The organism is Janibacter sp. Soil728, from assembly GCF_001428305.1.
Taxonomy (GTDB): Bacteria; Actinomycetota; Actinomycetes; order Actinomycetales; family Dermatophilaceae; genus Janibacter.
Window position 1 is genome coordinate 1 of record NZ_LMRZ01000001.1, and the last position, 114,407, is coordinate 114,407.

Consider the following 114,407-nt stretch of genomic DNA (forward strand, 5'->3'; position numbering starts at 1 on the left):
TCCGAGGTCTCGGGGTAGGTGGGCAGCTGCGGCTTCTTGGTGCCGATGATGACGCAGAAGAGAGCATCCTCGTCGGTGGTGTTGGCCAGGCTGCGCGGCACGCCTGCGGGCACGACGATGATGTCGCGGTAGCCCAGGGTGCGGGTGGCGGTCTTGGTGCCGTCGGCCACGTCGTGCACGGTCACGTCGACCTGGCCCTCGAGGACGAAGAAGGCCTCCTCGACGTCGCTGTGCGTGTGCTCGGGGCCGACCGCGCCGGCGGGCAGGCGCATGTTGGAGAAGGTGAAKCCGCGCGAGGGCAGGATCCGGTTGTCGTCGTCGAAGTTGCCCGTCGCGCCGGAGCCGACATAGCGGATCTGCGCGCGACGGAAGCGGTCGCCACCGGCCTCGGCCTGGAAGCCCAGGGCGTCCCAGTCCTCGTAGCGGGTCTCACGGCTGGCGATGCACGAGTCGATGAGCTGGTCCAGGTCCGCGCCGGGCTGCAGGGTCTCTTCGGTCTGCTGGGTCTGCTGGGGGGCTCGATCTTGGCCCGCAGCCGCTTGACGTGGTTGTCGTCGTCGAAGTTGCCCGTCGCGCCGGAGCCGACATAGCGGATCTGTGCGCGACGGAAGCGGTCGCCACCGGCCTCGGCCTGGAAGCCCAGGGCGTCCCAGTCCTCGTAGCGGGTCTCACGGCTGGCGATGCACGAGTCGATGAGCTGGTCCAGGTCCGCGCCGGGCTGCAGGGTCTCTTCGGTCTGCTGGGTCTGCTGGGTCATCTGCTTGCTCCTTGTGTGTCGGGCTGGTCAGGCGGGGGTGTGATCGGTCAGGTCCGCGCAGGCCGCGCGAGCCTCGTCGGCGGCCCACGGGAGGGGCTCGCCGCTCAGGTCGATGTAGACGGACTTCTGTCGCATGTACGAGCGGATCCCCTCTCGCCCCTTCTCCACGCCGAGACCGCTGTCGCGGACGCCGGCGAAGGGGGTGGAGATGCTGAACTGCTTGTAGGTGTTGACGTAGACCGTCCCCACGACGAGGGCCTTCGCGATGCGGTGGATCCGCCGGTAGTCCGCGGTCCAGATGCCGCTGGCCAGGCCGTAGGCGCTGTCGTTGGCCTGGGCGATCAGGTCGTCCTCGTCGTCGAAGGGCAGGACCACGGCCACCGGGCCGAAGACCTCCTCGCGGCAGATCGTCGCGGAGTTGTCGACGCCACCGAGGATGGTCGGCAGGTAGTAGGCGCCCTCGGCGAGAGCGGGGTCCTGCGGGGCGTAGCCTCCGACGAGGACCTGGGCACCCTCGGCGACAGCAGCGTCGACCATCGCGGCCACCTGGTCACGGTGGCTGTGGGTGATCAGCGGGGCGACCTGGGTGCGGGGATCCGTGCCGGGGCCGACCCTCAGGTGCCGCGTCGCCTCGACGAGTCGGGCCACGACGTCGTCGAAGATCGACCGCTGGACGAAGATCCGAGATCCGGCGATGCAGCTCTGGCCGCTGGAGGAGAAGACTCCGTAGAGGATGCCGGCGACGGCCTGGGTGAGGTCGGCGTCGTCGAAGACGATGGTGGGTGACTTGCCGCCCAGCTCGAGGGTGGCCGGCATCAGCTTTTCAGCAGCCACGTGGGCCAGGTGGCGCCCGGTGGAGGTGCCACCGGTGAAGGTGAGCTTGCCGACGCCCGAGTGCGCGACGAGCGCCTCACCCACGGTGCGACCGGGGCCGGGGAGCACGGACAGCAGGCCGGCAGGTAGCCCCTCCTCCTCCGCGATGCGGGCGAGCAGCAAGGTCACCCAGGGCGCCCAGGCCGGCGGCTTGGCCACGACGGCGTTGCCGGCGGCGAGCGCAGGGGCGATCTTCTGTGCATCGCTGGCAATCGGCGAGTTCCACGGGGTGATCGAGGCGACGACCCCCACGGGCTCCCAGGTGGCGATGGTCATCCACGGCCCCCGCGACGGCGTCACCTGGTCCTCGAGGGTCTCCAGGGCCGACGCGACGTAACGGAAGGTGCCAGCGGCACTGCGGGCCAGCGCTGTCGTCTCGCCGCGGGTCTTGCCCGTGTCGAGGGTCTGCAGCGCGGAGATGTCGTCGGCACGCCGCTCGATGGCGTCACCGATGCGGCGCAGGACGGCGGCCCGCTCGTGGGGGGCGGCGTCGCGCCAGCCACTCGTCACGGCGGCCTGCTCACCTGCGCGCACGGCCTCGTCGACGTCGTCGACGGTGGCTGCGTGCAGTCGGGCGAAGACCTGGCCCGTGGCGGGGTCGACGGTCTCGATGACGTCGCCGGTGCCGGTACGCCAGCTGCCGGCGACGAACACCTCGTCGCGCAGGAGGTGGCCCAGGGCCAGCCCTTCTGCAAGTGGAGCGATCTCAGTCGACATTGAACCGAGGCCTACCTTCCGTCGTTGCTATAAGTCTGAGCGCAAAGATATTTTCTGTCAAGACTTTTCTCCATCGGACATCTGGAGGAGTCGGGTCAGGCGATGAGCGGGACGCGCCCCGTGAGCGAGGCGATCGTCTGCAGGACCGACCACGGCGCGACCGCGCTCGTGCGGGGGTTCTGAGTGCTCGGGGTGTTGCGGATGACGAAGCTGTACTCGCCGATGGCACCGCTCGCGGTGATCTCGTGCGTCGTGCGGGTGGCTGCGGGATCGCCGACGAGCTCGACACCGACGCCGTGCGTGGACCCCACCGCCGTCGCCAGGGCAGCGACCACGTTGAGCGAGTCCGGGAAGAGCCGGGCCGCATCGCCGGGCCCTCCGGCAAAGACCGTCACCGGCGCAGTGGCCCGCACGAGGTGCTCCACCTCGTCGGCAGACATCCAGTCGCGCACCAGGGCGCTCGCCTTCTTGGTCGTGCGGACACTGATCGTGTCGAGGCCACCGGACCGGGCTGCCGAGGCGAGCAGGTCCAGCCCCCCGACGGCACCGTGCGTGGCGAAGAGTCGCCCGGGCCCGAGCACACCCAGTCGGGGACCGAGTCGGTCGTCGAGCAGGGCTCCCACCGATGTCACGACGAGGTCGGACCCTCGAGAGAGGACTGCGTCCACGATCTCGTGCACCACCTGCTGGCCGGCGCACTCGACGACCAGGTCAGCGGTCTCGAGAGCCTCCTCGAGGGAGATCAGCGGGCCGGCCGGCGAGCTCGGGGCACGCCGGGCGACGATGCCCACGAGCTCGGCACCGACGACCCCTCCTCGAGCCAGCTCCTCTGCTACCCGCGCTCCGATGACCCCGTGGCCGATGACCGCGACGCGACGGGTCACGGACGGTCCTCGCCTGTCTGCAGCTCCTTGTGGCGCAGCAGACTGGCGACATGGCCGCGGATCTCGACGAACCGCGGGTCGGCCTTGGTCGTCACCTGGTCGCGCGGGTGCGGCAGGTCGACGTCGATCGTCTCGGCGACGATGCTCGGCGGCGTCGACAAGACGATGATGTGGTCCGCCAGGTAGACGCTCTCGTCGATGTCGTGGGTGACGACGAGGACCGTGATGCCGAGCTCACGCTGGATGCGCAGCAGCAGGTCCTCGAGGTCGGCCCGGGTCTGCGCGTCGACCGAGGCATAGGGCTCGTCCATCACGAGCAGCTTGGGCTGCGAGGCAAGGGCCCGCGCGATCGCGACCCGCTGCTGCATGCCACCCGACATCTGCCAGGGGTAGAGGTGGGTGCGGTCCTTGAGCCCGACGGCCTCGAGCGCCTCGGCCACGCGGCGTTCGCGCTCGGCCTTGGGCACCTTGGACAGCGGGAAGGCGACGTTCTTGTCGACCCGCATCCACGGGTAGAGGGAGCGCGAGTAGTCCTGGAAGACCATGGCCAGCCCCTCGGGGACGCCCGTGACGGTCTTGCCCTCGAAGCTCACGCTGCCGTCTGTCGGCTGGTCCAGACCACTGATGATGCGCAGCAGCGTCGACTTGCCGCACCCGGAGGGGCCGACCATGACGGAGATCTTGTGCGCGGGGATGTCCGCGGTGATGGAGCGGACCGCGAGGTTGGTCCCGTAGGTCTTGGACACCCCGTCGAGCTGCAGCTCGGGGATGGTCTGCGTGGTGGGGGCGGTGGTGGTGTCAGTCATTTTGAGCCGTCACTCCTCGGTGCCAGGACAGGACCCGGCGCTCGATCTGAAGGAAGATGAAGTTCATGACCACGCCCAGCACGGCGAGCACGATGAGCACGGCGAAGAAGCCGGGGTAGTCGAAGTCGCGCTGGGTGGAGACGAGCAGGTAGCCGAGTCCGTTGTCGGACTTCTGCAGCTCGGAGATGATCATGATGATGAGGGACATGGACATGGCGGTCCGGATGCCGGCGAAGATCTTGGGCGAGGCCCCCGGCAGGACGATGTGGGTCAGCACCAGTCGGGTCGGGATCCGGTAGACCGCGGCGGCCTGGGAGCGGACCTCCCCGACCGACATGACGCCGTCGATCGTGTTGAAGAGGATCGGCCAGACGACGCTGAAGGCGATGAGGAAGATCTTCGGCGAGTCCCCGATGCCGAAGAGCAGGAAGAAGACGCCGAGCAGCGCCGGGCTGGGCAGTGAGCGGCCCAGGTGGACGAGCGGCTGGAAGAGCGCGTGCATCTTGGGGAAGACGCCGAGCACGACACCGACCCCCACGCCGACGAGGATCGCCAGCCCGAGGCCGGCGAGCGCTCGGGCGACGCTCGGGACGAAGTGGGTGAAGGTCGCCTCGCCGAGGAAGAGCCGCCCGGGGTCGCTGGAGAGGAACATCGCGCCGACCGCCCGCAGGGACTCCAGCGGGCTGGGGACGAAGTAGCCGCTCGTGGCCGAGCGGGACAGCGCCCACCACACCAGGAGGATGACGACCGGGACGAGGAGACGCAGCCCGATCCGGACCGGAAGGGTGAGCCCGTCCCGGCGAGTCCTGGCGGCGGTCGTGGGACGCGAGCGGGGGCGCAGCTGCTGGGTGATGGTCACTGGGCCAACCCCTTCTTCCAGTCGAAGACCTTGGCGTCGATCAGGGACATCACCAGCGAGACGAGCACGCCGAGGACGCCGGCCACGAGGGTGGCCGCATAGACGAGATCGAGGTTGGTCGCATTGGCACTGCCCACGAGGATGTAGCCGCCGATCCCGCTGCCCCCGCCGACGAGCAGCTCGGCGGAGACGGCCACGATGAGGCCGATGGACGCAGCAACCCGCACGCCGGTGAAGGCGAAGGGCAGAGCGCTCGGCAGGACGACGCGGCGCACGACCTCCGCGCGGGAGAGCCCGAAGGACTCAGCCGTCTGGATGGCGGTGGTGTCCGCCCCCTTCACCGCGTACATGGTGTTCAGGAGGATCGGCCACACGCACGCCAGGGCCACGGTGATGGACAGCGGCAGCATGCCGTTGCCCATGAGGAGCACGAGGATCGGTCCGAGGGCGATCGACGGGAGGACGCGGAAGGCCTCGACCGGCAGGTTGAAGGTGATCATCGCCGCCTTGGAGGCGCCCATCGCGGCGCCGACGACGACGCCGACGACGGTCGCCAGCAGCAGCGCGAACATCCACTCGGCCATCGTGAAGCCAACTGCCTGCCAGAAGGTGCCATCGCTGAAGAGGTCACCGAGGCTGCCGAAGACCCTGCTGGGGACCGGCAGCCCCTCCTTGGTGACCACGGTGCGCATGAGCAGCTCGGCGACAGCCACCACACCGATGACGCCGACGACCCCGAGTACTGCCTGACGGCGAGTGCTGAGTGGTTCGTGGATGAGTCTCATCCGGTCCTCCCTTCGAGGATTCCCTCTACTTCTTGGGGGCCCAGAGCGTCTTGTTGACGTCCAGGTCAGCCTTGACGAGCTTCTGCTCCTTGAGGATGTCGACGGCCTTGGTGTACGACTCCGTGTTCATCTCGTCGTAGTACGTCGGCAGCGGCATGTCCTTGGCGACCGACTTGGGGAGCTTGGCGATGGTCGGGAGCCAGCTGCGCGCCTCGTCCTCGTTCTTGTTGAGGTCACCCCCCGCCTTGTACATCGCGCGGGCGAAGGCCGCCGCGGTGTCGGGGTTGGCGTCCAGGAACTTCTGGCTGGCCACGTAGGTCGAACCGGCCAGGCCCTTGTTGGGGCCGGCAGTGTTGTCGACGACCTCGCGCAGACCCGCGCTGCGGGCGCCCGACATGAAGGGCTCGGGCATGTAGCCGGCGTCGATGGACTTGGCCTTCACGCCGCTGATCATCTCGGGGAAGGGGACCTCGACCCACTTCGGCGTGACGTCGACGCCCTCGCTCTTGGCGAGGTTGTTGAAGGTGATGTCACCCATGTTCTTCGTCGTGTTGATGCCGATGGTCTTGCCGTCGAGGTCCTTGATGCCCTTGATCGAGGAGGCCTCGGGCACGAAGATCCCGATGCCGTTGTCGGCGAGCGCGCTCGTGAGCACGACCGAGCGGATCGGCAGGCCGGAGTCGACGGCCATGGCAGTGCCGAAGGGGGTGGAGTTGGTGAGGTCGAGCTCGCCCGAGACGACCTTCTGGACGCCGGCCGGTCCACCCTGCACGGGCTCGATGGTGACCTTGAGACCTTCCTTCTCGAAGAAGCCCTTCTCGTTCGCCCAGTAGAGGGCGGCGTAGTCGGTCAGCGGGAGTGACCCGACCTTGAGCTCCGTCTTCTCCAGCGTGCCGTCGGTCGCGGCCGCCGAACCATCGCTGTCGCCGCCACATCCGGCCAGTGCGAGGGCGATGCTCGCAGCTCCGGCCATGGCCAGCATGCGCGTTGCCTTCATGAGGTTCCTCCGAGTCCGAGCCAGTGCACATCTTTGTGCTCAACTATTTGGCTGTAAGTTATTTTGCGACACATCATCCACTCCGTCAAGTAGTTCTGGCACATTCGTCCCAGACCGTTTACCTGTAAGCAGTTGAGCGATAAGGTAACTATGACGCGAGCAGCGAGGAGCAGCAATGAAGCCCGCCCCCTTCGACTACGTCATGGCCACATCGGTCGCAGACGTCGTCAACCACCTGGCCGAGGACGAGCGCGAGGTGAAGGTCCTTGCCGGCGGCCAGTCCTTGGTGCCGGTGCTCAACATGCGCCTGGCCCGACCCCAGGTCCTGGTCGACATCACCAGGGTTCCCGACCTCCAGACCATCGAGCTGACGCCGGACGGCGAGCTCCGCATCGGTGCAGCCGTGCGGCAGACCGACGCACTGGAGCATCCGCTGGTCCGTCGGGACTGGCCGGCAGTGGTCAGCGCGATCCGACACATCGGTCACCCGCAGATCCGCAACAGCGGGACCGTCTGCGGCAGCCTCGCGCACGCCGACTCCTCCGCCGAGCTGCCCGCAGTTGCGGTCCTGCTCGATGCACGGATCCAGGTCGTCAGCCCTCGGGGCAGCAGGGAGGTCCGCGCCGCAGACTTCTTCCTCGGGACCTTCACGACCGACCTGGCGCCGGACGAGCTGGTGACAGCCGTGCACTTCCCGCCGTCACCGGCGGGCACCCGGCACGATGTCAGCGAGTTCACGCAGCGGCGTGGCGACTTCGCGACCGTCGGGGTGGCCACTCGGGTCGCACGCCGCGCAGACCTGCTGAGCGAGTGCCGTGCCGTCTTCTTCGGCGTGGGGGGCACCCCAGTGCGCGTCCCGACCGTCGAGGACGTCCTCGTGGGGTCTGACCCCACCACGGCGGACTGGGCCGCGGTCGCCACGCTCCTCGCCGAGGCCCTCTCCCCACCCACCGATGTCCACGCCAGTGCCGAGCTGCGGCTCGAGCTGGCGGCCACCCTGCTGCAACGATCCATCCTGAGCGCCTGGGAGCTGTGCTGATGACCATCAAGAAGGCCGCTGCGCCCCGCAGCCCTGTCACCCCCCGGCTCGTGGAGCCCACCGCGTGGCGGCACGTCGACCTCGAGGTCAACGGCTCCACCGTCTCGACCGAGGTCGAGTCCCGCCTGCTGCTCAGCGACTTCCTGCGCGAGCGTCTGGCGCTGACCGGCACGCATGTCGGGTGCGAGCAGGGCGCCTGCGGTGCCTGCACCGTCCTGCTCGACGGCCGTGCCGTCCGTTCCTGCCTGACTCTCGCGGCCGCGTGCACGGGGCGGGAGGTCAGGACGATCGAGGGCTTGGCCGAGGACTCTCTCCACCCCGTCCAGCAGGCCTTCCACGACCACCACGGCCTCCAGTGCGGCTTCTGCACCCCCGGCTTCGTCATGTCCATCACCGAGCTGCACGAGCGCGAGGAACCGGTCTCCGAGGATGAGCTCATGGACCAGCTGTGCGGCAACATCTGCCGCTGCACGGGTTATCGAGGGATCGAGCGCGCCGCCCGGCAGTCCGTCCGCGTCGCGACCGAGGGAGGTGCCGACGATGAGTGAGTCGACGAGCACGCGAGAGGCGACCGAGGCACCGCGCCTCGTCGGTCAGCCCATCCCCCGCGTCGAGGACGACCGCCTGCTACGCGGTCAGGGCCGCTTCGTCGACGACGTCACCCTGCCCGACGCCCTGCACATCGCCTTCCTCCGCAGTCCGCACGCGCACGCCCGTATCCGCTCCCTCGACACATCGGCAGCCGAGTCGGCCCCGGGCGTCGTCGCCGTCTACGACGGACGGTCGCTGCTCGGAGTCGTCGAGCCACTGGTCAACATCGAGGAGGTGCGTGTCCCACCGGGGCTGATCGAGGGGGTCGCGCCGATCGTCAAGATCCAGCCGATGCCGCCGCTGGCGCACGACGAGGTCAACTACGTGGGCCAGCCCATGGTCATGGTCGTCGCAGAGTCCCGGTACCTCGCCGAGGACGCGGTCGAGGAGATCCTCGTCGACTACGAGCCACTGCCGGTCGTGACCGACCCCGAGCGGGCGCTCGACCCCGACTCCCCGCTGGCCCTGCTCGAGGCCGACGACAATGTCGGTCTCCAGGCCCACATCTCGACGGGAGACATGGAGGCCGCCATCGCCGGGGCCCACGTCGTGCTCGAGGAGACCTTCGCCTCGCAGCGCTACGTCCCGTCCCCCATGGAGACGCGCGGCGTCGTGGCGAGCATCGACCCGTTCTCGGCGCGTCTGCAGATGTGGTCCAACACCCAGACACCCCACCGGGTCCGCGACCACGTGGCGCATGCCCTCGGCATCTCGACCGATGACGTCACCGTGACGACGCCGGATGTCGGCGGTGGCTTCGGGCAGAAGGGGATCCTCATCGTCGAGGAGATCCTCGTCCCCTTCGCCGCGCGGGACCTCGGCCGGACCGTGCGCTGGCAGGCGGACCGCACGGAGAACCTCGTGGCCGACACCCACGCACGCGAGCAGATCCACCACCTGACGATCGCCGCGGACGCCGACGGCCGGTTGCTGGGGGTTCGCGACCGGTGCATCACCAACATGGGCTGTCGCAATGTCGTCGGTCTCGTCGTCGCGTACAACGCGCTGGTCCACCTCACCGGCCCCTACCGCGTCCCCGCACTCGACCTCGAGCTCGTCGGGTCCCTCACCAACACGATGTTCACCGCGCCCTACCGTGGGGCCGGCCGTCCCGAGGCTGCATTTGCCATGGAGCGCGCCATGGACCGGCTCGCCGTACGGCTGGGCAAGGACCCGGCCGAGGTCCGCCGGATCAACCTGCTCACCGAGGAGGACATGCCGTACTTCTCGGGTCTGCTCGACCGGCGTGGTCTGCCGCAGGAGATCGATACCGGGGACTACGTCAAGATGCTCGACATGGTCGAGGAGATGATCGACTTCCCTACCTTCCGCGAGGAGCAGGCTCGGCTGCGCGGCTCGGGCGTCCACCGTGGCGTCGGGCTCGGCATGTACATCGAGATGTCCGGCCTGGGCCCCTTCGAGTCAGCCCGTGCCACCGTCCTGCCGTCGGGGACCGTCCGGGTCTCGACGGGGTCACCCTCGCAGGGGCAGGGGCACGCCACCAGCTTCGTCCAGGTGGCCGCCGACGCGCTCGACGTCCCCATGGACGACATCGAGCTGGTGGGAGGCGACACGTACAACCTCCAGTACGGCGTGGGCACCATCGCCAGCCGCGCCATGGTGACCGCGGGCAACGCCATCGACATGGCCTGCCGCGAGCTGCACACCCAGATCGAGCGCGCTGCGGCCGGCCTGCACGGCGTGGCGCCCGAGGACGTCGCCCTGCAGGCAGGCAAGGTCGTGGTGGCCGGCGCCGCCTCGATGACGCTCGCCGAGCTGGTGCGAGCACTCACCAGGTCGCCGAGCGATGACCCCAGCGCCGGGCTCTCGGCCCATGCGTACTTCAGGCCGCCCAACTACGCCACCTCCAGCGGGCTGCACGCCGCGGTCGTCGAGGTCGACACGGCCACGGGAGCCACGAGCATCCTCGACTACGTCGTCGTCCACGAGGCCGGCAACATCGTCAACCCGACCATCGCCGACGGCCAGATCCTCGGTGGGGCCGTCCAGGGGATCGGCGGCGCCCTGCTGGAGCACCTGCAGTACGACGCCAACGGCCAGCCCACCACCGCGACCTACATGGACTACCTCATGCCCACGGTCGAGACCGTGCCCGAGATCCGTCTCGGCGAGGTCTTCTACCCGACCCCGACCAACCGACTGGGGGTCAAGGGGCTGGGCGAGGGCGGGGCGGTCGGACCGCAGGCGGCCATCGCCAATGCCGTCGAGGACGCGCTGCGTCCCCACGGCGTCGTCGTCCGGTCCACGCCCGTCAACCCAGATCACATCCGACGACTGCTGCGTGAGAGCGCAGCGGCCACGACCTCAGGAGGAGAGTGACCGTGCAGATCGATCACACGCTGACCATCCATGCCGACATCGACCAGGTCTGGCCCCTGCTGCAACGACCGGAGACCGTCGTCGAGTGCCTCCCGGGCGTCACGCTCACCTCCTTGGACGGAGAGGCCTTCACCGGGAAGATGTCCGTCGGGCTGGGACCGATGCGGCTGAACTACGGCGGCGAGGGGACGCTGCGCTACGACGAGCCGGCCCGGGCGATCCACATCGGGGCCCGGGGCAACGAGGCGCGAGGGGCAGGCAGCGCCGCAGCCACGGTCGACATCTCCGTCCTGCCCGGCGCCGAGGGCTCGACCCGGATCGACGTGTCGATGGAGCTGGACCTGCAGGGCAAGCCCGCCCAGTTCGGTCGAGGAATCCTCGCCGAGGTGATCACGCGTCTGGCGACCCAGTTCGGCAAGAACCTCGAGCGCCGGGTCGCCGACACCTCGAGCCAGGGGCTGGTCGACGCCGCCGGCTCGTCCGCTGAGCCACTGCAGGCGTCTGGCGCACCCGTCACCGCCCGTGGCCCGGTCGGCTCGGCGCCTGTGTCGCCGTCGACCTCGGGACGTCAGCTCGTGGCGCTGGCGGCCGCCGCTCTGGTCGGTGCCGCCGCCACCGCGCTCATCGGTTCCCGCCGCTCCGTGCACGTGACGATCGTGGCCGGGGACGCCCCCGAGTGGATCGAGCTCGCGCGGGACCTCGTCCGCGGTCACTGACACGGGCCCGCCCGGCGCCGAGCGCGACAGGAGCCCACGCCCCTCGGGGACGTGGGCTCCTGTTGTGCAGGCGGCGACGACTCAGTCGGCCGGCTGCCAGTAGACGTCGTTGACCTGCAGGTCCTTCTTGACCAGGTCCTGCTCCTTGAGGATGTCCAGCGCGCGCCCCAGACCCTCTTCGTCATAGGAGCCGTAGTAGGCGGGAAGCGGCATGCTGTTGGCCGTCTTCTTGTCCAGCTTGGCAAAGCTGGGCAGCCAGGCGCGCACCTCGTCCTCCTTCTTGGCCATGTCGGCACCAGCGGCGTACATGGCGTCGGAGAAGGCCTTGGTCGTGGCCGGGTTGTCCTTGACGAACTTCTCGCTCGACAGGTAGCTCGCCGCCGCCAGGCCGTCGTTGGGTCCCGTCGTGAGGTCGACGACCTTGCGCAGCCCCGCTCCCCGCGCCTGCGAGGCGAAGGGCTCGGGGAAGTAGCCGGCATCGATCGACTTGGCCTTGACCCCGCTGAGCATCTCGGGGAAGGGGACCTCGACCCACTTCGGCGTCACGGACACGCCCTCGCTCTTGGCCTGGGCGCGGAAGGTGATGTCGCCGATGTTCTTGGTGGTGTTGGTCCCGATGGACGTGCCGTCGAGGTCCCCGAGGTCCTTGATCGGCGACCCGTCGAGGACGTAGATGCCCATCCCGTCCTCGGCCAGGGCGCTGGTGATGACCACTGCGCGGATCGGCAGGCCGGAGTCGTGTGCGGTCGCGGCGACGAATGCCGGCGAGTTGGTGAGGTCGAGATCACCCGAGACCACTCTTTGCACGCCGGCAGGGCCACCCTGGACCGTCTCGATCGTGACATCGAGCCCGGCGTCCTCGAAGAACCCCTTCTCGTCGGCCCAGTACAGGGCGGCGTAGTCGGCGAGTGGCAGGGAACCCACCGTCAGCTCGGTCTTCTCGAGCTCACCGTCCGCGGACGCAGCTGACCCGCCCCCACCGCATGCAGATGCTCCGAGCGCCAAGCCGGCCGCCAGCGCGGTGCCCCAGAAGTGCCTCGTTCTCATGCTTCCTCCGATGTCACGGTCAGAACATCTTTGTCCTCAACCATTTTGTACTAAGTAATTTTGTGGTGAGATGGACTCATAGTCAAGACCCGCGCGAAGGACGATGGCGTCCGTCGAAGGAGACAGCACATGAAGATCGCGATCATCGGTGGTGGCATCGGCGGGCTGACCCTCGCCCTGGCACTGCGCAAGGAAGGGCACGAGGCCGTCGTCCACGAGCGCACCGCGCAGTTCGGACGGGTCGGCGCCGACATCAACCTCACCCCCAATGCCGTCCGCGCCCTCGACCCCCTGGGCGTGGGTGAGCACCTGCGCACCGAGGCCGCGCGGCCTCGCTTCCGCATCAGTCGCGACGGCTACACCGGCGAGGAGACCTCCCGACTGCCGATGTCCGACGCCGCCGAAGAGGCCTACGGCGCACCGCAGCTCACGATCCACAGGGCAGACCTCCTCGACGCCCTCGAGGCTGCCGTCGGCAGCGACGCCGTGCACCTCGGCCACGGCCTCGAGTCCTGCGAGGTGACCGATGACGGAGTATCCCTGCGCTTCGCCGACGGTTCGACCGACGATGCCGATGTCGTCGTCGGCGCGGACGGGATCCACTCGGCCGTACGTCGCAGCCTGCTCGGCGAGGAGCACCCCGAGTTCACCGGCACCGTCGCCTACCGGGCCGTGCTGCCCACCGAGCGGGTGGCCCACCTGCCGGGCATCGACTGCTTCACGAAGTTCTGGGGCAAGGACCGCTACACGCAGATCGTCACCTTCCCCCTCACCCGCGGCGAGGAGACCTTCGTCTTCGCCACCGAGCACCGGGAGAGCTGGTCGCAGGAGTCCTGGACCACCCCGGGTCGCATCGAGGACCTGCGCGCCGCCTACGCGGACTTCCACGAGGACGCCCGAGCCCTGCTCGACGCCTGCGACGACGTGCTCATCTCCGCGCTCTACGTGCGCGACCCCCTCACCACGTGGGGTCGAGGTGGCGCCACCCTCATCGGGGACGCCGCGCACCCGATGATGCCCTTCATGGCGCAGGGCGCCGGGCAGGCGATCGAGGACGCGGTCGTCCTGGCGCGCTGCCTGTCAGTCCACGGCGCACCCGAGGGGCTACGGCGCTACGAGGCCCTGCGCCAGGAGCGGACCGCACAGATCCAGGTCGGGTCGCGCGGCAACGAGTGGCTCAAGGCGGGCGGCAACGCCGACTGGGTCTACGGCTACGACGCGTGGGAGGTGACCCTGTGATGCGCGACCCCCACCCCTACAGCCCCGCGTCGAAGGCCGCTGGCCTGGTCTTCGTGTCCGGCGCCCTGTCCATCGACCGCGACGGCACGGCGGTCCCCGGACGCGCAGAGGCGATGGACGCCGCCCTCGACCGGATGACGGAGCGCATGGCCACGGTGGGCGCGACGCTCGCCGATGTCGTCAAGCTGACCTACTTCGTCACCGACGTCACCCTCCGCGAGGAGGCGAACCGGCAGTTCGAGCGCGTCTTCGAGCACCCCCGACCCGCGCGCACCTTCGTCGAGGTCAGCGATCTCCCCTACGGGGCGAGCGTCGAGATCGACTGCATCGCCAGGGGGTAGTCCCCGTCGGTCAGTCCTCGTCCGCCCCGTCGACGGCGTACCAGCGGTCCTCGCCGGGCACCTTGCCGTCGGGGTATGTCAACGCCAGCTCGGCGAGGGTCGGACGCGCAGGCTCGCGCACCTCGTCCGGCAGCATCGCGGTGATCGCGTCGAAGACCCGCTCCATGTCCCGCGGGACCGAGCGGTACTTCAGGTCCACCGGCTCCCCGAAGGTCACGGTCACCTCGGGTCGGTCGAGCAGGTTCAGCACCCGAGGCACCCTCGAGGACCGCGGCCAGACCTTCTCCGTCCCCGTGATGGCGAAGGGGATGACCGGCACTTTGGTCAGCTGGGCCAGGCGGGCGGCCCCGGGGTAGCCGGTCATGCCCGGCTCGAAGAAGTTGATCCCGCGCGGGATCGTGCCCTCGGGCATCATCGCGACCATCTCCCCGCCCGCGATGGAGCGCACAGCTGCCGCGAAGGCGTCGGGGCTGTCCGGGTCCTCCTGGCGACGGTCGACGCTGACCCCACCGATCGCGCGGAAGAAGGCGCCGAGGGCGGGGACGTCGAACAACTCCTTCTTGCCCAGGAAGCGCGCGGTGCGGCCGGCGCGGCCCATCGCGACGAGCATCGCGACCACGTCGAAGTAGGAACGGTGGTTGCCCACGAGGATCGCGGGGCCGACGAGTGGGACGTTCTCCGCGCCGGTGACGGTGAACTTCGCGTAGGGGAAGACCTCGGGCCGCGCCAGCATGCTGACCATCCGTTGCACCTCCATGCCGATGACCGGCAGCTTCATCACGCCCGGCGAGGTGTCGAAGTGCAGGACGGGCCAGCGCGCGGCGATCGCGAGCGTCTGCAGTCGCGGGTCAGGGTTGACTGCGCCGGGGTTGCCGACGGCCTTCAGCAGCGGGGCGTCGTAGATCGAGTCGGAGTAGGCGAAGGACTCGTCGAGGTCGATCCCGTTGTCCTGCGACCATTCGCGCACGGCCGCGATCTTGCCCATCGACCACACGAAGTGCCCGTCGTTGCGCCCGGTGAAGCGGCCGTCCTCGCCGACCTCGTAGCGGGTCGCGATGACCGCGTCGATGCCGAGCCGCTCGGCCAGCGGGCGCACGAGGTGCTCCGGGGTGGTCGTGGCGAGGACGACGGGCCGCCCGGCCTCCTGGTGCTCCTTGATGAGCATCTTGGCGAAGGGACCGACCATCGGCTCGAGCACATCGGCCGCCAGCAGCGCCGCCTCGTCGAAGGCATCGGCTGGCCGGCCCCTGGCCACGAGGACCGCCTGACGGGCCAGGGCGATCGAGCCGAGGGACTCACCGAGGAGGTTGAAGTAGCCGAAGAGCAGCGACTCACCGGGCACCCGTGCGGAGACGACCCCTGTCTGCCGCATGGCCGCGGACAGCGCCGGACCGGAGGCCTTCGGCAGGAGGGTCCGGTCAAGATCGAAGAATGCTGCACCCGTCATGCGGCGAGGTTACCGACGCGATCGCCTGCCGGACAGGGTTTCGACGTCTAACGTGGGTCACATGAGCGATGACGCCGAGGTCCTCACCAGCAACCAGGTCGACGAGCGCGCGCCGCGCGACTGGCGGGAGGTCGACGGGATGCTGCGCACCCGGCTCAAGGTCGCGGACTACACCGCGGCGCTGGACCTGGTCACGCGCATCGCCCAGGCCGCCGACGCAGCCGATCACCACCCCGACATCGACCTGCGCTACAACTGGGTCGGCCTGCGCCTGGTCAGCCATGACGTGGGCGGGCTCAGCCCCCGCGACCTGGAGCTGGCTGGTGAGATCAGTCGGATCGCCGCCGACGTGGGCGCCGAGGCGCTCCCTGAGGTCACCACCTCGATGACGATCGGGATCGACACCGCTGACGCCGCCGCGATCCGTCCCTTCTGGATGGCCCTCACCGGCCACGACGAGGCGAAGGGGGATGCCAGCAGCCTCCCTTCGCCCGACGGGCAGCTGCCGGAGATCTGGTTCCAGGAGAGCGAGGCCCGCGAGTGCCGGGGCCGCGTGCACCTGGACGTGTACGTCCCCCACGACCAGGCCCTGAGCCGGGTGGAGGCGGTCGTCGCCGCGGGCGGGCGCCTCGTCACGGACGAGTTCGCCCCCTCCTGGTGGGTCCTCGCCGACGCCGACGGCAACGAGGCGTGCGTGTGCACCTGGCAGCCACACGGCGGGGACGCGCACCCGGCGGCGTGAGAACCTGTGGGCGCACCGCCCCGCTCCTCGACTGTGAAGACGCCACCATGACGCGCCCCACCCGCCGCACCACCCGACTCCTCGTCCCCGTGGCCGCCGTCGTGGTCGCCGTCGGTCTGGCCGCCTGTGGCGGCACGGACGTCCCACCGCCGACCTCCCCGCCGAGCTCGTCGACGAGCGCGACCGACGAGGTCACGCCGGAGACGCTCGACCGGCCCGAGCAGCAGCAGGTCGATGCCGCGACCGCCAAGGCAGCGCTGCCCACGCTCGAGGACATGCCCGACGACGGCTGGGCCATCGACATCTCGACCTTCGGCGACGACCCGGTCACCTACGACCCCGCCGTGTGCGCGGATGTCGAGCTCGACTCCCAGGAGGCACGCACCTTCGAGGACCAGCACCGCAAGGTCAACGAGGCGGCCCGCTTCAGCACGCCCCAGTCGCACGGCGGCCTCATCACCGCCACGTACGTCGAGAGCTTCGACGCGCCCTATCCCACCTCGCTCCTCGACGCCGCCGGGGAGCACGTCACCGACTGCGCCACCTACACCTGGACCAAGAACGCCAGCTCCAGCACCCGCCACGTCAAGGCCATCTCCGTCCCGGCGCTGGGCGACCGTTCCTTCGGGTTGCGCCTGTCGTCCGGCGAGTCCGAGTCCTACACCGATCGTCTCTACGTGCGCAGCGGGCACAACCTGATCACCGTCATGACCCTCAGCAAGGAAGAGACGTACGACGGCACCCTCATGACGAAGTACGCCCAGGACATCCTCGACAAGCTCAAGAAGACGCCATGAGTCGCTCGAGGCGCAGCATCGCCCCCTTCGCCGTCGTCACCGCCCTGATCCTGATGACGGCTGCCTGCGGCGAGCCGACGGCGCCGTCGGAGTCGACGTCCAGCGTCGCCACCAGCGAGCCGACGGCGTCCGAGGCCCTCGAGCGGCCCGAGCAGCAGCAGGTCGACGTGGCGACGGCCCGTGCCGCGCTGCCCACCCTCGAGGATCTGCCCAAGGGGTGGGTGGTCAACGAGAGCCCGGTCTCACACGCGGAGCGGACCTACGACCCACCGGAGTGCGCGGCCGTCGAGTTCCGCAGCGCCGAGGCGCAGACCTTCAAGAAGGCCCATCTTGAGGTCGAGGAGCGCGTCGCCTACTCGGAGTGGACCCAGGGCGTCGCGGCGCAGCTCGCCGTCACCCTCTACTCCTTCTCCGAGCCGTTCCCCACCACGCTGCTCGACCAGGCCGGCGAGCGTCTCGGCGACTGCTCCGCCTACCAGCGCACCATCGATGGTGCGGCGCGGTCCTGGGCGACCCAGGCGCTCACCACGCCGACGGTCGGCGACCGCGCGCTGGGCATCCGGTACACCGCCGGCGCGGACGGGGCCGGCCGGGTCACCGACGAGCTGACGGTCCGCAGCGGCCACAACCTCGTCGTCGTCAAGTACCTGCCCACGACCACGACCTACGACGACCAGGCGCTCCAGGACTACGCCCAGGACGTCCTCGACCGCCTGGAGAAGGCATCATGACGTCCATGAGCCGCCGGGTGCCCCCCTTCGCCGTCGTCGCCGCCCTGGGTCTGATGACGGCTGCGTGCGGTGGCGAGACCACACCGCCCACCCCGTCGACGGTGACGGTCACGCAGACGCCCACGGAGCAGACGACGGGACCCGAGCGCCGCCAGCTCACGACCCAGCAGGTCACCGCGGCACTGCCGACCAAGGACGACGTCCCGGCCATCTTCCGACCGGACTCGCGCGGCTTCGACACCTCCTCGGTCAGCGAGCGCACCACCGACCCCGCCTCCTGCCTCGCGCTGTACATGGCCACGCCGGCACAACGCACCTTCACCAAGGAGCACCTCGTCGCCGACGGCGGGGTGCGCTTCAGCGAGGACCCGGACGAGCCGGGGTCGGCAAGCATCTCGGTCGGGATCCTCAGCTACGACGAGCCGTACCCCCGCGAGTACCTCGACGAGGCCGGCGCCGTGCTCGGCGAGTGCTCCACGTTCACCTCGCGCACCACACCGGACTCCGCCGAGGGGACGTGGCAGGCGACCACCATCTCGACCCCCACACTCGGCGACCAGAGCTTCGGCGTACGCATCGGCTCCCGCGACATCGACCTGGCCATCGACTACCTCTGGGTCCGCAGCGGCCACAACGTCGTGCACGTCCGCATGCTCACCGGTTACCGGCAGGACAACGGCGACCAGCTCAAGACGTCCGCCCAAGGCGTGCTCGACGACCTGGCCGCGACCCCATGAGGTCCGCCCGCCGTCTGGTGCCGCTCGTCACCGCTCTCGCCGTGGCCCTGCCCCTCGCCGCCTGCGGTGAGGACTCGCCACCCCCGTCCACCCCGACGGCGAGCGCCGCGACGACGTCGGCGCCGACCCCGTCGGAGGCCGACGGTCCCGAGCAGCGACAGCTGACGGCCAAGGAGGTGACGGCCGCCCTGCCCGGCAAGGACGAGGGCCCCTACCCAGCCTCTGACCGTGAATTCGATCCAAACGCGCGGAGCACGGCAGCGACCGACCCCGAGCCGTGCCTGGCGCTGGTGCTCGACACCCCCGAGATGCGCACCTTCAAGCAGGAGCACATGGTCGCCGGCGGCGGTCAGATCTACCTCCAGCCGCAGGACTTCGCCGCGCCGCAGATGGCGGTCATCCTGTGGAGCCACGACGAGGTCTACCCCAAGCGCTTCTTCGACGAGGCGGGCGCCGCGCTCGCCGAGTGCACCACGCACGCCAGCGCGGACTCACCCGACGACGCGATGGGCGACGACTGGCAGGCCACGTCGATCCCGACGCCGGCGATGGGTGACCAGAGCTTCGGCGTGCGGATCGGGCGCGAGCAGTTCGACATGGCCATCGACTACCTGTGGGTGCGCAGCGGCCACAACCTCATCACCGTGCGGATGCGCACCGGCTACACGCAGAGCAACGACAAGCGCCTGGCGAAGTACGCCCAGGGCGTCCTCGACGAGCTGGAGAAGTAGCCCGACCGCTCCTCACAAGGAGCAATCTCACCCATCCTCGGCACACAGCGGCCCGTAGGCTTGTCTGCGGCCGACGAAGGGAATGACATGGGGTACCCCCGCACCGCGGTCCGCGGTCTCGCCACGCTCATCGGGCTGCTGCTCCTCGCCGGCTGCATACGCCCGTCCTTCGGTGGTGGCGACGCCCCGCCCGCCCCGGTCGGCGCCGGCCAGCTCAGCGAGGACCAGGTGCGCATGGCACTTCCCCGGGACGACCAGCTGCCGGAAGGCATCGAGGTCGACGACGACCAGACGGGCAGCGAGGCCGAGGCCAGCGACGAGGCCACCGCCTACCCGGCCAGCTGTCTCGACGTCCGCCTCGCGGGCACCGCGGGCAAGGCGCTCAAGGACCACCGGACGGCCCGGGTCAAGAAGTCCTTCGTGGGCGAGGAGGGCGGCTCGGTCAGCGTGACCGTCTCCTCCTACGACCAGCCCGTCCCTGCGCAGCTCTTCGACGATGCCGGAGCGGCCCAGAGCCAGTGCGGCACCTTCCAGCTCATCGACGAGTCGGGGACGTCCTCGTGGAAGCTGGACCAAGTCACCTTCCCCCAGATCGGTGACCGGACCTACTCCACCCGCGTCCAGAGCACCACCGAGGGCGACATCTTCAAGGGCGGCGTCGTGCAGATCGCCGGCGCATCCAGGGGCCACAACCTCGTCTACGTCGTCTACGCCTCGGGTCCACGCTCCGACTACGACCCCACTGCCGTCGAGACCTTGACCAAGGCGACCATCGACAACCTGGACGCGCTGTGAGGACCATCGTGCGCACCGGTGCCGTGGCGGCCGCGCTCGCGCTGCCTCTCGCCGGGTGCGGGCTGCTCCCCCAGGCCGCGCCCTCCGGCTCATCGACCTCCCCGCCGACCTCCCAGGGCGCCGCCGACCAGTCCGGCGAGGACCTCGGCACGCTCACCGGTGCCGGCCGACCTCTGGACGAAGGGGGCCTGCGCGCCGCGCTGCCAGCGCCAGCCGACCTCGGGGACGGGTGGGAGGACGACCCCATGAAGACCATCTTCGAGACGGCCGGTGCCGATGTCACCCCCGCCACGTGCGCACCCCTGCTGCAGAAGGGGCCGGAGTGGGAAGAGGCCAAGAAGTCCCAGAGGGCCCGCGTCCAGACCAACCTCAAGCGCAGCGACAACCCACCGCCCCCGGGCACCGAGCGCCACTTCCTCGGCGTCTGGGCCTACTCCTTCGACGACCCGTACCCGGTCCACCTCTTCGACGAGGCAGGGGCGCGCATCGCCGACTGCCCGAACTTCGACGTCCGACAGGTCGACACGGGTTCGACGAGCTCCTACGCGGCCTCGCCCCTCAGCTTCCCCACACTCGGCGACCGCACCTTCGCGCTGCGGATGCAGGTGCAGCAGACCTACGAGACCTTCACGATCGACTTCGTCATGATCAAGATCGGGCACAACACCATCTCCGTCGCCAACAGCACCTACAACGGGACTCCGGACGCAGCGGTCACCGAGAAGGCCGCCCGCGCGGCGCTGGCCGGGCTGGAGGAGTAGCTGATGAACCGACCTCACGTCACGGCCACCGCAGCCCTCGTCGTGGCGCTGACCGCTGGGCTCACCGGGTGCACCACCCCCTTCGGCAGCGATGACCCGAGCACGTCGCAGACCACGACGCCGACGCCCGCCTCGCCGTCCACCCCCGCCGACAGCGGTCGGGGCAGGCAGCTGAGCGAGCAGGAGGCCACTGCGGCCCTGCCCACCCGGCCCACGGGCGCCAAGAACGTGGCGGCGCAGAGCGCCCCCGAAGGTCGCGCGACCGACCCGGCGGAGTGCCTCGACATCCTGCGCGCCGGCCCCGAGGGCGATGCCCTGCGCCAGGTGCGGGTCGCCCACGCCGAGCGCACCTGGTCCACCCAGGACCCGGCGACGAGCTACAGCTTCGAGATCGACTCCTACTCCCGTCCGGTCGGCCCCGCCCTGCTCGACCGGTCGGGCGCCGCGATGAGCAGCTGCTCCACCTTCTCGCTCACGGGCGAGGACTCCGCCGGGCACTTCGACCTGCGGGTCATCGCCGAGCCCCGGACGGTCCCGACCATCGGTGAGCAGAACTACGGCGCCCGGCTCATCACCTTCGACCAGGTCGACGGCAAGAGCGTGCGGGTCTACATGGACTACATCGTCGTGCGCGCGGGTCACAACCTCGTCGCCGTCACCAGCGTGCACCGCGACGAGGACCGCGGGCGGGACGAGCTCGAGACCCATGCCGAGGAGATCCTGCAGGACCTGCAGGACAGCGCCTGAGCCCGCGCAGCCCGCTCGCGCGCCAGCCGGGCGCACCCGTCACGCCCCTCGTCACGCCCCTCGGCCGCCCCTCGCACCTACAGTGGGCGGGTGACCATCCGTGTAGCCCTCGAGCACCGCACCTCCTACGAGTTCGCGGAGCCCACCCACGTCTACCCGCACACGATCAGGCTGCGCCCCGCACCCCACTCGCGCACGCCGATCCCCAGCTACTCGCTGCGGATCGAGCCGCCGGAGCACTTCCTCAACTGGCAGCAGGACCCCTTCGGCAACTGGCTGGCGCGGGTCGTCTTCCCCGACAAGGTCTCCCGGCTCGAGATCACCGTCGACCTCACGGCGGACATGACGGTCATCAACCCCTTCGACTTCTTCGTCGAGGACTGGGCGTCGACCTTCCCCTTCGCCTACCCCGAGCAGACGCGCGTCGACCTGGCGCCCTACCTGCAGCCCGTCGACGACGGCGGCGAAGGGAGCGGCCCGGCCCCCGAGGTCAGCGCCTGGCTGGAGCGGACCCTCCCTTCGCTCCTGACGGCACCGCGTGACGCGGCGGTCGGCGAGGGCACGCGCATCGTCGACTTCATCGTCGGGCTCAACCGGGCCATCCGGGAGAGCGTCGACTACACGGTCCGCCTCGAGGCCGGCGTCCAGACGCCGCAGCACACCCTCGAGCGGGGCATCGGCTCCTGCCGCGACAGCGCGTGGCTGCTCGTCTCGGCGATGCGCCAGCTCGGGCTCGCCGCCCGCTTCGTCTCGGGCTACCTCGTCCAGCTGACCTCGGACCTCAGTGCGGTCGGCGATGACAGCCTCAACGGCCCGACGGAGGACTTCACCGACCTGCACGCGTGGGCCGAGGTCTACATCCCCGGCGCCGGGTGGGTCGGGCTCGACGCGACCTCCGGGCTGCTGTGCGGCGAGGGCCACATCCCCCTCTCGTGCACCCCCCACCCTGCCTCCGCCGCCCCGATCAGCGGCGCGACGGCACCGGCCGAGGTCACCTTCGACTTCTCCAACACCGTGACCCGCTTCGCCGAGGACCCGCGCGTCACCAAGCCGGTCACCGACGAGCAGTGGGCCGACATCACGACGCTCGGCGAGGCCGTCGACGACCTGCTGGCGAAGGGGGACGTCCGCCTGACGATGGGCGGCGAGCCGACCTTCGTCGCGGCCGGCGGCACCAAGGACCCGCAGTGGCACACCGCCGCCGACGGCGAGCAGAAGCGCGAGCTGGCGATGGCCCTCGCCCGCCGTCTGTCCGGGCCCGGCACCCTGCGCCACCACGGCCAGGGCAAGTGGTACCCGGGCGAGCCGCTGCCCCGCTGGCAGATCGGGCTCGCGGAGCGCACCGACGGCCAGCCGCTCTGGCGCGACCCCGACCTGCTCGACGACCCGTGGGGTCCCGAGCGCGAGGACTCCACCTCTGCCGAGGCCGCCGACGCGGCCCGCGGCCTGGCGCTGGGCATCGCCCGCCGTACCGGCATCCCCGTCGAGCAGCTCGTCGCTGCCGTCGAGGACCCGCTGCAGCAGCTCGCGCAGGAGGCCCGTCGCCCCGCCGGTGAGGCGCCCACCCCCGGCGATCTGGCCCCCGATGCCGAGGACGCGTCCGACGAGGCCAAGCGCGCCGCCGCACTGGCGCGCATCGACGCCGAGGTCGACCCGGACACCCCGGCCGCCTGGGTGCTCCCGATCTTCCCCGCACCTGACGGTGAGGGCTGGGCGACGACGACCTGGCGCACCCGCCGTGGGTTCCTCGCGCTCGTCCCCGGGGACTCCCCCGCCGGCCTGCGCCTGCCCCTGTCCTCCATCGCCTGGTCGGAGGGACCGATCACGCCGGAGCGATCCCCCTTCGCCCCGCGCGGAGCGCTCCCGGCCGTCGACCCGAGCACCCTCGGTGAGGTCGACACCGCCCCCGCCCGGGTCCTGCCGATCGAGGAGTCCCCGCGCACGGCACTGGCCGTGCAGCACCGCGGGGGGCATCTCTTCGTCTTCCTCCCGCCGGTCGAGGACTTCGAGGACGCCCTGGCGCTCGTGACCGCCGTCGAGGGGGCCGCCGCCGAGATCGGCCATCCCGTGGTCCTCGAGGGCTACCCCCTGCCCGGCGACGACCGGGTCCGCACGATGTCGGTGACGCCCGACCCCGGCGTCATCGAGGTCAATGTCTCGCCGACCGCGTCCTGGGGCGAGCTCGTCGCGCAGTCCGAGAGCCTCTACGAGCACGCGCGCCAGATCCACCTGTCGACCGAGAAGTTCGACCTCGACGGCTCCCACACCGGCACGGGCGGCGGCAACCACCTCACGCTCGGCGGGGTGACGGCTGCCGACAGCCCGATGCTGCGCCGACCCGACCTGCTGCGCTCGCTGATCACCTACTGGCAGCACCACCCGGCGCTCAGCTACCTCTTCTCGGGCCGCTTCATCGGCCCGACCTCGCAGGCGCCGCGCGTCGACGAGGGGCGCGCCGAGTCGCTCTACGAGCTCGAGATCGCCTTCTCCCAGCTCGACCACGTCATCGCGATGGAGCACGACGCGTCCGCGATCACCGAGCCGCTCGACGAGACCTACCGACCCAAGCAGCACACCCGCCCCTGGCTGGCCGACCGGCTGCTGCGCCACCTGCTGACCGACATCACGGGCAACACCCACCGGTCGGAGTTCTGCATCGACAAGCTCTTCGCCCCCGGGACCGAGCGGGGCCGGCTGGGACTGCTCGAGATGCGCGGCTTCGAGATGCCGCCGCACCCGCGGATGGGTCTGCTGCAGGCGCTGCTCGTGCGGGCGCTCGTCGCCCGCTTCTGGGACGAGCCCTACACCGGGCCGCTCGTGCACTGGGGCACCCGGCTGCACGACCGCTACCTCCTGCCCGCCTTCGTCGCCGCCGACCTGCGCGACGTCCTCGACGACCTCAACGGCTACCTGGAGCGTGTCGGGGCCGGACGGATGGACCCGGCGTGGTTCGACGCCTTCCTCGAGTTCCGGTTCCCGCGCCTGGGTGACACGACGATCGCCGGGGTCGAGCTGGAGCTGCGCTCGGCCATCGAGCCGTGGCACGTCCTCGGCGAGGAGGTCAGCCAGTTCGGCACCGCACGCTATGTCGACAGCTCCGTGGAGAAGGTGCAGGTCCGCGCCGTCGGCCTCGTCGAGGGCCGGCACGTCATCACGTGCAACGGCGTCCCCGTGCCGATGGTCCCCGTGGCCGAGCAGGGCTGGGGTGGTCCCGTCGGGGCGAAGGGGAGCACCGGCGCCTTCGTCGGCGGCGTCCGCTACCGCGCCTGGGCTCCCCCGTCGGCCCTGCACCCGACGATCGGCGTGCACGGTCCGCTGACCTTCGACCTCGTCGACCGGTGGTCGGGGCGCTCCCTCGGCGGCTTCACCCACCACGTCACCCACCCGGGGGGCGTGGCCTACGACAGCTTCCCCGTCAACGCCGCGTCCGCGGAGTCGCGTCGGGCAGCTCGGTTCGTCGCCGGCGATCACACCCCCGGACCGATCGACCTGTCGACCCTGCCCGACCCGCGCTCCGGGCTGGGCCCGGCCGTCACCGACTACCCGGTGACGCTCGACCTGCGCCGGTTCCCCGGGACCGACCGGATGCCGGGGACGGAGGACGAGTTCGCCATCCCCCCGACCGAGACGCTCGATGCGGGCATGCCGCCCGCAGACGGGGTGACGGTCGTGGAGACGAGCGCCGAGGGGGCCGTGCCCCCGGCCTGATCCGACTGCCCTGACCAACGTGTCCGGGCAGGACGTCTACCCCTGCGTCACCACGAGGTCCTGGTGCCCGTCCATCAGCTCGCGCGCGATGTCGAGATGCCCTGCGTGGACCGAGGTCTCGACCAGCACGCGGAAGACGACCTCGCGCCCGTCGGACATCATCGGTCCGCCGAACTCCTCCACCGGGGGCCACCATCGAGGTGGGGCGTCCAGATCGGCTGCCGCGAGGACCTCGTCGCTGCGGGCGATGTGGCGCCTGTAGACCGCGACGGCCTCGGCGCCCGTCATGGGCTCGGACACCCACCCGTCGTGCAGGGCGGCGATGGCCGTGGCGTCACCACCGAGGACTGCGGCGATCCAGAACATCTCGTCATCGAAGACGAGGTGGTTGAGCAGTGTGGTCATCGTCCAGCCAGAAGGGGCCACACACCGACTCATGTCGGTCTCGTCGAGCCCGGCGACGGCACGCAGCACGTGGGCGCGCGCACTCGCGAGCTGGGTCAGCAGGTGCGCATCGTGCATGTGGGGGGCTCCTGGTGGGGTGTCTGGGATCGGGTGTCGGGTGAGCTGTCCTTGTCCAACCGAGTGGACGCGGTCATGCCTATCGGACACCGAGACCGGTCCGTCCGTCGAGCAGCTCGCGGGCGATGTCGAGGTGTCCGGCATGCCGCGCCGTCTCCTCGATGAGGTGCAGGACCACCTCGCGGACGTCGGCGACGGGCGTCGGCAGGTCCTGTCGGTGCACGCCGGTCGGCCGGTCGTCGAGCATGAGCTCGTCGAGGACCGCGTCGGTCTGCGCGCACCGGTCCCGGTAGGACGCGAGGACCTCGCCGACCGCGCGTCCGGACACCAACGCCGGCCGATCGTCCTCTTCCGAACCGCCATCGTCGGCTTGCGGCCACGGCATCGGCGAGACGCGATCTCCCAGGACGACCTGTCCCCAGAGGCGCTCGGCCCCACCGAGGTGCTCCAGCAGCCCGAGCGGGGTCCATCCGCTGGGCACGATCGAGCTGCGCCACGAGGCCTCGTCGAGGTCCGCCACGATCGCCAGCACGCTGGACCGCTGGGCCTGGAGGCAGGCGAGGAGGGACTCACGCTCGCCCAGCGTCGGGCGCATCACGATGTCGGCGACTGCCCGTATGCCGGCCGCAGGTCGGCCCAACGGTCCGACCACGGCGCGGGCGCACGGCCCTCGAGTACCGCTCTCAGGTCCTCGATGTGGACCTGCCACCCAGCGCCGTGGTCGGGCGCTGCCTCGAGCGGGATCCCGCGCTCCTCGACGACGAGGCGCGTCCCCGCGGGGTCGGGGCTCAACCACGCCTCGAGCTGGGTCTCGTCAGCGGCCCCCGGCTCCATGGTGAGCAGCAGGTGTCGGGGGGCGTCGCAGACCTCGACCCTCCCGGGCCCATCCCATCCGCTCGTGAAGGACGCCTGGAAGAGGCCCCCTGGCCGCAGGTCGCCGTCGACCGTCGCCACCCACCGGCCCAGCCGGGCCGGCTCGGAGATCGCCGCCCACAGGTCGTCGATGTCGGTGTCGTAGACGTCCTCGACATGGACGACCGACACACCGTCGACCACCCACACCTCGCCGAGCAGTCCGCTCTTGTCCATCGGGGCCATCGCTCACTCGCTCCTTCGTCGTTGTCGCACGCCTCGCGCCACCTCGGTGTGCAGCGCTGAGAGCCGCTGCTCCCAGTCCTGCTGACGGCGGTCGAGCCAGTCGCCGACCTCGACGAGTGCCTCCGGCCGCAATCGGTAGACCCGGCGCTGCCCGACGGGCCGGACATCGACCAGTCCCGCCTCGCGCAGCACCGCCAGGTGGCGCGAGACACCCGGCTGCGCCACCGGCACGAGTGCTCCGAGCTCGCCCGCGGCGGCCTCGCCCGCACACAGCGCCTCGATCATGACCCGCCGGTGCGGGTCGGCCAAGGCGTGCAGCACGGCGTCCATCCCATGAATTTAACAGTTCAGATATATATCGAGCAAGACATTCATTGAGCCCATCCCCGGGTGCGGGTCTTCCAGTAATTGGGTTGTGCGCAATTGAATTGCGTGCAATGATCATGGAGTGCAGACGACCCAGCAGCTCGACCACCAGACCTGCTTCGCCCTCTACTCGGCGGCGCGGGCGGCCACGGCTGCCTATCGCGAGGCCCTCGCGGAGATCGGTCTGACGTACACCCAGTACGTCACCCTGCTCGCCCTCTGGGAGCAGGACGGGCGCACCGTCTCCGAGCTGGGCACAACGCTCCGCCTCGACAGCGGCACCCTCTCCCCCCTCCTCAAGCGGATGGCCGCCAACGGCCTCGTCGAGAGACGTCGCGAAGGGAAGGACGGGCGCACCGTCACGATCCACCTCACCGACGCCGGGCACGACCTCGAGACGCAGGTCGCCTCGATCCAGCGCCGCCTGTACGACGCCGTCGACATGGAGCCGGAGGAGCTGGCCACCCTGCGCGATCTGGCGCAGCGCTTCTGCGCATCGGCGGCCGAGATCACCCACCCTGACACCCAAGGAGCACCACGATGAAGACCATCTACACCGCAGAGGCGCTGGCCACCGGCGCCGGACGCGACGGCCACGGCCGCAGCGCCGACGGACGGCTCGACCTCGACCTCGCGGTCCCGCAGGAGATGGGCGGGTCCGGCAACGGGACCAACCCCGAGCAGCTCTTCGCAGTCGGTTACGCCGCGTGCTTCCACTCCGCGCTCCAGCTGGTCGCCAAGCAGGCGAAGGCCGACGTCACCGACTCGGCCGTCGGTGCCCGCGTGCACATCGGGCCGAATGACGACGGGGGCTTCCAGCTCGCCGTCGAGCTCGAGGTCACCCTGCCGCACCTCGACGCCGAGGTCGCCCAGCAGCTCGCCGACCGCGCCCACGAGGTGTGCCCCTACTCCAACGCCACCCGCGGCAACATCGACGTGACCGTCACGGTCACGCAGGACTGAGGACCACATGAGCACCACTCCCACGACCACCCGACAGATCGCCCTCGCCTCGCGCCCGACCGGGGCGCCGACGAGCGACAACTTCCGCCTCGAGAGCGTCGACCTGCCCGAGCTGGCCGACGGCCAGGTCCTCGTGCGCAATGTCGTCATGTCCGTCGACCCGTACATGCGCGGTCGGATGAACGACGCGAAGTCCTATGTCGCGCCCTTCCAGGTCGACGCCCCACTCGATGGCGGCGCGGTCGGTGAGGTCATCGCCTCACGCTCCGACGACATCGCCGTCGGCCAGCACGTCCTGCACGGGCTCGGCTGGCGCGAGCACGCGATCCTGACTGCGGCCAAGGTGTCGGTCATCGACACCGAGGTCGCGCCGGCCTCCGCCTACCTCGGGGTCCTCGGGATGCCCGGCCTGACCGCCTACGTGGGCCTGACCGCGGTCGCCGAGATGCGCGAGGGGGACACCGTCTTCGTCTCGGGTGCGGCCGGGGCCGTCGGCCAGGTGGCCGGGCAGATCGCCAAGGCCCTCGGTGCCGCCAAGGTCATCGGCTCGGCAGGCACACCCGCCAAGGTCGCCCGCGCCCTCGAGCTCGGATACGACGAGGCCTTCGACTACAAGACGGCGCCCGTCAGCGAGGGGCTGCGCGCCGTGGCTCCCGACGGCATCGACGTGTACTTCGACAATGTCGGCGGTGACCACCTGGAGGCGGCGATCTCCTCCCTTCGCCTCCATGGACGGGTCGCGATGTGCGGCGCCATCTCCCAGTACAACGCGACCGACCCCGCGCCCGGGCCGCGCAACCTCTTCCAGGCGATCGGCAAGGGGCTGACGCTGCGCGGCTTCATCGTCGGCCAGTACCCACAGCTCGCCGCCGAGTACCGCGAGCGCGCCGCCGGTTGGCTGGCCGAGGGCCGGCTGCAGGGCGACGAGACCTTCCGCGACGGGCTCGACGGCGCCCCGCAAGCCTTCATGGACCTCCTCCAGGGCGCCAACACCGGCAAGATGCTCGTTCGCCTCTGACCGGCTCCCCGCTCAGGTGGTCCCGCTACGACCGGCGGCGGGACCACCCGGCGCACCGGAGGGCCGCGCCACCGTCGTCGTCACCCGCGTGAGCGCGGGTGCGGCAGGGGTGGAGCTGAAGCCGAAGCGCGGCGGCGGGCTCACCGCCCGGAGGCCACCGAGGGGCTCGCCCTCCCAGGTGCCGTCGAGCGAGGTCACGTGGTGCTGGTCGTGCGCGCCGTAGTACTCGCGGCGCCCACCGCCCGCGCTGCCGACCGTGCGCACGCCCGGCAGCAGGCGCCTGGCGATCGGGTCGGCGAGGTGTGCGAAGGCCCGGCTGCGACCGATGCGGTCCGGCACGGGCCGCAGGAGTCGGCCGACGGCCGTGCGCCCACCCAGCTCGACGCGGCACCGCAACGGTCCCGCGTCGAGCCGCCACTCGTGCTCGTCGGTGCCGAGGGTCACCGGGCAGAGGCGGACCTCGTCGAAGGAGTAGGTCGCTGCGACGTAGTCCGCGACGGCAGCGTCCGGCGCGACCAGTATTCGCCGGTCATCGGCCGTCGCGACCATGACGTCGGTGAAGGATCCGAGCGGTGAGCTCGACCAGTCACCGATGACCAGCCGCACCCCGCTGCTGCTGCCCGCACCGAGGATGCGGCCACGGAACCGGTCGAGCACGGTGGGGGTCACGGCACGCCCGGAGGGTCCACGACCCGCGCCAGCGTGAGCGAGAAGTCTCCCGCCCCGTCGGTCCATCCTGCGACGGGCTGGAGGCCGTGACCGGCCAGCTCGTCGCGCAGCTCGCCCGGGTCGAACTTGCGGGAGATCTCGGTGCGCAGGTGCTCCCCCTTCGACAGCTGCCAGGTGCGTCCGATGCCGGTGAAGTCCGCCTCGACGTCGCGGACCGCCCGCAGCCGCATCTCGATGCGCGAGGACCCCTCGTCCCAGACGGCCTCGTGCTCGAAGTCCCCGCGCCGCAGGCCCGTGACCGGAGTCAGGCGGTCGATGACCTCGATGAGATTGAGGTTGAACTCCGCAGTGACCCCGGCGCCGTCGTCATAGGCGGCCACCAGCCGGGCGGCGTCCTTGACGAGGTCCGCGCCGAGGAGGAAGTGGTCGCCCGGAGCCAAGGCAGAGCGCACCATCCGCAGGAAGCTCGCGCGCTCGTCCTCGGTGAAGTTGCCGATCGTCCCGCCGAGGAAGAGCAGCAGCCGCTCTCCGTCCGCACCGGCCAGCGGCGGCAGGTGGTGGAAGTCGGCGACGGCCGGCTCGACCGCGAGCGTGGGGTACTCCCTCTGCAGCTGCTCGGCGGTCTCCAGGAGCACCTCGCTGCTGATGTCCAGCGGCGCATACGTGGCAGGCCGGCCACCAGCGGTGAGCTCATCGAGCAGGACCCTGGTCTTGGCGGAGGTCCCGGCCCCGAGCTCGTGGACACTGCTGGCGTCCGTGACCTCGATGATCTGCGCGCTGCGCTGCTGCAGGATCTCGCGCTCAGCCCGCGTCGGGTAGTACTCCGGCAAGGAGGTGATCTGGTCGAAGAGCCGGCTGCCCCGCTCGTCGTAGAACCACCGCGGCGGCAGCGTGGGCGGATCTGCCCAGAAGCCCTCGCGCAGGTCCTCCTCGAGCTCGTGGCGCTGGTCGGTCTGCTGCTGCGTGCTGGTCATCGGGCGAGCCTCAGGCCGGAGAAGGCCCATCGGGAGGCTGCGGGGAAGAAGTTGCGGTAGGTCGTGCGCGGGTGCTGCGGGGGCGTGATCGCCGAGGCTCCGCGCAGGACGTGCTGGTCGTTCATGAACTTGCCGTTGTACTCGCCCACCGCGCCCGGCGCCGTCTCGAAGCCGGGGTAGGGCACGTAGGCGCTCGCGGTCCACTCCCACACGTCGCCGAGGGTCACCTCGGTCGCACGGCGGGGGTGGCAGCGCTGCGGGTCGAGCAGGCCGCCCCGCACCTCGAGCCCGTCCGCGGCACGGGCCTCCCACTCGTGCTCGGTGGGCAGACGCTGACCTGCCCACCGAGCGAAGGCGTCCGCCTCGAAGAAGGAGACGTGACACACCGGCTCGGCGGCGACCACCGGCCGACGGCCCGACAGGGTGAAGGTGGTCCACCTCCCGTCGTCGTCCTCGCGCCAGTAGCCGGGTGCCCGCCACCCGGCGTCCTGCACGCTCGCCCACCCGTCGGAGAGCCACAGGTCGGGACGCGAGTACCCACCGTCGGCGATGAAGTCGAACCACTCGGCGTTGGTCACCTGCCGAGTGCCGATCTCGACGTCCTCGAGCCACACCCGGTGGCGGGGGCGCTCGTTGTCGAAGGCGAAGCCCGCGCCGTCATCCCCGACGTGCCTCACCCCTCCGGGGACGTGCGTCCAGCGAAGGGGGGTCGGGCCGGCCGTGGGGTCGTCGTCGGGGGCCCGCTCGACGTAGGTCGGCTGGAGGACATTGCCCGACAACAGATGCTTGACGTCCATGAGGAGAAGCTCCTGGTGCTGCTCCTCGTGGTGGCAGCCGAGCTCGACGAGATCGAGCTGCTCCTCGGCGAGCGTGCCCGCCTCGAGACGTGCGGCGACCTGCTGCTCGACGTCGGCGCGATAGGCCGCGACCGCAGCGACGCCGGGGCGGGTCACGTGGCCACGAGCCGCGCGGGGATGCCTCTCCCCGACCGCCTCGTAGTAGCTGTTGAAGAGATAGCGGAAGGCGGGGTCGCGCGGCCGGTAGCCGGGGTCGGCGCCGAGGACGAACTCCTCGAAGAACCACGTCGTGTGGGCACGATGCCACTTGGTCGGGCTGGCCTCGGTCATCGACTGCGGAGTCTGGTCCTCGGGACTGAGGCAGTGCGTGAGTCGGTCGGTCCGCGCGCGCACGTCTGCGAAGCGCGCGATCAGCGCCGCGAGGTCGGGTCGGGAGATGGTGGTGGTCATGCTGTCCTCCATGCGACGGGGGCTGACAACCACCGTCGGGCACCGGGAGATGGAGCTTCGGACACGGTCGACGCTACGCGCTGCACTGGCTCCGCGCACGGGCAACCCCTGACCTGCTGGAGCGCACGGGTTGCCCGCGGAGGCAGGCGACGTCAGAGGGAGACGGTCCCGGTGTCGCCGAGGTCGGGCCGATCGTCGCTGACGAGGCCCTTGGCCATCTGCACGACCGTGGCGATGCTGCCCGGTGTGGACCAGTAGCGGGCGGTGTCCGCAGACACCGTGAGGATGGTGTTGTCGGGGTTGTCTGCATCGCCCTTCATGAAGGCACCGGCCGAGGCATCCCACAGGCGCGCGAGCAGCTGTCGGTCGTCGTTGCGTGCGGCCGTGCCGCTCAGGCTGACCCAGCCGCCGTCACCGGAGTAGGTGACGTTGACCTGCGGATTGGCGGCGATGGCTCGCATCTTGTCCGAGTCGGCCTCGGTGATGAAGTGCACCGTGCCCGGGTCGCCCAGGTCCTGGGTGCCCATCGGCACCGACACCAGCCGCCCGTCCTCGACGTACGTGAGCACGGCGATCCTGGTGTCCTTCATGATCGTGGTGACGGTCTCGGTCTTGTCGGCCATGGTTCCTCCTGGCTCGTCGGATGTGTCCGAGAGCGCATTACCCGCTCGGGGGCCGGGCACACCCACGTCCACCGAGCGCTGCGCAGCGCTGCCACAATCGGCGTCATGCGGCCCATCCCTCGTTTTTGGCAGCCGGCGAGAGCCGACGTGGAGCACGAAGGGCGGCGCGTCCCCCTTCGCGTCTGGGGATGGTCGATCGAGTCCGCGGCGGAGGCCGCCGACCGTGCCCGCCAGCGGCTCGCGGCGGCCGTGGAGCAGCTGACGCGGGGACGGCCCGGCTTCGACTACTACCCGCGCTCCCCCCTTCGTGAGGAGCTCCTGCACGAGGTGCGCGGCGCCGACGGCGCCCTCCTCGGGGCAGTGACGCGCAACCGGATGGGCGTCGACGTGCTCAACACCGATGTGGTGCTCTTCGCGGACGTCGACCTGCCGCAGCAGCGCAAGGGGCTGCTGCGCAGGAAGGTGCTCGCGGACCCGGGGCCCGCCCTGGCGAGGATCGCGCACTGGGCCGCCGCCCACCCCCGACTCGGGGTGCGCACGTACCGGACCGCCGCAGGCTTGCGCGTGCTCATCACCGGGCTGCCCACCGGGCCGCCCGACCTCGGCATCCTCGTCGAGCTCGGGTCGGACGATCTCTATGTCATGCTCTGCGGCCACCACGAGACCTCGCGGGCCCGCCTGACCCCCAAGCCCGAGCGCGTCGGGACAGGTCGCATCCCGCACTCGTGGCCCTACGACGCGCAGACCGGGCCGGTCGCGACCACCTGGCTGGGGGACTATGCCCGGGCGTGCACCGGGCACGCGGTCTGCGAGCTGCTCTCGGTGACGGGACCGCCCCCGGACCCGGACGAGGTCGCGCTCGTCGACCTGCACGACCGGGTCACCCAGGCATCCTCAGGGCTGCCGCTCGCCTGAGTCAGAACCAGCGCCGCACCGTGGCGACGTACTCCCCGTACGTGGAGCCGAAGCGCCCGAGCAGGGCCTCCTCCTCCGCGGGGATCTGCAGCAGGTCGATGACGCCGACGAACCCGACGGTCGGGATCAGCGCGAGCGGGTCGCGGCGGTGGATGGCGTACCCGGCGACCAGCAGCGCGTCCCCGAGGTAGATCGGGTTGCGGGAGTAGCGGTAGACGCCGCGACGGACGACCTGCGTGGTGTCCTGGGGGCGCGTCGGGTCAAGGGTCGTCCCGGCCGAGCGGACCTCACGGATGCCTGCGGCTGCGACGGCGAGCCCGGCGAGCGCCACCGCTGCACCGAGCGTCGACGTGGCGGCCGATGTCGTCGATCCGCGCGTCAGCAGACGCTGCGCTGCCAGCGAGGCCAGTCCGAGGACAGGGGGCGAGCGGAGGATCGACAGTGGCTCCATGGACCAACGGTAGTCGCCTCGCCTGCGCAGGGACAGCCCCGCGCGGACAACGGCAATGGCGAAGGGGGGCGCCGTCGCCGTGGTCTTGTCGCGGCGCCCGCCCGCTGCGAAGGTGGACCCATGAGTGACGTCACGAGCAAGGCCAGCGAGCTCCTCCAGATGCACCAGACCGGCGAGATGCTGGTGCTGCCGACGGTCTGGGACGCGTGGTCCGCCCGCGCAGTGGTCGACGCCGGGTTCCGTGCGCTGACCATCGGCAGTCACCCGCTCGCCGACTCCCGCGGTCAGCAGGACGGCGAGACGATGACCCTCGACGACGCGCTCGACGGCATCCGACGGATCTGCGGGGCAGTGACGGTGCCCGTCTCGGCGGACGTCGAGTCCGGCTACGACACCGCCGCCGCCGAGCTCGTCGAGCGGGTCCTGGACGCCGGAGCCGTGGGCATCAACGTCGAGGACACCGTGCACTCGCAGGGTCGCCGGGTGCGGGAGATCGCCGAGCACGCCGACTACATCGCCGCGATCCGACAGGCGGCCGACGCTGCCGGCGTCGACCTGGTCATCAACGCGCGCACCGACGCGCTGCTCCATGGCACCGACCGCTTCCCGGACCCGCTGGCGGAGGCGATCGCTCGGGTGCAGGCGTGCGAGCAGGCAGGGGCCAGCTGTGTCTACCCGGTGAAGATCCCCGACGCCGCGACCCTCGCCGCGCTCATGGCAGCGACCTCGCTGCCGGTCAACGTCACCGCGCACCCCGTCGACGGTGCGCCGTCGGGGTCGCTGCAGGAGCTGCGCGACGCCGGGGTGCGACGCGTGACCTTCGGGCCCCTGCTCCAAAAGGCGTTGACCAGCTCGATCGCCGACCTCACCGGTCCATGGCTGGGGGCCGCGGGCCTGAGCGACTGAGCGACTCGGGCATCCGCTACATTCCACCCCATGAGCCACCAGCCGACCTCGCCAGCCAACCCAGAGATGACAGGCAGCCTCGACTCTTTCCGCAGGCCGCCGGTGGGGGCGATGATCTTCTTCGCCCTGACTGCCCTGGCCGGCCTGGGGGTGCTGATCCGCGCCCTGACCGCCAAGGCGGTAGCCACCTGCCACGGCTCGGCGATGTCCGCGGGGGACATGTGCGAGATCGGTACTCGCCGTAGCGGCGACGTCACCCGTGACTACCAGACGAGTCTCGACGTGGCCCAGGCTGCTCTGCACGGGCAGCAGCTGGCCGGCCTGCTCGTCCTGCTGGCCTCACTCGTCATCATCGCTCTGCTGCAGAGCACGTGGCGTCGCGACCTGCGCATGCTGGAGGGGCTCGCTCAAGAGCGTCCGGAGCTGAGCCACGTCGACCGCGGTCTCATGGCCCCCGTGTTCGGGGGGATCTGCGCGATCGTCCTGCTCGCGGCCGGCGGCTACTACTTCTTCGTCACCCAGGGGGCGAGCGGCTTCGGGGTCGTCCCCGCCGTCCTGGCCGCGGTGATCCTCGCGGGCCTCGTGATCCTGGTGCTGGCCCGGCCCAAGGGTGCGACGGCGCTCCTGCTCTACCCCACGGACCTCGCGGTGGTCAGTCGTGGCGCCCGCTCCCGGGTCCCCTACTCGGACGTCCAGCACTTCGTCGGCGACAAGACCCACTCCTTCAACTGGGCAGGCAGCGGACGCGGCGACGTGCTGCTGGGGCAAGACGAGTCCCCGCGCCTGCGTCAGGTCCTCGCCGAACGCACCCACGCGGCGCTCGCCCAGAGCGCTCCGCAGCAACTGGCCCAGGGGCAGACCGTCGACTTCGGAGAGATCACGCTCAGCCGCGATGTCATGACCATCAACGGCAAGAACATCGCCATGGGCAACCTCGCCTCCTTCATCACCGCCACCTCGGGCAGCGACACGGCCTTCGAGGCGCGTGACCACTCCGGCACGGTGCTGGGGAGCGCGGTCACCGCACGGGTGGCCAACGCGGACATCCTGCGTAGCCTGCTGACCGACCGCGGCATCGCGGTGATGTGACCGTCTCGACCAGACGACAGACATTGACCAGCTCGATCGCCGACCTCACCGGTCCGTGGCTCGGGTCCGCGGGCCTGAGCGACTGACCGTTGGCCTGCATTGCCCTAGGGGAATGCAGACGAATGGTCAGTTGCAGCCCTCGGCCCGGTACCGCGTCGGGGTGAAGCCGAGCGTCCTGCCGAACTCCCGGGTCAGATGGGCATGGTCGGCGTACCCGAGGTCCGCCGCGATGGTCGCGAGGTCCGTGCCCGGCTCCTGACGCACCCGCTCAGCCGCCTCCTGCAAACGCCGCCGCCGGATGATCGCCGCTGGGCTCAGGCCGACGTACGAGCTCGCGAGGCGTTGCACGGTACGCACCGACACCCCAAGACGAAGGGCGAGGTCGTCCACCCGCAGCAGAGCGGGATCCCCGTCGGCCAGGTCGACGAGACGACGCGCCACGGGTGCGTCGGGATCGCCGTCCACGATCGGCCCGACCTCCTGGACGAGCCAGTCCTCGAGCAGCCGCGCGGCGGCGGCGTGACGTCCGTCGACGTCCCCGGGTCCGTCCATGACCGAGGCGACGTCACCGTGGAGGCGAGTCGCCCCCTTCGCCTGCGTGACGCGGTCCTGCCAGACCAGCACCTCGCCGAGGAGGGCGTGCGCGGCGCCGGGCGTCAGCAGGGCTCCCACGGCCCAGCCGCGGCCGACGAGGTCGCGCCGCCACGCGCTCGTCACGGGACCGTAGAGGTGGACCCCCTCGGACTCGACGACGAGCTGGCACGCGGGGAAGGGCAGGGTGAGAGCCTCGTGGACCACCCCGTCCGGCAGGTCCCACTCCGGCACCCAGAACCACCGGGCGAGGGGTGCACCCTTCGGCCCGGGCAGGATGCGACTCACCGGCGCGCGCTCGTCCGGTCGCAGCTGGCCCTTCTCCGGGATGCGCCCACTCACACCGGCAGCGTAGCCAGCGCCAGCCTGACGTGAATCTTCAAGCCGGGCCACGGCCCCGGCCCTACTGTCGTGGCATGGAGCAGACGGCACAGGGCATCACCGGTCAGCACACCGACAACGGGACACCGCACGGCTTCACCGCGCTCACCCCCTTCCACACCGTGCGCGACGCGCGGGGCGCCATCGCCTGGTACGAGCGGGTCTTCGGCGCGCGGACCGTCGACGTCACCGAGATGCCCGACGGCGAAGGGGGGACACTCATCGCGCACGCGACGCTCGACTTCGGCCGGGGTCGGCTGCAGATCGGCGACCCGGTGCCGAACTTCGGCCTCACCGCACCCCCCGAGGAGGACGCGGTCTGCTCTTCGATCTCCCTCTACGTGCCCGACATCGATGCGGTGATGGTCGAGGCCGAGGCGGCCGGAGCCACCGTGCGCGAGCCCCTGGCCGACTTCGTCTCCGGAGACCGCTTCGCCTCGATCCGCGACCCGCACGGCATCCGCTGGGCGATCCTGACGCGCGTCGAGGACCTCTCGGACGAGGACTCTTCAGCGCGGGTACGGGAGTGGGCCGCGAGCGCGGGCTGAGGGCCGTCACGAACTGCGGAAGCGATCCAGAGCAGGGGCGAACCGGTCACACTGTGAAACCTGCATTGCCATAGGGCAATGCAGGTATTGCGGGGTTGGGCGTCTGAGCCCGCTGACGGTCGCGGTCCGCGGAGGTGTGTCGTACTGCAGTTGGTCCTGGTCCGCGGCACGATGGCCCGGATTACCGGTGGTCCGTGGGACCGGGCTGGACGAACTGCAGTACGACACACCCTCAGGCGCGCGAGGTCAACGGCGTCACGTCACTCGGACAGTCAGCTGGGGCGCTTCTTCGGAGCGTTGGCCGCGGTCAGGCCTGCGTCGCGCTCGACGTGGTCGCCGAGGACGCTGTCGATCTTGGCCAGGACCTCGGGCTCGAGCGTGACGCCGGCTGCCGCGACATTCTCGACGACCTGCTCGGGGCGTGAGGCACCGATGATCGCCGCCGCGACATTGGGGTTCTGCAGGACCCAGGCGACGGCGAGCTGGGCCATCGACAGCCCCACCTCGTCGGCGACCAGCTTCAGGCCCTGGACCGCGGTGAGCAGCGCGTCGTCGCCCACCCGACCGGAGATCGACTTGCCGACCTCCTCGTCAGCGGCGCGGCTCCCTTCGGGCAGGGGCTGACCGGGCAGGTACTTGCCGGTGAGGATCCCCTGGGCAACCGGGCTCCACACGATCTGCGAGAGGCCGAGCTCCTCGCACGTCGGGACGACCTCGTCCTCGATGACCCGCCAGAGCATGGAGTACTGCGGCTGGCTGGAGATCAGGTGGATGCCGAGGTCCGAGGCGAGGCGGTGCCCCTCGCGGATCTGGTCGGCGGTCCACTCGCTGACGCCGATGTAGAGCGCCTTGCCCTGCCGGACGACGTCGGCGAAGGCCTGCATCGTCTCCTCGAGCGGTGTCTCGGTGTCGTAGCGGTGCGCCTGGTAGAGGTCGACGTAGTCGGTCTGCAGGCGACGCAGCGACCCGTCGATCGACTCACGGATGTGCTTGGCGGACAGGCCGGAGTCGTTGTGCCCGGCCGGGCCGGTCGGCCAGTAGACCTTGGTGAGGATCTCGAGCGACTCACGTCGCTCGCCCTTGAGCGCCTCGCCGAGGACGCTCTCCGCCTTGGTGTTGGCGTAGACGTCGGCGGTGTCGAAGGTCGAGATCCCGTTGTCGAGAGCCGCACGCACGCACGCCGTCGCGGCGTCGGCCTCGACCTGCGAGCCGTGGGTGAGCCAGTTGCCGTAGGCGATCTCGCTGATCTTGAGACCGCTGTTGCCGAGGTGTCGGTAGTCCATGTGACGCACGCTACGCCGCGTCGCGCACCACGCGTCAACCGCTGGTCTCAGGGGGTGACGTTGAGCCGCCCGAGGACGATCGCCGCGGTCCCCTGGTCGCCGGTCACCTCGACCTGGGCCTCCTCCGGCGCGATCCGGCCACCGGTGAGCCGCAGCCAGGTGGCGTCGTCCATCGTGAGGGTGACGTCGCCCCCTTCGCTCGGGTCGAAGGGAGCGGCCCTCCCGTCCTCGCCCACCCGCGCTGCGAGCACCCGGCCCTGCGGGCCGGTGATGCGGGCGACGGCGGCTGTGCCGGACGGCAGTCGCCGCAGGGTCACCGGGAAGACCTTGGTCATCAGGGCTGCGACGTGAGCCGCTCCGGCGCTGGAGGTCGCGACCGGACGACCGGTCGCGACGCGGATGTCCTGCTCGTGGACCCACAGGTCGATCGGCCGGTTGCGCAGCCACGTCGCCAGGTCCCAGCCGAGCTCGCCGACCAGCCCGGGAGCCGGCGCCTTGAGGTCAGAGATGTCGAGATCTGCGAGGACCTCACGACGGCGGACGCAGGCCGTCTCGAGCTCGTCGAGCAGCTCTGCGGCAGAACGCCCCCGGCGTGCGACCACTCCCGCCTCGGTGATGTCGCTGGTCATCGGCCGGTTGCCCTCGGCCACGAGGTCGATCCGACCGCCCTCGGGCTGGGGCATCCCCGCAGCCTCGGACTCCAGGTGCGCGAGGTGGGCCAGCACGTCCTGGACGCTCCAGCCCGGCAGCGCCGGCCGGTCCCAGTCGTCGTCGGTCAGCTCGCGCAGGACGGCAAGGACGTCCTTCGAGGTCTCGTCCCAGAGGGCCAGCGGGTCGGGTCGGGTCATGTGGGCAGCCTAGGGCCGCCCACCGAGTGGGACGATCATCCGGTGACGACAGACCAACGAGACATGTCCCCCCTTCGCGCTGTGCTGCTCGGATGCGGTGACCTCGGGATCAGGGTGGGGACCGCGTTGCTGGCCTCCGGTCACGAGGTGACGGGGGTGCGGCGCACCGTGGCGGCCCTGCCGGAGGGCTTCGCCGGGGTCTCGGCCGATCTGGCGAACGGCGACGTGCCCGACCTCGCGGCAGACCTGCTGGTCATCACGATGACTCCCGACCGACGAGACCCGACCGGCTACCGGACCACCTATGTCGACGGGGTGCGCCATGGGCTCGAGGCCGTGCTGCGAGCAGGAGCTCCACGAAGGGCGGTGCTCGTCTCGTCCACGAGCGTCTACGGCGACCTCGAGGGCGACCTCGACGAAAGGACCGTCGTTGCGCCACAGGCGGATCGGCCCAAGATCCTGCTGGAGTCCGAGGCGCTCTTCCACGAGGCGATCCCCCACGGGAGCATCCTGCGGCTGAGCGGCCTCTACGGCTCCCCCGACAACCGGCTGGTGCGCACCGTGCGCGAAGGGGCCAACCCGGACCCCGGACGCTGGACCAACCGCATCCACCGGCAGGACGCCGCCGCCGCGATCGTGCACCTGCTGACGATGGGCGAGGAACCCGCCGCCCTGTACGTCGGGACCGACGACGCGCCAGCTCTCGCGGGTGACGTGCGGGACTTCGTCGCGGACGAGCTGGGGGTCGACCGGCCTTCTCCGACAGGCGCTCTCGAGCCGCACGGCCGCCGGATGCGCAATGCACGGCTGCGCGCGACCGGGCTGCAGCTGAGGTACCCGACCTATCGCGAGGGGTACCGGGCACAGCTCCTGGTGGACGGGGAATCGCCGCGGGGAGGGTGACCCTCAGTCACCGGACTTCTCGTCGTCGTAGTTCTCGCCGTAGTGGTCCTCGTAGGTCGTGCCCACCTCCGGGTCCGTGCTCGTGGCGGGACCCGACGGCCTGACCTCGACCTGGCCGTCCTCACCGGGGACGAACCTCTCCTCGATCGCGCCCCGACCGGCCTGGTCGGCCTCCTCCGGCGAACCGCCTGCCGCGACGACCTCCGCGTAAGCCCCGTCGTAGGCGAGCTCCATCGGGCCACGCTCGACGATCACGCCGTCCATGCGGCGCTCCTTCGCGAAGTACACCGCCTCGGTCGAGGCCTCCACCTCGTTGTCGATCTGCGTCGCGATGAAGGTCTCCCGGTCCTGGGTCGAGGCGTCACCGCCTCGGTCTTCGACGTCCCACTGCGCGTGGCTCGCCTCGTGGATGAGCACCCCGGGATCCTTGACGAAGGGACTGATGACGATCGTGTTGCTGTCCGGCTTGTACACGGCCGACTCCACCGAGGAGTCGACCTCGATGACGATCCCGTCGTCCGCGAGAGTGGTGAGGAGCTCTCGTCCGCGCGCGGTCGCCATGAGCTCCTTGATCACGGGTTCGTTCGGATCCGCACCCTCGGGCAACCGCACGCCGTCCACCCCCGGGTCCGTGGGTCGCTCGGCCTCGGGCACCTCGGTGACCTGCTCCTCACCGGCCATGACCTTGGCGATGACCGGACCCACGTCGATGCCCTCGGGGAAGATGTCGGGCACGCGGATGCCCGGCTCCTCGGGTCCGTCGGGGTTGGGTTGGGTGGGACCACCGCCGGGGTTGGGTTGGGTGGGACCACCGCTGACCGGGAAGGAGCCCCCTTCGCTGGCACCGGACTGCTCGTCGGCCTGACGCGCCAGCTCAGCGCCCAGCCGATGCAGCATCACCGCCACCGCGTCCAGCCGATGGCGGGCTCCGGACCAGTCATGGACGAACCCCTCCATGTCGTCTCCGGCCCACGCCTCCGCGAGGACCGTGACCAGCTGAGCACCCGTCGTGCCGAGCTCTGTCGTGGTCTCGGCCAGACCACCGACCTGCGACGCGATCTCGTGCAGCCGTGCGGTGTCCGAGCCTTCGCTGACGGGCCCCATGCCCTCCCCTTCGTCGTACGTCTGGCAATGACCCTACGAGGTGGCTCCGGACGCCGACCATGGGGAGCGCTCCCCCTCGCGCAGCTCATGGCGGACAGTCCATAGGCTGCAGCCATGAACCTGCAGGAGATGCTCGACCAGGCCGCGAGCGGCACCGCCCACGTCGAAGGGGGCTGGGGCCAGGGCCGCGCCACCTACGGCGGTCTGGTCGGCGCCCTCGCCTACTCGGCGCTGCGAGCGCAGCTGACCGCGGACCCGCGGCCGCCGCTGCGCAGCCTGACCGTCAACTTCGTCGCGCCGGTCGGACCGGGTCAGGCCGAGGTGGAGGCGACGATCCTGCGCGCGGGGTCCAGCGCCACCCAGGGACTCGTGCAGCTGCGGCAGGACGACAAGGTCGCGGCTGCGGTGCTCGCGGCCTTCGGCGCACCGCGCACGTCGGCGATCCGGGTCGAGCCGACGGCGGTCACGATGCCGGACCTGCCCGATCCGGAGTCGATCGAGCCCTTCCCCTACATCCCCGGGGCGACGCCCGACTTCTTCCAGCACGTGGAGCTGCGTCTGGCGGACGGCAGCGCGCCCTTCGCGGGCGCCGACACCTCGCACATGAGCGGGTGGATGCGCTTCCGTCAGGCGCCGCCCACCTTTGACGAGCGGCACTTCATCGCGCTCGCCGACGCCTGGCCGCCCGCCGTCATCCAGATGCTCCCCACACCCGCTCCCGGCAGCAGCCTGACGTGGACGCTCGAGCTGCTCGGTGACGTGACGGCCGAGCCGGACACCCACTGGGCCTACGCCGTGCACACCGATCAGGCCGGCGACGGGTATGCCCACACCGACGCGCGCATCTGGCACCCGGACGGGCGGCTGGTCGCGATCAGTCGGCAGACGGTGTCGGTCTTCGGCTGAGGCCTCAGTTGGCACAAAGACACCCCGCGCGTCGCAACGCGCGGGGTGTCTTCGACTGACAGGTGGTGCGGCTGGGGTCAGCGGTTGCGACCCGAGCTGCTGGAGCTGAAGGCCACGACGCTGCCGCCGCGCGAGCCACCCTGACGACCGGAGCCGCCGCCTTGGCCGCCACCGGAGCGACGCTGGCCGCCCGAGGCGCCGCGCGACTGACCGCCGCCGGAGCCACCACGGGACTGACCGCCGCCGGAGCCGCCGCCGTTGCGATTACGACCGGCGCCGCCACGCTCACCGCGCGGTGAGCCGCCCTGGCCGCCGCCGTTGCGGCCACCCTGGTCACCACGGGACTGGCCGCCACGACCACCGCCGCGGGAACCGCCCTTCGAGCCGCCGCCGTTGCCCTGCTGGGCAACGCCCTCGTGGACGAAGGCGCCGGGGTAGGCGCGCTCACCGGGAGCCAGCTCCGCGAGGAGCTCGTGCCCGACGTTGACGCGGGTGGTGGTCGGCTTGATGCCGGCCTTGCGGGTGAGGTCCTTGACGTCGCGGACCTGCTCGTCGGTCATGAGCGTGACGACCGTGCCCTCGGCGCCGGCGCGCGCGGTGCGACCGGAGCGGTGGAGGTAGGCCTTGTGCTCGACCGGCGGGTCGGCGTGGATGACGAGGGAGACGTCGTCGACGTGGATGCCACGGGCAGCGATGTCGGTCGCGACGAGCGTCGACGCGGTGCCGGAGTGGAAGGCCTCCATCGTGCGGGTCCGCGCATTCTGGCTGAGGTTGCCGTGCAGCTCCACCGCGGGGACACCGGCGGCATTGAGCTGGCGGGCCATCTTCTTGGCGCGGTGCTTGGTGCGGGTGAAGACGACCTTGCGTCCGGGGGCCGCGACCAGGTCGGTGAGGACCGGCAGGTGGTCGTTGACGTGGATGTGCAGCACGTGGTGGGTCATCTTGGCGACCGGCGACTGCGCCGAGTCGGCCTCGTGGGTGACCGGCGACTCGAGGTAACGCTTGACGATCTGGTTGATCGCGCCGTCGAGCGTGGCGGAGAAGAGCATCCGCTGGCTGCCGCGGGGCGTCTTGTCGAGGATGCGCTTGACGACCGGCAGGAAGCCGAGGTCAGCCATGTGGTCGGCCTCGTCGAGGATGGTGATCTCGACGGAGCTGAGGTCGATGTGGCCCTGGTTCATCAGGTCCTCGAGGCGACCGGGGCAGGCGACGACGACGTCGACGCCCTTGCCGATGGCCTGGACCTGGGGGCCCTGACCGACGCCACCGAAGACGGTGCGGGTGCGCATGCCGTAGGCAGCGGCGAGCGGGGCGAGCGCGTCGTCGAGCTGGATCGCGAGCTCGCGGGTCGGAGCGAGGATCAGCGCGCGGGGACGCTTGGACTGACGGCTGCGACCGCTCGCGGCGAGGCGAGCGACCAGCGGCAGGCAGAAGGCGTAGGTCTTGCCCGAGCCGGTACGGCCACGGCCGAGCACGTCACGGCCGGCGAGGGAGTCCGGAAGCGTCGCTTCCTGGATCGGGGTGGGGACGGTGATCCCGTCCTTCTCCAGGATGGAGACGAGGGGGGACGGCACGCCGAGCTCGGCGAAAGAGGTGGTCACGAAGGGGTGCTCCAGACGGAGTCATGATGCTTCGGTTCTGCCCGGCGCGGGTCCGTCCTGCGGAAGGCAGGGGTATCGCGGCGCGATGGCATCGTTGCAAAAAGAGAAGCAGCGCACTGCAGAACTGGGCGGCTGCTTCGTCAAGTGTAGCGGGCGAAGGGGGGGGCCTTGACCACACTGCCCAGCAGCATCTAGGCGCGGCTGCTCAGTCCCATCAGCACTCAACGGAGGGCGCCCACGGGACAGGGCGCTCCTTTGCCTGACTGTTCATCTCCAGCGCAGATGATCACGAAACCGAGTGACGCTTCTCCGGACTCTTCCGTCGCCGCTTTGCAGCCTTCACGCTTGCGGCTGACCCGCTTGGCAGAGATCGCAAATCCCCGATCTGACTCTCCACGAATTCCAACAAGTCCGACCACTCAGGCCACACTCTAGGGTCACCGCCCCCCAACGACTCCAGCAACCTACCCCTGTCCATGGTGACCGATACTTCATTTGTAATGTCATGCCACCAATTGTCACCTAAAGGAACGACGAAGGGTATAGCGAAGCCCACACTTGGTTGCGCCCCCACGGCTAGCCAAGTATGCCACCGCACAGCAGAAACGTCGCGAGGCTTCATTCTAAAATCTTGCTTTATGGTGTTCTGTACAAGAAAAATTGGAAAGCCAGTGCGAGAATCCGTAAAAGGCTTCCAAACAATTACGTCGACCCCGGCATCTTGGTAATGACTAGGTATCGAATCGAAGTTCCGCAGAGAAACTCCCATCTGCTCAGCCGCCCAAGAGACAGCCTTCGGAAAGTCTGTTGGACGCCCCGACCTAGGGGGCCAAGCAAAAATAAGGGCCTTAGCCCTAGCGCCTTGGTGCGCCCTGAAGGCTTCGCGAACCACAGCATCAAACAGTGAGTCTGCATCGCCATACCGGGCCGCCCTGCGAAACTCGGTCCCACGCATCGAAAGAAGGAGAAGGAGGGCGTACAGTTGAAACTCTCCAGCCCTGTCTATGCGGACACCTCGGCCGTCAAGCGAGAAGGGGTAATGCTTACCAAACTCCCTCCCTCGCCGCTCGATCTCGGCGAATGCGAACGCAAAATCCTCATCCGCTGGCTGTCGCCCCACGGCAAACATCCCACTCAACTCACTTTGCGAAAGGTGCTCGTCTTCTGACGCGAGCAACTCACACTCAATAAATTCGGCCATCGCGTACGGATCAAAGTCTGACGGCGGCTCCACCCACGTCATCGCTCGCCACCCTGGGGATACAGCTCAGCAAGTATTTGCGCCACGCCCTGCAAATCAGAGATCGCGACGAGAGTCGCGTCATCGACGGCCGAGGGCTCAAGGCGCACAGCCCTCGTCGCTTGACGGAGGGAGCGATTAATCATGCGGGCAAACTGCTGGTCTATATCCTGAGTCGACTCAAGCGCCTCAACTAGGTCCAGCGTCTCTCGCAGCACGGCCAGAGCCCGGCCGCTTTCGTCAGCGAAAACCTTTGCCAAGTCGCCGAGTTGCCTTGAGTCTGCAATAACTCGCCCCTCACCGCGCCTATCGCCGAATATCAGCGTGAATAGTTCGGCGAGGCTGCCCTCAGCATCGTCGGCAAGTGGCCAAAATTCTGTATCTACATCGCGCGGATCCGGCGCCCCAATATGCTTCCTGATGGCAGGACGCCCCATAGCATTGTTGAACACACCAAAGGCATCGCGAACTCGGCGGGTATCCAACCCCATTTCATCCGCTTGGCGCAAAACCTCATAGTCACGATACTTAGAGGCAATTTCTGTCCTCTTACGCCCGACCAGGTCGGCGACTTCATCCAATGAATTTCCGTCACGATTCACCAACTGAGCGATAAACCGAGCTTGTGCGTAGGGGTCCCACGGTTCAATACCAGAAATGTGGCGGTACCCCAATAGTGCAGCCACGTCTTTCGGCTGAGACACCAAGAGGACAGGTATCATCTGGGGAACTCCACCCCCCTCAAGCGCCGCCCACCGGTGATTCTCGATAGCGAACTCTTCACGAAGCCGGGAGTCCGACAGGCCCATGAGTGCGGTTAATCGCCGATTGCCCTCAATGACGACGTAAACGTCGCCCCGAGCCACGGCAATCAGTGGCTCACTCTCGAAGAAACGGTGTTCTTCGATTGACTCTGCAATTCTGAGTGGGTCGAAATGCTTGTTAATAAATATCGCAAGAGCTCGCTGATCACTCAGGCCGAGGTCCAAATCTGGAGGGAGTCGCGGATTGTCGGGATCTAGCCGAAGATCGGCTAGCGGAAGGGGCACAACCGCCTGAGCGTCAACGGAACTCACTGGTCGAATATATCAGGGTGGGCCTCTGGGATCTGCCGGTGAAGGCAGATCCTGCGCCTACCGAAGACACGGGGTGCCACCGTTCAACCCCAGCACAGCCTGAACTCCTTGGCCGCGGATGAAGAGGCGTTGGGGCACACGCGTCGGCTACGGCGTCAACCAGGATCCTGCGAGCCCGACCCACGTCGGGTGGTGGGCGTTGTCAGTGGCTGCTGGTGGAGTCGCTGCCAGTCCAGAGATTCTTCGCCTGACGGTCCAGCCGTGCACTTGATGGGAGGCCCCATGCAACAGGCAGCCCTGTCGATCGACCTACGATCATCCATGCCGCTGCCCGACCAGCACTCAGCGAGGCTTGACATAGCTGATGTGACAGCTAAGTTGGAGAGTATGAACCGCCCCCCATTTGAGTACGCCGACCTCTTCGCCGGCATCGGGGGGTTCCACGCGATGCTCGACCATGCCGGGGGCCAGTGCGTCTACGTCTCCGAGATCGACCGCGAAGCCCGGGAGACCTACTCCCGCAACTGGATCGACCCGCTGCCAGAGCGCGCGCGCCCCGTAGTCAACACGGACATCACCCTCGACACCCCAGACGATCTGCCCGTCGGCGTCCCGAAGCACCAGGTCCTTGCTGCCGGCTTTCCCTGCCAGCCCTTCTCCAAATCTGGCTACCAGCGCGGCATGGACGAGGCCCGGGGGACGCTCTTCTGGAACATCGCACGCATCCTCGAGGAGCGGACTCCTTCGGTCGTCCTGCTCGAAAATGTCCGAAACATCGCAGGCCCCCGCCACCGTCATGAGTGGGAGACGATCATCCGCACACTGCGAGAGATCGGGTACCGCGTCTCCGACACACCCACGGTCTTCTCTCCCCACTTCCTGCCGCCTCACCTGGGGGGAACCCCCCAGGTTCGCGACCGCGTCTTCATCCTCGGCACCTACATCGGACCGGAGCGGGTTGCTGCAGAGCTAGCCGCTGGCGAGGAAACCGCGCCCACAGTGCGTCGGGCGCCCGTAGAGGACTGGCAGGCCACCGACTGGCAAAGCGAGTGGGTCCTTGACGAGGACGCTGCCATAGATGACCTCGGTCGCTACCGGCTCAGCGCGGAGGAGACGGCCTGGGTGAACGTCTGGGACGACCTCGTCCAGCGGATGTGGTCCTCGACCGGACGTCGACTTCCCGGCTTTCCTCTCTGGTCAGACGCGTGGGTGCCTGAGCACACCCTCGACCCGCTCGAGATGGACGCCCTACCTGCCTGGAAGCGCCAGATCCTGATCAAGAATGCGGCGTTCTACGACAGCAACAAGCGCGTCATCGACGCCTGGCGCAAGGACCACCCAGAATTCAAGGACTTCCCGACCTCACGACGCAAGCTCGAGTGGCAGGCCCAGGACACCCCCTCCCTGTGGGACACGATCATGCATTTCCGCCCCTCTGGGATCCGGGCGAAGGCTGCGACCTACCTCCCCGCGCTCGTCGCGATCACCCAGACCTCCATCTACGGACCTCGGAGACGGCGACTCACCCCGCACGAGGCCGCGCGGCTGCAGGGGCTGCCCCGCTCCTTCACCTTCGGGCCCCAGCGCGACTCGGCTTCGTACAAGCAGGTGGGCAACGGCGTCGCGGTCGGCGCTGCCTGGCACGTCTTCAGGACCCACGTAGAACGCGACGCTGCAGACCTGCCCAAGGCACTCGTCAAGGCAGTGCTCGGCGCAGACCTCAACCCTGCTGGCGATGCTCTGTCGACGAAGGCGTTCGAGTACTTGGACGAGGGTGAAGAACGCCCCCAGGCGAGCTAGTCAGGCCGGCCACTCAAAGCGTGCGACAGCAAGATCACTGCCTCGAGCCTTGCCCACGGACAGGTTGAACTTGGGTCGCCGAGCACGCCCCTGCTCGCCTTCTGCATCGGGGGCCTGCAGACCTTGGTTGAAGCCTGTGAGCTGACCGGCCAGCAACGCTCCCGTGAGCGCCTCACGGTCGTGGAAGAAGAAGGCCTCGACGTGCTGCGGCTCGAAGCCGGCCTTGCGTCGTCGCGACCTGCCGGAGTTCGACGGCTTCGACTTCACCCCCTTCGCCTTCTTCTGCTCACGCTGCCAGGCCACGAACGACCCGTCCTCGTCCTCGATGCCCACGCCGCCCACCATCAGAAACCCAAGACCCTGCTCGCCGATGCACTGGCTCATAGCCACTTGATCGTTGAGCGGAGCAGCGCTCTGCCCCCTGGTGACCGCGCCCGTGGAAGGCGTGCGCCACATCTCTGTATGCGCCTTGAGGTCCCAGACGAACTGGAGGGAGTAGTCGAAGTCCGTGCGGCCGTAGGAAATGCGAGGAGGGTTCGGATTGGGCGTGAAGGCCGCGTTGAGCAGCTCGCGCCCCTTCGCCTCGTAGTAGAAGCCCTGCCACTCGTTGTCGTTCGGTCCGCGCGTGAGGCCCTGCTTCTCCATCCACGCGATGGACTCGCGCCCGTCCCACAGCACGCGCCGACGGCCGCCTTCGTCCGTCGTCGCTCGCCAACCATCGACGAGCGCCGCGGCCAGCGCTTTACCTTCCTGCTCGGGAGTCCCTAGGAGCATCGCTCGGGCGATGCCGAGCCTGCCCAGGCGCAGCTCGGCGCCAGCCAGCAAGGTGTTCAGGCCAGTGAGGGAGATGGTCTCGCCCGTCGACTCGCACTGATCCGTCCACGGAGCCCCGAAGAACTCAGCAAGCGCCTTGCCCAGCTTTGTCTTCGTGAGCCGTGTGTCGAGGTGCGGCACGAGATTGGTGGACAGGTTGATCAGGACACTCTTCTGCTCCTTGCTTCCAGGGCCGAGCCGCTCTGGACCAGATCCGGTCAGCTGACTGATCCGGTTGACCGCCTCGATCTTCGAGGCTGCCGGCTCGAATGCAGACCACTTCGGGTCGTCGAGGCCTGCGGGTCGACGAGCTGCGAGCCGCGCGAAAGATCCCAGGCGGTAAGCCTCTGCGGCTCCCTCAAGAAGAGCATTCATCCCGTCGAGGTTGACCTTGTTGCGCTCCTCGTACGACGGCAGCCATTCCACTCCCAAGGAGAATGCGATGAGCGCCCCGGTCCGAGAGTTGGTGTCGGCGATATCCGTCTCGAGACCGAGCACGTCACGCAGGGCGAGGATCGCCCCCTTCTCCCCTCGGGTACCGCGTGGCACAGCGCCGGTCAGCGAGTAGACACGTGCGATCGCCTCGGCCATCGTCGCGGCCGGAAGGAAGAATTGCCCCTGGTCCCCAGCATCCATGGCCCTACTGAACCAGAGGAGCAGGCCACAAGGGGCCAGTCAGCCGCACTTCGTATCCCCAGCAGCAGCACGAGCTGGCTGACCACACCAGGTGCGGCCAGCCACAGTTCGTGCGCCCCTTCGAGACGGTCGCTACGCGACCTCCTCAGGGAGCGGGGCCGGGCATGACGAAGCCCCGCCCTTCGAGACGGTCGCTGCGCGACCTCCTCAGGGAGCGGGGCCGGTCAGCCCACCTCAGGGAGCGGGGCCGGTCAGTAGATCAGATGACGCCCTGCGCCACCATCGCGTCGGCGACCTTGATGTAGCCCGCGAGGTTGGCGCCGGCGACGTAGTCACCGGGGGTGTCGAACTCCTCGGCGGTCTCGATGCAGTTGCGGTGGATGTCCCGCATGATCTCCTCGAGACGCAGCTCGGTCTCCTCGAAGCCCCAGGAGTCGCGGCTGGCGTTTTGTTGCATCTCCAGGGCGGAGGTGGCAACACCCCCGGCATTGGAGGCCTTCCCCGGTGCGTAGAGGACCTTGGCCTCGCGGAAGGCGTCGATTGCCTCCGGGACGCACGGCATGTTGGCGCCCTCGGCGACGAGCTGGACGCCGTTCTTGATCAAGGTCGCGGCGTGGTCGGCGGAGAGCTCATTCTGCGTCGCGCACGGCAGGGCGACGTCGCACGGCACGTCCCAGATGGTGCCGCCAGCGACGTGGCGGGCCGATCCCCCCTTCGCCTCGGCGTAGTCGGTGAGGCGCGCGCGCTGCACCTCCTTGATCTCCCGGAGGAGGCCAACGTCGATGCCGCCCTCGTCGACGACGTAGCCGCCGGAGTCGGAGACGGCGACGACGGTGCCACCGAGCTGGTGGATCTTCTCGACCGCGTAGATCGCGACATTGCCGGACCCGGAGACGACGACCTTCTTGCCATCGAGGGACTCGTTGCGGACAGCGAGCATCTCCTGCGTGAAGAAGACGGTGCCGTAGCCGGTCGCCTCGGTGCGCACCTGCGACCCGCCCCAGGACAGGCCCTTGCCGGTGAGGACGCCCGCCTCCCAGCTGTTGGTGATCCGCTTGTACTGGCCAAACAGGTAGCCGAGCTCGCGGCCACCGACGCCGATGTCGCCGGCCGGCACGTCGGTGTACTCACCGATGTGGCGGTACAGCTCGGTCATGAAGGACTGGCAAAAACGCATGATCTCGGTGTCGGACTTGCCCTTGGGGTCGAAGTCGGAGCCGCCCTTGCCTCCACCGATCGGCATGCCGGTCAGCGAGTTCTTGAAGACCTGCTCGAAGCCGAGGAACTTGATGATCGACAGGTTGACGCTGGGGTGGAAGCGCAGGCCGCCCTTGTACGGGCCGAGCGCGGAGTTGAACTCGACGCGGAAGCCACGGTTGATCTCGACATCACCGGTGTCGGTCGTCCACGGGACGCGGAAGATGATCTGGCGCTCCGGCTCGCAGATGCGCTTCAGGATCGACCACTGTGCGTACTCGTCCACGCGGCCGGCAATCGGCGACAGGGACTGCATGACCTCGTACACCGCCTGGTGGAACTCGTTTTCGCCGGGGTTGCGGGCGATGACCTCGTCAAAATGGGCCTGGAAGTTCGGGTGCAGTGCGGTGGTGGACATGCGTTCTCCGTCGTAGAGGGGGCAACGTATGGCGCTCACGGTAACCGCGCGAACGCTGTGAGGACGTGTGCGTCCTGCAGATGAGAAGGGAGTCACACCCTTCGAGACGGTCGCTGCGCGACCTCCTCAGGGATCGTGCAACGGTCGCTGCGCGACCTCCTCAGGGGCCGTGCAACGGTCGCTGCGCGACCTCCTCAGGGATCGCCGTCGGGGGGCCGTGGGATGGTTGTGACATGAGCAACTCCGTGAGCCGTCAGAGCAATCCCGACCGCTTCGAGGTCACCAGCGACGACAAGGTGGCCGGTTTCGCCCAGTTCGTCGACCACGACGGGCGTCGGGTCTTCTTCCACACCGAGATCGGCGAGGAGTTCGGCGGGCAGGGCCTGGCCGGCATCGTCGTCGAGGAGGCCGTCACGGCCACCCGCGAGGAGGGCCTGACCCTCGTCGCGGTCTGCCCGTATGTCAAGAAGTGGCTGACCAAGCACCCCGAGCACGCCGACATCACCTCACCGGTGACGCCCGCGGACCTCGCGGCCATCAACGCCTGAGCCGAGCCCAGCCACACCGATGCGCATCGCCACCTTCAACGTCAACGGCATCCGAGCAGCACAGCGCAGGGGCTTCGAGGCCTGGCTCGCCGAGCGCGCGCCCGATGTCGTCGCCCTCCAAGAGGTCCGTTGTCCCGCTGCCGCGCTGCCCACCGGGGTCTTCGGCGACTACCACCTCGCCTACGAGCCCGGTCACCTCGCCGGCCGCAACGGCGTCGCCGTCCTCACCCGCACCCGCCCGGCCGCCGTGCGCACCTGGGACGGCGAGGTCCTCATGCGAGCTCCCGACGAGGAGCACCTGCACACCGAGCTCTCCCCCGCCGGCACGATGGCGCGCGGGCTCACCCCCTTCGCCTCGGAAGGTCGCTACATCGAGGTCGATCTCGCGGACTCTCCCGTGACCGTGGCCTCCCTCTACCTGCCGAAGGGGGGCCTGCCCGCCCGCCTGCAGAAGCCCGGCGGTCGTGAGACCCCCGACGGTGGGGTGAAGTACCAGCGCAAGATGGGCTTCCTCGCCTCCTTCGCCCGGCAGCTCGACCGCTCCCGCAAGGCGGCCAAGGCCGCTGGTCGCGAGTTCCTCCTCCTCGGTGACCTCAACGTCGCGCACACCAGGCAGGACCTCACCAACTGGCGCACGAGCAACAAGGCCGAGGGCTTCCTGCCCGAGGAGCGCGAGTGGTTCGGCACGATCGTCTCCCCGCGCACGCTCGTCGACGTCGTGCGCTCCGTGCACCCGGAGGCAGATGGGCCGTACTCGTGGTGGTCGTGGATGGGCGGCGCCTTCGACCGGGACACCGGCTGGCGGATCGACTACCACCTGGCGACCCCCGGCCTGGCCAGGCGGGCCGTCACGGCCGGCACCGACCGCCCGGCCAGCGGACCCGAGCGAGTCAGCGATCACGCGGCCGTCGTCGTGGACTATGCCGACTAACGTGGCCCACATGAGCGATGTCACCGTGCTGCACAACCCGAAGTGCTCGACCTCCCGCGCCGCGATCGAGACCCTCGACGCGACCGGTGCGCAGGCCGAGGTCCGCCAGTACCTCAAGGAGCCGCTCGACGAGGCCGCCCTGCGCGATCTCATCGGCAAGCTCGAGGACGAGCCGACCGATCTGGTGCGCCGGGACTCCTTCTTCAAGGAGCAGGGCCTCACCGACGCCGATGTCGCGACCGTCGACCAGATCGTCGCGGTCCTCGTCGAGCACCCCCGGCTCATGCAGCGCCCCGTCATCGTCAAGGGCGAGGCCGCGATCATCGGTCGCCCCAAGGACCGGGTCGCCGCCTTCCTCGCCGGCTGAGGACCCCGTGGCCTGCCGAGCGGGAGGCGGCTAGCGTGAGGTCATGATCCTCATCGTCGTGAAGTACCGCACCAAGCCCGAGTACACCGAGCAGTGGCCCGAGATCGTGGACGAGTTCACCCAGGCCACCCTCGCCGAGCCGGGCAACCTCTTCTTCGAGTGGTCGATGAGCCTGGACACCGACGACGAGTGGGTGCTCGTCGAGGCCTTCCAGGACGACGCCGGCGAAGCGCACGTCACCAGCGACCACTTCGCCAAGGGCCTGGAGGCCATGCGCCCCGCGCTCGCCGAGACCCCGCGCATCATCAGCCGCACCGTCGAGGGATCCGGCTGGGACGAGATGGGCGAGCTCCAGGTCGGCTGACCACCGATCAGGCGCGCCGCAGCACCCCGTGCCCGAGGAGCTGGGTGGCGGCGGTGCGCACCAGGTCGAGCGCCTGCGGGTGCTCACCGAGCTGTGCCACCACCCGTGCCGCGAGCTGGTCGAGGGTCATCGGGTCCGCGGCCGCGCGCCAGACCACCGCTCCCGGACCGGCGAGGCGAAGGGGGCGTGCCCCGACCATCACGAGCACCTCACCGTCGCAGGCGATCGCGTCCGACCACGGCGCCCGCGCGAGCAGGTCGCCGTCCTCGATCGAGACCCCGTCGAGGTCCTCGCTGAAGGAGACGGCGTCAGCGGGCAGCCGGTCGGCTCCGGTCGCCGGCAGGTGCTCCCACGTCGGCTCGGTCGGCGCCGCACGCTGCAGATGGTCCCGCACCAGCTCGTGGCAGGTGTCGATCTCGGCGTAGCGCAGCGTCGAGGGGGGCCCGCCGGCGGTGACCGCGCGCGCGAGCCGGTCCAGACCGTCGTCGAGCCACCACGTCGACGAGGTCTCGGGGATGACCGCGAGCACCTGCTCGATGAGCCCGACCTCCTCGATGGCCGGGGCGGCGGCCTCCGGGTCGCGGCTGAGGGTGAGCAGCGCCGTCAGTCGTGGCGCCGACGGAGTCGGCCCCAGACCGAGGGCATCGGGTCCGAGCTCCTCCTTGTGGAACCGGTCGGCCGGGTCGATGACGAGCGAAGGGGGCTTGGGGTGCGGCGCGATCCGGCCGTCCGGCAGGAGGATGACCGACTCGTCGGAGATGTAGCCGAGCCGGGTCCCCAGCATCCGCGTCGCGGTCGACTTGCCCCCGCCAGAGGGGGCGACGAGCGCGAGCGCGCGACCGTCCGGGTCAGCGAGTGCGGCGGCGTGCAGCAGGGTCACCCGGCCGCGCAGCCGCGTCAGGCCGGCGCGGGTGATCTCGCGGGAGAGCGCGTAGGGCACGCGGTCCGCGGTCGCGGCTCCCGCGATGAGCACGCCCGGCTCGCGGTCCGTGGGTGCGTCACCCTGGTAGACGCGCACCCGCACCGGGTCCTCGTCGAGCCGCACGGTGTCCGGGGCACTCGTCAGCGCGACGCACCGCTGCCAGCGCTGCACCATCGCCTCCGCCTGGGCGTCGTCGAGGTCGCTGACGTCGAGGACCCAGGTGCATCCCATCGTCACGAGCTCGATCGTGCGCGTGCCCACGTCTGCCACCGGTGCGGCCCTCCCTTCGCCCGGCCACACTCTGCCAGAGCAGGACCGGCCACGAGAGGGTCATCCACTCCCCTCTGCTCATCGCGTGGGGAGCACTAGGCTCGACAGCATGTCGCGACCACATGCAGCCGCGATCCTCGAGGACTCGTGGCACCGGCAGGTCGCCGGGGCCATGCGACGCCGAGGATGGGGCACGCGCGTGCTCACCTACACCGGCTACGGCAGTGTCGAGCGGGTGCGCGTCCTCGGCCGGGTCCTCATGACCCGCCGGCCCTACGCGCCCGCTGCCGCCGACGCCCGCGCGTCCTGGCTCGAGCTGCGCACCGCCGACCACGAGCGCCGCGGCTGGCGGGGCTTCTTCACCACCCCGGCTGCTGGCGAGCCGGTCACCGTGAGCATCGGGGATCGCGAGTTCCGCACTCGCGCCAACCGATCGGGCATGCTCGACCTGACGATCACCGACCACGGCCTCGAGCCGGGGTGGCACGACGTGCACATCCTCTCCCCGCGGGCGGCCGACACCACTGCCGCCGTCTTCATCGTCGCTGCGGACCAGACCTTCGGCATCGTCTCCGACATCGACGACACGATCATCACCACGACGATGCCCCGGCCGATGATCGCGGCGTACAACACCTTCTTCCGGCACGAGGGCACCCGACGCGCGGTGCCCGGCATGGCGACGATGTACCGCGAGCTGCTCGCCCAGCACCCCGGGGCGCCGATCATCTACGTCTCGACCGGGGCGTGGAACGCCGTGCCGCCCCTCACCCGATTCATGCGGCGAGCCGGGTACCCGCTCGGCCCGACCCTGATGACCGAGTGGGGCCCCACGCACACCGGCTGGTTCCGCTCGGGGCAGGACCACAAGCGCGCCTGCCTGCACCGGCTGGCGCGCGAGCTCCCCGAGATCCGCTGGGTGCTCATCGGCGACGACGGCCAGCACGACCCGAGCCTCTACGGCGAGTTCGCCGAGCAGCGTCCCGACCGCGTGCGCGCCATCGGGATCAGGGTGCTCACCGCCACCGAGCAGCTGCTGAGCCACTTCACCCCGATCGCCACCGACGACTACGAGCAGCACGTCGGTGTCGAGCTGCCGATCTGTCGGGCCGAGGACGGCTGGACGATGATCGAGCAGATGCGCAAGGCCCTCGGGTCCACCACGAGCGGAGCCCCCAGTGCCTGAGATGCCGGAGGTGCAGGGACTCGTCGACTTCCTCGGCGAGCGCCTCTCCGGCCTGGCGATCGAGCGTCTCGAGCTCGCCTCCTTCTCCGTGCTCAAGACCTTCGACCCACCGCCGCAGGCACTCGAGGGCGCCCCGGTCGACGGGGTCCACCGGCACGGCAAGTTCATCGACATCGACTGCGACGGAACGCACCTGGTGATCCACCTCGCTCGCGCCGGGTGGATCCGCTGGTCGGACGAGCTGCCGCGGACCGTGCTGCGCCCGGGCAAGTCACCCATCGCCCTGCGGGTGCGCCTCGTCGACGGGTCCGGATTCGACGTGACCGAGGCGGGCACCAAGAAGAGCCTGGCCGCCTACCTCGTCCGCGACCTCCAGGAGGTCCCCGGCATCACCCGGCTCGGGCCCGACCCGCTCTCCGACGAGCTCGACCGCGAAGCCTTCGGTGCGCTGCTCGCCGACCGCAAGATGCAGATCAAGGGGGTGCTGCGCGACCAGTCGCTCATCGCGGGGGTCGGCAATGCCTACTCCGACGAGGTGCTGCACGCGGCGCGGTTGTCCCCCTTCGCCCTCGCCTCATCGCTCACCGAGCAGGAGGTCGACACCCTCCACACGGCCCTGCGCTCGACCCTGGTCGAGGCGATCGCTGCCGCATCCGGCAAACCCGCCGCCCAGCTCAAGGACGCCAAACGATCCGGGATGCGCGTGCACGGCCGCACCGGTGAGGAGTGCCCGGCGTGCGGCGACGTCGTGCGTGAGGTGAGCTTCGCCGACCGGTCGCTGCAGTACTGCGCGACCTGCCAGACCGGCGGCAAGCCGCTGGCCGACCGCCGCACGAGCAAGTTCCTGAAGTGACGCAGCCTTGAAGTAGCACCGGACGCCGAGTCCGTTGACTCGAAGAAGGACCGCGACCCACAGGTCGCGGTCCTCCTTCGAATGGGCACCTCCGCGGAGCCGGCAGGACCCGGCCCGCGGCGAAGGGGGTCAGCTCGGGTCGATCCGGACCGACCCGACACCGCTCTCGACCGTGATGCGACGCGAGGAGCTGCTGTCGTTGCCGATGTTGTTGATGACATCGGACGCGCCACCCGAGGTGTTGACCCGGTAGCCCTCGGTGCCGGGCACCCGCACCGTGGCCTCACCGACGCCGACGCGCACGTCGACGGTGCTCGGGGGTTCGACCGCCTCGTAGTCGATCGCGCCCACACCGATGTCGGCGCTGACGGTGTCGCCCTCGGACTCGGTGATGGTCACGTCGCCGGCGCCGACCTGGAGGTCGATGTCGCCGGTCGTGCCCTCGAGCGAGACCGCGCCGACGCCGTGCTCGATCGTCAGGTCGGTGTCGGCCGGCACGATGACGAGCCAGTCGACCCGGCACACGGTGCCCAGGCTCGGACGCGAGCAGGAGGAGGTCAGCCGGGTCGCCCCGCCGGAGGTGCGCACGCTGCTCGTCGGCTTGCCCAGCCCCCAGGTGCTCGTGATGACCGCGTGGGGTCGCTCGCCCGCCTCCGCCGCGCGGAAGCGCACATCGCCCACGTCACCGGAGAAGCGCACCGCCCCGTCGGCCGTGATGGGCTGCTCCCGCGTCTGCGACTGCTTGAGCATCGGCCCGACGAGGCTGAGTCCGGCGACGAGGAGCAGAGCGAGCGTCACGAGGAGCGCGATGACCCGGATCGGGCCGACGGGCGTCCGCGACGGCGGGGTCGTCGCCGTCTCCTGCACCGCGGCGGCGCGGCGGCTCTCCCGCTCACGGGAGGCGTCGGTGCGATAGCGGTCGCGCAGATCGGGGTCGGTGGGCTCGCCCGGTCGCGGCGGCCACTGGGTCATGGGTGTCGTGGACATCGGTCAGTCCTCCTGGTCGAGCCAGCGGAGCACGGCGAGCACCCGTCGGTGGTCGCCGTCGGCCGGGGGCAGGTCGAGCTTGGTGAAGATCGAGGTCACGTGCTTCTCCACGGCCCCGTCGGAGACGTAGAGCTCCTTGCCGATCGCGGAGTTGGTGCGTCCCTGGGCCATCAGGCCGAGGACATCCCGCTCGCGGGGGGTGAGCGCGGCGAGCGGGTCGACGTTGCGCGCGCGGGTGAGCAGCTGGGTGACGACCTCGGGGTCGAGCACGGTCCCGCCAGTAGCCACATCACGCAGTGCGGCGATGAAGTCGCTCGTGTCGGCGACGCGGTCCTTGAGGAGGTAACCCACCCCCTTCGACCTGGCCGCGACGAGCTCAGTCGCGTACTGCTCCTCGACGTACTGGGAGAGGACCATCACGGCGATGTCGGGGTGCCGCTCGCGGACGGCGAGCGCCGCGACGATGCCTTCGGAGGTGAAGGTCGGGGGCATCCGCACGTCGACCACGACGAGGTCGGGCCGGTGCTCGTCGACGGCCGCGATGAAGCTCTCGCCGTCGGGGCAGGCGGCCGCGACGTCGAAGCCGGCGGACGTCAGCAGGCGCACGATGCCGTCGCGCAGCAGCACGGAGTCCTCGGCGAGGACCACCTTGGTGGGGCTCTCGGTCTGGGTCGGGTCGGTCATCGCAGGCTCCGTCCGGTGCGAAGGGGGAGGGTCGCGGTCAGCGTGGTCGGTCCCCCGTCGGGGGAGGCCACCTCGAGCGTGCCGTCGACGGCGGTGACCCGCTGGCGCAGTCCGGTCAGGCCGGTCCCGAGCGTGGGGTCGGCGCCTCCGCGCCCGTCGTCGGTGACGACCGCGGTGAGCCGCTCGGCGTCGGTGGTGACGACGACCTCGGCGTGCTGGGCGCCGGAGTGCTTGGCGACATTGGTCAGGGCCTCGCTGACGACGAAGTAGGCGATCGCCTCGGTCGTCGGGTCGAGGCGACCGACGTCCTGGACGTCGACGGAGACCGGGACGGCCGAGCGTGCGGCCAGGGCCGGCAGCGCCGCCTCGAGACCGCGGTCGGCGAGGATCGGCGGGACGATGCCGCGAGCGACGTGGCGCATCTCGACGATCGCCTCCTTGGCCGAGCGGTGGGCCTCGTCGACGAGCTGGGCCGCGCCCTCGGGGTCGTGACGGATGGCCTCCTTGGCCATGCCGAGCGTCATCGCGATGGACACCATGCGCTGCTGCGGACCGTCGTGCAGGTCGCGCTCGATGCGGCGACGCTCCGCCTCGACCGAGTCGACGGCCTCGCGGCGGGAGTCGGTGAGGGTGTCGACGCGGGCGGCGAGGTGGGCGACGACCTTGCGCTCGTCCCGGCCGAGGAGCCAGCGGGCGAGCATGACGTCAACCGAGGTGAGCAGGCTCGCCACGACGGGCATGAGCAGCAGCGTCACGAGGGCGATCGTCCAGGCGGACGCCAGCTCAAGGGTGCCGTCGACGCGCAGGATGCCGAAGATCGAGATGCCGTCGTCGGGGAGCCGGCTGCCGAGCAGCGGGACACCGAGGACGAGCAGGGCCTGGGCGAGGACGGCGAGGGTCAGCCACCCGATGACGGTGCCCCACATGGCGTGCAGCGCGAGATAGGCCGTGCTGCGCCAGGAGTGCTGGTCGAGGAGCAGGCGCCGCCACAGTGGCTGCACGCGACGCGGCGGCGGGTCGACCCTGCGGCCGGTCAGCGCGACGACGCGGTGCCGCTCGGCGTGGCCGATGACACCGCACAGCCACAGCAGCGGCACGAGCAGGACGAGGCCGACGCCGCCGGCGCTGACGAGCGCCAGCGCGGCGATCACGAAGGTGATGAGGAGCATCGCGGCGAAGGCGGTGAGCGTGCTCGTCGCGAGGAGCAGCACGCTGCCCCAGCCGGCGAGCCAACGTCGCGGCAGGCTGGTCCGCTCCAACGGCGGGGAGAGGGTCTGGGTGGTCACGAGACCAAACCTACGGAGACACGGGCCCGCGGTCTGCCCTGCACTCCCCCATCTCGAAGGGGGGATGTCCCCCCTTCGTCCCCGGTGGTCAGGCGTAGGAGCGGCTAGAGGGGGACGGTGATGAAGGAGGCGACGTGCTCCCGCAGCACCGCTGCCATGTCGACGGACTGACGGTCCAGGAGCCACTGCACCTGCAGGCCGTCGGTCGCCGCCACGAGCATCCGGGCCGCTTGACGACTGCTGGTGCCCGAGCGCACCTCCCCGTGCGTCGCGGCGACGTCGAGGGCTTCTTCGAGCAGGTCCACGACCCGCTCGTACCGGCCCACGAAGTAGTCGTGCAGAGGGTGGTCGGGCGAGGTCCCCTCGGCCGACAGGGTCACGTGCAGGTCGACCAGCTCGGGGGTGTCGGGATTGCGGCCGACCTCCTCCAGCCACGCACGGATCACGTCGAGGCCCTGCAGGTGCGCGGCGTCCAACCGCTGCAGGGCGTCCTGGTCGCGCCAGGTGAGGACGGCCCGCAGGAGGTCCACCTTGGTGGGGAAGTGGTGCATCACGCCGGCGTGGGTCAGCCCCGCACGCTCGGCCACGTCACGCAGCGAGCCGTTGCGGTACCCCGATGTCGAGAAGACGGTGACGGCGGCCGCGACGATCTCCTGTCGTCGCGCCGCGGTCTTGGCATAGACACCCCGGGGCTTGCGATTGGCTGCAGACACCCTTGGACAGTACCTATCGATCAGTCCGTCATGTAAAAACCTTCCATCTGGATGGTTTTGGGACTAGCGTGTGGGCCACGTCACTGAGCGGAAGGATCGGCCCATGTCTGCAGCCAACGCCGTCGCCACCCCCGGACTCAGCCCCGAGGGTCACGACCCGGAGAGCACCGAGCGCGTCAGGGTCACGGGCGCGCTGCGCCGGCTGCTCCTCTGGTACGGCCTGTCGACGCTCGGCATCTGGCTCACCGTCGGAGCAGTCAACAGCGTGCTGCTGCCGCTCCAGGTCCAGTCGCTGGACCCCGACAACAAGGCGGCGAACCTGGCGCTGGCGTCGTCGCTCGGCGCGGTGGCGGGGATGCTGTCGCAGCCGATCGCCGGGATGCTCTCCGACCGGACCCGCAGCCGGCGCGGACGCCGCGCACCGTGGATCCTCGGGGGTGCCGCGGGAACCGCGGTGGCGCTCGTCGTGCTCGGCGGGGTCACGAGTCTCGTCGGTGTCGTCATCGTGTACTCGCTGGCCTGGGCGGCCGTGCACATCTACATGGGCCCGCAGCTGGCGATCATGCCTGACCGCGTCCCGCGCGGCGTCCGCGGGACCTTCTCCGCCGTGGGCGGCCTCGGTGTCATGTTCGGCGTCCTCGGAGGACAGGTGCTCGCCGCACAGCTGGCCATGGCCCCCTTCGCCGCGTACTGCCTCCTGGGCGCCATCGTCGTCATCGCCGGCTGCGGCCTCGTCCTGCGCAACCCGGACCACGACACCCGGCACCTGCCACGGCAGCCGGTGCCGTGGTCGATGATCCTCGGCAGCTTCTGGGTCGACCCACGACAGCACCCGGACTTCGCCTTCGGCTTCGTCGGCCGCCTCATGACGCTCATGGGCTTCTACCTCGTCAACACCTTCCAGCTCTTCCTGCTGCAGGACTACGTCGGGCTCGGGGACGAGGCCGTCGAGGTCCTCCCCCTGCTCGCCCTGTGCGCTCTGGCCACCACCTTGGCCAGCACCGTCGTCGCGGGCCCCCTCAGCGACCGGATGGGACGACGCAAGCCGCTCGCCGTGGCGGCCGGGCTCCTCATCGCCGCCTCGCTCGTCGCCCCGTGGGTCCTGCCCACGACCACCGGCTTCGTGATCTACGCCCTGCTCGCGGGGTGCGGCTTCGGCATGTACCTCGCGGTCGACCAGGCCCTGCTCACCGAGATCCTCCCGGACGCCGACGGCAACGGTCAGTACCTGGGTGTCCTCAACATCGCCGCCTCACTGCCGAGCGCCCTGGCGGCAGCAGTCGCCGGGACCGTGGTGAGCACCATCGGATACGGCGCGATCTTCCCCTTGGGGATCGTCATCTCGGTGATCGGCTCCCTGGCGATCCTCCCGATCCGATCCGTGCGATGACCACCAACCCAGCACCGTCCTGCCGCCCACCCAAGGAGCACCCCCGATGACCCTCCGCGACCGCCCACGGCCCACCCTCGAGGAGAAGGCAGCCCTGCTGTCGGGACGCGACCTGTGGTCGACGCAGCCGGTCGAGCACGCCGGCATCCCCTCGATCGTCCTCACCGACGGCCCGCACGGCGTGCGACGGCAGCGGCCCGTCGAGGGGTCGGGTCTCCACGACAGCCTGCCCGCGACCTGCTTCCCGCCGGCCGTGGCCATCGGCTCCAGCTGGAACCCCTCCCTCGCCGAGCAGGTCGGCGTGGCCGTGGGGCAGGAGGCCCGCGCCCTCGACGTCCAGGTCGTCCTCGGGCCGGGGGTGAACATCAAGCGGTCGCCGCTGTGCGGCCGCAACTTCGAGTACTACTCCGAGGACCCCCTGCTGTCCGGAGCCCTGGGTACCGCGCACGTGCAGGGGCTGCAGTCCGTCGGCGTCGGGGCCTGCGTCAAGCACTTCGCGGCCAACAACCAAGAAACCGACCGGATGCGGATCAGCGCGGACGTCGACGAGCGCACCCTGCGGGAGATCTACCTCCCTGCCTTCGAGAAGGTCGTCAAGGACGCGACCCCGGCGACCGTGATGTGCGCGTACAACCAGATCAACGGCGTCCCCGCTGCCCACAACAGCTGGCTGCTCACCGAGCTGCTGAGGGACGAGTGGGGGCACACCGGACTCGTCGTCTCGGACTGGGCCGCGGTCACCGATCCGGTCCGCTCGGTCCGGGCCGGCCTGGACCTGGAGATGCCCGGGACGAGTGGCCGGAGCGTGCAGCGGGTCGTCGAGGCCGTCCGCGCCGGCGATCTCGACGAGGCCGTGGTCGACGCAGCCGTCGACCGGCTCCTCGACCTCGTCGACCGCACGACCGGAGGTGACATCGGGACGGACCTGGCGGCGGGTGACATCGATCGGCATCACGACCTCGCCCGCGAGGTCGCCACCGAGTGCGCGGTCCTGCTGAAGAACGAGGGGGCGCTGCCCTTGGTCGAGGGCGCCCGCGTCGCGGTGATCGGAGAGCTGGCCCGCAGTCCCCGGTACCAGGGCGGCGGGAGCTCGCGGGTCACCGCCACCCGCGTCGACGCCCCCCTCGATGCACTCCGGACGCTGGGGACCGAGCGGGGAGGCACGGTCGACTTCGCCGCCGGCTACACCGTGGACGAGTCCGGCGACGCCTCGGACCTGCTGCGGGAGGCGGTCGAGGCGGCACGCACCGCAGATGTCGCCGTCGTCTTCGCGGGGCGGCCCGAGTCGGACGAGTCGGAGGGCTTCGACCGGCCCGACATCTCCCTTCCGACGGCCCAGACCGAGGTCATCCGTGCGGTCGCCGCTGCGGCCGCGCGCACGGTCGTGGTGCTGAGCAACGGCCTGATCGCGTCGGTGGAGGGCTGGCACCAGGACGTCGACGCCATCCTCGAGGGGTTCCTGCTCGGCCAGGCCGGCGGGAGCGCCCTGGCCAACCTGCTCCTCGGCATCGACAACCCCTCCGGCCGGCTTGCCGAGAGCATGCCGGTACGCCTGTCCGACACCGCCAGCTTCGTCAACTTCCCCGGCGAGCAGGGCCACGTCCGTTACGGCGAAGGGGTGATGGTCGGCTACCGGTGGCACGAGACCGTGGGCATCCCGTGCCGCTACCCCTTCGGGCACGGGCTGTCCTACACCACCTTCGCCGTGCACGACCTGGGCGTCGACGTGACCGGCGACGACAGTGCGCGGGCCACCGTCAGCGTCACCAACTCCGGAGAGCGCCCGGGCAAGCACGTCGTGCAGCTCTACGTCGCCACCGAGGCCGGCCCGGTGCGCCGACCGGTCCGTGAGCTGCGCGCCTTCGACAAGGTCGAGCTCGCCCCGGGTGAGACGCGCACGCTCACCTTCGACCTCGGGCGACGGGCCTTCGCCCACTGGGACATCACGAGCGCGAGCTGGGTCGTGCCGGCGGGGACGTATGTCGTGCAGGTGTGCCAGGACGCCGCGACCGTCACGGTCGAGGAGCCGATCACGCTCCGCGGCGACGACACCCGTGAGCAGCTGACCCTCGAGTCCACCGTCGAGGAGTGGTCCACCCAGCGTCCCGACGTCTTCGCCGGCTTCCTGGCCGCGATCCCCGCGGACAGCGGTGTACCGGAGCTGACCCCCGAGCTGCTGCGGGTGATCGCGGGCATGCCGCTGCGGAAGGTCGCGGACCTGCTCGGCGACGCCGTCCCGACCGAGGTCCTCGACCAGCTGGTCGCGGGCGGGCCGGACGTGGTCGGCGACGACGGTGGTGCACGATGACCTCCGCCGTACCTCGCCGTCCCAGCACCGGCATGCGGGTCGCGGCGGCCCTGCTCTCGGAGAGGGCCCGTCGCCGTGAGGGCCATCCCGTCGACCTCGCCCGGGAGCGGCGGCTCAACTCCGGCCTGACCGACCGGCTGCGCGTGCCGCCGGGCGTCGCGATGTCCCACGAGGAGATCGCGGGCGTCCCCGTGGTCCGCCTGTCCGCGAGCGCGCGCCCACGGGGGACGGTGCTCTTCCTCCACGGCGGTGCCTATGCGCTCGGCTCCGCCGAGGAGGCCCTGACGTGGGTCCCTGCCTGCACGGATGCCGGTGCGGACATCGTCGGTGTCGAGTACCGTCTCGCTCCCGAGCACCCCTTCCCAGCGGCCGTGGACGACGCGATGGCCGTCTACCGGGAGCTGCTGGGCTCCGTCCCGGCCGACCGCCTCGTCGTCGGGGGCAACTCTGCCGGAGGTGGTCTGGCCCTGCTGGTGCTCCAACGCGCACGTGAGGAGGGCCTGGCCATGCCGGCGGCGGTGATCCTGGGGTTCCCGTGGGCCGACCTGTCGCTCAGCGGACAGAGCGCGAGGACGAACCTCGGCCGGGACATGCTGACCGGCTCGGAGCTGGACGAGGAGGCCGGCTGGTTCGCCGACGGCCGAGACCTGCAGGACCCGGCCGTCTCGCCGCTCTTCGGTTCGTTCGACGGCTTCCCGCCCACGTGGATCACCGTCGGGAGCCGGGACCTGCTCCTCGACGACTCCCGTCGGCTGGCCACTGCGATCACCTCGGCCGGAGGCGAGTGCGTCCTGCAGGAATGGCCCGGTGCGGTGCACGCCTTCACGGCGTTCCCCCTCCCCGAGCGCCGTCGATACCGGCAGAAGATGTTCGCCGTCGTCGATGCCGTCCTCCCCCCTCACGCCGACGACCAGACCGGAGCGACGATGACACCCACCCCGGACACCAGGACGCCCGGCCCGGAGCGTGGCCGGGCGCGCTTCGCCGCGCTCGGCCACACCGTCCGACTGATCAAGTCGCTCCCGACGCCGGTGCGTGAGCGGGTGCTCGACGCGATCTCCGGCGGGGTCTCCTCGGCGCTGCCGCCCTTCCCGGACGTGCTCCGACTCGTGGAGACGGCGGGCGGGATCCCTGACGGCACCCTCTGGCAGGAGCGGCTCCTCGCCGAGCGTCCCCACCTGCGCGGTGTCCGCCAACGGGAGATCGAGGGCGACGACGACGGTCGCCTCCGCGCCCGCCTCTACCTCCCACCGCGAGGAGCAGGCGCAGCACGGGCCGCGCTGGTGTGGGTGCACGGTGGTGCCTTCGTCATCGGCAGCCTCGACCAGAAGGAAGCGCACTGGCCCGCGGTCGAGCTGGCCGCTGCCGGCATCCCGGTCCTGTCCGTCGACTACCGCATGTGCATCGACGGTGTGCACTTCCCCGCGCCGCAGGACGACGTGCTCACCGCGTGGCGCTGGGCCGTGGCGCACGCCGACGAGATCGGCGTCCAGCCCGCCCAGCTGCACCTCGGTGGCGGCAGTGCGGGTGGCTGCCTCGTCGCCGGGGCAACGGTGCGCCTGCGTGACGAAGGGGGGACCCTGCCGGCCTCGCTCCACCTCGCCTACCCCGTGCTGGAAGGCACGCTGGCGCCCCCTTCGCCCTCCGCTGCACTAGCCCTCGCGTCAGCCGACCTCCTCTCCGACGAGTGGATCACAGACATGTTCCGCGCATGGTCGGGCCCGGCCCCGTGGAGCGATCCTCGGGTGAGCCCGGGACTCGCCGACCTCACGGGCTTCCCACCCACGTACCTGCTGACGTGCGGCCGCGACCTGCTGCGCAGGTCCAGCGAACCCTTCGCCCAGCGTCTCCGCGGTGCCGGCGTGCCCACCCGGCACGTCCTGTTGGACGCCTCCGAGCACGCACCGCTCGACCGTCCTGGCACGGCCGACGGGGAGGACGCCGTCCGCAGGCTGGTCGCGTGGCTGGACGGCGGCTTCGAGCAGGTGGGTGCGTGATCGTGGGAGGCGCCGACGACCGGCCCGCTGCGGGCCCACTGCATCCGGGTGACCACCACGTGGCGATGGGCAGCTCCTTCGCCGCCGGCTCGGGGCTGCGCCCACGCAGCCCCGGCAGCCCGCGGCTCGCCCAACGCTCCGCGGCGAACTACGCGCACCTCGTGGCCGACCGCCTCGGCCTCGACCTGACCGACGTCACCTGCTCCGGTACGACGGCCGCCTCACTGCTCACGGCGTCGTCGCGGCACCCGGCACCGACCGACGCGGTCAGCGCGGCCACCCGGCTCGTCACCATCACCAGCGGCGGCAACGACGTGGGGTACATGTCGGTCCTCGGCCTGGCCAGCCTGCCCCGCCCCCTTCGCGCGCTTCCCCCGGTCAAGCGCCGCTTGGAGGAACTGATGGAGGGAGTCGATGCGCGCTTCGTGGAGCTCTCGACGACCTGGGACGGCGTGCTGGGCACGATCCGCAGCCGCGCGCCGGAGGCCACGGTCGTGGTCGTCGACTACCTCACCCTGCTCCCACCGAGCGGGACGCCCGCACCGCTGGGGCCGGACGCTGCCGCGTGGGCTCGCAGCACGGCCCGACGGCTGGGCGTTGTGACGGCCGCGGCTGCGGAACGGACCGGCTGTCGGCTGGTGGCGGCCTCGGCAGCCAGTCGCGAGCACCACGCCTGGTCCATGGATCCGTGGACCCACCGGTTCCGGCTGGGCCCCGACACGGTCCCGTACCACCCCAACCACGCCGGGATGCGGGCCATCGCCGACCTCGTGCTCAAGGAGCTGCGAGGACCCGTCGGGTCGGGCTGAGCCTCCCCGTCACGAACGGGGATGTCCCCCCTTCGTCCCCGGTGGTCAGGCGTAGGAGCGGGCCATCTCGACCGACTGCTGCACGTAGCCGCCGCCGAAGACGACGGCGTGGACCATGACGGGGAAGAGCTGGTGCAGGCCAACCCGCTCCTGCCAGCCGTCGGCGAGCGGGGCCGCCTCGTCGTAGGCGGCGATGATGCGCGCGATGTGCGGCGCGGTGAAGAGCAGGAGCATCGCGAGGTCGGTCTCGGCGTGGCCACCGTGGGCCGCCGGGTCGATGAGGACGGCGCCCTTGCGGGTCCACAGGATGTTGCCCGCCCACAGGTCGCCGTGGATGCGGGCCGGGGGCCGGCCGTCGTCGAACTCCCCGGACTCGAGCCGCTGCGCGACCCGCTCGAAGACGTCCTGCTCGTCCTGCCACAGGTTCTGGGCCAACCCCGTGCGCAGCATGTGGCGGATGCGCTGCTCCGCGAAGAAGGCGCCCCAGGACTCGCTCGCCTCCAAGGGCATGGGCAGCGGGGAGTCGGCCGGGCCGACGAAGCCGTGGCTGGTCCACCGGGCCGGGGGTGCGCCGAAGGCTGGCGCGCCCGCCGCGTGGGTCGCGGCGAGGGCCACGCCGAGCTCGTCGGCCTGGACATTGGTCGACGGCGCCGGGTCGTACTGGAGCAGGTCGATGTGGTCGAGGTCGACGTCCTGCAGCTCGGCGATGGCGGCACCACCGTCAGCCTGCGCCTCGGCGAGCCAGAGCAGCCCGGCAGCCTCCCACGACGAGTAGCCACGCGGGGCGGCGGAGGTGTCCTTGCGGTAGGTGCGGGGCGGCTTCACGGGGTCAAGACTGCCACCCCCCTCCCCCGGTCCCTGAGGAGGTTGCGCAGCAACCATCTCGAAGGGCGCTCCGTGGGCGAAGGGAGGTACGCGCCCAACGCCTACGGGCGAAGGAAGGGCCCGCACCCGCCGAAGTCCCTTCGTTCGTCAAAAGCCGCACCTTGTCGTTACGGACTTCGGCTTGATGTGTGCGGACCCTCCCTTCGCCCTCCGGCGATAGGCCATCGATCGCACGCCCGCGCCGCGATCAGCGCACGCGGGGCAGGGTGCCGGTCTCGTCGACCGGGGCAGCCGTCGCGCGGGAGCCGGTCTTGATGGGGCCGGTCCCCCCCGAGGAGGTCTTGCCCTCGCCGGCGATCGCCACCGCGACGGCGTCGGCGACGTCCGGGTGGAAGACGCTGGGGATGATGTAGGAGGGGTTGATCTCCTCGTCCTTGACCACACCGGCGATCGCGTCGGCGGCCCGGATGAGCATCTCGGTCGTGACCTCCTCGGCCTGGGCGTCGAGCAGACCGCGGAAGACACCGGGGAAGGCGAGGACGTTGTTGATCTGGTTGGGGTAGTCGCTGCGACCGGAGGCGACGACCTTGGCGTACTTCGCGGCCTCGGCCGGGTCGATCTCGGGGTCCGGGTTGGCCAGGGCGAAGACGATCGCGTCGTCGGCCATGTTGTCGCGGATCCACTCGGCCTTGAGCAGGTTGGGCGCCGAGACACCGATGAAGACGTCGGCGCCCTGCAGCCCGTCGGGCAGGTCGCCGCGGACCTTACGCGGGTTGGTGCGCTGGGCGAGCTCGAGCTTGGCCCGCGGGAGCGTCGAGTCGTCGGAGGAGAGCAGGCCCTCACGGTCGTAGACGATGACGTCCTTGGCGCCCGCGGCCAGCAGCAGGGTGACGATCGCGGAGCCGGCAGCGCCACCACCGGAGACGACGATCCGCGCCTCCTCGAGCCACTTGTCGACGACGCGCAGGGCATTGCGCAGGGCGGCGAGGACGACGATCGCGGTGCCGTGCTGGTCGTCGTGGAAGACGGGGATGTCCAGGCTCTCGCGCAGACGACGTTCGATCTCGAAGCAGCGGGGTGCGGCGATGTCCTCGAGGTTGATGCCGCCGAAGCCCGGGGCGATCATCTCGACGGCGCGGATGATCTCCTCCGTGTCCTGGGAGGCGAGGCAGATCGGCCAGGCGTCGATGTCGGCGAACTGCTTGAAGAGCGCGGCCTTGCCCTCCATGACCGGCATCGCGGCCTCGGGGCCGATGTTGCCCAGGCCGAGGACCGCGGAGCCGTCGGTGACGACGGCGACCGTGTTGCCCTTGATCGTCAGACGGCGCGCGTCCTCGGGGTTCTTGGCGATCGCCATCGAGACGCGACCGACGCCCGGGGTGTAGGCCATCGAGAGGTCGTCACGGGTCTTGAGCGCGACCTTGGACCTGACCTCGATCTTGCCGCCGAGGTGGAGCAGGAAGGTGCGGTCGGAGACCTTGTGCACCTTGACGCCCTCGATCGCCTCGACGGCCTCGACGAGCCCGTCGGTGTGGTTGAGGTCGAAGCCGGAGCAGGTGGCGTCCACGACGAGACGGTCGTGGCGCGAGTCGGCGATGTCGATGGCGGTGACGATGCCTCCCTGCTCCGCGATGGCGGTGGCCACCCGACCGACGACTGCGTAGTCGGTGGAGGTGTGCAGACGCATGGTGATCGAGTACGACGACGGGGTGGCGGCAGGCATGTGATCAGTCTCTCACCGCGCGACGATGGCCGAAAATCGGCCTGTCTCCACCGGTCGACATACAGCAGTAGACGAGCACATCGCGACGCGCCGATGCCCGAATCTGCCGGTGACCATGCTCAGGCCCCCTTCGGGACGCCCGCTGCGAAACCTCGCCCGTAGGCGTCGAGCAACTCACTCGCGGTCAGATGCTGCATCTGGAGAGCCAGCCGGGCGAAGGCGGTGGGGTCGTCGAGGACGTCGACCACCGCCTGGGCACGTGCCGCGGTGAAGTTCTCCGCGCACGTCTTGCCCAGCAGGTAGGCGCCAGCGAGATCCAGCACGTAGCCGCACGCCTCGAGAGCGTCCGGCGCCGCCCACATCTCCTCGGCGTATGGACCCCGCGACCCCGCCCACAGCACGTCATGGAGATCGGGCGCGTCCTTGGAGTTCGTGAGATGACGATCCCGCCAGGCCAAGATCTTCAAGGCCGTCTGCGCCTGGATGCTGGCTACGTTGATGGTCAGAGTCGGGGACAAGGTGACGAGGTCGGGCGAGCTCATCGCCTCACGCAGGCCGACGACGTCCAGCACGGTCCCGGAACTTGTGCTCGGCGCCACGCACGGCGTCGAAGCCAGACGTGAACTCGGCGAACGCCTCTCCGTGCGGCACCGCGATTGCGATGTCCACATCGGCTGTGCTGCGAGAAGAGCGCTCCGCGACCGGCGCGTGCACGCACAGGTCGCGAGCGGCTGCACCGATGAGGACCATGGGGAGCGAGAGCGCACGCGAACGTGAGTCCAGCATCTCCATGAGCTCGACCGGGACGTCATGCTGGTCCGGCGCGACAGTGAAGTGCCTACCCACCCGCTCTCCACTCCTTCGCGACCGTGTCCGCTCTGGGGTCCTGCAGCGCAAGGAGATCGGCATAGACCACCGGACTCGGTGCCATCCGCGGCCAGAGGTTGGTGGCACGCGACTCCTTCTCCGTCCGCGGGGCCCATGCCGGGCGCCGCAGGACGACGGGGCCGTCGGGGTCGGGCCTGAGCCTGGCTCCCTGCACGACCGAACCCACGGAGTCGTGGACATACAGGTCGAAGGTCACCGGTGAGATGTCGTAACCAGCCAAGTACGTAGCCCACTCCCCCGAGGGGGTCGCGTCGACCTCCTTGAGTGCACCGATCAGGTCCTTGCGGCTGCGTTCACTCGAGTACCTCTCAATCAGGGCGTCGTCACGTGGCCCAGCCAGGTAGGCGGCGACCCAACCGTCGTACAGCCGGCGCCACCTCCCTGCGTCGGCACTCTCCGTTGACCGATAGCCCTGGTCGTGGAGGAAGGACACCACCTTTTGCACGCTCCCCAGCGAGACCGTCGTGTGGGCCTGCACTTCACGAAGGGGGGCGTCCAAGAGGTGGGGCTGGTTGAGGATGGCCAGGACGACCGGCAACCCGGCCCGGGTGAAGAGAGGCGATGCCTTGCGGCCCGCCCCCGGCGATCTCTCCGGTGCACGGCGTCCGCGGACGTCGATGAGGACGCCTGGCCCTCTCAGGTAGGCATTGCCCGCGCTGTCGACGTACTGGATCCCGCGACTGCGCAACAGGTCTCCCACGGCGACAGAGATGTGGTCCCCGATGAGCAGGCCCCCCTCGAGGTTGGCGAAGACCAGCCCCACCGTTGAGGGCCGCAGGCCCAGCTTGACGTCAAAGGGGACGGTGAACTCTCGGCCGTCGAGACGCACAGTGGCTGACCCGTCGTGCACAGCATCACCGTGCGCCCGCTCTCCTGACAGCTGCTCGGTCTTCAGCGACACCCCCAGCTGACGCAGGGCGGACACCGCCTCCGCGACGATCTCCGGCTCCCTGCGACGCGCGTTCAGGTTTTTCATGTGTTCACGCTACGCGATTTGCAGGAATTCCTGAACACATGGCCCGCGACGCGCCGATACGCGAATCTGCGGCAATATCCCCCTTCGCCTAGACAAGCGGATACGGTCGCATCGTGGATCCGATCACCAACCCCTATGCCCCAGGCGCCGGCCAGCGTCCGCCCGAGCTCGCCGGCCGTGACGAGCAGCTGACCCGCTTCGACGTCGTGCTCAAGCGCATCGTCAGCGGGCGCCCCGAGCGCTCCCTCGTCCTCACCGGGCTGCGCGGTGTCGGCAAGACCGTGCTGCTCAACCAGCTGCGCTCGGCCGCCGTGCGCGCCAAGTGGGGCACCGGCAAGCTCGAGGCGCGGCCCGAGCTGGGGCTGCGCCGACCGCTGTCCAGCGCCCTCCACCAGGCGGTGCGCGAGCTCGGGCACACGCAGGAGGAGGAGGTCGAGCACGTGCTCGGCGTCATCAAGTCCTTCGCCCAGCGCGACGCCAAGCCGGGCACCAAGCTGCGCGAGGTGTGGAACCCCGGGATCGACGCGCCGCCCATCAAGGGACGCGCCGACTCCGGTGACATCGAGATCGACCTCGTCGAGCTCTTCACCGACGTCGGCGGGCTCGCAGCCGACCTCGGCCGGGGTGTCGCGATCTTCATCGACGAGATGCAGGACCTCGGCCCGGAGGACATCTCCGCGATCTGCGCGGCCTGCCACGAGATGAGCCAGTCGGGTCTGCCGCTCATCGTCGTCGGAGCCGGCCTGCCACACCTGCCGGCGGTGCTGTCGGCGAGCAAGTCCTACAGCGAGCGCCTCTTCCGCTACCAGCGCATCGACCGGCTGGCCCGCGAGGAGGCGGACCGGGCCCTCAGCGCGCCCGCGGCCGACGAGCTCGCGGAGTACGAGCGGGAGGCACTCGACGCGCTCTACATCGCGACCGGCGGCTACCCGTACTTCATCCAGGCCTACGGCAAGGCGGTGTGGGACCAGGCCCCGCAGTCGCCGATCCGCGCCGAGGACGTGCGCGTCGCCTCACCCGAGGCCGAGTCGGAGCTGGCCGTCGGGTTCTTCGGGTCGCGCTACGAGCGGGCGACGCCCGGCGAGCGGGAGTACCTGCGGGCGATGGCCGACGTGGCCGCCGACATCGCGGCGAAGGGGGAGGAGTCTCTCGACGACATCGAGTCCGTCCTCACCTCCGAGGTCGCGAGCACCCTGGGCAAGAAGCCACAGTCCCTCTCCCCCGCGCGGGACGCCTTGCTGAAGAAGGGGTTGATCTACTCCGCCGAGCGGGGACGGATCGCCTTCACGGTTCCTCACTTCGGGCGGTACCTGCGCGAGCAGACCTGAGGGCCTACCTGTCCGGGAACTACCGATTCTGATCATTCGGTCCGTTCTGAACGAGGAAAATGATCAACGTGATCAGACAGCGCTCGTGAACGAGGATTTTGATCATTTTGAACGAGGAAAGTGATCATCCTGCGGGTGGTGTCCGCTGAGCGACAGGTCAGATCTCGGAGCGCCCGGCGCGCTGCCACTGCTCCTCTTGGGGGGTGGGCATGTACTGCAGTTCGTCGTTGCGGTGGAACCAGTCGAGCGCGGAGCGCAGGCCCTCCGCCAGTGGCAGATCGTGCCCAGCTGCGGTGTTGGTCAACTTCGAGACATCGAGGGTGAGTTCGGCGTCGCGGAAGGGAAAGTAGTCGCGGGCCGGGATGTTTGGGTCGTGGATCTCAACCAGTTCGGGCCGCACGTCGGCCACTTCTCCGAGCAGTTCCAAGTAGTCACGGAAGCTGTAAGTGGCCCGCTCACCCGTGTTGTACACGCCAGCCGGCAGTGTCCCTTCGCACGCCGCAAGGACGATCTCCGCGAGGACGTCAGCGCGCAGAAACTGCACGCGCGTGCTTCCGTCTCCAGGCATGTACACCGGGCGGCCACTGAGCATGCGAGCCCATAGGAACTGCTCGCGCTGGTCTGCGTTGTGCGGGCCGTAAACGTACGGAGGTCGCAGCACCGTCAACCGATCAGGGAAAGCTTCCTTCAGTAGCCGCTCGCAGGCGGATTTATCCACGCCGTACTCGCCCCAGATCGCGTCACCCACCGGCTCTTGGTCCTCACGGAACGGCGGCGGGGTCTCCTCCCGGTCGTACACGGCGGCGGAACTGATGAACACGTAGCGCGAAGGCGGGCTAAGCCGCAGCGCGGTCAGAACGCCGGGGAACATGGCGGGTTCGGTGCCGGAGACATCAACCACGACGTCATAGGGATCACGCAGCACTGCGGCAGTGCCTTCCCGGTCCGCCCGGTCCCCCACCAGGAGTTTCACGTCGTCGCGCGGCAACGGACGCGTGCCCCGGTTGAGCAGCGTCACGTCATGTCCCTCAGCGAGGCGATCGACGATCGCCCGGCCGACGAACCGGGTGCCACCAAGCACCAAGATGTTCATGGCTTTCCTTCCTTAAGTGAGTCACGTTGTTTTGCTAACGCAGCGTTATCGAAACGGGAGGTTGTCGCGGGCGAGAGACCATCCACCATTGAGTTGGAAGACACCCGCAAACCCGGTGTCACACAGAGCCCCGTCACCGGAGAGATCAGCGAGCGACGCCGAAGAACAGGGTCCACTGACCGATCGTCATACGGAGCAGCGGTGCCGATCAGCTGGTGCGTTGGGCGACCACGTGGATCTGTGAGCCGAAGTGTCGGTACGGGTCTCGTCTGCTGGCCTCGTACTCGACGTCCAAGAGACGGCGCAGCTCGGGCTCGGGTGGAGGCGCTTGGTCGGCTGGCATGGGGTCGGTGAAGACGCGCACGCCGTACCACTGCACGACGGCGAAGCCGAGCTCGGTCAGGCACCCGGTGATGTTCTCCAGGGTATGGGCCGTGGCCGTGACGCCGAGCTCGTTGACGTAGGTCTTGGCGCCCAGGGCTTCGGTGGCGGCCCGCCACTGACCGCGCAGGGCCGGCCGGTAGGCCAGTGCTGCGCCGTTGCGAAAAGTGACCGATAGGAGACCGTCGGGGATGGCGTAGCTCGCCAACATCGCCAGCGCAGCTGCGGTGTCCTCCAAATACATGAGTAGGCCGTGCGCACAGACAACCTCGAACCTTCGGTCATCGAGCAGCGCGGGTAGGTCCTCCAGGGAACCGACGCAGGTCTGCACTTGGAGCCCGCCAGCGTGAGCGGCCGCACGCAGCTGTTCGAGTAGCGCGGTCGACGGGTCGACACCGACCACGGTGCACCCACGTTCGGCGAGCCGGATCGCTTGCGTGCCCTGCCCGCACCCCACGTCAAGGACCGTGTGCCGGGACGGGACGTGGCATTCGAGTTGTCGGGCGATCGACTCCTGTCTGACGAGGTTACGCAGGCCGCCCAGGCGTTCCACCCAAGTCCCCTCCGCAGCGCTGAACAATGTCATGCGCCCGAGCCTGCCACCTGAACCAAAGAAGAGGGCTGTTCGCGACGCGCGCCTGCACGAGCCCACCTGGACGCCCGACCGGTGGACGTTCCATGTCCGGTCGGCGTTCGGCTTGTAGGACCTCGGAGTCGGAGCCTGACATGCCATCCCGTCGGGATGGTTTACAGAATTGCTCGGCGACTCGATTGGACTATGGACGACACCTCTAAGTTCCGGCTGCCGTCACAGAGACAACAGCTCGGTGTGCGGCAGCACGCACTCGTTGCACAGGGTCATGGCGAAGGTCGGCCACGACCGACAGTGCATCGCCTAACTGGTGGCGGGCGACGACCTTGGCAGCCATCTCCCGGACCCTCCATGCGTCATCGTTCAACGCGTCGACAATCGCGGGCTGAGCGGCATCGTCCCAGGCCCACAGCAGTCCTCGAGCTGCCCAGACGCGAAGCCAGTACTCAGGGCCGCTCGGCTCGCCGGTCACTACCCATCGTGCTGGAGGGCCGCCGAGCGCGAGGACCAACGCCGGATCAGCATCGCCGCCCCTGAGGAGGTCAATGCATCCAACGACGACTGCGCTGTGGCCGCGGCGGGCACACTCGGCCTCGATGCTCTCTCGTGGAGTTTGCCCCCACCGCGATGCGGCCGCCACCCCGCCCATCTTGCCGTAGTCGCCGGACCCGTCGCATGGATGGGGGTCGCGCGATCACTGCACAGCCTTCTCGCGAAGAAGCCGACTTACCGCCCGTCCATAGGGGGATCCTCTTGCGGGACGGCCCGATGCAGCGGACGCGGCAACGCGACGGGCGAACCGTAGGGCTCGACTCGGGCACTTTGCACGGCGCCCGTCTCAATGGGGTATGTGTGCAAAGTAGGCCGCGTGTCGTATGCAGTCACGGCCGTTCTTTGCAGCAAAAACCGATTGTTATGGATCGCCATAACTAGTCGTTATCGGTCGACGGCCTTGGACGTGGCTGGCTCGCGGTGTCTCCGTGCCGCCCCGGCCGGATCGTTCCTCGTCGCCCCATCACATGGCGTCGTTGAGGGGACGTTTGGTTCTGCGAGCACGAGCGGATCGTCATTGCAGTACCGACTCGAGGTGTTCGACGATTGTGGACGGTTTCGGGAGCCTTAGCGTGGAGCGGCGAAGTTGTGCGGTCCGGTGCCTTGCCCGCTCGTCTGCCAGAAGGTCGGTGATCGTTTCCGCGATTGTGTGGGCTGTGGCCGTGATCGGGTCGAGGACCCGACCGAGACCTATCCGGCTCACGCTGTCGGCCGTGAACGGCTGGTCCGCTCCCATCGGGAGGACGATCTGTGGTGCTCCGCCCATGACCGATCGCAGGAACAGGCCACTGCCACCGTGGTGGAGGACGACGCTCGCATGAGGGATCACGACATCGAAGTCGACGAACTGCTCCACGCGCACCTGCGGGGGCTGGCTTCCGAAGCGTTCCGGGTTGAGGTCGCGACCGATGGCCACGACGGCGGGCGCCCCGGTGGCCGAGAGTGCCTTGAGGATTCGATCGAAGAGGTCACCAGATTCCGTGTTGAACTCGGTGCCGAGCGTCGCGACGATCGACCCGTCTGGATCCGGCGCTGAGCCCGCATCGGGCTGCATCCAAAGCGCGTCGGCGGGCGCGGGGAAGTGGGGATCTCGCATTGGCGGGGCGAATGGGACGACGAAGAAGTCCCCGTACGGGCGGATCGGCTCCGGCACTCCGAGCTGATTACTGAGCACATCGAGCGCATCGGTGAGTCGCCCTGGTCGCACGAGCGCGCCGGACGCGATCACCGCCACGACGACAACCGGGATCCGCGCCCGCTGCGCTGCAGCGATGGCACCGAAGTCGACCTCGTCGCAAACAACGAGGTCGTACCCGCGCAGTTCGTCGTCCAAAGCCGCAGCCGCTACAAGCGCCGCCCGCCCGGCGAAATGGCCCTCGACCACCGCCAGTTCGTGTTCGATATCCACCGGCGCGAGTGGAGCGATCGCATCGGCGAGTTCGCTTCGCCGGTCTGGCCGAGCAAAGATGCGACGGTAAATACCGGGGGGAACACCGGAAGTCGCGGACTCGCGCCCGGCAAGAGTCAGCTCGTGGCCAGCCGAAGCGAGGGCGCGATGCAGCGGCATCTGAGGAACAAGGTGCCCGGCTCCACCCGCGAACGAACACAGAACCCGCATGGCAGCGACGTTACCAACAAGGATCAATCATGATTAGGCGCTCAACGGGTTCGATGCCGCCTCCGGCTGAGCGACGTCCGAGGCTATGTGCGCACGGGGATTCGCTTCGGGAAGCTTCTAAAAGACGGATGACGACTGGACCGTCCTCAGCACTGAACAGCCGGTACTTTGCACACCCCTTGACGGAGCGCCCTTGTTCACAAGGTAGGCCGCGTGTCGTGTGCAGTCATCGCTGCATCTCGTCACATGGGCACGGACGCCGGGATGGAACCGGTGGCTCCGGCCTGGCTGACGGTGGTGCCATTGGTGACCACGATGGGTGCGGCCGCCACGGTGACATGGTGGCGGCGCGCCGAGGTGGTCCGACTGGCAGTGGGCCAAAAGATGCGCCTCTCCTCTGTCGCCACCCACATCATCTAGGACCTACCTCGGGAAGGCGTACCTGCGGGGGTCATCCTTCGAGGCCCCTCGAAGCAGAGGTCAGAGCAATTTGTCAAAGACGTCCGGGTAGGGGCAACCACGGTTTCCGCGGTTGCCGGGATCACCAGGGTTCCCGGGGTTCCCGGGATTGCCGGGATTGCCGATGTTCCCGAAGTCCCCAAGGTGCTTGTTCACTACTTGGGCTTCGAACAGTTCGCCGACGTACTGCCCGTTGAGGCGATGAACATGGCTGCCACTCAGTTGGCCGACTGCGGTGCCACCGAGCTCGTGGACGTAGCGCCCGTGGACGAAGCCCACGGCTTTTCCTGAGGTCGCGTAGATGTACTGAGTCATGGGCGCAGACTAGACGCAACCTCGAGTACGGCCCAGATGACCTTCAATGTTGCGATCCTTGCCCAGAAGGGCGCGGCGCGGTGTCGATTGTTGTCCTCCTCTGGTATTCGTGTTGCCTAACGTTCCGATAAAGACGGTGAGACGCATGGGCATGATGGATCAGCACCGACGTCAGATGACGCACGAGCGCGCGAAGAAGCTGCGACTAAGCAAGGACGTACAGAGCATCAGTAAGCGGCTGTCTGAGAAGCGGGCCAAGGTCACCAAGGCCAACACCGAGAGCATTCGCAAGTCCCGGCAGCGCGAGGTCGACGCTCTTGAACGGGACTTGGTCCGGACCGAGAACAAGGTGGTCGACCAGGAAAAGGCGATCGCAAACCTCCAGAAGAAGATCGACAAGGAGGGGGACGCAGCGCAAGGGAGGCGAGATCGGACCGATGCCCGGCGCGAGCGGGATCGGGCCCGCCGTGACCAGGTTGTCGATCGAGACCTTGACTTGCTGGTCCAGACCACGTCGGCTCTCGATGCTCGACTCACCGAGGTCGAGGCATCCTCCCTGAATACGCTGGCACTGGCCGTCGCGAGCGACCTCGTGGATCGTCAGTACGACGTGTTCCTGTCCTTCGCTACACCGGACGAAACCGCGGCCAGCAACCTCCGTGACGAACTGCAGGCTCGTGGTCTCGACGTCTGGATGGTCGACGCGCAGGTCGGTCTCGGGCAGTCGCTCGTGACGGGGATCGACAACGGCATTGGATCGTCGCGGTGCGGCATCACCTTCGTCACCCCGGCCTACGTCGACCCGAGTCGGTTCTGGCCACGTCAGGAGCTAGCGGCGCTGATTATGGGACGCAAGAGGGTCATACCAGTCATCTCCGGTCTTGAGTTCGACGACGTCGAGAAGTTCAGCTCGCTCTTAGGCGACCGCAAGGGCCTCAGTACCGACATTCACGGGCTCGACGAGATTGCCGATCTCATTGTTCACTCTTTGAGCGACGAGACTCCCAGGCAGTGATTCCGGTCGGAATGGATTGCGCGAGCCGCCGCGCGACCGGTTGCACGTCACTGTCCTTGTCCCGCAGGGCGATCCTCCTGCGGGACGGCCCGATGCAACAGACGCAGCAACGAGATGAGCAAGGCGTAGGAACTGACGCGGCACTTGCGGACACCCTGCACAAGGCGGGATCTGCGCCATCTTTGCCGCGTGTGGTGTGCAGTCTCCGCTGCATCTCTCAGCCGGGACGACTTCGACCCGCTTCACATCGCCCGTTCTGTCATTTCTCCGCACCAACGTCCAACAGTCCGTGCTTGATACTCACTCGTGGTTACGGTCGCTGAATGACCAAGGATGTTCGCGCCGATCTGCGCGCCTTCTACGACCAAGAGATGACCGAGCGCGCGTCTCGTCCCGTAACAGCGGCGCGTAGTCGCCATCTGGATCGCTTCGTGGAGGAGGTCCAGCGCCGCGGTGCGGTGTCGGTCCTCGAAGTTGGGTGCGGAGCGGGCCGCGACGGCACTGTCATCCAAAGCGCTGGGTTGGCTTACACGGGCGTCGATCTATCCGCCTCCTCAATCGACATCTGCGTAAGACAGGGACTACGAGCGACGCGAGCGGATGCCATCTCACTGCCTTTCGGCGACTCCACCTTTGACGCCGCCTGGAGCATGAGCACTCTGATGCATCTGCCCGACAACGACTTTGGGCTGGCGCTCCGCGAACTGGCACGCGTCGTTCGGCCCGGAGGATTGGTCGAGATCGGCGTCTGGGGGCATATCCAGAGCCGTGACTGGGCCAGCCCCGATGGCCGCTTCTTTCGCCAGAGGTCCGACAGGGCCCTCCGTGCGGAGTTGTCGGAGGTCTGCACCGTCCTCGATTTCGCAACCTGGGACTGGCAGGAGGATGACGCCCACTACCAATGGGCACGTACCGAGGTAACTACCCCCTGAAGGCATATCGATCCTGACGCGGACCCCTTCTGACGGGTCTGAGCGACTAATGCTCCACGAACGTGGCTCGCTGTGGAGGCCCTTGCCCTCTCACTTCGCGGCGGTGATCTTGGCCAGCCTTGCTTGGATCCGGCTCCCTTCGCGGCGTTCGGGAGGGCATGCAATAAGCCACCTTGTTAGCACCGCGATCTCCTCTGTGCGTTCTCCGAGCTTTCGGTGAATGATCGCTGCCTGCTCTGAGTACCAGGGTGCGGGTTCCCTGCCTTCACGGGCCGCCTCAGCTGCCTCTGCGGCTGCGAGACAGAGCTCGAGTGCTTCCTGAAGGCGCCCGTCGCGCTTGAGTTGCTTGATCGGCTCGACGAGCTCGAGGTAGTGCACACCGTTCACCAACCCAGAACGCAAGGTGTTGGCCCTCGGTCCACCTTCGGCGAGAGATTCCCTCACTATGCGGCTGCTGTCGTCATGTCTGGCTTGTGCCTTTGCCTGGGAAGACATCGGTGGCCGATCTGATGCGGACCATCGCCAGCGGGGGGTTCCTTCGGCCAGCCATGCCCATCCCTCCACGCGAAGACCCGCGGTGAGTGGTTCGGCGAATAGCTGCACGTGGACGGGCCAAGCGCCGCCCGCGGGCAATTGCAAGGAGCGGGCGATTCCCCCAGGTAAGTACCCGATTCTCTCTCCGTCCACATGGACAGCAACAGCCATCGGCTCAACTGGATTGTTCGGCTCAAGCTGCACGAAGCCACCAGTCTCGATGTGGCCGCCGGCGCCGATCCCGTGCCGAACTGCCAGTGCCAAACAGGCTTCCTTCGCGAAGGTGGTCGTTCCAGTTAGGTGGACGAGGTCCGCTATGCCCCCGAAGGTTGCGGCGCCCTGCACCTTCGGCACCGCACGGCCAAGACTTGGTGCATCCGGTCGGGCCGAATCGGCGCCTGGCGCCGTTACCGACCCAGGATCCGGAAGTTGATGACGCCTACGGAATAGCCCCACGACGCAACCTTGGCACGGCTCAGTCCTGGCGGCGCCAAATTGGGCACGGCATCTACGACCAGGCGAGCAGTGTCCCGATGTTCTCGTCGGTGAGCCCATGTCGCGGGTTCGGACGTAGTACAAGGCAGTCACGATCTTCGGTCAGCCGCTTGGCGTCTCCCCGGCCGAGCTGATCGTCGACCCAGGCGAAGGGCCTGTCGCCTACGAAGGCGAGGACAGGCTTGACTCGCGGGTTGTCGAAACCGTCTGGATCCCTGCGGGCGCTACTGACGACGGGGACGACCGGCCAAGAACCTCCTGTGGAGTGGTCCAGCAGGGTGTTAGCGCTGTTCTCCCAAGAGGTAGCCCAGGCCAATTCGTAGTGCCGCCCCAACCTATCCAGACTGGCGAGAACGTCGGGACCCAGAGCATCTTCGCCGGCACCGTCGCGAAGGAGTACGCCGTCGACGTCCAGCAAGAGCCACGGCTTAACCGCCCGCGGACGTGCGTCCGTGCTGAGATGCCAGCTGACAGCGTGGAAGTCCACGACGTGGGGGTGATGATCAGTCACCACGTACTCGGTGCCCCTCACTAGAGGGCCACAGTCCCGAGTCATGGTGTCGAGCTCGGCAATATCGGGCTCTGATCCGTCGTCGCGTCTGGGAGGCAGCACCAAGCCACGCTCGCTTCGATCGACGTACCCGGAGCTGGCCCAAGACCTGGCTTCCGCAACACCGTTCACCATCACTTGGTAGGCGTTCTCAAGGTCGTCGGCCCCTCGGAAGGTGAGGACCGATGCCGACGGCCAGCATCGGATCTCCGGCTGCCGGAGCCCCCCAGTCCGCATCAAGTCCCCTGACGAGTCCGCCTCAAACAGCCCATCGGGCGGGCCCGCGTACTCGATCCACGGAACAACGGGCAGGGTCTCGAACCAAGACCGAAGCTCACGGTGAAACTGCGTGGCAGTCACATTTGGATCTTCCAGATGCACCCACAGCGGGTGAGGCCGGTGCGGCATGGCGTCGCGGACGAACCGACCCCTCGGATCGACGCAAAGATCCGAAAAAGTGTCGAGGAACGTCTCCTCTCGTGGAGGCATCGGCCACGACTCCAAGAGGGTTTGCGCGCACTGGTCTATCCAGAAGCGCACATCTCGCCGGGTGTGGTCCCGCTCTGCGTGAGCCCTAGCTTGCTCCTCCACCAGGGCTCGGCAATGCCGATCAATGTGATCGAAGTAGGCGGCAGGGTCGCGTAGGGAGTCATAGGCACCGGGAGACTCCAGCTTCCAGCGACGAATCACTTCGCGTCCGAACCGGTCCATCAAGGTCTCCCTGCAGGCGGAAGATGACCCCGGACGACGAAGCCACTCAGGCATCGGACCAACGCAGACGCTAACGGCTGCAGGTGCATCCGAAAGACGCGTCCCCTGCTTGCTGGGCGCTGAGTTTGCCGCAGGTGAGGCACCGTGTCAGATGCGGATCTCCTTCCAGCGATGGGGCCGTCAAGGGTTGGATGTACTCCAGCCCGCTCGCCGTGGCGATGGCTTGCACTTCGCTGATATCCACCGGTCGGTAATCGCGCCAACCTTTGCCCATCTCCCTGACCTCAGCGCCCCACTGGCGCCAGTAGCAGGCCCGACAGACGAGCTCCTGCTCGCCTCTCTTCTGCAGGACATACTCAAATCGGTAGTGAGCTTGAACCCCGCACTTGAGGCAGCGGGTGAGCATGTAGCTCCGCGGGTGCGTGAACGCGTCAACACGTTCCAGCCCGCCTTCGAGCACGATCTGGGTGATGTGTTCGACACACCAGGTGGGCCGGCTGTTCGTGCGGAAGGCCGCACTACAGGCGCAGCCAGGGGCCGAACATGACTGAGTGGTGGAGCTCGGTGGAAGGGCGAGTGGTCGTGGCACCTTCGCTTGAGCCGGCTCAGTCGCCGGAGAGGAAGCTCCAGGCTCCGCGGCCGTGAGCACATCTTCGAGTCCCTGGCTGGTCAGGTCTCCACCATCCAGAACGCGCAGGAAGTCGTACTCGGTCATCAGCTCGATGTCTTGACCGGCATCCTGCAGCTCGAATGCGCGGCGAGCCTTGGCTGAGAAGTTCGCGCCCGGCCGCAAGTTGGCAGGGTTGAAGTCGCCAATGACCAGGACGTTCGTGTGCTTGGTGGAGGTCTTCGCGGGGAGGCCACCGTTGCGGGTGACCTCGTCCCAAGCCAGTTGTCTCGTCATCGACATCAACTTCCCCGTGAAGACCACGACGCGACCGTACAGATAGCCATCGGGGTCCGCGTCGGGGTTGGCTTCGGCCGCGACGAGGCTGTCCTGGCCGGAGCGACTAATTGAGACGGAGCCCTGATACTGACCCGCCGCCATAGTGCCCACCCGGATGTGGTGAGCCCCAGCGAGCTCCTCGAGGGTCTCCGCCCCCGCTCGGCGCGCTAATTCGATGACGATGTGCACGACGGTGGCCGCGTCAGCCAGAGCATTGTGGTGATTCTCGAGGCGGAAACCGACTGACTCCGCGACGAACGGCAACGTGTAGGAAGGCAGGGACAACGCCTTGCGGGAGATCACCAACGAGCACAGGAAGTGCAGCTCTGGCCATTCGATTCCGTCGGCCATGCAGGCGTACCTGATGACGCCGATGTCGAAGCCGGCGTTGTGGGCCACGACGATGTCGTCACCGATGAACTCGACCAGCCAGGCCAGTACCTGCCGCCACGTTGGGGCATCTCGTACGTCGTCAGCAGTGATGCCGTGGATGCTGGTGTTGAAGGCCGAGAAGTGGGACGCCGCTTCGGGAGGGCGAACGAACACATGGTGCTGAGCGACCACCTGGCCGTCGCGAATCTTCACTACCCCGACAGCGCAGGGCGACCCCTGAAACGAGTTCGCCGTTTCGAAGTCGATGGCTGTGAAGTCAAGCATCGGAGGTCCTGCCCGTTTCACGCAGTTCAGGCGGAATCACAGCGAAGATCTCAGCGCTGATCGTGTCCTCCAGAGCCTGCGTCTTTCCTGCAGCCTGCAGCGCCATGACCTTCCGGTGGCGTACGGACTCTGTTGCCAGCCAGAAGGACCACGCTTTGATGAGGCCGTTGGCCCAAGCGACCGTTCGCTGGGGCAGCTCCGGCGCATCAGTTGGAAGAGAGACCAGCTGTTCGCTGGGTGCCGCATCCAAAGTCACGTCGAATGGCACATCAGGCAGTCGAAGGGTCCGCCACTGACGCCGACACACTGTGCGTAGCTCCAAACCCGCGATCGACATTCGATCGATCACCTGAGTCACGTCGACGCCTGCCGGAAGCGATTCAGGGTGGCCGCCCGGGGCCCGAAGGACGATGCGGTCGCCCGTCAGGAGATCCAGGGTGTCTGTGTCTGATCGATCCGTAACTACAGCGTTCGTGCTGCCAGCACGATTCTGCTCCGTGCGACCCACCAGCCAGACGGCTACGCGGTCGTCCTGCGCATCAACCACTGCGAACCCAAGCATGTTCTTGCCCTCCGTCAGACACCCCAAGCCTGACGTCAACATAGCGCTCGACTACGACAATGATCCGGCTCCTCGGCCGGAGCTTCGCCAGAGTGCAGAGCGCGCTACTTGCGTTTCGGTCCTTGACGGAAGAGCCACAGCTCAATCTCATCGCCCCCAACTTCTCGACCGACCGCGTCGCTTGCCTCCGCAGCCCACCTCGTGAGGAGGTCGCAGTACCGCTCATACGTGGCAGTCGGCCAATTGCCGCCAGTTCGCAGCGACCACCACCCGTGGTGGTCGCGCAGGGCGCCGGCCACTCGGTCATCAAGGATGAGTGCCCGGTGACCGCTCGCACCGCCCCCGGCGAAATAGAGGACCTTGGTCAGGAAAGCGGGCCCCAGCCAGGGGATAGCGTTCCTGCCCTTGGGCCGTAGGACTTCGTATCCAGCGACGGGGTTGACCCGAGCCGCGGCGCAGGCTCGCCGCAGCACGTCTGCGGCCTCGGGCATGAGTTCGGCCACGGACATCAACCGGCGCCGGTTGTTGCGGCCTCGAGATCCCCATGCGAGGACGTGCCACAGGAACCTCAAGACGTCTTGATCGGAAGTCGCCTCATTCATGGCACCTCCGAGGCTGAAGACAGACCCCCGTGAGAGCGTTTGCTCGCGATCAGAGTCAGGAGCCACAGGCCCGCCGGGCAGTCCGTACTGCGCCAGAGCGGCCTGCCACCATGCCGAGTTGACTGGCACAGCGTGGACATACACGGACTGCACACGTATTGGTGCCAGGTCGGTGGCGATCCCTGCCGGGAGACTGAGATCCGAGAGGTCGGTCATTCTGCGGCGAGGTTCTGGCGTGCCGATCACGTTGTGCCAGAGGCCTCCACCGGCATGGAAGAACTCGGTTCCGACTTGGTCGCGGTGGGCTCCTCGGTGGCGACGGTCCAATGCGCACTGGGTCTGGGGGTAGAGGTTTGAGTAAGCGGCGCACATCCCGGGCCTCCCTCGATTCACGAGCACCTCATAGGCAGACCCTTTCGCACTGCGTGACCGGCCGCAAGAGTGCGCCTCGTCGAAGGGGGGTTGAGGCGGAGCCCTTGCATGTCGGTCGAATACCGGTAACGTTTCGCGCGTCATCCATTGATCTCCGAGACGCAACAACTGAATGGTCGCTGGGGTGCACCAACCACCCACATACAGCTATGGGACTTACCAACCCCTCCGCGCGTCTAGCCAACGCGTGTGCGCCTGACCAGCGCGACCGGGCCTTCATGCTCGCGAGAGGAGAGTCCCCTTGCCCGATCATCCAGTTCACCGTCCAACGCTCGCCGCTCATCGCGGGCGTCCCAGGATCTCACCAGAGTCCTCCGCGTCCACCGTGCGCGTCGAGGTCCGCCTCCCACGCGACGTAGCAGCGGACATCTATGCCGTCGCCGACCGCGAGAACGTCACGGTGAGTCGCGCGGTGGCCGACGCCTGGCGTCAAGGCATGGCGCGAGGTGACGGCATGTAGCCGGCCCGGGCGAATCGTCTGGAGCCCATTCCCCCCAGACATGCGAAAAGCCGGGTGGCCACCCGGCTGACGCATCGAAGCGCGAAGCGAATCGCGCCGTCAAACCCAACTCGACCCTTGGAGGTCTACGCATGCCATCTTGGCGACCCCTTCCATACCTGTCAACAGCACCAGTCGGCGTCTCACGGGGCGGTGAGTCCTCGTGACGGCTTCGGCGAAGGCGTCACACCGGCTGGGCAGCAGAGTCGACTACCTACCGCGGGCTCAGGGCCCTTCAGCTGATTGGGCAGAGGTCCGGCTAACAGCAGACGGTGAACGTCTCGAAGAGGTGGTCCGGCACACGCGGGTGACTATCCGTCGGCGGTCCGGCGGGATGGACGGCAGCCGGGTCGAGGACCTGTCCCTCGACGAGGCCGCGGCCTTGACTCCCGACTCCCTTCTAGAAGTGCGCCGGCCGGTCTCCTACAAGGGGATGCGCAACTACATCGGACGAATGGCACTTCCGTCCCAGGCATACCAAGCGCACGCCGGTTGGTTCGAATCCAGGAACGAGCAGGAGCATTATCGCGAGCTGCTCATACGGCAGGCGGTCATGCAGATGGCTACGCAGCCCCTTCGGCTGGCGTGGGCGTTCCCTTCAGGTGTGCGCACCCATGTCCCGGACGCCTTCCATCTGACTGTCGACGGACGCATCACCCTGGTCGACGTCACTCGCCGTAGGCGGCTGGAAACGCCTGAAGCCGTAGCGATCTTCCTGCTCGCCCAAGCGACAGCTGGCGCCTTGGGCTGGCGATACGAGCTGCGCGACGAACTGTCGCCTCAGCACCAACGCAATGTCTCCCTCGTCTACTCACACCGCCACACCACGCCATCAACACACACGTGGAGGGCAGCCGTGAAGGGGATGCCCGCCACCCAACAGGTGCTGCAAGCGGCCCAGGCCTTGGGCGTCGGCGCGTCCCCCAACTACGCCGCGGTCTGGCACCTCGCGGCCACTCGCCACCTCTTCATCGATCTCACCCGAGCACTCACACCCGACGCGGTCGTCCGCCGCCGCCCCCTCTCGACCAGGAGCAACCCATGCCTCATCAGTCTGTGAACGATCAGCCAGGACCAGCCGGGTCGAGCGAATCCACACCAGCGCGCCTGCACAAGGTCGCGCCGGGAGCCCTCGTCACGTACGAAAAGAAGACCGTCCGCATCGTCAGTTTCGAGCGTGGGCCCGCCGGAAGGCTGGAAGCCCTGATCGATAACGGGTCAGGTCTCCAACGGGTCCCCATCGCTTCCTTGTTCGCGGCCATCGCGGACCTGGAACCGGCGACACCCGACGCCGAGACCGAGGCGGAGTTCCAGTCACCGCTCCTGGCTGAGCTCCCCGACGAGGAGCGCAAGCGGATCGAGACTCGCTACCGCGACCTGAAGCAGGCTGCCACCGGCAGCCGCCACGGCACCCCGGAGGCGGACCGCGCGCGGGGAGTGCTCTCGCCCACCTACGACCCGCTAGTGCACAACAAGGGCGAACGATGGAGGGCGAAGTCCGAAGAGCTAAAGGCGCGGGGCGAGTCCGCCACCTCGGTCCCGCAACTTCGACGCCAACTCGACGCCGTCGACCTCAACGGAATCGAAGCGCTGATCCACGGCAACAAGAAGGCCCGCAAGCATCAACTGGCTGGTGCCGACGAAGAGGTGATCGCGGTGCTAACCGAGTTCCTCCACGCGCAACCCGGTCGAGCCCGCACGAGCAACAAGGCACTCCTGGTGCTCGGCAAGGCGGCGCTGGCTCAGGCTGGTGTCGGCCAGGAGCTGACCGACTACAAGCTGCGCATCATCATCGGCGAACTCTCCCGGGCCCTCGACCTCCATCACGAGGCCAAAGGCCGAGAACGCGTGGCGCTGAAGCCCGACGTCGTCTACGGCCGACGGCTCGTCTCGCGACCCGGTGAGATCGTCCAGATCGACGCAACGACCACCAACATCCACGTCTTTGACCCCCGACTCGGCTGGATCCGCTCGACAATCCTCACCGCCATCGACGTCTTCACCCGCTGCGTCCTCGCCCTTCGGGTCATCACCGGATCAGCGACCACCCGGGACGTGACCATGCTTCTGTGGGACATCGGCCGACCAACTGTGACTCGATCCGGCTACCCCTACGAACTCATCCACCACCACGGGATGCCTCGCCTGATCGCCGTCAATCACGACCCCGATGAGCCGGCCGACTCGAACCACATCGACATCTTGGGAACCAAGCCGGCGCTCATCCCCAGCGCGATCGTTGTCGATCACGGGCGTGAGTTCGACTCGGAACACTTGATGTCCGCCTGCGCCCGCATCGACGTGGACGTGATCTTCTGCCCGCCCCGAGCGGCCCATGCGAAGGGAGTGGTCGAGTCCCTCCACAACGGTTGGCGCGAGGTCCAGTCCCTCTTGACCGCGTACAAGGGCGCCAACGTCAACAACCATCCCAAGGGCGTCGAGGACCTCGCCACGCTGACAGCTCAAGACCTACGCGACGCCCTATGGGAGTACGTGCTGGAGATCTACCACTGGCGCGAACACCAAGGACTCGCCGACCTCCACAACTCCCAGACGCCCCTGTGCCCAGCCGGTGTCTTCGAGGCCTACCTTGAATCAGGAGGCGAGGTCACCGTCCCGACGGACCCCTTCCGGCTCATCCAGCTGCTGTCCTCGAAGAAGTGCCTGGTCCAGCCCTACGGGATCAACATCAACGGACGCGTCTACAACAACGCAACGTTGGTCTCCCTTCGTCAACACCTCGCACGAGGGGTGGGCACGCCGGCCACGCCCCTCCTGGTCTTCTACGACCGCTGGGACATCAGCCGGGTCTACACGCGGCATCCGGTCACTGGGGAGTGGCTGTGCATCCCACGAGCCGGCGAATCACCGCACGCTCTTATGCCCTGCAGCGACGCCTTCGACACAGCCATCCGCAAGCAACTCATCCGTGGTGACTCCCGTCCCCTGAACGCCACAGACCTCACCAACGCCAGCGCCGAGTTCGTCAACCGTTGGGCACCCGAGAAGTTCACCGACCGCAACGAAGCCCGAATCTTGGCCCTCGAAGCCGGCCGCGCCCACGACTACGCGCACGACCTCGCCGACGCCAGCCCCGAGTTCCGCGAGCTCGCCTTCGGGAACAGCAACGACCGGGAGACCCTCCCAGGAGAAATCGTCCAGACCACGGCCGACAGCGACGACATCCTCGACTCCGACCTGGCCGACCAGGACGAAGAGATCGACCTCGACAACCTCGACGACTACTCCCCCGACAACGCCATCCTCGGCCGCAAGGAGGCCTCGTGAGCACCTTCCACGCCGACGACCCCTCGACCTGGCCGGCACACATCGAGTGGCTCCAGAAGCGCGCAAAACCCCGCAGCGGCGAGCCCCTCGACGCGTACGTGGAATGGAACCTCGGCATCGGCCCCCTCGTCACGGACGACACGAAGAACGTCGAGAGTGCCATTGCCCGAGCGCAACACCGCAGCCGCCGCGCACCGTTGGGTGGCCGCGACGTGGTCATCATCGACGGTTCACCTCTGGCCGGGAAGACCTTCGCCGCACTGTCCGTCGCTCTGAAGCAGACCGCGAAGGCGCAGACAGAACCACCACCCCACCCCACCTGCGTGCACCCAAGACCTTGGGCCTATGCAGAAGTACGGCGCCAGACGGGCGCCGCTGGCGTAGCTCGATCTCTGGCTCAGAGTGTCGGAGCGCTCGTGGATTCGAAACGCCCGTCGCTGGCCGACTGCATCTCCGCCATCCGCCACATGACGCCCAAGGTCGGGTTCCAGGGGTACATCGTCGACGACGTGCACGGCATGCTCGGCGCTGGGTCGAAGGATTCAACAGCGCTGGCCACGGGTCTGAAGAGCCTGATCACTGGCATCCCCGTTCCCGCTGTCATCATCGGGGCCGACCTGAAGCGGGACGGCATCTTCCAAGGCACCGCCGGCGAACAGGTACGCCTATCCGCTCACGACTGGGTGATGTGCGGCGACTGGAAGACCCCAGACGGTAAGTCCACGACGGGATGGGAACGGCTTCTACGGGAGCTCAAGCACCACCTGGCCCTACCCGGGGGCGCGAAACAGTTCCGCCTGACGCATGGAGCGCTCCACGCGCTGGTCGAAGGGTCCCTCGGGCGCCCCGGCCTCGCGATCAGGTGGGTGACCTCGGCAGCGAACTACGCCATCGCGAACGAGGCCACCCTCGACCACGACGCACTGACAACGACCTACTCAGAGATCGACCCCGCACGGGCGACCCTGTCCATGGAGGTCAGGGCATGACCCCGCTACCTCTGCGTGTCGCCCCGCACCCGAACGAGGCGTGGCACGGATACCTCGCCCGCACTGCAGCCCAGTACGACGCGACCGTTGCCAGGCTGGCCGACCATATCCGGCTTCGGCGCGACGGCCGGTGGCCGGGCTACCACGGTGTCCTCCTCGACGCGCAGACCGCCTCGGCGACCGCCGAGGAGCTCAACCTCGAGGCGACGGAGGTCCTGCAAATGCAGCTGGCCAGCCTCGACCAGTCAGCGTTCGACTTGACCGGGCTAGACATCCCTCAGAGACATCAAATGGCCGCGACCCAGCGAGTGACGAACCAAGGGTGGGTCTTCCTCGCCGGCGGTCGCTACTGCGCGACCTGCCTGCGAACTGACGGCGTATGGCGCCTGGAGTGGCGGATCCCGTGGATCACCACGTGCACCCTTCACGGGTGCTGGCTGGAGCACCGATGCCCCCGCTGTGAAGGGGTCATTGGCCGGTACAACGGCCTCAACGCAACTGCCCCTTCCCGAGCGGCCACCCGGATCGGTTCACGTTTCTGCGACCTCCCCTTCGGCCACGGGACCTGTGGGGCCGACCTTGCGGAAGGAGACATGAGGCCATGCCCTCCGGAGGCAACCGAGTCCACGAGGAACTTCCGCACGACTATCGGTTCGCAGGTCGGCGTCGTCGCAGGCAAGCAACAAAGCAGTCTGAAGACGCTGCAGGCGTGGCAGGCAGCCATCGGCATATCCATCTCGCTCGGACGCAGCCGCACCACCACAGCGCTTCGAAACCACCGATGGACATCGCCACCACGCGATGCCCTGGAGGTTCACCAGCTCGTCATGGACGTCGCACCCTTCGTGAAGGCCGAGTCCGTCGACCAGGCAGCTGACGAACTCCTCGAGTGGTGTCGTACCGCCGGTATCCCCAGTCCGCACCGAGACACCTTCGCACGAGCCACGCGGCCAGCCTCTGCCCTGACACCCGTGACGACTACCGCCCTCGCTCGCGTAGGTAGGGTCCACATCCGCCTAGCCCGACAGCGCGTACATGACCAGCAGACGCTGCCACTGCTCCCATGGGCTCCCGACGATGTGCCGCAACTGGCGTGGCCCTGCACGCTCCCACCGAAGTGGCGGACGAGCACTCGCCCCGACCAGCTCATCCTCCGCGCCGTCCTCGCAATGCTGCTCGTCCGCATGCACAGCGGCGCCACCTGGGCCGACTCCGGGGCCACGTTGGGCATCCCGCCGGACAAGGCCCGCAACTGGACCCGCTACTGCTTCTCCGCGCGGTTCCACCACCTCAAGGACGACCTGATCAACGCCGCACAGAGCACGGCCGATGTGCTCCCACACCAGCCCACACGGGCAGCGTGGCACCGCAGACCGGATGTCACCGACGACTTCGGCACCTGCTCCCTCAAGCAGGCCCAGGCACCCCGGTGCCGCAATGACGACCCCACCGCCACGTGGTGCCCCTGCACATCGGAGTCGCGTCCATGAACCCAGACCTGAACGAGAACGTCACACCCCTTGCACTGCGCGTCGCCCCTTTCAAAGGGGAGGCTTGGCCCGCTTACCTCGAACGAACGGGCGATGAGTACCAGTGCCACCCAGCAACCCTCGTCGAGCCCATTAGCCGCCGCTGGGCCAACCGGTTACATCGCGGCCGCACCGCGTGCACGTCCGGGGTCTCCATGACCCAGCCCGTGGCGGCGGCGGTGGCCAAGCGGCTCAACCTCTGTCACACCGAAGTGCTGGCCATGCAGTTGTCAGCCCACCAGGGCATCACCCTCAGCCTCGACGAGGGCACCATCGCCCTCTTCGACCCGGTCGTCGGAACAGCAAAGGCCCGTGACGTAGGCAGTGTCGGGTGGGTTGCCCACCCCAGATCGCGGCGGTGGTGCCCTCGCTGCGACCGAGAGCGACCAGACGTCGACCTGCTCGTCTGGCGCTACCCCTGGGTGACCGTATGCCTTCAGCACGAAGCCCTACTCCGCCCCTGCGCCAAGGGTGACTCCGAGAACGCCACCTCGTTTGACTGGCAAGGTCTGGTCGACACTCAGGCCGACCTCGAGGCCATTCTGGCGGGCAGACGGTCCTTCCAACGGCTGTCCGTCCGGGACGGCTTCACCGAACTGCTGGCTGCCACCGCCGTGCTCGCAAGCCGAAGGGGAACCTCAGCGCTCGAGCCAACGGACATCTGGCAGCCCAGCTTCATGGCCAAACTCCTGCCCGACGCCTTCACCGCCGTCGAGACGGCGATCGATGAGTGGCCACACGCTCTCGACGACCTGGTCCGTGGCAGGCACAAGGGCGCCTACCTCAACCATGTACTGCAAAAGTTCGGTGCAACCAGTCCTTTCGGGCTGCGCTCGGACCTCACGCGCTACGTCTCGGAGCCGGGCCACTTCCTCGACCCATGGGCGCGCGACATCCGCATCCCCAGCGAGCACCAACCTCTCGTGACCCCGCGGACCAGAGCCGCTGCCATGACCTCTCTTCCCCGCATGATCCCCAAGCACCTGGCAGTACCGACCCTGACGGACTTCACGCCTTGGCTAACCACCCGCGACGTCCAGATCGCTGCCGCTCAGGCTGCGTTCATGCTGGCCACGGGAGGGAACCTCAAAGAGGCCTGCGATCATCTGAACTGGCCCGGGACCCGGCAGGTCCCGCTACGGCGACTGTGGTGGCATCTTGAGTCAACGGGCCAATTCGGGGAATACCTCGACGCATTACAGCGAGCCTCGCGCTCCCTCTTAAGCGACCGGCGGTCGACTGAAGCCGACCAGGCATCCCCGACTGAGTAGCGCTCGACCGGCTACCTGACAAATGTCGTTCGCGAGGAGCCACGGGACCCCAGAAGCGAGTTGAATGGCACCAGATAGTCGGAAGAAGGCCGGACACCAACCTTGGGGGGCAAGCCGTGGCTCCAAAGCGGAAGCGAGGGGCACCCTCAGGTCAGACGCGGTCGAGGAGCCCGCGGCGTCCTGCGCGCAAAGAACAACCGAACGGAGCAGCCACTCAAACGACGCTTGACCGTCGGCGCGCCATGGACCCCCAGAATCTCTGGGACGACCTCCGACAGGGCTCACGCAACGTCGCGGGCGTGACGTGGCAGGTCGACGTATGCGTGTACATGCTGATCGCCGGCCACGCTGGTGAGCTGCCCTTCGTCTGTATCACTCCAGAGGGCTATGAGGATGCCGACTGCGAGCACGCGAACGGCGCCCAGACATTCGTGCAGATGAAGGAGGTCAGTGCCGGCCAAGGGCGTCTTGCTGCGGCTGCGGTTGCCATGGCTCTAGCCCATGCGGAAGCAAGTGGGAGAGGTTCCGAGATCACCCTGGTGACCGACGGGACCTTGGGGTCTGGCCTCTCTTTCACTGGCTGGTTTGACGTACTTTCCAGTCAGCAGACTCAGGGCGTCGAAAACGTCGTCAATGCCCTAATCGACCTCAAATATGGCGGTGGCGAGGCCAAAAGCATCGTGTCGCGGGCCCACGTGGTTCAACTGCCGTACCGCGTGAGAGAACTGAGTGAACAACTCCTGGCACAGTCGACAGGACGCCCCGCCACCGTGTGCGGACTTTCTGTGGGCAAGCTGACCGAGCTGATCGCAGATGCTTCGGCAGCTCAGCGCCACAGTAAGCCCCAGGCAGCACGCCGGCTCCGGACGACCGACGTCGATCAGGTTGTCTCCAGCGTCCAAGATGCCGTCGACACGCGCGGACTTGACCGGGCCCAGCAAGCGGGCGTCTGTGAACCCGCCGACTTCCTTGCGCCCGACGCCGTCCCGGCCCGAACGTTCTATCTCGGCATGGACGGCCAGCCTGGCCACGTGGCGGCCAACCTTGATGTCATCCGCCCCATCGAACTCGTCGCTTGTGCAGAGGGCCTGCGCGACGAGCACAGTGTGCTGATTCTTGGCCCGTCCGGTTCTGGCAAATCGGTCCTCCTCTGGCGGGCTGCCCGCGACTTGGTTCCCTCGTCCCGGGTCCTGAGAGTTCGTCGGGTGGCCACCGAGAACGATGCGGTTTCGCTGGGTCGTCACGTACGTCTCATGCGCCCGAGCGAACATAGCCCAGTACTCGTAGTCGCCGACGATCTCGGCCGGCCCGCAACCGCGGCTTGGCCCGACGCTGCTAAGCGGCTGCGAGAAACCCAGCACACTTATCTGCTGGGTGCTGCTCGAGCAGAGGACTTCCATCCAAGCTTGCTGGTTGGTGCAACCCGAGTCGTCCAACCCCACCTCGACCTTGCCACGGCGAGAGAGATTGGATCACGTGCGCAGGACATGGGGATAACTCTGCGTATGGATGTGCAAGAGGCTCTTGCCGAGAGCGAGGGACTACTGATGGAATTCTTGGCTGTCCTCACAACGGGTCAGCGGCTGCGCCAAGTCCTCAGCACCCAAGTAGCCGATCTAGCTCGCCCGGATCGGCGGTTGCAGCGAGACGCGGCGCGGCTACTTACAGCTGCCCATGCGCTCGGACTCTCCCTTGACTCCAACCGCCTAGCAGCAGCTCTAGCCCCTACAGGCGATGAGGCGCCAGTCGGCGATGCCCTTGCCATACTCCGCGACGAGCACATCATTGTTGAGGACCTGGGAACCTGGCGCGGCCTCCACGAACTTCGTTCGGCCACCATCACCGAGCTCTTGCATGAGAGCCCTCCGCCCACCCTGGGCGCTACGTGGGCGCGTGTAGCCGCCCTACTCAAGCCGGGCGAGGCCGGCTGGATCCTGAGGCGAGCAGCCGAGCGGGACGCGGCTAGCGTCCCTGAACTAATCCCTGCCATTGGCCGCCTCATCACAGCCCCAGAACGCACCGCAGTTGAGGTGGCGAGAGTTCTAGAGGGCGCAGAACGCGCTGACAATGCCATCTACGCTCAAGCTTCGATCCCCGTCCTTCGCTCGAACCTCCGACCGGGGGTCCAACTGTCCGACCTCGCCATGCTGGTTTACCCCACGCGGAACCAAGAGTTCACACTGGAGCCCTCCTCTTCTGAGGCATGGCGCACCATGATCAACAGGGTGAAGGACGTCGCGGCCCAGATGCCGCTCCGCGTTAACTTCGATAACACCTTGGCGGAGACCTGCGCGGCCCTGACGGACGGTGTCGTCGCGCGACTCCTGAGTGATTCCGACATCGTCGACATAGTTCGCCTGCTCGAAGCAGGGCGTGAATACCTGAGGGTGCCCTTGCCAGCGATCCGCACTCTTACTCAGAGGGTAGAGAGGCCACACGACGTGCGCACTGCGTTGGTGTACTCACGGCTGGTTTCTGCCTTGGCTCGCCATATCCCACCCAGCGAAATCGAGTCCGTGCTGGGCTCGCCCAACCAGCGGGCGCTAGCCGTCGCCCAGGCTGATCCGTGGACTCTTGCCGTCGAGGTCGATGCGGCCGGCGGCAAGATCCAAGTGCAACGGTTACTTCCTTTCGATGGGGCACTGCCTCCAGTGATGGACTGGGATTCGCCACGCACAGATCGATCTGAAGCACTCAACGTAGATGTCGTCGCTTGCATCGAACGACTAAAGGACGCATGCCCTGAGATCAGTCAGTTCGAATTGCGAACACTGACCGCGTCTGGCACTCCTTATCGCGTCGCAGATCATGAGCCTGGGCACAAGAACATGCACCGTAAGCGGTTCCCCAACCGCTCCTCCGTTAGGCAGGCCGTTGGCTTTCAGGCTGCACTCCGCCGCGCGACTGAATCTCAAACTTGGACCGAGGTGATTCGAGAGCAGATCGAGGTAGCCAAAGAACTAGTCGATCTCAGCGCCCAAGTACCACTACGACTTAAGCCTCATGACAACAGCGGCCGAAGGACTGCTTGGCTCCAACGCGTTGAGCAGGCGAACCATCGGCTCGCTGACATCAGTCCGCCTCCAATGGGTCGCACAGCGGGGCCTGCGGTAGCCGCAGGCCGACACGATCAAGTGGACCGTCGTCGCGATGCCACCAGCCATGCCCTGTCTATCGCTGCCGACGCGTTGGAGGCGCTATGTCCGGGAGACCAAGCACAGTCGCCGCCCAGACCACTTGCCGTAGCTATGTCTTTGCGGTCGGCGGCCAAGACCCTCGAGGACGCCCTCGGAGAGGGCCGGACCGTTCTTGGACACCTCGGCTCGCCTATCCCCGACGAGCTCATCAAGAACCTCGAGCGATCTGCCAATCTGGCAGCAGCCATCGCCACGGCGCCGAAGGTTTCGGGTCGGATCAGAGCTTCGGAACCCCTCGATTCGTCTGACGAGATCTGGGCTGATGTCGCGAGCCAGACGACCAGCGCGGCGTCAGTTCTGCTCCACCAGCTTCTCCACGATTTCTCTAGCCCCGAAATAGAGCGCGTCCTCGATCCCGACCCTCCAACGTGGTCTCTAGACCAGAAGGCATGGCTAATCACGGCATCCATGGACGATCTCGACCCGCTCGCGGAGCGACTCGACACGTTGTCAGACGACGACCGCAGCGAACTCGCCGGTCGACTCGTTGTACTTGCTGTCGGGCACCGTGGCCCCATTGGCCCCGACCAGGATCAAGGCATGGCTGAGGCGCCCCTCAATTTCGCTGAGCCACACCGCGTCTCACTTGATGTGGGCCTTCAGCTGAGCTACAGCTCTTCTCGTTCACCCATCCCCTTGACGCCCGAGCAAGCAGCCATGTGGGCCACAGCAAGCGGGCTCGCCCGCAATTCGGACGACCCTCTCCCGCCAATCGCTGCGCTGGAAGACCTAATCGTCCGATCAACGAATGCTGCGCTGGTCCGTATGCGCCGGCTGCCCCCGGCACCTGCGCATCCCGTCTCACCCAGCACGTCTGAGGAAGGCCGACCACAGCCGACACGGACGGCAAACGGTCTGACGAACAGCGCCGCCGCTGAAGCGCTTCGCACCCTGGAGTCGCAGGTCGCCGCCGAGGAAGCAGGGACCGCAACAACAGCATTGGCCGCGGTGGTGATCCCAGCCTCGACGGACGACGTCCTCACGAGTGATGAGAGTGTCCTCCTATCGGCAGTCCTTGCTCTTCACTTCGCTCGGTTGAGTCAGCAGAACGGCTTCGGCCAGGACCCCTACTCTTGATGTGATCCAGTCACAACCCCAACCACGCCACCCCAGTTCCCGGAGGCACCTACGGTGCTGGGTGGGCCGCACTCGAGCGACGACCGGCCGGCAGAGATGAAGTAGCGCCTGACAACGAAAAGGGGAGGATTCGTGCATCACAAAGCGAGTGGGGCGACGAGGTATCCCGATGGACCGTGAACGAAGTGAGCGCCGCCGACCCCCCTTCGCGCGCAACTACACCACTTTCGCCAGTGAGATCCGTAGGTACCCGCTAACCCCGCTGCTGCGTGAGCTCTCCGGTCGCGCGTGGGAAGCCGCTAACCGGCGATATTCGACGGACGAGCCCCTCGGCGTCGTCCAGGAGTTCACCATCGCCGGGATCGCGCGAGTTGCGCTGCAGCACGGCACGGACGACCGCTCGTGGCCGCGCAGGATCCCCAGCCTCCAGGTCCTCTGCAGCGCCTACATTGACCTCCCCGAACCCGAAGTGGTTGAGGGCAACCTCGACGTGAGCGCGATTCTCGCCCGAATGGCCCACGAGCAATATCCTGCCCAGAGCATGGGGCCGGAGGCCTTCGGTCGCCTGCACGCCCTGACAGCGGACTACCTGCCTCAAGTGGTCAACGGACCGACGCCGGCGGACTGGCAGAGTCACCTCGGCGTCACGCTTGTCGACTACTGGCGAATCGGTTGGATCATGCTCGTGGCCCTCGGCAGCAACAATGGCGCCATCGGGTGGGCGACCCTGGCCGCTCCCCACGTCGCGCCGCTCTTCTCCCCGCTCAGCGCGGATCAGGTGAGGTCCGTCATCACGCGGCGTTTCGCCCAGTCTGTCCCCGACGCCCAGGCAGAGGCCCGGGCAAATATGTTCCAGCCATCTCCGAAGTGGTCCCAAAGCCCCCTGGAGAGACGGCCCCTTCTCGACGTCGGGGAGGACCTGGTTGGTCCCGCGCCACACTTCCTGATGGGCCAACTCACCCCCACCGGCCTCTACTACCTCGGTCTCGACGTCTTCGGTAAGACCTTCGGCCAGGCGCTCGGAGATGCCTTCGAGAATTACATCGGCGCACAGTTGGACCTTCTTGCGCACGCGCAGGTCCATCGCGAGATCACCTACGGCAAAGACAGCGGGAAGAGCTGCGACTACATCGTCGTCACGGCAGAGTGCGTGATGCTCGTCGAGTGCAAAAGCGGGCGACCCGACCTGGATGCGCGACAGGGGGACTCCTCAACCGCCATGAAGAAGATCGAGAAGGCCAGGGAGCAGCTCGAGACCACGGCCAATCTCATCCGCACTCGTCACCCGAACTTCGCTCATATCCCTCGCGATCGCCCCTTCATCGGGCTTGTCGTCACCCTCGAGCCCCACTACGTCATCGAGACCCTGTCTGAGGACCACCTGATCTCCGAGGTGCTCCCCATCGCCGCCGCCACGTCCAACGACGTCGAACTCCTGACTGCCGCACTGGCCAGGCGTACAGACCTCGGCGAACGACTACGGGACAGGATCTTCGCGCGCCCACCCATGGCTCCACGACCGCCGCGCGTACAGGCAGCGATTGAGGACCTCTTGGAGACGGCACCACGTAATCCCATCGTCGGAGCCGGTTGGGATTCTCTCACTGATCTTCCCGGCATCCAGATCCTCGCGAACCAAGAGCTTGCCTCGAAGACCCTCAACGAGCGCGAACCGGCGGAAACACCAGAGGGGCCCAGCCTTTCGTGACCACCCGAACCACTTGTTGACGAAGATTTGAGCCACGCCAGACGGCGATAACTCGCCTGCATGAGGATGGTGGACACCCTCGCAGCAAAGGTCGACGTCGCCCTCCGGTCAACTCCAACAGGCACGCCCATGGTCAGAATGCTCGATCACGAAGTGATCAGAATCCCCGTGAGGCCCTCCTCCAGTGATCAGATTCCTTCGAACCCGGACACCTACCGCTGCTCGAAGGTGCATCCCACATCGGGATGCGCTGGGTTACCATGGGGTCCATGAGCACCCAGATCGCCGTACGCCTTCCCGACGAGATGGTCGAGTTCCTCGACCGCTCCGTCGCGAGGGGCGAGGCACCCAGCCGCGCAGCACTGGTGACATCTGCGCTGGAGCGAGAGATGCGCCGTCTGGCCGCTGAGCATGACGTTGCCGTCCTCACCGAGCGTGGCACGGCCGACGATCTCGACGTCGTCGTCGAGTGGACCGCTGCCCACGTCGACGTCGGGGACTGAGGGCGTGCGAGAGATCTGCTTGGTGCGTCTGGACAAGACCCGGCCGGCGCTCGTGCTGACGCGTGAGACCGCCCGCGGGGCGATGACCAAGGTGACGATCGCGCCCATCACGACGACGCTCAAGGGACTGTCGAGCGAGGTGCGAGTCGGCCGGGACAACGGCCTCGATGCGGAGTGCGCCGTGGCTCTGGACAACGTGGTCACCGTGCCGGTGGAGCTGCTCGGGCGCACGGTCGGGTATCTCTCGAGCACACAGGAGGCCGAGCTGGCGCGCGCCGTGGTCGTGGCCTACGACCTGGACCTGCCGCTGACAGGATGACGCGCATGCGAGCCGTGGTCATCGACGCCGTCCGAGCCCAGCCCGAGGTCCGGGAGGTGGCTACCCCCTTCGCTCCTGAGGGTGGGGTGGTCGTGCAGGTCATGGCGACCGGGATGTGCCGCAGCGACTGGCACGCGTGGGCCGGCCACGACGACATCGCCTGGCCGCACGTCCCCGGTCACGAGCTGGCCGGGATCGTGACCGAGGTCGGCGCCGGCGTCGAGCGGTGGCGGGTCGGGGACCGGGTCACCGTCCCCTTCGTCTGCGGGTGCGGACGCTGTCAGTGGTGCGCGGCCGGTGAGGCGCAGGTCTGCCCCGACCAGGAGCAGCCCGGCTTCACGCACTGGGGTTCCTTCGCCGAGCAGGTCGCGCTGCACGCGGCCGACACCAACCTCGTGGCGATCCCCGACGGCGTCGACTTCGCGACAGCGGCGAGCCTCGGCTGCCGCTTCGCCACGGCCTACCGTGCACTCGTCGCCCGCGCCCGCCTGACGAAGGGAGAGTGGGTCACCGTCGTCGGGGCCGGCGGCGTCGGGCTGAGCACGGTGATGATCGCCCGGGCGCTCGGTGCTCGGGTCATCGCGGTCGACCGCAACCCAGAGGCCCTAGCTCTCGCAACGGATCTCGGCGCGGAGCAGGTCCTGCTCGCCGACGGACGGGACATCGGGTCGGCCGTCACCGACCTGACGGACGGCGGCAGCCATGTCGCCGTCGACGCCGTGGGCAGCGAGCAGACCTGCGCGGACGCGATCCACAGCCTGCGGCGTCGCGGCCGGCACGTGCAGATCGGGCTGCTACCGCCGGTCGACGGTCACCCGCGGGTCCCGATGGCGCGGGTCATCGGCTGGGAGCTCGACCTGCTCGGCAGCCACGGCATGGCCGCCGTCGACTACCCGGGGATGCTCGCGCTCATCGAGTCCGGCGCCCTCCAGCCGCAGCGACTCGTCGAGCGGACGATCGGGTTGGACGAGGCGGCCACGCTGCTGCCCGTCTTCGACCGGGCGAGCGTCGCGGGGATGACGATCATCGACCCGGCGCGCTGAGCCCCCTTCGCCGGCAACGGATATCGAGGCGACAGGCCGCGCGCACTGCCCTACTGTCGCCGTGGACGAAGGGACACACAATGCGCGCACTGACCTACCTCGTGGCCGCGACACTCGACGGCTTCATCGCAGGACCGGACGGCGGGGACCCGAGCGGCCAGGAGTACTTCCCGATCACGCCGGACCTCGTCGAGTTCCTCGTGGCCACCTACCCGGAGACGCTTCCCGGACCGGCCCGTGAGGCGATGGGACTGACCGAGCCGGGCGCCACCTTCGACACGGTCATCGAGGGCCGGGCCTCCTACGAGCTCGGGCTGGCGGCGGGTCTCGTCGACGCCTACCCGCACCTGCGCCACCTCGTGGTGTCGACCACCCTGACGGACCTCCCCGCACCCGCGATCGAGCTCGTCCGTGGCGACCCGCTCGAGACCGTGCGAGGGCTCAAGGCCGAGGACGGCCTGGGCATCTGGCTCGTCGGCGGCGGCACGCTGGCACACAGCCTGCTGCCCGAGATCGACCGCATCGTCGTCAAGCTCAACCCATGGGTCATCGGTGACGGCATCCCGATGTTTGCCGGGGGCTTCCGACTGACCGGCTTCACGGTGACCGAGACCGTGCCGCTGCCCGGCGGGGTCCAGGTCATCACGCTCGCGCGCCAGCGCTGAACGCTGCCTCCGGTCAGCCGGTCAGGTCGACCCAGGGGCACTCGCGACGAGAGACGGTCGACAGGCGGAGGCTGACTCCGTCATCGGCAGCGAGGCGTTCGAGGACCCGCATCGTGACGTCCAGACGGCCCTCCCAGAGGGGCATGGAGCCAGCGACTGCGACATGACCACGTGCCCGGCGCCCTCTGGGAGGGTCCCTGGATCTGGCTCTTTGCCGCCCCTTGCCGCGCGACGACCGGGGCCCTACTCTCGGCCAAAGCCCTCAGCGTGGAGGGCTCCCGTGATGGAGACGCCATGTCCGACGCCACCACCCTCTGCGAAGCCTTCCAGCAGACCCTGACCGTCGACCCGGGCGCCGTGGCGCTGCGCACCGCAGGTGACGCCGTCACGGTCACGTGGGCCGAGTACGGCGACCACGTGCGGGCCGTCGCCGCAGGTCTGGCCGCCCTCGGCTATCAGCGCGGGGACACCCTCGGCATCATGCTCACCAACCGGCCCGAGTTCGCCTGGGTCGACGCCGGGGCGATGCACCTGGGGATGACCCCCTTCTCGATCTACAACACGTCGGCGCCGGAGCAGGTCGAGTACCTCTTCGGCAACGCGGGCAACCGGATCGCCGTGACCGAGACCGCCCTGCTGCCCGCGATCCTCGGCTCCGGGGTGGCTCTCGACCACCTCATCGTCATCGACGGGAAGCCCGAGGGCGCCACCCACACGCTCGCCGAGCTCGAGGGCCTGGGGTCTGCCGACTTCGACTTCGACTTCGAGGCGGCCTGGCGTGCGGTGCAGCCGGACGACGTCCTCACCCTGATCTACACGTCGGGCACGACCGGACCGCCGAAGGGGGTCCAGCTCACCCACCGCAACCTGCTGGCCGTCCTCCACGGCGCGGAGGGCGTCGTCGACGTGCGCTTCGGGGACAGGATCACGTCCTTCCTCCCGGCCGCCCACATCGCCGACCGTGCGTCGGCGCAGTACTTCGGACTGGCGAGGGGGGTCCAGGTCTCCTACATCGCCGACCCCAAGATGATTGCCTCCGCGCTGCCCGACGCCCGCCCGACGATCTGGTTTGCCGTGCCCCGGGTGTGGGAGAAGATCAAGATGGGCATCGAGGCCAAGGTCGCCGCGGCCGAGAGCCCGGTGAAGAAGAAGCTCGGGACCTGGGCATTGGCGATGGCCGAGAAGCAGGGCGCCGCGCTGCTGGCCGGCGAGCCGCTCCGCGGCAAGGACGCGGCGCAGTACCGGCTCGCGGACAAGCTGGTCCTGAGCAAGGTCCGGGGTGCGCTCGGTCTGGACGAGCTGCGCTGGGCCTGGTCGGGTGCCGCGGCGATCGCGCCCGAGACACTGTCCTTCTTCATGGGGCTGGGCATCGACGTCTGCGAGATCTGGGGCATGTCGGAGATCGCGGGGGCGGGGACGATCAACCCGCCCGGGCGGGCCAAGGTGGGGACTGTGGGCCCCGCACTGCCCGGCTTCGAGATGAAGATCGCCGACGACGGTGAGCTGCTCTTCCGCGGGGACTGCGTGATGCCCGGCTACCGCGGCGATCCGGACAAGACGGCGGAGGCCATCGACTCCGACGGCTGGCTGCACACGGGTGACGTCGGCACGATCGACTCTGACGGCTACCTGACGATCACCGACCGCAAGAAGGAGCTGATCATCAGCTCCGCCGGCAAGAACATGTCTCCGTCCAACATCGAGAACACGCTCAAGGTGACCACGCCACTCGCGGCGACGATCGTCGTCGTCGGCGATGCCCGCCCCTACAACATCGCCCTCGTGACCCTGGACCCGGACGCCGCGGCCGTCTTCGCCGAGAAGGCCGGAGTCGCAGCGGACCCGGCCGTCCTGGCGGAGCACCCAGCCCTCATCACCGAGATCGACAAGGGCATCACGGCGGGCAATGCCAAGCTCTCCCACGTCGAGCAGGTCAAGAGGTTCACGGTCCTCCCCGAGTACTGGGCGCCGGGCAGCGATGTGCTGACCCCCACCCTCAAGGTGCGCCGCAAGCCGATCAATGACCGCTACGCCGACGAGATCGCGGCGCTGTACGGCGGCTGACCGAGCCCGGACCACGACCCCGGCTCCGGCCGCTCGCACTCCGGCAGCTCGCACTCCGGCAGCACGAGGCGGCGAGGAGCAGACTGTCGGCATGGCAGCCATCAAGCGCTTCGACCACGTGGGCATCACCGTCGCTGACCTCGACCAGGTGTTGGACTTCTTCGTCGGGCTCGGCTTCGAGCTGCAGGGGCGGATGGTCATGGAGGGCGAGTTCGTCGACACCGTCATCGGCATCCCGGGCTCCCGCTCCGAGATCGCCACCCTCGGTCTACCGGACGGCGGGACCACCCTGGAGCTGTCCTGCTTCGAGCGGCCCGATCACCAGCCCGGCTCCCCGACAGCGATGTCGACGCAGCTGGGTCTGCGCAATGTCACCTTCGCGGTCGAGGGCCTGCCCGCGATCCTCGAGCAGCTCGCCGACCAGGGGTACGGCCTCGTCGGCGGCATGGGCGAGTGGCAGGGCGCGTGGCGGATGGCCTACGTCCGAGGGCCCGAAGGGATCGTCGTCTCGCTCGCCGAGAAGATCGGCTGAGCGCTCGACGCCCTCGCCGGGCTGCTCATGCATGGGGCCCGGGCTGCCCATGCCCGTGGGGCCGGGCTGCCCATGCCTGTGGGCCGGCCCGTCAGGGCCGGCTGCGGGGCGTGGTGGCTAGACGTGCCAGGTGACGCCGCGGGGGGTGATGGTGCAGGTCAGGTCGAGGGCGTGGACCTTGGTGTGGTGGCGCTCGCACAGCAACGCGGCGCAGCCGATGTCGGTACTGCCGCCCAGGGACCAGTAGTCGACGTGGTGCGCGTCTGACCAGTGGGCGGGCATGGTGCACCCGGGATAGGTGCAGCCACCGTCGCGTAGGTACAGGGCACGTTTTTGGCCCGCTGTGAAGAACCTCGCAGATCGCCCCAGCTCCAGGGGTTCGGTGTCGGTGCCCAGCAGCGCGGGGATGATCCCGGCCTGACAGGCCAGCTTGCGCACCGAGGCCGGTGAGAGGACCTGACCGGTGGCGGTGACACCGCCTGCGTGGCCCGTGGCCGGTGTGCCGCACCCGCCCGGTCGCCCCGACAGGTCCGACCGGTCGAAGGGAGCCGCTTGGCCGTCAGGCGACAGGGGCTGCCCGAGAGGCCCCAGGGGCAGGTCTTGCCCGCAGGCACCACAGCGCCCGTGGGTCAGGTCGGCGGTCAGGGCTTGCAGGCTGATCGTCACGATGACCTGGGCCTTGTCGCTCTTGGGCGCCTCACCCGGGGAGGACACCCCGCGTCCGATGATCGTCAGCAACGCGTCCGCTCGCCGGCGGGCTGGGGTGCGCTCATCGAGCTCGCCGTCCGCTCCCTTGACCGGGGCGGACAAGGCCGCCAGCGCGGCGTCGATGATCGCGGCGCCCTCGGGGTCCATGTCCACCCGGTAGCGCGTCATCCCGCACGCACCGGCGGACTTGACCAGTGACCGGGAGGCCTTCAGAGCCTCGTCCTCCTCGCGCAGGTCCTTGTCCGGGCGCAACATCCGCCCGGTCATCGTGATCGCCGCCGCCAGCTTCTTCTCGTCCAACCCCGACACCCGAGCCCGCGAGCGTGCGTCCGGGCCGGTGGCGACGACCTCGTCACGGGCGTGGCCGAGCAGGATCCCCAGGTCCTCAACGAGGAGCTGCGGGTCGGCGACCCGGCGCACCGACTCCTCGAACCGCACCAGCTGATCGGTCTTGCCCAACGGCAGATCCCCAGCAGCGAAGGCTGCGATGACGGCTGGCACTCCGGTGGGCCCCTGCTCGCCTGCCGCGTCTGCCGCGTCTGTCGCGTCTGACATGGACGCCTCCTTGGAGGTTGCGGCAGTCGGCGCGGGATCGCTCAACGAACTCCCCGAGGCCTGCAGGCCGGCCTTGGCCACCCGCACCACCGACGCCGCGTGCCCCACCGCAGGACGGGGCGCACCACGCCCTTCGCAGACCCCCACCCAGTCCACCGGCGACCACGACGACTCACCAGGCAGACCCCGGGAGATGCCCTCCCGCGCCAGAGCCACCTCCGCAGCCTCGGTGAGCTGACGCAACCGCCCCACCAACGCCAGCGCCTCACCCACATCACTGTCGGGGGCCTGCCACACACTCGTGATGTCACTCATCAACAGGCCACGCAGCGCGTCACGCAACCCCGGGAGAACCCCCGGATCGTGAAACCGCACCGTCGCCTCTGACATACCTCGATCGTATGGACGACCACCCACCACGCACCCACACCCCATCCAGCTGGGGACAACCGCTCCCTTCGGCCCGAGGGTGTGGACAAGCTGGTGGCTTCGAGACGCCCGCTACGCGGACTCCTCAGCCAGCGTTCCGAAGTCAGCGTTCCTCAGCCGCGTTCCTCAACCAGCGGTGACGGGCCCGAGGTGAGGGTGTACCCCCGTCAGCTCCTCGGAGACCTCCCACAGCCGACGCATCGCCTCCGGGTCCCGTGACCCCGAGGACGAGCCCACGGCAACCGGGCGACCCCGCGTCTCCCCGGGCCCGCTCGGACCGTAGAACCCACCGCCGACCACCGTCGGGTCGGTGGCTGCACGCAGGGTGGGCAGAGCCCCCTTCGCCGCGCTCTGACCGGTCACCCAGGTGCCGGCTGCGATGAAGGGCCGCATCGGAAGGGGCAGATAGCGAGCCAGCGACGTCCGGGAGAGGCCGGGGTGCGCCGCGACCGCGATCGTCGGCGCGCCGGCCTCGTCAAGGCGACGCTGCAGCTCGTGCGTGAAGAGCAGGTTGGCGAGCTTGGACCGGCCGTACGCGCCCATCGAGTCATAACCACGCTCTGCCTGGAGGTTGTCGAAGTCCATCACCCCGCCACCCCACCGGTGCGCCAGGCTCGTCACCGTGACCACCCGGGAGCCGGGTGTCACCAGCAGCCGGTCGAGCAGCAGCCCGGTGAGCGCGAAGTGCCCCAGGTGGTTGGTGCCCACCTGCAGCTCGAAGCCGTCCTGCGTCGCGCCACGGGGCGTCATCATCAGCCCGGCGTTGTTGACCAGCAGGTCGATCCGCTCGTGCCGTCCACGGATCTCCTCCGCCGCCTCGCGCACCGACTCCAGCGACGCGAGATCCAGGCGCACGACCTCGGCGCCGGGGAGCGATGAGGCGACCTGTTCCCCCTTCGACGTGTCGCGGCAGGCGAGGACCACGGTGGCGCCGCGAGCGGACAGCTCACGGGCCGTCACCGCGCCCAGCCCCGAGTTGGCCCCGGTGATCACGACGGTGCGTCCGCTCTGGTCGGGCATGCGGGCTGCTGTCCATGCTTGGCGTGCGCGTGTCATGTGGGCCAGTCTGCCTCTCGCACCTCAGCGGCCACGTCGCCCCGGCTAGTGGCAGACAAGCCGTTGGCAAGTCACCCCACCCACGGTGGGGGGTATGAGTCGCAACGCGTCCGCCCCCGCTACGCAGGCCAGCTCCCGGACGAGACCCGGGAGCGTCCTCCTCGTTGCCTGTCTGGGCGCCTTCCTGGCCTTCCTCGACGCGACCATCGTCAACGTCGCCTTCCCGTCGATGAGGGATGCCTTCAAGGACTCCTCGATCGGTTCCCTGTCCTGGGTGCTCAATGGCTACAACATCGTCTTCGCGGCCTTCCTCATCGTGTTCGGCCGGCTCACCGACCTCATCGGCAGGCGCCGTGCCTTCGTCGGTGGCGTCGTTGTCTTCACCATCGCGTCCGGTCTGTGCGGAACCGCCACGACCGTCGAGGCACTCGTCGCCTTCCGCGTCGTCCAAGCCCTCGGGGCCGCCCTGCTGGTGCCGGCCTCCCTGGCGCTCGTGGTCGCGGCCTTCCCCCGCAGCCGACGCGCACATGCCATCGGCCTGTGGGGGGCGTCGGCAGCCGTGGCCGCCGGGCTCGGTCCGCCCATCGGCGGGCTCGTGGTGGACGCCGGCGGCTGGGAGTGGGCCTTCCTCATCAACATCCCCTTCGGGCTGGTCGCGATCATCGCCTCCCGTCGCGTCCTCGTCGAGAGCCGAGCTCCCGGACGCCGGGTCCTGCCGGACCTCGTCGGCGCGGGGCTGCTGGCCATCGCCATGGGTGCGCTCAACCTCGGCGTCGTCAAGGGGGCGGACTGGGGCTGGACCAGCATCAGGGTCATCGCGTGCGTGCTCGCCGCCGGCGTGCTCACCGCGCTCTTCGTGGTCAGCTCCCGCCGGCACCGGGAGCCTCTGCTCGACCCGGTGCTGCTCGGTCAGCGCGCCTTCGCCGTGAGCTCGCTGGCGACCGTAGCGGCCGGTTTCGGATTCTTCGCCTACCTCTTGACCAACATCCTGTGGTTGCAGTACGTCTGGCAGTACTCGGTCATCGAGGCGGGTCTGGCGCTCGTCCCGGGAGCGCTCGTGGCGGCAGTCGTGGCCGCGGCACTCGGCCCGCTCGCCGAGAAGCACGGGCACCGGGAGTTCATCGTGCTCGGCGCGCTCGTCTGGGCCGGCTCCTACGTCTGGTACCACCAAGCCGTCGGGTTGACGCCGGCCTTCTGGACCGAGTGGATGCCGGGTCAGGTGCTGAGCGGGCTGGGGGTGGGCGCCACGCTGCCGCTGCTCGGGAGCGCCGGGCTCGCCGCAGTGCCGGGAGGACGCTTCGCGACCGCGTCGGCGATCGCCTCGAGCGCCCGGCAGCTCGGCGGTGTCTTCGGGATCGCCGTGCTCGTCGTCGTGCTCGGCGACCCGACGGCGGAGACCGCCGTCGCGGCCTTCCGGCGCGGGTGGGTGCTGTCGATCATCGCCTTCGTCGTCGTCGCCGCCATCGCGCTCGCGCTCGGTCGCACCGAGGAGATCGACCCCGAGTCGGCGCAGGAGCTCTCGCTGGCGGACAGCGGGGCGCGCATCCACGACCCCGCACCGCCCGAGAGCTGGGCCCCGGGCCCGGCGATCCACAGCACCCTGGCCGGGCTCCCTGCAGCGACGTCGGCGCACCTGCTGGCCTGCATGCGCCCCGTCCGGGTCGCCGCTGGCACCTACCTCCTCCACCAGGGTGACCCCCCGGGCTCCGCCTACAGCGTCGCGAGCGGCCGCCTCGAGGTGGAGGTCGACGGGCAGGTCGTGCGTGAGCTCGTCCCCGGCGACGTCCTCGGCGAGCTCGCCCTGCTCACGGGAGAGCCGAGGTCCGCGGCCGTGCGCGCCCGGCGCGACAGCACGGTCCTCGAGCTGCCCCGCGCTTCCTTCGACGACCTCACCCTCACGGACCCGCTCGCCTCCCGGGCACTGCTGTCGCAGATGGCCGAGCGCCTGCGGACCGCCGGCGGACCCGCGCAGGCGCGCTCCCCCCTTCGCCCGACGGTGATCTCGGTCGTCGCCCTGACCCGGGGCGTCCCGGCGGCCGCCGTGGCGGAACGCCTGACCACCGACATCGCGACGCACCGCTCCGTCGTCGCGCCCGGGCGCATCGGACCGGACACCCTCGACCAACTGGAGAAGGATCACCAGCGTGTCGTCCTGCTCGCCGGCGAGGACGACGACGACACCTGGCGCGAGTTCTGCCTCCGGCAGGCCGACACCGTCGTCCTCGTGGCGCGTTCCGACGGCGTCGACGAGCGTCTGGCGATCTTCCCGACTCCTGCGCGACAACCGGAGCTCGTCCTCGTCGGACCGCCACCGCCGCACCCGGGGCGGGCCGCGTGGGTCGCCGCCACCGACGCCTGGGACCTCACGCTGGCCCACGGCGACCTAGCGGTGGCCCTGCGACCCCTCGGGGAGCGCCTCGCCGGCCGATCGCTCGGCCTCGTCCTCGCCGGTGGAGGAGCGAGGGGCATGGCGCACATCGGCGTGCTCCGCGAGCTGGAGGACGCCGGCCTGCACGTCGATCGCGTCGCCGGCACGAGCGTGGGGGCCGTCATCGCCGCCGCCCACGCCTGCGGTCTCGACGGCGCCGAGCTCGAGGACATCGCCTACGGCGAATTCGTCCGACACAACCTCTTCGGGGACTGGCAGCTGCCCGCCCACTCCCTCCTGCGGGGACGGCGCATCCACGCCGGGCTCACCCGGACCTACGGCGCCGACGCGGTGATCGAGGGTCTGCCCCGACAGCTGTGGATGGCCAGCGTGGACCTGCTCAGCCGCAGCCGTCAGGTGCACCGCCGTGGCGCCGTCGTGGAGGCAACCCTTGCCTCGTCGCGCATACCAGGGCTGTTCCCGCCGATCCCCACCGACGACGGCCGTCTCCTCATCGACGGTGGAGTCCTGGACAACCTGCCCGTCGACCTCCTCACCCGCCGGGACGAGGGACCCGTGGTCGCGGTCAACATCGGCGCAGGTGGAGCGCCTCGCAACCGGTCCGGGCGACCGCGCGTGCCGGCACTCGGCGACACCCTGATGCGCAGTCTGATGATCGGCTCCGGTGGCGCGGTGGAGCGAGCCCGCGCGCACGGCGCCTGGGTGATCAGCGTCGCCGGGCACGGTGTCGGTCTGCTGGAGTTCCACCAGATGGACGTCCTCATCGAGTCCGGCCGTGCTGCCGCGCGGGCCCTGCTCGCGGAGTGCGACGGCGACCTCGGCGACCTCGGCCAGCCGGTGGACCCGACGCCCGCACCCGACGCACCCGACGCACCCGACGCCCTCGTCGGGCTCGTCGGGCTCGACCGGGCCCCGCCCGTGGGCGCCGTCCCTGGTGGCGCACCCTGACGTGCCGGCTTCACCCTTGCGGCCCTATGTCCCGGACCTTGCTGCGGAGTGGCTCCGGGGCACGCCTGCGGCCGTCCACCGTGAGATCGAGGGGTCGATGGCCTTCGTCGACCTCTCCGGCTTCACCAATCTGACCGAGCGGCTCACGCGGTTGGGGCTGGTCGGCTCGGAGGAGCTGAGTGACATCCTGTCGGCGACCTTCGCGGCGATGCTGGAGGCCTGCCGGCAGGAGGACGCCGACCTCATCAAGTGGGGCGGGGACGCGGTGCTCCTCCTCTTCCGCGGCGCGGACCACGCAGGTCGCGCCGTCCGCGCGACGACCGCGATGCGCCGGGCGCTCTACACGGTCGGTCGGACCCGCTCGTCCGCGGGCAAGATCACCCTCCGGATGTCGGTCGGCATCCACAGCGGGCGCTTCGACTTCTTCCTCGTCGGTGACCCCGCAGTGCACCGAGAGCTGATCGTCAGCGGTCCGGCGGCGAGCCGCACGGCCCAGCAGGAAGCGGCGGCGTCCGCAGGTCAGATCGCGGCGAGCGCCGAGACGGCCGCACTACTGCCGATCAGGGCATTCTCGCCCTCCCCCACGGGCTTCCTCCTGCGCCGGGCACCGGTGGCGCGACCGGACGCGCCGGTCGGGCCTCGGCGGGGGCTGGACCCGGACAACATCGCCTGCCTGATCCCGCCTCCGGTGCGCGCCCATCTCCTCGCAGAGACCGGCGAGGACGAGCACCGCTTCATCGCGGTGTCCTTCATCCAGTTCTCCGGCACTGACTCGCTCATGACCCGGTCCGGCGCCGACGCCGTCGCGGGCGCCCTCGATCGGCTCGTGCGAGCCACCCAGCGCGCGTGCGAAGCCCACGGGGTGACCTTCCTCGAGAGCGACATCAACGTCGACGGGGGCAAGATCATGCTCGTCTGCGGGGCGCCCGAACGTGGTGAGGACGTGGAAGACCGGATGGTCCGCGCGGTGCGCGAGATCGTCGACGGGGCAACTGACCTGCCGTTGCGGGCAGGCATCAACGCCGGCCGGGTCTTCTCGGCCGACTTCGGTCCCGAGTTCCGACGAAGCTACTCCCTCCTGGGCGACTGCATCAACGTCGCGGCCAGGGTCATGGGCAAGGCGTCGCCCGGTCAGGTCATGACCACCAAGGCCGTTCTCGCGCGGGTGGGCAGCGGCATCGTCTCCGAGGAGGTGGCTCCCCTGACCGTCAAGGGCAAGTCCCGCCCCATCGAGGCCGCGCTCGTCCGCTCCATCCGGCCCCAGGACGACACCACCTCGCCCGACCGGGCACGCCAGCTCATGCTGGGTCGCGGGCGAGAGGTCGCCGTCATCGCCGAGGCCCTGGACCAGGCACGCGCGGGACGCAGCCAGTACATCGAGATCGTCGGGGCCGCGGGCCTGGGCAAGTCGGCCCTGGTGGAGACCGTCAGGGAGCAGTACGCCGACGGATTCGTCGTCGTGCGCGGACCCAGCCGTCGCTTCGGGGGCGCTGTCGCCCACCAAGCCGTCCGGCGCCTGCTCAGGGACGTCATCGGCATCCCCCACGGCTGCTCGATGACGGACCAAGTCGCGGCGCTCCACCGTGCAGTGACCGCGTCCGCCGCCGAGCTCCTGCCGTGGTTCCCGCTCCTGGCCGCCCTGCTCGGCGCGCAGGTGCCGGACACGCCGGAGCTGAGCGATCTCGACGATCGCTTCCGTCCGGCCAGGGCAGCCGACTCGCTGATGACCTTGCTCGCCGCGGTCTGCTCAACCCCCACGCTCTTCGTCCTCGAGGGTGTCGACGACATGGACGAGGCGTCGGCCGACCTCGTCCGGCGGATCATCGCGGACCGGTCCGCCGGACCCTGGGCCGTGGTCACCACCCGCCGGACACCGGTCCACGGGCTGCGGATCGACCCGGCTGACGAGCCGACGCGCCTCACCCTCGAGCCACTCGACGAGGCCACCTCGCTGGCCCTGCTCGAGGAATGGACCCAGGAGCAGCCGCTGAGCGAGTCGTTGTTGCGGGCGGTCGTCGCCAAGGCCGACGGCAACCCGCTCTTCTTGCGCTCGTTGCTCGACGTGATCCGGGTGCGCGGATCATTGGTCGGCCTGCCCGACGGTGTCGAGGAGGTGATCGGCGCCGCGATCGGCGCGCTACCGCCGCGGGTCCGCACGATCTTGCGATTCGCGTCCGTGCTGGGTGAACTCTTCAGCCTGGCCGACCTGGACGACCTCGTCAGCGAGGAGCACTGGACCGTGCGGCCGGAGGACCTGCGCGAGCTGCACGGGCAGCTGCGGTCCGAGCGGTCGGACGAGACGATGTTCCGGTTCACCAGCAGCCTCGTGCTCGACGTGGCCTACGCCGGGCTGCCCTACCGACTCCGACGTCGACTGCACCTGCGGGCCGGTACCCGCCTCGAGGCCTCCGATGCCACCCCTCGGCCACTGGAGCTGCTCTCGACGCACTTCTTCGAGGCCGGCGAGCACAGCAAGGCGTGGACCTACTCCCGGCTGGCGGCGGAGCGAGCCCGTGCGGCCTACTCCTACCTCGAGGCCATGGCGCTCTACGAGCGGGCCCTGACGGCCGCTGCCCGCGTCGAGGACGTGAGCAAGGAGTCGGTGGGTGAGGTGCACGAAGCCATCGGTGACGTCGCAGAGATGTCCGGGCTCTCCGAGGCGGCCATCGCCCACTATCGGCGGGCCCGGAGCGGTTTCCGGGCCCAAGGTCTCGCGCGCATCGCGGTGATGGCGAAGGAGGTCGGGATCCACCAGCGGGTCGGCGCCTTCGGGACCTCCCTGCGGATCGCCGGCCACGCCCGCCGGTCCCTGGTGGAGGTGGACGGCCCGGACGCCGACGCCCTGCGCTCCCGTCTGGCCCTCCAGATGGCCTTCGTCCACCACCTGCGGGCCAGTCACGAGTCGGCCATCCACTGGTCGCAGCTGGCCGTGACGGAGGCCGCCCGGTCCGGGGACCCCGACGTCCTCGCCCGGGCCCACAACGGCCACGCGCTCATCCTCGCGGTCGCCGGGGTCCCGACCGACCGACCCTATGGCGAGCTGGCGCTCGCTCGGGCGGAGGAGACCGGCGACCTGTTGTTCCAGGGCAAGTGCCTGACGAACCTCGCGATCGCTGCGATCATCGACGGCCGCTGGCCCGTCGCCGAGGAGCTCCTCGACCGGGCCGCCATCGTCATCGATCGCGTCGGCGACACGGCGAATGCCGCCAACGCCCGCTACAACCGGTGCGACGTCCTGGTCCGGCAGGGCCGCTGGAGCGAGGTGGAACAGGTGCTGGCTTCGGTGGGACGTTCCGCGAGCGCGACTGGCGACCTCGAGCTCGTCGCCCTCGTGCGGCTCGAGCTCGGCAAGGTCCGCGTCGGTCAGTGCCGACTGACGGAAGGAAGAGAGCACCTCGAGGACGCGAGGGCACAGCTCGCGGTGCTGGGCCTTGACCAGGAGGCCGCCGATGCGGACCTGGCCATCCTCGGCAGCCGCGTCGCCGACGTCGTCCCCTCGCGGGACCCTGATGCGATCCGGGCCGACATCACCGGTCTGCTGGCGCGCGCGGGCGATCTCGGGGTGGACGGTCTCGCGGCCCGACTGCACTTCCTGCTCGGCACCCTGTTTCTCCAGGAGCACGACCCCGACGCCGCCTGTGGCTGCTACCAGGCGGGCATTGCTTCCCGACCGGGCGAAGGGGGGTTCGAGCGGGCGCTGAACCAGCTGGGTGCCGCGGTGGCGGCGGACGTCGACGGCCGGCCCCGTCCCGTGGACCGGGCCAGGGCCGACGAGGCCCTGGCCCGGTTGGGAGTACGCGCTCTCCCCTTGCCGTTGGGATGGCCGCTCGCGACCTCATCCACGGCTCGTCCTACACGGCTCCTCGGTAGTCACCGAGGACGTTGACGACGAGCAGCAGATCCCCTTGGTTGCGACTGGAGGACACGTAGTCCGTGCAGAAGGCGTTGCCGTGCCCGTCGTCGGCCACACCCTTCGCCACGCAGGGCTGCGAGGTGATGTCGAGGGGCCCTGTCGCGTCGAAGGTCATCTTCGCGACGTACTTGTGGATGGCGCCCTGACCGCATCGGCTCGCGTCGCACCGGATCACGATCTGGGCAGGCGCGTCCCGGGTGTAGAGGGTGCCCAGGTCCGCGATGAACCCGACGACCTCTGACCCGTCCGGGCACTGCAGCTCTTGGGTGCAGGCGCCGACGGTGGTGACCGCGACGCTCGACACGGTCCCCTTGGGAAGCAGTACGGTGGCGCACCCGAGGTCAGCGCTGTCGGCGGTGCAGGCACCGGCCCCGATGGTCGTCGCGCCGGGTCCTGCGGGCGTGACGGTCAACCGCTTCAGGCTGACGAAGGGATCGCTGGCCGTCGCGGTGAGTGGGTTCGTCGTCGCGAGGTCTCCCGTCAGGCGGGGCGTGATGACGACGCCGTTGTCCGCGGCGGAGTACGTGATGGTTGTCGTGGTGGACACCTCG

At 69.0% G+C, this 114,407-nt stretch carries 103 protein-coding genes and 1 pseudogene (1 of these 104 running past the window's edge); 55 read left to right on the forward strand and 49 right to left on the reverse strand.

The genetic code is table 11. From position 1 onward, the window contains the following. The 7 genes from ASG73_RS18215 to ASG73_RS00035 all read right to left on the reverse strand — a co-directional run. The coding region (locus tag ASG73_RS18215) for a cupin domain-containing protein (RefSeq protein WP_235499311.1) at positions 1-272 on the reverse strand (272 nt) is incomplete at its 3' end. 512 nt (positions 273-784) lie between these two features. Continuing rightward, positions 785-2,347 carry an aldehyde dehydrogenase gene (locus tag ASG73_RS00010; RefSeq protein WP_055989003.1) on the reverse strand — a complete coding sequence of 521 codons (1,563 nt, stop codon included), beginning with the start codon at positions 2,345-2,347 and terminating at the stop codon, positions 785-787. Between the two features lie 95 nt (positions 2,348-2,442). Further along, positions 2,443-3,231 carry an aspartate dehydrogenase domain-containing protein gene (locus ASG73_RS00015; RefSeq protein WP_055989006.1) on the reverse strand — a complete coding sequence of 263 codons (789 nt, stop codon included), beginning with the start codon at positions 3,229-3,231 and terminating at the stop codon, positions 2,443-2,445. After that, positions 3,228-4,037 carry an ABC transporter ATP-binding protein gene (locus ASG73_RS00020; protein WP_055989008.1) on the reverse strand — a complete coding sequence of 270 codons (810 nt, stop codon included), beginning with the start codon at positions 4,035-4,037 and terminating at the stop codon, positions 3,228-3,230. The genes ASG73_RS00015 and ASG73_RS00020 overlap by 4 nt, the downstream gene beginning before the upstream one ends. Beyond that, positions 4,030-4,896, reverse strand: a complete 867-nt coding sequence (locus ASG73_RS00025) for an ABC transporter permease (protein ID WP_235499312.1) — start codon at positions 4,894-4,896, stop codon at positions 4,030-4,032. The genes ASG73_RS00020 and ASG73_RS00025 overlap by 8 nt, the downstream gene beginning before the upstream one ends. Further along, complete coding sequence (locus ASG73_RS00030) at positions 4,893-5,681, reverse strand: ABC transporter permease (RefSeq protein ID WP_055989011.1); 789 nt, start codon at positions 5,679-5,681, stop codon at positions 4,893-4,895. Before ASG73_RS00030 ends, ASG73_RS00025 begins: the two co-directional genes overlap by 4 nt. A gap of 25 nt (positions 5,682-5,706) precedes the next feature. Continuing rightward, positions 5,707-6,678 carry an ABC transporter substrate-binding protein gene (locus ASG73_RS00035; RefSeq protein ID WP_055989014.1) on the reverse strand — a complete coding sequence of 324 codons (972 nt, stop codon included), beginning with the start codon at positions 6,676-6,678 and terminating at the stop codon, positions 5,707-5,709. 175 nt (positions 6,679-6,853) lie between these two features. Here ASG73_RS00035 and ASG73_RS00040 point away from each other — a divergent pair, with 175 nt between their 5' ends. From ASG73_RS00040 to ASG73_RS00055, 4 genes are read left to right on the forward strand one after another with little or no spacing between them, the layout of a single operon-like run. Continuing rightward, positions 6,854-7,717 (forward strand): FAD binding domain-containing protein, encoded by an 864-nt coding sequence (locus ASG73_RS00040; RefSeq protein ID WP_055989017.1) that lies wholly within the window; start codon positions 6,854-6,856, stop codon positions 7,715-7,717. Continuing rightward, a complete protein-coding gene (locus ASG73_RS00045; protein ID WP_055991201.1) occupies positions 7,717-8,265 on the forward strand; it encodes a (2Fe-2S)-binding protein in 549 nt (182 codons plus the stop codon). The genes ASG73_RS00040 and ASG73_RS00045 overlap by 1 nt, the downstream gene beginning before the upstream one ends. Next, on the forward strand, positions 8,258-10,648 hold the full coding sequence (locus ASG73_RS00050) for a xanthine dehydrogenase family protein molybdopterin-binding subunit (protein WP_055989019.1): 2,391 nt from the start codon (positions 8,258-8,260) through the stop codon (positions 10,646-10,648). The genes ASG73_RS00045 and ASG73_RS00050 overlap by 8 nt, the downstream gene beginning before the upstream one ends. A 2-nt stretch (positions 10,649-10,650) precedes the next feature. Next, positions 10,651-11,364 (forward strand): CoxG family protein, encoded by a 714-nt coding sequence (locus tag ASG73_RS00055; protein ID WP_162253945.1) that lies wholly within the window; start codon positions 10,651-10,653, stop codon positions 11,362-11,364. 81 nt (positions 11,365-11,445) lie between these two features. On the opposite strand, the gene ASG73_RS00060 is transcribed toward ASG73_RS00055, so the two are convergent. Beyond that, complete coding sequence (locus ASG73_RS00060; protein WP_055989025.1) at positions 11,446-12,411, reverse strand: ABC transporter substrate-binding protein; 966 nt, start codon at positions 12,409-12,411, stop codon at positions 11,446-11,448. 129 nt (positions 12,412-12,540) lie between these two features. Between ASG73_RS00060 and ASG73_RS00065 the strand changes: the two genes are divergently transcribed. Together ASG73_RS00065 and ASG73_RS00070 are read left to right on the forward strand one after the other, a co-directional pair. Beyond that, on the forward strand, positions 12,541-13,650 hold the full coding sequence (locus ASG73_RS00065) for an FAD-dependent monooxygenase (protein WP_055989028.1): 1,110 nt from the start codon (positions 12,541-12,543) through the stop codon (positions 13,648-13,650). Next, complete coding sequence (locus ASG73_RS00070) at positions 13,650-13,991, forward strand: RidA family protein (protein WP_055991204.1); 342 nt, start codon at positions 13,650-13,652, stop codon at positions 13,989-13,991. The genes ASG73_RS00065 and ASG73_RS00070 overlap by 1 nt, the downstream gene beginning before the upstream one ends. A 10-nt stretch (positions 13,992-14,001) precedes the next feature. Here ASG73_RS00070 and ASG73_RS00075 read toward each other — a convergent pair whose 3' ends face one another. Continuing rightward, positions 14,002-15,438, reverse strand: coding sequence for an HAD-IB family hydrolase (locus ASG73_RS00075; RefSeq protein WP_055989031.1), 1,437 nt, complete (start codon positions 15,436-15,438; stop codon positions 14,002-14,004). A 61-nt stretch (positions 15,439-15,499) separates the two neighbouring features. On the opposite strand from ASG73_RS00075, the gene ASG73_RS00080 reads away from it, so the two are divergent. From ASG73_RS00080 to ASG73_RS00120, 9 genes are all read left to right on the forward strand, one after another. Beyond that, positions 15,500-16,180 (forward strand): 4a-hydroxytetrahydrobiopterin dehydratase, encoded by a 681-nt coding sequence (locus ASG73_RS00080; RefSeq protein WP_082566871.1) that lies wholly within the window; start codon positions 15,500-15,502, stop codon positions 16,178-16,180. A 47-nt stretch (positions 16,181-16,227) separates the two neighbouring features. After that, the gene (locus ASG73_RS00085; protein WP_055989034.1) at positions 16,228-16,977 is read left to right on the forward strand and encodes a hypothetical protein; all 750 of its coding nucleotides are present in this window, start codon (positions 16,228-16,230) and stop codon (positions 16,975-16,977) included. Beyond that, a complete protein-coding gene (locus tag ASG73_RS00090) occupies positions 16,974-17,708 on the forward strand; it encodes a hypothetical protein (RefSeq protein ID WP_055989038.1) in 735 nt (244 codons plus the stop codon). Before ASG73_RS00085 ends, ASG73_RS00090 begins: the two co-directional genes overlap by 4 nt. After that, on the forward strand, positions 17,705-18,445 hold the full coding sequence (locus ASG73_RS17700) for a hypothetical protein (RefSeq protein ID WP_156466061.1): 741 nt from the start codon (positions 17,705-17,707) through the stop codon (positions 18,443-18,445). Before ASG73_RS00090 ends, ASG73_RS17700 begins: the two co-directional genes overlap by 4 nt. After that, positions 18,442-19,176 (forward strand): hypothetical protein, encoded by a 735-nt coding sequence (locus ASG73_RS17705; RefSeq protein WP_156466062.1) that lies wholly within the window; start codon positions 18,442-18,444, stop codon positions 19,174-19,176. The genes ASG73_RS17700 and ASG73_RS17705 overlap by 4 nt, the downstream gene beginning before the upstream one ends. An 87-nt stretch (positions 19,177-19,263) precedes the next feature. Further along, a complete protein-coding gene (locus tag ASG73_RS00105; protein ID WP_055989047.1) occupies positions 19,264-19,971 on the forward strand; it encodes a hypothetical protein in 708 nt (235 codons plus the stop codon). Further along, positions 19,968-20,732: a hypothetical protein gene (locus ASG73_RS00110; protein ID WP_055989050.1), complete on the forward strand. Its 765-nt coding sequence runs from the start codon at positions 19,968-19,970 to the stop codon at positions 20,730-20,732. Before ASG73_RS00105 ends, ASG73_RS00110 begins: the two co-directional genes overlap by 4 nt. Positions 20,733-20,735: 3 nt before the next feature. Continuing rightward, a complete protein-coding gene (locus ASG73_RS00115) occupies positions 20,736-21,479 on the forward strand; it encodes a hypothetical protein (protein ID WP_055989053.1) in 744 nt (247 codons plus the stop codon). Between the two features lie 90 nt (positions 21,480-21,569). Continuing rightward, on the forward strand, positions 21,570-25,187 hold the full coding sequence (locus tag ASG73_RS00120) for a transglutaminase family protein (protein WP_082566873.1): 3,618 nt from the start codon (positions 21,570-21,572) through the stop codon (positions 25,185-25,187). Positions 25,188-25,223: 36 nt separating this feature from the next. Here ASG73_RS00120 and ASG73_RS00125 read toward each other — a convergent pair whose 3' ends face one another. The 4 genes from ASG73_RS00125 to ASG73_RS00140 form a co-directional block, all read right to left on the reverse strand. Then, on the reverse strand, positions 25,224-25,709 hold the full coding sequence (locus ASG73_RS00125) for a mycothiol transferase (RefSeq protein WP_055989056.1): 486 nt from the start codon (positions 25,707-25,709) through the stop codon (positions 25,224-25,226). A 79-nt stretch (positions 25,710-25,788) separates the two neighbouring features. After that, positions 25,789-26,304 (reverse strand): DinB family protein, encoded by a 516-nt coding sequence (locus ASG73_RS00130; RefSeq protein WP_055989059.1) that lies wholly within the window; start codon positions 26,302-26,304, stop codon positions 25,789-25,791. Further along, positions 26,304-26,807, reverse strand: a complete 504-nt coding sequence (locus tag ASG73_RS00135) for an SRPBCC family protein (protein WP_082566874.1) — start codon at positions 26,805-26,807, stop codon at positions 26,304-26,306. Before ASG73_RS00135 ends, ASG73_RS00130 begins: the two co-directional genes overlap by 1 nt. A 3-nt stretch (positions 26,808-26,810) precedes the next feature. Further along, a complete protein-coding gene (locus ASG73_RS00140) occupies positions 26,811-27,137 on the reverse strand; it encodes an ArsR/SmtB family transcription factor (RefSeq protein WP_055989062.1) in 327 nt (108 codons plus the stop codon). A gap of 118 nt (positions 27,138-27,255) precedes the next feature. On the opposite strand from ASG73_RS00140, the gene ASG73_RS00145 reads away from it, so the two are divergent. Genes ASG73_RS00145 through ASG73_RS00155 form a run of 3 tightly spaced genes read left to right on the forward strand, consistent with a single transcriptional unit; the run spans position 27,256 to position 29,154 of the window. After that, positions 27,256-27,717, forward strand: a complete 462-nt coding sequence (locus tag ASG73_RS00145) for a MarR family winged helix-turn-helix transcriptional regulator (protein ID WP_055989065.1) — start codon at positions 27,256-27,258, stop codon at positions 27,715-27,717. Beyond that, positions 27,714-28,136, forward strand: coding sequence for an organic hydroperoxide resistance protein (locus ASG73_RS00150; protein WP_055989068.1), 423 nt, complete (start codon positions 27,714-27,716; stop codon positions 28,134-28,136). The genes ASG73_RS00145 and ASG73_RS00150 overlap by 4 nt, the downstream gene beginning before the upstream one ends. A 7-nt stretch (positions 28,137-28,143) precedes the next feature. Next, entirely contained in the window at positions 28,144-29,154 is a 1,011-nt protein-coding gene (locus ASG73_RS00155) for an NADP-dependent oxidoreductase (RefSeq protein WP_055989071.1), read from the forward strand. 12 nt (positions 29,155-29,166) lie between these two features. Here ASG73_RS00155 and ASG73_RS00160 read toward each other — a convergent pair whose 3' ends face one another. From ASG73_RS00160 to ASG73_RS00175, 4 genes are all read right to left on the reverse strand, one after another. Then, positions 29,167-29,823 carry a hypothetical protein gene (locus ASG73_RS00160; protein ID WP_055989074.1) on the reverse strand — a complete coding sequence of 219 codons (657 nt, stop codon included), beginning with the start codon at positions 29,821-29,823 and terminating at the stop codon, positions 29,167-29,169. Next, positions 29,820-30,797: an L-histidine N(alpha)-methyltransferase gene (egtD, locus tag ASG73_RS00165; protein WP_055991213.1), complete on the reverse strand. Its 978-nt coding sequence runs from the start codon at positions 30,795-30,797 to the stop codon at positions 29,820-29,822. The genes ASG73_RS00160 and egtD overlap by 4 nt, the downstream gene beginning before the upstream one ends. Then, entirely contained in the window at positions 30,794-32,044 is a 1,251-nt protein-coding gene (gene egtB, locus ASG73_RS00170; protein WP_055989076.1) for an ergothioneine biosynthesis protein EgtB, read from the reverse strand. Before egtB ends, egtD begins: the two co-directional genes overlap by 4 nt. A gap of 152 nt (positions 32,045-32,196) precedes the next feature. After that, positions 32,197-32,667, reverse strand: coding sequence for a pyridoxamine 5'-phosphate oxidase family protein (locus tag ASG73_RS00175; protein WP_055989079.1), 471 nt, complete (start codon positions 32,665-32,667; stop codon positions 32,197-32,199). A gap of 105 nt (positions 32,668-32,772) precedes the next feature. Between ASG73_RS00175 and ASG73_RS00180 the strand changes: the two genes are divergently transcribed. Beyond that, a complete protein-coding gene (locus ASG73_RS00180; RefSeq protein ID WP_156466063.1) occupies positions 32,773-33,582 on the forward strand; it encodes a hypothetical protein in 810 nt (269 codons plus the stop codon). Position 33,583: 1 nt separating this feature from the next. Here the strand turns inward: ASG73_RS00180 and ASG73_RS00185 are convergent, their stop codons facing one another. Then, positions 33,584-34,033, reverse strand: coding sequence for a methyltransferase family protein (locus ASG73_RS00185; RefSeq protein ID WP_082566876.1), 450 nt, complete (start codon positions 34,031-34,033; stop codon positions 33,584-33,586). Positions 34,034-34,153: 120 nt separating this feature from the next. On the opposite strand from ASG73_RS00185, the gene ASG73_RS00190 reads away from it, so the two are divergent. Next, positions 34,154-34,939 carry an isocitrate lyase/PEP mutase family protein gene (locus tag ASG73_RS00190; protein ID WP_055989085.1) on the forward strand — a complete coding sequence of 262 codons (786 nt, stop codon included), beginning with the start codon at positions 34,154-34,156 and terminating at the stop codon, positions 34,937-34,939. Positions 34,940-34,969: 30 nt separating this feature from the next. Next, positions 34,970-36,028 carry a hypothetical protein gene (locus ASG73_RS00195; RefSeq protein ID WP_156466064.1) on the forward strand — a complete coding sequence of 353 codons (1,059 nt, stop codon included), beginning with the start codon at positions 34,970-34,972 and terminating at the stop codon, positions 36,026-36,028. Positions 36,029-36,154: 126 nt separating this feature from the next. Here ASG73_RS00195 and ASG73_RS00200 read toward each other — a convergent pair whose 3' ends face one another. After that, a complete protein-coding gene (locus ASG73_RS00200) occupies positions 36,155-36,961 on the reverse strand; it encodes a helix-turn-helix transcriptional regulator (protein ID WP_055989090.1) in 807 nt (268 codons plus the stop codon). 74 nt (positions 36,962-37,035) lie between these two features. Between ASG73_RS00200 and ASG73_RS00205 the strand changes: the two genes are divergently transcribed. Next, complete coding sequence (locus ASG73_RS00205; RefSeq protein ID WP_055989093.1) at positions 37,036-37,548, forward strand: VOC family protein; 513 nt, start codon at positions 37,036-37,038, stop codon at positions 37,546-37,548. Positions 37,549-37,820: 272 nt separating this feature from the next. Here ASG73_RS00205 and ASG73_RS00210 read toward each other — a convergent pair whose 3' ends face one another. Further along, positions 37,821-38,831 carry an aldo/keto reductase family protein gene (locus tag ASG73_RS00210; protein ID WP_055989096.1) on the reverse strand — a complete coding sequence of 337 codons (1,011 nt, stop codon included), beginning with the start codon at positions 38,829-38,831 and terminating at the stop codon, positions 37,821-37,823. 47 nt (positions 38,832-38,878) lie between these two features. Then, positions 38,879-39,679, reverse strand: coding sequence for a maleylpyruvate isomerase family mycothiol-dependent enzyme (locus tag ASG73_RS00215; RefSeq protein WP_055989099.1), 801 nt, complete (start codon positions 39,677-39,679; stop codon positions 38,879-38,881). Positions 39,680-39,721: 42 nt separating this feature from the next. On the opposite strand from ASG73_RS00215, the gene ASG73_RS00220 reads away from it, so the two are divergent. Then, the gene (locus ASG73_RS00220; protein ID WP_235499313.1) at positions 39,722-40,582 is read left to right on the forward strand and encodes an SDR family NAD(P)-dependent oxidoreductase; all 861 of its coding nucleotides are present in this window, start codon (positions 39,722-39,724) and stop codon (positions 40,580-40,582) included. A gap of 3 nt (positions 40,583-40,585) precedes the next feature. Here ASG73_RS00220 and ASG73_RS00225 read toward each other — a convergent pair whose 3' ends face one another. Continuing rightward, positions 40,586-41,686, reverse strand: coding sequence for a hypothetical protein (locus ASG73_RS00225; RefSeq protein ID WP_055989105.1), 1,101 nt, complete (start codon positions 41,684-41,686; stop codon positions 40,586-40,588). Positions 41,687-41,800: 114 nt separating this feature from the next. Between ASG73_RS00225 and ASG73_RS00230 the strand changes: the two genes are divergently transcribed. Next, positions 41,801-42,592 (forward strand): acyl-CoA thioesterase, encoded by a 792-nt coding sequence (locus ASG73_RS00230; protein WP_055989108.1) that lies wholly within the window; start codon positions 41,801-41,803, stop codon positions 42,590-42,592. A gap of 77 nt (positions 42,593-42,669) precedes the next feature. Here the strand turns inward: ASG73_RS00230 and ASG73_RS00235 are convergent, their stop codons facing one another. Both ASG73_RS00235 and ASG73_RS17710 read right to left on the reverse strand, forming a co-directional pair. Next, entirely contained in the window at positions 42,670-44,193 is a 1,524-nt protein-coding gene (locus tag ASG73_RS00235; RefSeq protein ID WP_055989111.1) for a DEAD/DEAH box helicase, read from the reverse strand. Positions 44,194-45,432: 1,239 nt separating this feature from the next. After that, positions 45,433-46,422 (reverse strand): hypothetical protein, encoded by a 990-nt coding sequence (locus ASG73_RS17710; protein ID WP_156466065.1) that lies wholly within the window; start codon positions 46,420-46,422, stop codon positions 45,433-45,435. A 474-nt stretch (positions 46,423-46,896) separates the two neighbouring features. Between ASG73_RS17710 and dcm the strand changes: the two genes are divergently transcribed. Further along, positions 46,897-48,309: a DNA (cytosine-5-)-methyltransferase gene (dcm, locus tag ASG73_RS00245; protein WP_055989117.1), complete on the forward strand. Its 1,413-nt coding sequence runs from the start codon at positions 46,897-46,899 to the stop codon at positions 48,307-48,309. Here the strand turns inward: dcm and ASG73_RS00250 are convergent, their stop codons facing one another. Together ASG73_RS00250 and gdhA are read right to left on the reverse strand one after the other, a co-directional pair. Continuing rightward, a complete protein-coding gene (locus ASG73_RS00250) occupies positions 48,310-49,758 on the reverse strand; it encodes a hypothetical protein (RefSeq protein WP_156466066.1) in 1,449 nt (482 codons plus the stop codon). Between the two features lie 259 nt (positions 49,759-50,017). After that, positions 50,018-51,373 carry an NADP-specific glutamate dehydrogenase gene (gdhA, locus tag ASG73_RS00255; RefSeq protein ID WP_055989123.1) on the reverse strand — a complete coding sequence of 452 codons (1,356 nt, stop codon included), beginning with the start codon at positions 51,371-51,373 and terminating at the stop codon, positions 50,018-50,020. Between the two features lie 233 nt (positions 51,374-51,606). Between gdhA and ASG73_RS00260 the strand changes: the two genes are divergently transcribed. From ASG73_RS00260 to ASG73_RS00275, 4 genes are read left to right on the forward strand one after another with little or no spacing between them, the layout of a single operon-like run. Next, entirely contained in the window at positions 51,607-51,921 is a 315-nt protein-coding gene (locus ASG73_RS00260; RefSeq protein WP_055989126.1) for a GNAT family N-acetyltransferase, read from the forward strand. A 19-nt stretch (positions 51,922-51,940) separates the two neighbouring features. Next, on the forward strand, positions 51,941-52,852 hold the full coding sequence (locus tag ASG73_RS00265) for an exodeoxyribonuclease III (RefSeq protein WP_055989129.1): 912 nt from the start codon (positions 51,941-51,943) through the stop codon (positions 52,850-52,852). Between the two features lie 10 nt (positions 52,853-52,862). Beyond that, positions 52,863-53,219, forward strand: a complete 357-nt coding sequence (locus ASG73_RS00270; protein WP_055989132.1) for an ArsC/Spx/MgsR family protein — start codon at positions 52,863-52,865, stop codon at positions 53,217-53,219. 43 nt (positions 53,220-53,262) lie between these two features. Continuing rightward, entirely contained in the window at positions 53,263-53,583 is a 321-nt protein-coding gene (locus ASG73_RS00275) for a putative quinol monooxygenase (RefSeq protein WP_055989135.1), read from the forward strand. Between the two features lie 7 nt (positions 53,584-53,590). Here the strand turns inward: ASG73_RS00275 and ASG73_RS00280 are convergent, their stop codons facing one another. Continuing rightward, positions 53,591-54,766: a hypothetical protein gene (locus ASG73_RS00280; RefSeq protein ID WP_235499314.1), complete on the reverse strand. Its 1,176-nt coding sequence runs from the start codon at positions 54,764-54,766 to the stop codon at positions 53,591-53,593. Positions 54,767-54,884: 118 nt separating this feature from the next. On the opposite strand from ASG73_RS00280, the gene ASG73_RS00285 reads away from it, so the two are divergent. Then, positions 54,885-55,961, forward strand: coding sequence for an App1 family protein (locus tag ASG73_RS00285; RefSeq protein ID WP_055989141.1), 1,077 nt, complete (start codon positions 54,885-54,887; stop codon positions 55,959-55,961). Then, a complete protein-coding gene (locus tag ASG73_RS00290; RefSeq protein WP_055989144.1) occupies positions 55,954-56,814 on the forward strand; it encodes an Fpg/Nei family DNA glycosylase in 861 nt (286 codons plus the stop codon). Before ASG73_RS00285 ends, ASG73_RS00290 begins: the two co-directional genes overlap by 8 nt. A 129-nt stretch (positions 56,815-56,943) precedes the next feature. On the opposite strand, the gene ASG73_RS00295 is transcribed toward ASG73_RS00290, so the two are convergent. The 4 genes from ASG73_RS00295 to ASG73_RS00310 form a co-directional block, all read right to left on the reverse strand. Next, positions 56,944-57,801 carry a hypothetical protein gene (locus tag ASG73_RS00295; RefSeq protein WP_055989147.1) on the reverse strand — a complete coding sequence of 286 codons (858 nt, stop codon included), beginning with the start codon at positions 57,799-57,801 and terminating at the stop codon, positions 56,944-56,946. A 3-nt stretch (positions 57,802-57,804) separates the two neighbouring features. Continuing rightward, positions 57,805-58,485 carry a response regulator gene (locus ASG73_RS00300; protein ID WP_055989150.1) on the reverse strand — a complete coding sequence of 227 codons (681 nt, stop codon included), beginning with the start codon at positions 58,483-58,485 and terminating at the stop codon, positions 57,805-57,807. Continuing rightward, positions 58,482-59,771, reverse strand: a complete 1,290-nt coding sequence (locus ASG73_RS00305; protein WP_055989153.1) for a sensor histidine kinase — start codon at positions 59,769-59,771, stop codon at positions 58,482-58,484. The genes ASG73_RS00300 and ASG73_RS00305 overlap by 4 nt, the downstream gene beginning before the upstream one ends. A gap of 104 nt (positions 59,772-59,875) precedes the next feature. After that, positions 59,876-60,484, reverse strand: coding sequence for a TetR/AcrR family transcriptional regulator (locus ASG73_RS00310; RefSeq protein ID WP_055989156.1), 609 nt, complete (start codon positions 60,482-60,484; stop codon positions 59,876-59,878). A gap of 103 nt (positions 60,485-60,587) precedes the next feature. Between ASG73_RS00310 and ASG73_RS00315 the strand changes: the two genes are divergently transcribed. From ASG73_RS00315 to ASG73_RS00330, 4 genes are read left to right on the forward strand one after another with little or no spacing between them, the layout of a single operon-like run. Beyond that, positions 60,588-61,874 (forward strand): MFS transporter, encoded by a 1,287-nt coding sequence (locus ASG73_RS00315; RefSeq protein ID WP_055989159.1) that lies wholly within the window; start codon positions 60,588-60,590, stop codon positions 61,872-61,874. Positions 61,875-61,920: 46 nt separating this feature from the next. Beyond that, positions 61,921-64,182, forward strand: a complete 2,262-nt coding sequence (locus tag ASG73_RS00320; RefSeq protein ID WP_055989161.1) for a glycoside hydrolase family 3 C-terminal domain-containing protein — start codon at positions 61,921-61,923, stop codon at positions 64,180-64,182. Beyond that, positions 64,179-66,179, forward strand: a complete 2,001-nt coding sequence (locus tag ASG73_RS00325) for an alpha/beta hydrolase fold domain-containing protein (protein WP_082566877.1) — start codon at positions 64,179-64,181, stop codon at positions 66,177-66,179. The genes ASG73_RS00320 and ASG73_RS00325 overlap by 4 nt, the downstream gene beginning before the upstream one ends. After that, a complete protein-coding gene (locus ASG73_RS00330; protein WP_200946634.1) occupies positions 66,176-66,988 on the forward strand; it encodes an SGNH/GDSL hydrolase family protein in 813 nt (270 codons plus the stop codon). Before ASG73_RS00325 ends, ASG73_RS00330 begins: the two co-directional genes overlap by 4 nt. Before the next feature lie 45 nt (positions 66,989-67,033). Here ASG73_RS00330 and ASG73_RS00335 read toward each other — a convergent pair whose 3' ends face one another. The 4 genes from ASG73_RS00335 to ASG73_RS00355 form a co-directional block, all read right to left on the reverse strand. Next, complete coding sequence (locus tag ASG73_RS00335) at positions 67,034-67,813, reverse strand: fructosamine kinase family protein (protein ID WP_055989166.1); 780 nt, start codon at positions 67,811-67,813, stop codon at positions 67,034-67,036. A 247-nt stretch (positions 67,814-68,060) separates the two neighbouring features. Beyond that, a complete protein-coding gene (locus ASG73_RS00340; RefSeq protein ID WP_055989169.1) occupies positions 68,061-69,536 on the reverse strand; it encodes an NAD-dependent malic enzyme in 1,476 nt (491 codons plus the stop codon). Positions 69,537-69,655: 119 nt separating this feature from the next. Then, positions 69,656-70,108, reverse strand: coding sequence for a hypothetical protein (locus tag ASG73_RS00345; RefSeq protein ID WP_055989172.1), 453 nt, complete (start codon positions 70,106-70,108; stop codon positions 69,656-69,658). A gap of 266 nt (positions 70,109-70,374) precedes the next feature. After that, on the reverse strand, positions 70,375-71,400 hold the full coding sequence (locus ASG73_RS00355) for a type IV toxin-antitoxin system AbiEi family antitoxin (RefSeq protein ID WP_055989178.1): 1,026 nt from the start codon (positions 71,398-71,400) through the stop codon (positions 70,375-70,377). A 113-nt stretch (positions 71,401-71,513) separates the two neighbouring features. Here ASG73_RS00355 and ASG73_RS00360 point away from each other — a divergent pair, with 113 nt between their 5' ends. Then, positions 71,514-72,728 (forward strand): ATP-binding protein, encoded by a 1,215-nt coding sequence (locus ASG73_RS00360; RefSeq protein ID WP_055989181.1) that lies wholly within the window; start codon positions 71,514-71,516, stop codon positions 72,726-72,728. Between the two features lie 157 nt (positions 72,729-72,885). On the opposite strand, the gene ASG73_RS00365 is transcribed toward ASG73_RS00360, so the two are convergent. From ASG73_RS00365 to ASG73_RS00375, 4 genes are all read right to left on the reverse strand, one after another. Further along, on the reverse strand, positions 72,886-73,821 hold the full coding sequence (locus ASG73_RS00365; RefSeq protein WP_055989184.1) for an NAD-dependent epimerase/dehydratase family protein: 936 nt from the start codon (positions 73,819-73,821) through the stop codon (positions 72,886-72,888). 208 nt (positions 73,822-74,029) lie between these two features. Further along, entirely contained in the window at positions 74,030-74,935 is a 906-nt protein-coding gene (locus tag ASG73_RS00370; protein ID WP_082566879.1) for a class I SAM-dependent methyltransferase, read from the reverse strand. Between the two features lie 58 nt (positions 74,936-74,993). Then, on the reverse strand, positions 74,994-75,443 hold the full coding sequence (locus tag ASG73_RS18585) for a HEAT repeat domain-containing protein (protein ID WP_082566880.1): 450 nt from the start codon (positions 75,441-75,443) through the stop codon (positions 74,994-74,996). Positions 75,444-75,860: 417 nt separating this feature from the next. Then, positions 75,861-76,754 carry a glycosyltransferase gene (locus tag ASG73_RS00375; protein WP_156466067.1) on the reverse strand — a complete coding sequence of 298 codons (894 nt, stop codon included), beginning with the start codon at positions 76,752-76,754 and terminating at the stop codon, positions 75,861-75,863. Between ASG73_RS00375 and ASG73_RS17715 the strand changes: the two genes are divergently transcribed. Next, positions 76,740-76,997, forward strand: a complete 258-nt coding sequence (locus ASG73_RS17715; protein WP_156466068.1) for a hypothetical protein — start codon at positions 76,740-76,742, stop codon at positions 76,995-76,997. The two genes, ASG73_RS00375 and ASG73_RS17715, sit on opposite strands and share 15 nt — an antisense overlap. A gap of 447 nt (positions 76,998-77,444) precedes the next feature. Here the strand turns inward: ASG73_RS17715 and ASG73_RS17345 are convergent, their stop codons facing one another. Beyond that, positions 77,445-77,738, reverse strand: a complete 294-nt coding sequence (locus tag ASG73_RS17345; protein ID WP_082566881.1) for a 4-fold beta flower protein — start codon at positions 77,736-77,738, stop codon at positions 77,445-77,447. A 145-nt stretch (positions 77,739-77,883) separates the two neighbouring features. Between ASG73_RS17345 and ASG73_RS00380 the strand changes: the two genes are divergently transcribed. Together ASG73_RS00380 and ASG73_RS00385 are read left to right on the forward strand one after the other, a co-directional pair. Then, the gene (locus ASG73_RS00380) at positions 77,884-78,753 is read left to right on the forward strand and encodes a TIR domain-containing protein (RefSeq protein ID WP_055989193.1); all 870 of its coding nucleotides are present in this window, start codon (positions 77,884-77,886) and stop codon (positions 78,751-78,753) included. Positions 78,754-79,076: 323 nt separating this feature from the next. Then, positions 79,077-79,685, forward strand: coding sequence for a class I SAM-dependent methyltransferase (locus tag ASG73_RS00385; RefSeq protein WP_055989196.1), 609 nt, complete (start codon positions 79,077-79,079; stop codon positions 79,683-79,685). 90 nt (positions 79,686-79,775) lie between these two features. On the opposite strand, the gene ASG73_RS17720 is transcribed toward ASG73_RS00385, so the two are convergent. The 5 genes from ASG73_RS17720 to ASG73_RS18590 all read right to left on the reverse strand — a co-directional run bounded on the left by ASG73_RS17720 (position 79,776) and on the right by ASG73_RS18590 (position 85,258). Continuing rightward, the gene (locus tag ASG73_RS17720) at positions 79,776-80,063 is read right to left on the reverse strand and encodes a hypothetical protein (RefSeq protein ID WP_156466069.1); all 288 of its coding nucleotides are present in this window, start codon (positions 80,061-80,063) and stop codon (positions 79,776-79,778) included. Positions 80,064-80,727: 664 nt separating this feature from the next. Next, positions 80,728-81,975 carry a hypothetical protein gene (locus ASG73_RS00390; RefSeq protein ID WP_055989199.1) on the reverse strand — a complete coding sequence of 416 codons (1,248 nt, stop codon included), beginning with the start codon at positions 81,973-81,975 and terminating at the stop codon, positions 80,728-80,730. A gap of 70 nt (positions 81,976-82,045) precedes the next feature. Beyond that, entirely contained in the window at positions 82,046-83,578 is a 1,533-nt protein-coding gene (locus ASG73_RS00395; RefSeq protein ID WP_055989201.1) for an exonuclease domain-containing protein, read from the reverse strand. After that, positions 83,571-84,140, reverse strand: a complete 570-nt coding sequence (locus ASG73_RS00400; protein WP_156466070.1) for a hypothetical protein — start codon at positions 84,138-84,140, stop codon at positions 83,571-83,573. The genes ASG73_RS00395 and ASG73_RS00400 overlap by 8 nt, the downstream gene beginning before the upstream one ends. A 104-nt stretch (positions 84,141-84,244) precedes the next feature. Further along, positions 84,245-85,258, reverse strand: a complete 1,014-nt coding sequence (locus ASG73_RS18590) for an 8-oxoguanine DNA glycosylase OGG fold protein (RefSeq protein ID WP_442905311.1) — start codon at positions 85,256-85,258, stop codon at positions 84,245-84,247. Positions 85,259-86,007: 749 nt separating this feature from the next. Between ASG73_RS18590 and ASG73_RS00405 the strand changes: the two genes are divergently transcribed. The 12 genes and pseudogenes from ASG73_RS00405 (at position 86,008) to ASG73_RS00460 (ending at position 101,262) form a co-directional block, all read left to right on the forward strand. Beyond that, entirely contained in the window at positions 86,008-86,733 is a 726-nt protein-coding gene (locus ASG73_RS00405) for a hypothetical protein (protein WP_156466071.1), read from the forward strand. A 188-nt stretch (positions 86,734-86,921) separates the two neighbouring features. Beyond that, positions 86,922-88,961, forward strand: a complete 2,040-nt coding sequence (locus ASG73_RS00410; protein ID WP_055989210.1) for a Mu transposase C-terminal domain-containing protein — start codon at positions 86,922-86,924, stop codon at positions 88,959-88,961. Next, complete coding sequence (locus ASG73_RS18025; protein WP_055989214.1) at positions 88,958-89,950, forward strand: hypothetical protein; 993 nt, start codon at positions 88,958-88,960, stop codon at positions 89,948-89,950. Before ASG73_RS00410 ends, ASG73_RS18025 begins: the two co-directional genes overlap by 4 nt. After that, a pseudogene (locus ASG73_RS18595) lies at positions 89,947-90,378 on the forward strand (TniQ family protein); the annotation flags it as partial. The gene ASG73_RS18025 and the pseudogene ASG73_RS18595, both read left to right, overlap by 4 nt. Before the next feature lie 741 nt (positions 90,379-91,119). Further along, positions 91,120-91,440: a hypothetical protein gene (locus tag ASG73_RS18220; protein WP_235499315.1), complete on the forward strand. Its 321-nt coding sequence runs from the start codon at positions 91,120-91,122 to the stop codon at positions 91,438-91,440. Further along, complete coding sequence (locus ASG73_RS00425; protein ID WP_156466073.1) at positions 91,437-92,750, forward strand: TniQ family protein; 1,314 nt, start codon at positions 91,437-91,439, stop codon at positions 92,748-92,750. Before ASG73_RS18220 ends, ASG73_RS00425 begins: the two co-directional genes overlap by 4 nt. Before the next feature lie 242 nt (positions 92,751-92,992). Then, on the forward strand, positions 92,993-97,024 hold the full coding sequence (locus tag ASG73_RS17725) for a P-loop NTPase (protein WP_156466074.1): 4,032 nt from the start codon (positions 92,993-92,995) through the stop codon (positions 97,022-97,024). A 169-nt stretch (positions 97,025-97,193) separates the two neighbouring features. Next, the gene (locus tag ASG73_RS00440; RefSeq protein ID WP_055989228.1) at positions 97,194-98,732 is read left to right on the forward strand and encodes a hypothetical protein; all 1,539 of its coding nucleotides are present in this window, start codon (positions 97,194-97,196) and stop codon (positions 98,730-98,732) included. Between the two features lie 269 nt (positions 98,733-99,001). Then, positions 99,002-99,235 (forward strand): ribbon-helix-helix domain-containing protein, encoded by a 234-nt coding sequence (locus tag ASG73_RS00445; protein ID WP_055991222.1) that lies wholly within the window; start codon positions 99,002-99,004, stop codon positions 99,233-99,235. 4 nt (positions 99,236-99,239) lie between these two features. Then, a complete protein-coding gene (locus ASG73_RS00450) occupies positions 99,240-99,554 on the forward strand; it encodes a type II toxin-antitoxin system PemK/MazF family toxin (RefSeq protein WP_055989230.1) in 315 nt (104 codons plus the stop codon). A 5-nt stretch (positions 99,555-99,559) separates the two neighbouring features. Next, positions 99,560-100,597, forward strand: coding sequence for a zinc-dependent alcohol dehydrogenase family protein (locus ASG73_RS00455; RefSeq protein WP_055989232.1), 1,038 nt, complete (start codon positions 99,560-99,562; stop codon positions 100,595-100,597). 80 nt (positions 100,598-100,677) lie between these two features. Further along, positions 100,678-101,262, forward strand: a complete 585-nt coding sequence (locus ASG73_RS00460) for a dihydrofolate reductase family protein (RefSeq protein ID WP_055989235.1) — start codon at positions 100,678-100,680, stop codon at positions 101,260-101,262. A gap of 13 nt (positions 101,263-101,275) precedes the next feature. Here the strand turns inward: ASG73_RS00460 and ASG73_RS18465 are convergent, their stop codons facing one another. Then, positions 101,276-101,407, reverse strand: a complete 132-nt coding sequence (locus tag ASG73_RS18465) for a hypothetical protein (protein ID WP_268766347.1) — start codon at positions 101,405-101,407, stop codon at positions 101,276-101,278. A gap of 149 nt (positions 101,408-101,556) precedes the next feature. Here ASG73_RS18465 and ASG73_RS00465 point away from each other — a divergent pair, with 149 nt between their 5' ends. Together ASG73_RS00465 and ASG73_RS00470 are read left to right on the forward strand one after the other, a co-directional pair. Beyond that, positions 101,557-103,326 carry an AMP-binding protein gene (locus tag ASG73_RS00465; RefSeq protein WP_055989237.1) on the forward strand — a complete coding sequence of 590 codons (1,770 nt, stop codon included), beginning with the start codon at positions 101,557-101,559 and terminating at the stop codon, positions 103,324-103,326. Positions 103,327-103,417: 91 nt separating this feature from the next. Then, positions 103,418-103,858, forward strand: coding sequence for a VOC family protein (locus tag ASG73_RS00470; protein WP_055989240.1), 441 nt, complete (start codon positions 103,418-103,420; stop codon positions 103,856-103,858). Between the two features lie 117 nt (positions 103,859-103,975). On the opposite strand, the gene ASG73_RS00475 is transcribed toward ASG73_RS00470, so the two are convergent. Next, on the reverse strand, positions 103,976-105,121 hold the full coding sequence (locus ASG73_RS00475; protein ID WP_055989243.1) for an HNH endonuclease signature motif containing protein: 1,146 nt from the start codon (positions 105,119-105,121) through the stop codon (positions 103,976-103,978). Positions 105,122-105,676: 555 nt separating this feature from the next. Beyond that, the gene (locus ASG73_RS00480) at positions 105,677-106,606 is read right to left on the reverse strand and encodes an oxidoreductase (protein WP_055989246.1); all 930 of its coding nucleotides are present in this window, start codon (positions 106,604-106,606) and stop codon (positions 105,677-105,679) included. 94 nt (positions 106,607-106,700) lie between these two features. On the opposite strand from ASG73_RS00480, the gene ASG73_RS00485 reads away from it, so the two are divergent. Next, positions 106,701-109,943, forward strand: coding sequence for an MFS transporter (locus ASG73_RS00485; protein WP_082566887.1), 3,243 nt, complete (start codon positions 106,701-106,703; stop codon positions 109,941-109,943). A gap of 1 nt (position 109,944) precedes the next feature. Further along, positions 109,945-113,829 (forward strand): adenylate/guanylate cyclase domain-containing protein, encoded by a 3,885-nt coding sequence (locus ASG73_RS00490; RefSeq protein ID WP_156466075.1) that lies wholly within the window; start codon positions 109,945-109,947, stop codon positions 113,827-113,829. On the opposite strand, the gene ASG73_RS00495 is transcribed toward ASG73_RS00490, so the two are convergent. Next, positions 113,795-114,407 carry the 3' portion of a hypothetical protein gene (locus ASG73_RS00495; RefSeq protein WP_055989252.1) on the reverse strand. 383 nt of this gene lie beyond the right edge of the window, so only the last 613 of its 996 coding nucleotides appear in the window; its start codon lies off the right edge, out of view; the stop codon is at positions 113,795-113,797. The genes ASG73_RS00490 and ASG73_RS00495 overlap by 35 nt on opposite strands.

Excerpts from the sequence above, each read along its gene's own strand:
- ASG73_RS00010 (WP_055989003.1), bottom strand. The coding sequence starts at position 2,347 with ATGTCGACTGAGATCGCTCCACTTGCAGAAGGGCTGGCCCTGGGCCAC.
- ASG73_RS00020 (WP_055989008.1), bottom strand. The coding sequence starts at position 4,037 with ATGACTGACACCACCACCGCCCCCACCACGCAGACCATCCCCGAGCTG.
- ASG73_RS00030 (WP_055989011.1), bottom strand. The coding sequence starts at position 5,681 with ATGAGACTCATCCACGAACCACTCAGCACTCGCCGTCAGGCAGTACTC.
- ASG73_RS00035 (WP_055989014.1), bottom strand. The coding sequence starts at position 6,678 with ATGAAGGCAACGCGCATGCTGGCCATGGCCGGAGCTGCGAGCATCGCC.
- ASG73_RS00040 (WP_055989017.1), top strand. The coding sequence starts at position 6,854 with ATGAAGCCCGCCCCCTTCGACTACGTCATGGCCACATCGGTCGCAGAC.
- ASG73_RS00045 (WP_055991201.1), top strand. The coding sequence starts at position 7,717 with ATGACCATCAAGAAGGCCGCTGCGCCCCGCAGCCCTGTCACCCCCCGG.
- ASG73_RS00050 (WP_055989019.1), top strand. The coding sequence starts at position 8,258 with ATGAGTGAGTCGACGAGCACGCGAGAGGCGACCGAGGCACCGCGCCTC.
- ASG73_RS00060 (WP_055989025.1), bottom strand. The coding sequence starts at position 12,411 with ATGAGAACGAGGCACTTCTGGGGCACCGCGCTGGCGGCCGGCTTGGCG.
- ASG73_RS00065 (WP_055989028.1), top strand. The coding sequence starts at position 12,541 with ATGAAGATCGCGATCATCGGTGGTGGCATCGGCGGGCTGACCCTCGCC.
- ASG73_RS00070 (WP_055991204.1), top strand. The coding sequence starts at position 13,650 with ATGCGCGACCCCCACCCCTACAGCCCCGCGTCGAAGGCCGCTGGCCTG.
- ASG73_RS00075 (WP_055989031.1), bottom strand. The coding sequence starts at position 15,438 with ATGACGGGTGCAGCATTCTTCGATCTTGACCGGACCCTCCTGCCGAAG.
- ASG73_RS00080 (WP_082566871.1), top strand. The coding sequence starts at position 15,500 with ATGAGCGATGACGCCGAGGTCCTCACCAGCAACCAGGTCGACGAGCGC.
- ASG73_RS00085 (WP_055989034.1), top strand. The coding sequence starts at position 16,228 with ATGACGCGCCCCACCCGCCGCACCACCCGACTCCTCGTCCCCGTGGCC.
- ASG73_RS00090 (WP_055989038.1), top strand. The coding sequence starts at position 16,974 with ATGAGTCGCTCGAGGCGCAGCATCGCCCCCTTCGCCGTCGTCACCGCC.
- ASG73_RS17700 (WP_156466061.1), top strand. The coding sequence starts at position 17,705 with ATGACGTCCATGAGCCGCCGGGTGCCCCCCTTCGCCGTCGTCGCCGCC.
- ASG73_RS17705 (WP_156466062.1), top strand. The coding sequence starts at position 18,442 with ATGAGGTCCGCCCGCCGTCTGGTGCCGCTCGTCACCGCTCTCGCCGTG.
- ASG73_RS00105 (WP_055989047.1), top strand. The coding sequence starts at position 19,264 with ATGGGGTACCCCCGCACCGCGGTCCGCGGTCTCGCCACGCTCATCGGG.
- ASG73_RS00115 (WP_055989053.1), top strand. The coding sequence starts at position 20,736 with ATGAACCGACCTCACGTCACGGCCACCGCAGCCCTCGTCGTGGCGCTG.
- ASG73_RS00125 (WP_055989056.1), bottom strand. The coding sequence starts at position 25,709 with ATGCACGATGCGCACCTGCTGACCCAGCTCGCGAGTGCGCGCGCCCAC.
- ASG73_RS00130 (WP_055989059.1), bottom strand. The coding sequence starts at position 26,304 with ATGCGCCCGACGCTGGGCGAGCGTGAGTCCCTCCTCGCCTGCCTCCAG.
- ASG73_RS00135 (WP_082566874.1), bottom strand. The coding sequence starts at position 26,807 with ATGGCCCCGATGGACAAGAGCGGACTGCTCGGCGAGGTGTGGGTGGTC.
- ASG73_RS00140 (WP_055989062.1), bottom strand. The coding sequence starts at position 27,137 with ATGGACGCCGTGCTGCACGCCTTGGCCGACCCGCACCGGCGGGTCATG.
- ASG73_RS00150 (WP_055989068.1), top strand. The coding sequence starts at position 27,714 with ATGAAGACCATCTACACCGCAGAGGCGCTGGCCACCGGCGCCGGACGC.
- ASG73_RS00155 (WP_055989071.1), top strand. The coding sequence starts at position 28,144 with ATGAGCACCACTCCCACGACCACCCGACAGATCGCCCTCGCCTCGCGC.
- egtD (WP_055991213.1), bottom strand. The coding sequence starts at position 30,797 with ATGACCAGCACGCAGCAGCAGACCGACCAGCGCCACGAGCTCGAGGAG.
- egtB (WP_055989076.1), bottom strand. The coding sequence starts at position 32,044 with ATGACCACCACCATCTCCCGACCCGACCTCGCGGCGCTGATCGCGCGC.
- ASG73_RS00175 (WP_055989079.1), bottom strand. The coding sequence starts at position 32,667 with ATGGCCGACAAGACCGAGACCGTCACCACGATCATGAAGGACACCAGG.
- ASG73_RS00180 (WP_156466063.1), top strand. The coding sequence starts at position 32,773 with ATGCGGCCCATCCCTCGTTTTTGGCAGCCGGCGAGAGCCGACGTGGAG.
- ASG73_RS00185 (WP_082566876.1), bottom strand. The coding sequence starts at position 34,033 with ATGGAGCCACTGTCGATCCTCCGCTCGCCCCCTGTCCTCGGACTGGCC.
- ASG73_RS00190 (WP_055989085.1), top strand. The coding sequence starts at position 34,154 with ATGAGTGACGTCACGAGCAAGGCCAGCGAGCTCCTCCAGATGCACCAG.
- ASG73_RS00195 (WP_156466064.1), top strand. The coding sequence starts at position 34,970 with ATGAGCCACCAGCCGACCTCGCCAGCCAACCCAGAGATGACAGGCAGC.
- ASG73_RS00205 (WP_055989093.1), top strand. The coding sequence starts at position 37,036 with ATGGAGCAGACGGCACAGGGCATCACCGGTCAGCACACCGACAACGGG.
- ASG73_RS00210 (WP_055989096.1), bottom strand. The coding sequence starts at position 38,831 with ATGGACTACCGACACCTCGGCAACAGCGGTCTCAAGATCAGCGAGATC.
- ASG73_RS00215 (WP_055989099.1), bottom strand. The coding sequence starts at position 39,679 with ATGACCCGACCCGACCCGCTGGCCCTCTGGGACGAGACCTCGAAGGAC.
- ASG73_RS00225 (WP_055989105.1), bottom strand. The coding sequence starts at position 41,686 with ATGGGGCCCGTCAGCGAAGGCTCGGACACCGCACGGCTGCACGAGATC.
- ASG73_RS00230 (WP_055989108.1), top strand. The coding sequence starts at position 41,801 with ATGAACCTGCAGGAGATGCTCGACCAGGCCGCGAGCGGCACCGCCCAC.
- dcm (WP_055989117.1), top strand. The coding sequence starts at position 46,897 with ATGAACCGCCCCCCATTTGAGTACGCCGACCTCTTCGCCGGCATCGGG.
- ASG73_RS00250 (WP_156466066.1), bottom strand. The coding sequence starts at position 49,758 with ATGGATGCTGGGGACCAGGGGCAATTCTTCCTTCCGGCCGCGACGATG.
- gdhA (WP_055989123.1), bottom strand. The coding sequence starts at position 51,373 with ATGTCCACCACCGCACTGCACCCGAACTTCCAGGCCCATTTTGACGAG.
- ASG73_RS00260 (WP_055989126.1), top strand. The coding sequence starts at position 51,607 with ATGAGCAACTCCGTGAGCCGTCAGAGCAATCCCGACCGCTTCGAGGTC.
- ASG73_RS00265 (WP_055989129.1), top strand. The coding sequence starts at position 51,941 with ATGCGCATCGCCACCTTCAACGTCAACGGCATCCGAGCAGCACAGCGC.
- ASG73_RS00270 (WP_055989132.1), top strand. The coding sequence starts at position 52,863 with ATGAGCGATGTCACCGTGCTGCACAACCCGAAGTGCTCGACCTCCCGC.
- ASG73_RS00275 (WP_055989135.1), top strand. The coding sequence starts at position 53,263 with ATGATCCTCATCGTCGTGAAGTACCGCACCAAGCCCGAGTACACCGAG.
- ASG73_RS00285 (WP_055989141.1), top strand. The coding sequence starts at position 54,885 with ATGTCGCGACCACATGCAGCCGCGATCCTCGAGGACTCGTGGCACCGG.
- ASG73_RS00295 (WP_055989147.1), bottom strand. The coding sequence starts at position 57,801 with ATGTCCACGACACCCATGACCCAGTGGCCGCCGCGACCGGGCGAGCCC.
- ASG73_RS00300 (WP_055989150.1), bottom strand. The coding sequence starts at position 58,485 with ATGACCGACCCGACCCAGACCGAGAGCCCCACCAAGGTGGTCCTCGCC.
- ASG73_RS00315 (WP_055989159.1), top strand. The coding sequence starts at position 60,588 with ATGTCTGCAGCCAACGCCGTCGCCACCCCCGGACTCAGCCCCGAGGGT.
- ASG73_RS00320 (WP_055989161.1), top strand. The coding sequence starts at position 61,921 with ATGACCCTCCGCGACCGCCCACGGCCCACCCTCGAGGAGAAGGCAGCC.
- ASG73_RS00325 (WP_082566877.1), top strand. The coding sequence starts at position 64,179 with ATGACCTCCGCCGTACCTCGCCGTCCCAGCACCGGCATGCGGGTCGCG.
- ASG73_RS00340 (WP_055989169.1), bottom strand. The coding sequence starts at position 69,536 with ATGCCTGCCGCCACCCCGTCGTCGTACTCGATCACCATGCGTCTGCAC.
- ASG73_RS00355 (WP_055989178.1), bottom strand. The coding sequence starts at position 71,400 with ATGAAAAACCTGAACGCGCGTCGCAGGGAGCCGGAGATCGTCGCGGAG.
- ASG73_RS00365 (WP_055989184.1), bottom strand. The coding sequence starts at position 73,821 with ATGAACATCTTGGTGCTTGGTGGCACCCGGTTCGTCGGCCGGGCGATC.
- ASG73_RS00370 (WP_082566879.1), bottom strand. The coding sequence starts at position 74,935 with ATGGCATGTCAGGCTCCGACTCCGAGGTCCTACAAGCCGAACGCCGAC.
- ASG73_RS18585 (WP_082566880.1), bottom strand. The coding sequence starts at position 75,443 with ATGGGCGGGGTGGCGGCCGCATCGCGGTGGGGGCAAACTCCACGAGAG.
- ASG73_RS17345 (WP_082566881.1), bottom strand. The coding sequence starts at position 77,738 with ATGACTCAGTACATCTACGCGACCTCAGGAAAAGCCGTGGGCTTCGTC.
- ASG73_RS00380 (WP_055989193.1), top strand. The coding sequence starts at position 77,884 with ATGGGCATGATGGATCAGCACCGACGTCAGATGACGCACGAGCGCGCG.
- ASG73_RS00385 (WP_055989196.1), top strand. The coding sequence starts at position 79,077 with ATGACCAAGGATGTTCGCGCCGATCTGCGCGCCTTCTACGACCAAGAG.
- ASG73_RS00390 (WP_055989199.1), bottom strand. The coding sequence starts at position 81,975 with ATGGACCGGTTCGGACGCGAAGTGATTCGTCGCTGGAAGCTGGAGTCT.
- ASG73_RS00395 (WP_055989201.1), bottom strand. The coding sequence starts at position 83,578 with ATGCTTGACTTCACAGCCATCGACTTCGAAACGGCGAACTCGTTTCAG.
- ASG73_RS00400 (WP_156466070.1), bottom strand. The coding sequence starts at position 84,140 with ATGCTTGGGTTCGCAGTGGTTGATGCGCAGGACGACCGCGTAGCCGTC.
- ASG73_RS18590 (WP_442905311.1), bottom strand. The coding sequence starts at position 85,258 with ATGACGCGCGAAACGTTACCGGTATTCGACCGACATGCAAGGGCTCCG.
- ASG73_RS00405 (WP_156466071.1), top strand. The coding sequence starts at position 86,008 with ATGGACGGCAGCCGGGTCGAGGACCTGTCCCTCGACGAGGCCGCGGCC.
- ASG73_RS18220 (WP_235499315.1), top strand. The coding sequence starts at position 91,120 with ATGCTGCTCGTCCGCATGCACAGCGGCGCCACCTGGGCCGACTCCGGG.
- ASG73_RS00425 (WP_156466073.1), top strand. The coding sequence starts at position 91,437 with ATGAACCCAGACCTGAACGAGAACGTCACACCCCTTGCACTGCGCGTC.
- ASG73_RS17725 (WP_156466074.1), top strand. The coding sequence starts at position 92,993 with ATGGACCCCCAGAATCTCTGGGACGACCTCCGACAGGGCTCACGCAAC.
- ASG73_RS00440 (WP_055989228.1), top strand. The coding sequence starts at position 97,194 with ATGGACCGTGAACGAAGTGAGCGCCGCCGACCCCCCTTCGCGCGCAAC.
- ASG73_RS00445 (WP_055991222.1), top strand. The coding sequence starts at position 99,002 with ATGAGCACCCAGATCGCCGTACGCCTTCCCGACGAGATGGTCGAGTTC.
- ASG73_RS00455 (WP_055989232.1), top strand. The coding sequence starts at position 99,560 with ATGCGAGCCGTGGTCATCGACGCCGTCCGAGCCCAGCCCGAGGTCCGG.
- ASG73_RS00460 (WP_055989235.1), top strand. The coding sequence starts at position 100,678 with ATGCGCGCACTGACCTACCTCGTGGCCGCGACACTCGACGGCTTCATC.
- ASG73_RS18465 (WP_268766347.1), bottom strand. The coding sequence starts at position 101,407 with ATGCCCCTCTGGGAGGGCCGTCTGGACGTCACGATGCGGGTCCTCGAA.
- ASG73_RS00465 (WP_055989237.1), top strand. The coding sequence starts at position 101,557 with ATGTCCGACGCCACCACCCTCTGCGAAGCCTTCCAGCAGACCCTGACC.
- ASG73_RS00470 (WP_055989240.1), top strand. The coding sequence starts at position 103,418 with ATGGCAGCCATCAAGCGCTTCGACCACGTGGGCATCACCGTCGCTGAC.
- ASG73_RS00475 (WP_055989243.1), bottom strand. The coding sequence starts at position 105,121 with ATGTCAGACGCGACAGACGCGGCAGACGCGGCAGGCGAGCAGGGGCCC.
- ASG73_RS00480 (WP_055989246.1), bottom strand. The coding sequence starts at position 106,606 with ATGACACGCGCACGCCAAGCATGGACAGCAGCCCGCATGCCCGACCAG.
- ASG73_RS00485 (WP_082566887.1), top strand. The coding sequence starts at position 106,701 with ATGAGTCGCAACGCGTCCGCCCCCGCTACGCAGGCCAGCTCCCGGACG.